Annotated in this window: 98 protein-coding genes and 2 pseudogenes (2 of these 100 cut by a window edge); 37 read left to right on the forward strand and 63 right to left on the reverse strand. The window is 38.6% G+C overall.

Translation table 11 applies throughout. The features are described 5' to 3' along the window. Positions 1–468 carry the 3' portion of a rhombosortase gene (rrtA, locus tag H5161_RS10465; protein ID WP_182695941.1) on the forward strand. Its footprint begins 117 nt before the window's first position, so the window shows 468 of its 585 coding nt (coding positions 118–585); its start codon lies beyond the left edge, outside the window; its stop codon occupies positions 466–468. An 81-nt stretch (positions 469–549) separates the two neighbouring features. Here rrtA and H5161_RS10470 read toward each other — a convergent pair whose 3' ends face one another. The 5 genes from H5161_RS10470 to H5161_RS10490 form a co-directional block, all read right to left on the reverse strand. Then, positions 550–3,054 (reverse strand): prolyl oligopeptidase family serine peptidase, encoded by a 2,505-nt coding sequence (locus H5161_RS10470; protein ID WP_182769228.1) that lies wholly within the window; start codon positions 3,052–3,054, stop codon positions 550–552. A 132-nt stretch (positions 3,055–3,186) separates the two neighbouring features. Next, positions 3,187–4,350 (reverse strand): endonuclease/exonuclease/phosphatase family protein, encoded by a 1,164-nt coding sequence (locus H5161_RS10475; protein ID WP_182769229.1) that lies wholly within the window; start codon positions 4,348–4,350, stop codon positions 3,187–3,189. Positions 4,351–4,462: 112 nt separating this feature from the next. Beyond that, complete coding sequence (locus H5161_RS10480; RefSeq protein ID WP_182769230.1) at positions 4,463–5,614, reverse strand: 5-(carboxyamino)imidazole ribonucleotide synthase; 1,152 nt, start codon at positions 5,612–5,614, stop codon at positions 4,463–4,465. A gap of 2 nt (positions 5,615–5,616) precedes the next feature. Beyond that, positions 5,617–6,099, reverse strand: coding sequence for a 5-(carboxyamino)imidazole ribonucleotide mutase (gene purE / locus H5161_RS10485; RefSeq protein WP_002962540.1), 483 nt, complete (start codon positions 6,097–6,099; stop codon positions 5,617–5,619). 151 nt (positions 6,100–6,250) lie between these two features. After that, complete coding sequence (locus H5161_RS10490) at positions 6,251–7,840, reverse strand: ABC-F family ATPase (RefSeq protein ID WP_182752123.1); 1,590 nt, start codon at positions 7,838–7,840, stop codon at positions 6,251–6,253. 637 nt (positions 7,841–8,477) lie between these two features. On the opposite strand from H5161_RS10490, the gene H5161_RS10495 reads away from it, so the two are divergent. Then, entirely contained in the window at positions 8,478–9,686 is a 1,209-nt protein-coding gene (locus H5161_RS10495) for a porin (protein WP_182769231.1), read from the forward strand. Positions 9,687–10,297: 611 nt separating this feature from the next. Here the strand turns inward: H5161_RS10495 and H5161_RS10500 are convergent. The 3 genes from H5161_RS10500 to H5161_RS10510 all read right to left on the reverse strand — a co-directional run bounded on the left by H5161_RS10500 (position 10,298) and on the right by H5161_RS10510 (position 12,465). Further along, a complete protein-coding gene (locus H5161_RS10500; protein ID WP_182769232.1) occupies positions 10,298–11,179 on the reverse strand; it encodes an alpha/beta hydrolase in 882 nt (293 codons plus the stop codon). Positions 11,180–11,209: 30 nt separating this feature from the next. Then, positions 11,210–11,821: a MarC family protein gene (locus H5161_RS10505; protein WP_033029579.1), complete on the reverse strand. Its 612-nt coding sequence runs from the start codon at positions 11,819–11,821 to the stop codon at positions 11,210–11,212. A gap of 161 nt (positions 11,822–11,982) precedes the next feature. Beyond that, positions 11,983–12,465 (reverse strand): GNAT family N-acetyltransferase, encoded by a 483-nt coding sequence (locus tag H5161_RS10510; protein WP_182769233.1) that lies wholly within the window; start codon positions 12,463–12,465, stop codon positions 11,983–11,985. A 107-nt stretch (positions 12,466–12,572) separates the two neighbouring features. Here H5161_RS10510 and H5161_RS10515 point away from each other — a divergent pair, with 107 nt between their 5' ends. After that, positions 12,573–12,773: a hypothetical protein gene (locus tag H5161_RS10515; RefSeq protein WP_002962626.1), complete on the forward strand. Its 201-nt coding sequence runs from the start codon at positions 12,573–12,575 to the stop codon at positions 12,771–12,773. Between the two features lie 58 nt (positions 12,774–12,831). Here the strand turns inward: H5161_RS10515 and H5161_RS10520 are convergent, their stop codons facing one another. Beyond that, positions 12,832–13,026, reverse strand: a complete 195-nt coding sequence (locus H5161_RS10520; RefSeq protein WP_002962627.1) for a CPXCG motif-containing cysteine-rich protein — start codon at positions 13,024–13,026, stop codon at positions 12,832–12,834. Between the two features lie 266 nt (positions 13,027–13,292). Between H5161_RS10520 and msrA the strand changes: the two genes are divergently transcribed. Further along, complete coding sequence (gene msrA, locus H5161_RS10525; protein WP_039487894.1) at positions 13,293–13,892, forward strand: peptide-methionine (S)-S-oxide reductase MsrA; 600 nt, start codon at positions 13,293–13,295, stop codon at positions 13,890–13,892. A gap of 68 nt (positions 13,893–13,960) precedes the next feature. Here the strand turns inward: msrA and H5161_RS10530 are convergent, their stop codons facing one another. Then, a complete protein-coding gene (locus H5161_RS10530) occupies positions 13,961–14,200 on the reverse strand; it encodes a hypothetical protein (protein ID WP_182769234.1) in 240 nt (79 codons plus the stop codon). 323 nt (positions 14,201–14,523) lie between these two features. Between H5161_RS10530 and H5161_RS10535 the strand changes: the two are divergent. The 6 genes and pseudogenes from H5161_RS10535 (at position 14,524) to H5161_RS10560 (ending at position 20,929) form a co-directional block, all read left to right on the forward strand. After that, positions 14,524–15,437: pseudogene (locus H5161_RS10535) on the forward strand (2OG-Fe(II) oxygenase family protein). Between the two features lie 334 nt (positions 15,438–15,771). Beyond that, positions 15,772–17,034: a hypothetical protein gene (locus H5161_RS10540; RefSeq protein ID WP_182769235.1), complete on the forward strand. Its 1,263-nt coding sequence runs from the start codon at positions 15,772–15,774 to the stop codon at positions 17,032–17,034. A 2-nt stretch (positions 17,035–17,036) separates the two neighbouring features. Then, on the forward strand, positions 17,037–17,477 hold the full coding sequence (locus H5161_RS10545) for a hypothetical protein (RefSeq protein WP_182693798.1): 441 nt from the start codon (positions 17,037–17,039) through the stop codon (positions 17,475–17,477). Then, a complete protein-coding gene (locus tag H5161_RS10550; RefSeq protein WP_182711237.1) occupies positions 17,470–19,101 on the forward strand; it encodes a diguanylate cyclase domain-containing protein in 1,632 nt (543 codons plus the stop codon). Before H5161_RS10545 ends, H5161_RS10550 begins: the two co-directional genes overlap by 8 nt. 175 nt (positions 19,102–19,276) lie before the next feature. Beyond that, complete coding sequence (locus H5161_RS10555; protein WP_182769236.1) at positions 19,277–19,978, forward strand: metal-dependent hydrolase; 702 nt, start codon at positions 19,277–19,279, stop codon at positions 19,976–19,978. Between the two features lie 348 nt (positions 19,979–20,326). Then, positions 20,327–20,929 carry a thiamine biosynthesis protein ThiC gene (locus H5161_RS10560; RefSeq protein ID WP_182769237.1) on the forward strand — a complete coding sequence of 201 codons (603 nt, stop codon included), beginning with the start codon at positions 20,327–20,329 and terminating at the stop codon, positions 20,927–20,929. Between the two features lie 358 nt (positions 20,930–21,287). Here the strand turns inward: H5161_RS10560 and H5161_RS10565 are convergent, their stop codons facing one another. From H5161_RS10565 to H5161_RS10575, 3 genes and pseudogenes are all read right to left on the reverse strand, one after another. Next, positions 21,288–22,424, reverse strand: a complete 1,137-nt coding sequence (locus H5161_RS10565; RefSeq protein WP_182769238.1) for a hypothetical protein — start codon at positions 22,422–22,424, stop codon at positions 21,288–21,290. Between the two features lie 149 nt (positions 22,425–22,573). Beyond that, positions 22,574–23,398 (reverse strand): DUF2971 domain-containing protein, encoded by an 825-nt coding sequence (locus tag H5161_RS10570; protein WP_182769239.1) that lies wholly within the window; start codon positions 23,396–23,398, stop codon positions 22,574–22,576. Positions 23,399–23,490: 92 nt separating this feature from the next. Further along, a pseudogene (locus H5161_RS10575) lies at positions 23,491–23,724 on the reverse strand (cold shock domain-containing protein); the annotation flags it as partial. A 391-nt stretch (positions 23,725–24,115) separates the two neighbouring features. Here H5161_RS10575 and H5161_RS10580 point away from each other — a divergent pair. Continuing rightward, complete coding sequence (locus H5161_RS10580; protein ID WP_182769240.1) at positions 24,116–24,733, forward strand: trimeric intracellular cation channel family protein; 618 nt, start codon at positions 24,116–24,118, stop codon at positions 24,731–24,733. A 90-nt stretch (positions 24,734–24,823) separates the two neighbouring features. Here H5161_RS10580 and H5161_RS10585 read toward each other — a convergent pair whose 3' ends face one another. The 3 genes from H5161_RS10585 to H5161_RS10595 are packed head-to-tail and all read right to left on the reverse strand — an operon-like array spanning position 24,824 to position 26,221. After that, positions 24,824–25,336: a DUF421 domain-containing protein gene (locus H5161_RS10585; RefSeq protein WP_182769241.1), complete on the reverse strand. Its 513-nt coding sequence runs from the start codon at positions 25,334–25,336 to the stop codon at positions 24,824–24,826. Positions 25,337–25,370: 34 nt separating this feature from the next. Next, positions 25,371–25,727, reverse strand: coding sequence for a hypothetical protein (locus H5161_RS10590; RefSeq protein ID WP_259398690.1), 357 nt, complete (start codon positions 25,725–25,727; stop codon positions 25,371–25,373). 35 nt (positions 25,728–25,762) lie between these two features. Further along, complete coding sequence (locus H5161_RS10595; RefSeq protein WP_182769243.1) at positions 25,763–26,221, reverse strand: DUF302 domain-containing protein; 459 nt, start codon at positions 26,219–26,221, stop codon at positions 25,763–25,765. A gap of 199 nt (positions 26,222–26,420) precedes the next feature. On the opposite strand from H5161_RS10595, the gene gloA reads away from it, so the two are divergent. Next, entirely contained in the window at positions 26,421–26,948 is a 528-nt protein-coding gene (gene gloA / locus H5161_RS10600) for a lactoylglutathione lyase (RefSeq protein WP_182769244.1), read from the forward strand. A gap of 65 nt (positions 26,949–27,013) precedes the next feature. Here the strand turns inward: gloA and htpX are convergent, their stop codons facing one another. The 6 genes from htpX to bioB all read right to left on the reverse strand — a co-directional run bounded on the left by htpX (position 27,014) and on the right by bioB (position 33,642). After that, positions 27,014–27,877 carry a protease HtpX gene (gene htpX, locus H5161_RS10605; RefSeq protein ID WP_182769245.1) on the reverse strand — a complete coding sequence of 288 codons (864 nt, stop codon included), beginning with the start codon at positions 27,875–27,877 and terminating at the stop codon, positions 27,014–27,016. Between the two features lie 212 nt (positions 27,878–28,089). Next, positions 28,090–29,673, reverse strand: a complete 1,584-nt coding sequence (locus H5161_RS10610) for an FAD-dependent oxidoreductase (protein WP_182769246.1) — start codon at positions 29,671–29,673, stop codon at positions 28,090–28,092. 121 nt (positions 29,674–29,794) lie between these two features. Beyond that, the gene (gene bioD, locus H5161_RS10615; protein ID WP_182769247.1) at positions 29,795–30,478 is read right to left on the reverse strand and encodes a dethiobiotin synthase; all 684 of its coding nucleotides are present in this window, start codon (positions 30,476–30,478) and stop codon (positions 29,795–29,797) included. Between the two features lie 86 nt (positions 30,479–30,564). Then, positions 30,565–31,443 carry a methyltransferase domain-containing protein gene (locus H5161_RS10620; RefSeq protein ID WP_182769248.1) on the reverse strand — a complete coding sequence of 293 codons (879 nt, stop codon included), beginning with the start codon at positions 31,441–31,443 and terminating at the stop codon, positions 30,565–30,567. After that, complete coding sequence (locus H5161_RS10625) at positions 31,440–32,591, reverse strand: 8-amino-7-oxononanoate synthase (protein ID WP_182769249.1); 1,152 nt, start codon at positions 32,589–32,591, stop codon at positions 31,440–31,442. Before H5161_RS10625 ends, H5161_RS10620 begins: the two co-directional genes overlap by 4 nt. Before the next feature lie 10 nt (positions 32,592–32,601). Then, a complete protein-coding gene (gene bioB, locus H5161_RS10630; protein ID WP_182769250.1) occupies positions 32,602–33,642 on the reverse strand; it encodes a biotin synthase BioB in 1,041 nt (346 codons plus the stop codon). Between the two features lie 94 nt (positions 33,643–33,736). Here bioB and bioA point away from each other — a divergent pair, with 94 nt between their 5' ends. The 6 genes from bioA (at position 33,737) to H5161_RS10660 (ending at position 40,258) form a co-directional block, all read left to right on the forward strand. Further along, entirely contained in the window at positions 33,737–35,038 is a 1,302-nt protein-coding gene (gene bioA / locus H5161_RS10635; RefSeq protein ID WP_182769251.1) for an adenosylmethionine--8-amino-7-oxononanoate transaminase, read from the forward strand. 171 nt (positions 35,039–35,209) lie between these two features. Beyond that, positions 35,210–36,022, forward strand: coding sequence for a hypothetical protein (locus H5161_RS10640; protein ID WP_182769252.1), 813 nt, complete (start codon positions 35,210–35,212; stop codon positions 36,020–36,022). Next, positions 36,023–37,063 (forward strand): extracellular solute-binding protein, encoded by a 1,041-nt coding sequence (locus H5161_RS10645; protein WP_024606722.1) that lies wholly within the window; start codon positions 36,023–36,025, stop codon positions 37,061–37,063. Continuing rightward, entirely contained in the window at positions 37,063–38,562 is a 1,500-nt protein-coding gene (locus H5161_RS10650) for an iron ABC transporter permease (RefSeq protein ID WP_024597048.1), read from the forward strand. The genes H5161_RS10645 and H5161_RS10650 overlap by 1 nt, the downstream gene beginning before the upstream one ends. 14 nt (positions 38,563–38,576) lie before the next feature. Continuing rightward, a complete protein-coding gene (locus tag H5161_RS10655) occupies positions 38,577–39,593 on the forward strand; it encodes an ABC transporter ATP-binding protein (RefSeq protein WP_182769253.1) in 1,017 nt (338 codons plus the stop codon). A gap of 35 nt (positions 39,594–39,628) precedes the next feature. Further along, entirely contained in the window at positions 39,629–40,258 is a 630-nt protein-coding gene (locus H5161_RS10660; protein WP_024604311.1) for a Vat family streptogramin A O-acetyltransferase, read from the forward strand. A 4-nt stretch (positions 40,259–40,262) separates the two neighbouring features. Here the strand turns inward: H5161_RS10660 and H5161_RS10665 are convergent, their stop codons facing one another. After that, positions 40,263–40,697 carry an ATP-binding protein gene (locus H5161_RS10665; protein ID WP_002961231.1) on the reverse strand — a complete coding sequence of 145 codons (435 nt, stop codon included), beginning with the start codon at positions 40,695–40,697 and terminating at the stop codon, positions 40,263–40,265. A 297-nt stretch (positions 40,698–40,994) separates the two neighbouring features. Here H5161_RS10665 and asnS point away from each other — a divergent pair, with 297 nt between their 5' ends. Then, complete coding sequence (gene asnS / locus H5161_RS10670; RefSeq protein ID WP_024596826.1) at positions 40,995–42,392, forward strand: asparagine--tRNA ligase; 1,398 nt, start codon at positions 40,995–40,997, stop codon at positions 42,390–42,392. Positions 42,393–42,531: 139 nt separating this feature from the next. Here the strand turns inward: asnS and H5161_RS10675 are convergent, their stop codons facing one another. Both H5161_RS10675 and H5161_RS10680 read right to left on the reverse strand, forming a co-directional pair. After that, positions 42,532–43,458: an electron transfer flavoprotein subunit alpha/FixB family protein gene (locus H5161_RS10675; RefSeq protein ID WP_182769254.1), complete on the reverse strand. Its 927-nt coding sequence runs from the start codon at positions 43,456–43,458 to the stop codon at positions 42,532–42,534. Further along, positions 43,459–44,208, reverse strand: a complete 750-nt coding sequence (locus H5161_RS10680) for an electron transfer flavoprotein subunit beta/FixA family protein (protein ID WP_182695675.1) — start codon at positions 44,206–44,208, stop codon at positions 43,459–43,461. A 221-nt stretch (positions 44,209–44,429) separates the two neighbouring features. Here H5161_RS10680 and H5161_RS10685 point away from each other — a divergent pair, with 221 nt between their 5' ends. From H5161_RS10685 to H5161_RS10710, 6 genes are all read left to right on the forward strand, one after another. Beyond that, positions 44,430–46,076, forward strand: a complete 1,647-nt coding sequence (locus H5161_RS10685) for an electron transfer flavoprotein-ubiquinone oxidoreductase (RefSeq protein ID WP_182769255.1) — start codon at positions 44,430–44,432, stop codon at positions 46,074–46,076. A 132-nt stretch (positions 46,077–46,208) separates the two neighbouring features. Beyond that, a complete protein-coding gene (locus tag H5161_RS10690; protein WP_002961226.1) occupies positions 46,209–46,673 on the forward strand; it encodes an acyl-CoA thioesterase in 465 nt (154 codons plus the stop codon). A gap of 259 nt (positions 46,674–46,932) precedes the next feature. Further along, entirely contained in the window at positions 46,933–47,502 is a 570-nt protein-coding gene (locus H5161_RS10695) for an outer membrane beta-barrel protein (protein ID WP_002961225.1), read from the forward strand. Between the two features lie 213 nt (positions 47,503–47,715). Continuing rightward, positions 47,716–48,420 carry a tRNA (N6-threonylcarbamoyladenosine(37)-N6)-methyltransferase TrmO gene (gene tsaA, locus H5161_RS10700; RefSeq protein ID WP_002961223.1) on the forward strand — a complete coding sequence of 235 codons (705 nt, stop codon included), beginning with the start codon at positions 47,716–47,718 and terminating at the stop codon, positions 48,418–48,420. A gap of 89 nt (positions 48,421–48,509) precedes the next feature. After that, positions 48,510–50,234 (forward strand): proline--tRNA ligase, encoded by a 1,725-nt coding sequence (locus H5161_RS10705; RefSeq protein WP_165723472.1) that lies wholly within the window; start codon positions 48,510–48,512, stop codon positions 50,232–50,234. 216 nt (positions 50,235–50,450) lie between these two features. After that, positions 50,451–51,296 (forward strand): UDP-2,3-diacylglucosamine diphosphatase, encoded by an 846-nt coding sequence (locus H5161_RS10710; RefSeq protein WP_024596856.1) that lies wholly within the window; start codon positions 50,451–50,453, stop codon positions 51,294–51,296. A 19-nt stretch (positions 51,297–51,315) separates the two neighbouring features. Here H5161_RS10710 and H5161_RS10715 read toward each other — a convergent pair whose 3' ends face one another. From H5161_RS10715 to H5161_RS10730, 4 genes are all read right to left on the reverse strand, one after another. Further along, a complete protein-coding gene (locus tag H5161_RS10715; RefSeq protein WP_404936164.1) occupies positions 51,316–54,327 on the reverse strand; it encodes an ATP-binding protein in 3,012 nt (1,003 codons plus the stop codon). A 323-nt stretch (positions 54,328–54,650) separates the two neighbouring features. Then, positions 54,651–55,859, reverse strand: a complete 1,209-nt coding sequence (locus tag H5161_RS10720) for an ABC transporter permease (RefSeq protein ID WP_182681438.1) — start codon at positions 55,857–55,859, stop codon at positions 54,651–54,653. Next, complete coding sequence (locus H5161_RS10725; protein ID WP_024596859.1) at positions 55,852–56,640, reverse strand: ABC transporter ATP-binding protein; 789 nt, start codon at positions 56,638–56,640, stop codon at positions 55,852–55,854. The genes H5161_RS10720 and H5161_RS10725 overlap by 8 nt, the downstream gene beginning before the upstream one ends. Continuing rightward, complete coding sequence (locus H5161_RS10730; protein ID WP_096793172.1) at positions 56,637–57,449, reverse strand: DUF3025 domain-containing protein; 813 nt, start codon at positions 57,447–57,449, stop codon at positions 56,637–56,639. The genes H5161_RS10725 and H5161_RS10730 overlap by 4 nt, the downstream gene beginning before the upstream one ends. Positions 57,450–57,562: 113 nt before the next feature. On the opposite strand from H5161_RS10730, the gene H5161_RS10735 reads away from it, so the two are divergent. Together H5161_RS10735 and H5161_RS10740 are read left to right on the forward strand one after the other, a co-directional pair. Then, positions 57,563–59,188 carry a M28 family metallopeptidase gene (locus H5161_RS10735; RefSeq protein ID WP_024596861.1) on the forward strand — a complete coding sequence of 542 codons (1,626 nt, stop codon included), beginning with the start codon at positions 57,563–57,565 and terminating at the stop codon, positions 59,186–59,188. 120 nt (positions 59,189–59,308) lie between these two features. Then, complete coding sequence (locus H5161_RS10740) at positions 59,309–60,478, forward strand: putative manganese transporter (RefSeq protein ID WP_182769257.1); 1,170 nt, start codon at positions 59,309–59,311, stop codon at positions 60,476–60,478. 61 nt (positions 60,479–60,539) lie between these two features. On the opposite strand, the gene H5161_RS10745 is transcribed toward H5161_RS10740, so the two are convergent. The 7 genes from H5161_RS10745 to seqA all read right to left on the reverse strand — a co-directional run bounded on the left by H5161_RS10745 (position 60,540) and on the right by seqA (position 68,792). Continuing rightward, complete coding sequence (locus H5161_RS10745; RefSeq protein WP_182692748.1) at positions 60,540–60,905, reverse strand: DUF805 domain-containing protein; 366 nt, start codon at positions 60,903–60,905, stop codon at positions 60,540–60,542. 418 nt (positions 60,906–61,323) lie between these two features. Continuing rightward, positions 61,324–62,910: a dihydrolipoyllysine-residue acetyltransferase gene (locus H5161_RS10750; RefSeq protein ID WP_182769258.1), complete on the reverse strand. Its 1,587-nt coding sequence runs from the start codon at positions 62,908–62,910 to the stop codon at positions 61,324–61,326. An 8-nt stretch (positions 62,911–62,918) separates the two neighbouring features. Continuing rightward, a complete protein-coding gene (locus tag H5161_RS10755; RefSeq protein ID WP_182695664.1) occupies positions 62,919–63,896 on the reverse strand; it encodes an alpha-ketoacid dehydrogenase subunit beta in 978 nt (325 codons plus the stop codon). Next, a complete protein-coding gene (locus H5161_RS10760) occupies positions 63,896–65,110 on the reverse strand; it encodes a thiamine pyrophosphate-dependent dehydrogenase E1 component subunit alpha (RefSeq protein WP_182769259.1) in 1,215 nt (404 codons plus the stop codon). The genes H5161_RS10755 and H5161_RS10760 overlap by 1 nt, the downstream gene beginning before the upstream one ends. A gap of 265 nt (positions 65,111–65,375) precedes the next feature. After that, a complete protein-coding gene (gene astE, locus H5161_RS10765; RefSeq protein WP_182769260.1) occupies positions 65,376–66,428 on the reverse strand; it encodes a succinylglutamate desuccinylase in 1,053 nt (350 codons plus the stop codon). A gap of 120 nt (positions 66,429–66,548) precedes the next feature. After that, entirely contained in the window at positions 66,549–68,186 is a 1,638-nt protein-coding gene (pgm, locus tag H5161_RS10770; RefSeq protein WP_182769261.1) for a phosphoglucomutase (alpha-D-glucose-1,6-bisphosphate-dependent), read from the reverse strand. 9 nt (positions 68,187–68,195) lie between these two features. After that, positions 68,196–68,792: a replication initiation negative regulator SeqA gene (gene seqA / locus H5161_RS10775; RefSeq protein ID WP_002962932.1), complete on the reverse strand. Its 597-nt coding sequence runs from the start codon at positions 68,790–68,792 to the stop codon at positions 68,196–68,198. Positions 68,793–69,012: 220 nt separating this feature from the next. On the opposite strand from seqA, the gene H5161_RS10780 reads away from it, so the two are divergent. The 5 genes from H5161_RS10780 to fur all read left to right on the forward strand — a co-directional run bounded on the left by H5161_RS10780 (position 69,013) and on the right by fur (position 71,550). Further along, positions 69,013–69,780 carry an alpha/beta fold hydrolase gene (locus tag H5161_RS10780; protein WP_002962931.1) on the forward strand — a complete coding sequence of 256 codons (768 nt, stop codon included), beginning with the start codon at positions 69,013–69,015 and terminating at the stop codon, positions 69,778–69,780. Positions 69,781–69,875: 95 nt separating this feature from the next. After that, positions 69,876–70,097 carry a DUF2788 domain-containing protein gene (locus H5161_RS10785; protein ID WP_002962930.1) on the forward strand — a complete coding sequence of 74 codons (222 nt, stop codon included), beginning with the start codon at positions 69,876–69,878 and terminating at the stop codon, positions 70,095–70,097. 2 nt (positions 70,098–70,099) lie between these two features. Then, positions 70,100–70,378 (forward strand): LexA regulated protein, encoded by a 279-nt coding sequence (gene ybfE, locus H5161_RS10790; RefSeq protein ID WP_002962928.1) that lies wholly within the window; start codon positions 70,100–70,102, stop codon positions 70,376–70,378. A gap of 14 nt (positions 70,379–70,392) precedes the next feature. Next, the gene (fldA, locus tag H5161_RS10795) at positions 70,393–70,920 is read left to right on the forward strand and encodes a flavodoxin FldA (RefSeq protein WP_007586856.1); all 528 of its coding nucleotides are present in this window, start codon (positions 70,393–70,395) and stop codon (positions 70,918–70,920) included. A 186-nt stretch (positions 70,921–71,106) separates the two neighbouring features. Next, positions 71,107–71,550 (forward strand): ferric iron uptake transcriptional regulator, encoded by a 444-nt coding sequence (gene fur / locus H5161_RS10800; RefSeq protein WP_002962922.1) that lies wholly within the window; start codon positions 71,107–71,109, stop codon positions 71,548–71,550. Between the two features lie 273 nt (positions 71,551–71,823). Here fur and glnS read toward each other — a convergent pair whose 3' ends face one another. After that, entirely contained in the window at positions 71,824–73,482 is a 1,659-nt protein-coding gene (glnS, locus tag H5161_RS10805) for a glutamine--tRNA ligase (RefSeq protein ID WP_182711204.1), read from the reverse strand. A 218-nt stretch (positions 73,483–73,700) separates the two neighbouring features. On the opposite strand from glnS, the gene H5161_RS10810 reads away from it, so the two are divergent. Further along, on the forward strand, positions 73,701–74,771 hold the full coding sequence (locus H5161_RS10810; RefSeq protein WP_182769262.1) for a DUF3083 family protein: 1,071 nt from the start codon (positions 73,701–73,703) through the stop codon (positions 74,769–74,771). Positions 74,772–74,829: 58 nt separating this feature from the next. Here the strand turns inward: H5161_RS10810 and sucD are convergent, their stop codons facing one another. From sucD to sdhC, 8 genes are all read right to left on the reverse strand, one after another. Further along, a complete protein-coding gene (gene sucD / locus H5161_RS10815; RefSeq protein ID WP_002961811.1) occupies positions 74,830–75,702 on the reverse strand; it encodes a succinate--CoA ligase subunit alpha in 873 nt (290 codons plus the stop codon). Further along, a complete protein-coding gene (gene sucC, locus H5161_RS10820) occupies positions 75,702–76,868 on the reverse strand; it encodes an ADP-forming succinate--CoA ligase subunit beta (protein WP_002961809.1) in 1,167 nt (388 codons plus the stop codon). Before sucC ends, sucD begins: the two co-directional genes overlap by 1 nt. 177 nt (positions 76,869–77,045) lie before the next feature. Continuing rightward, positions 77,046–78,563 carry a 2-oxoglutarate dehydrogenase complex dihydrolipoyllysine-residue succinyltransferase gene (gene odhB, locus H5161_RS10825; protein WP_039487977.1) on the reverse strand — a complete coding sequence of 506 codons (1,518 nt, stop codon included), beginning with the start codon at positions 78,561–78,563 and terminating at the stop codon, positions 77,046–77,048. A 3-nt stretch (positions 78,564–78,566) separates the two neighbouring features. Beyond that, on the reverse strand, positions 78,567–81,386 hold the full coding sequence (sucA, locus tag H5161_RS10830; RefSeq protein ID WP_033021680.1) for a 2-oxoglutarate dehydrogenase E1 component: 2,820 nt from the start codon (positions 81,384–81,386) through the stop codon (positions 78,567–78,569). Between the two features lie 91 nt (positions 81,387–81,477). Further along, positions 81,478–82,194 carry a succinate dehydrogenase iron-sulfur subunit gene (locus H5161_RS10835; protein WP_002961804.1) on the reverse strand — a complete coding sequence of 239 codons (717 nt, stop codon included), beginning with the start codon at positions 82,192–82,194 and terminating at the stop codon, positions 81,478–81,480. Between the two features lie 10 nt (positions 82,195–82,204). Further along, complete coding sequence (sdhA, locus tag H5161_RS10840) at positions 82,205–83,977, reverse strand: succinate dehydrogenase flavoprotein subunit (protein ID WP_002961801.1); 1,773 nt, start codon at positions 83,975–83,977, stop codon at positions 82,205–82,207. After that, positions 83,978–84,325, reverse strand: a complete 348-nt coding sequence (gene sdhD / locus H5161_RS10845; RefSeq protein WP_182769263.1) for a succinate dehydrogenase, hydrophobic membrane anchor protein — start codon at positions 84,323–84,325, stop codon at positions 83,978–83,980. Further along, a complete protein-coding gene (gene sdhC, locus H5161_RS10850; RefSeq protein ID WP_122975019.1) occupies positions 84,316–84,693 on the reverse strand; it encodes a succinate dehydrogenase, cytochrome b556 subunit in 378 nt (125 codons plus the stop codon). Before sdhC ends, sdhD begins: the two co-directional genes overlap by 10 nt. A gap of 420 nt (positions 84,694–85,113) precedes the next feature. Here sdhC and H5161_RS10855 point away from each other — a divergent pair, with 420 nt between their 5' ends. The 3 genes from H5161_RS10855 to H5161_RS10865 all read left to right on the forward strand — a co-directional run bounded on the left by H5161_RS10855 (position 85,114) and on the right by H5161_RS10865 (position 88,192). Then, positions 85,114–86,400, forward strand: coding sequence for a citrate synthase (locus H5161_RS10855; protein ID WP_002961796.1), 1,287 nt, complete (start codon positions 85,114–85,116; stop codon positions 86,398–86,400). A 115-nt stretch (positions 86,401–86,515) separates the two neighbouring features. Next, positions 86,516–87,742 (forward strand): SufS family cysteine desulfurase, encoded by a 1,227-nt coding sequence (locus H5161_RS10860; protein WP_182769264.1) that lies wholly within the window; start codon positions 86,516–86,518, stop codon positions 87,740–87,742. 33 nt (positions 87,743–87,775) lie between these two features. Next, on the forward strand, positions 87,776–88,192 hold the full coding sequence (locus H5161_RS10865; RefSeq protein WP_182769265.1) for a SufE family protein: 417 nt from the start codon (positions 87,776–87,778) through the stop codon (positions 88,190–88,192). 6 nt (positions 88,193–88,198) lie between these two features. On the opposite strand, the gene tcdA is transcribed toward H5161_RS10865, so the two are convergent. From tcdA to H5161_RS10900, 7 genes are read right to left on the reverse strand one after another with little or no spacing between them, the layout of a single operon-like run. Further along, complete coding sequence (gene tcdA, locus H5161_RS10870) at positions 88,199–88,996, reverse strand: tRNA cyclic N6-threonylcarbamoyladenosine(37) synthase TcdA (protein ID WP_002961793.1); 798 nt, start codon at positions 88,994–88,996, stop codon at positions 88,199–88,201. Beyond that, positions 88,997–89,677 carry a TIGR01621 family pseudouridine synthase gene (locus H5161_RS10875; RefSeq protein ID WP_182769266.1) on the reverse strand — a complete coding sequence of 227 codons (681 nt, stop codon included), beginning with the start codon at positions 89,675–89,677 and terminating at the stop codon, positions 88,997–88,999. Beyond that, on the reverse strand, positions 89,674–90,435 hold the full coding sequence (gene kdsB, locus H5161_RS10880; RefSeq protein ID WP_154903049.1) for a 3-deoxy-manno-octulosonate cytidylyltransferase: 762 nt from the start codon (positions 90,433–90,435) through the stop codon (positions 89,674–89,676). The genes H5161_RS10875 and kdsB overlap by 4 nt, the downstream gene beginning before the upstream one ends. After that, complete coding sequence (locus tag H5161_RS10885; protein WP_182681254.1) at positions 90,423–90,620, reverse strand: Trm112 family protein; 198 nt, start codon at positions 90,618–90,620, stop codon at positions 90,423–90,425. The genes kdsB and H5161_RS10885 overlap by 13 nt, the downstream gene beginning before the upstream one ends. Continuing rightward, positions 90,610–91,590: a tetraacyldisaccharide 4'-kinase gene (lpxK, locus tag H5161_RS10890; RefSeq protein ID WP_182769267.1), complete on the reverse strand. Its 981-nt coding sequence runs from the start codon at positions 91,588–91,590 to the stop codon at positions 90,610–90,612. Before lpxK ends, H5161_RS10885 begins: the two co-directional genes overlap by 11 nt. Next, positions 91,587–93,332 (reverse strand): lipid A export permease/ATP-binding protein MsbA, encoded by a 1,746-nt coding sequence (gene msbA, locus H5161_RS10895; RefSeq protein ID WP_182715531.1) that lies wholly within the window; start codon positions 93,330–93,332, stop codon positions 91,587–91,589. The genes lpxK and msbA overlap by 4 nt, the downstream gene beginning before the upstream one ends. A gap of 60 nt (positions 93,333–93,392) precedes the next feature. After that, a complete protein-coding gene (locus H5161_RS10900) occupies positions 93,393–95,660 on the reverse strand; it encodes a DNA internalization-related competence protein ComEC/Rec2 (protein ID WP_182769268.1) in 2,268 nt (755 codons plus the stop codon). Here H5161_RS10900 and H5161_RS10905 point away from each other — a divergent pair. Next, entirely contained in the window at positions 95,640–96,146 is a 507-nt protein-coding gene (locus H5161_RS10905) for a DUF2062 domain-containing protein (protein ID WP_024595571.1), read from the forward strand. The genes H5161_RS10900 and H5161_RS10905 overlap by 21 nt on opposite strands. A gap of 102 nt (positions 96,147–96,248) precedes the next feature. Here the strand turns inward: H5161_RS10905 and H5161_RS10910 are convergent, their stop codons facing one another. The 11 genes from H5161_RS10910 to H5161_RS10960 form a co-directional block, all read right to left on the reverse strand. Beyond that, positions 96,249–97,994 (reverse strand): DUF3466 family protein, encoded by a 1,746-nt coding sequence (locus H5161_RS10910; protein WP_182769269.1) that lies wholly within the window; start codon positions 97,992–97,994, stop codon positions 96,249–96,251. An 11-nt stretch (positions 97,995–98,005) separates the two neighbouring features. After that, positions 98,006–99,919 carry an ABC transporter ATP-binding protein gene (locus H5161_RS10915; RefSeq protein WP_002961781.1) on the reverse strand — a complete coding sequence of 638 codons (1,914 nt, stop codon included), beginning with the start codon at positions 99,917–99,919 and terminating at the stop codon, positions 98,006–98,008. Between the two features lie 15 nt (positions 99,920–99,934). Next, positions 99,935–100,174 carry a glutaredoxin family protein gene (locus H5161_RS10920; RefSeq protein ID WP_002961779.1) on the reverse strand — a complete coding sequence of 80 codons (240 nt, stop codon included), beginning with the start codon at positions 100,172–100,174 and terminating at the stop codon, positions 99,935–99,937. Beyond that, a complete protein-coding gene (gene rlmKL, locus H5161_RS10925) occupies positions 100,167–102,284 on the reverse strand; it encodes a bifunctional 23S rRNA (guanine(2069)-N(7))-methyltransferase RlmK/23S rRNA (guanine(2445)-N(2))-methyltransferase RlmL (RefSeq protein WP_138489126.1) in 2,118 nt (705 codons plus the stop codon). The genes H5161_RS10920 and rlmKL overlap by 8 nt, the downstream gene beginning before the upstream one ends. A gap of 91 nt (positions 102,285–102,375) precedes the next feature. Further along, positions 102,376–102,906: a cell division protein ZapC gene (locus H5161_RS10930; RefSeq protein ID WP_002961896.1), complete on the reverse strand. Its 531-nt coding sequence runs from the start codon at positions 102,904–102,906 to the stop codon at positions 102,376–102,378. 117 nt (positions 102,907–103,023) lie between these two features. Then, positions 103,024–104,034 (reverse strand): quinone-dependent dihydroorotate dehydrogenase, encoded by a 1,011-nt coding sequence (gene pyrD, locus H5161_RS10935; protein ID WP_182769270.1) that lies wholly within the window; start codon positions 104,032–104,034, stop codon positions 103,024–103,026. Between the two features lie 120 nt (positions 104,035–104,154). Further along, positions 104,155–108,996: an NAD-glutamate dehydrogenase gene (locus H5161_RS10940; protein WP_002961899.1), complete on the reverse strand. Its 4,842-nt coding sequence runs from the start codon at positions 108,994–108,996 to the stop codon at positions 104,155–104,157. A gap of 208 nt (positions 108,997–109,204) precedes the next feature. Further along, positions 109,205–111,526 carry an RND family transporter gene (locus H5161_RS10945; RefSeq protein ID WP_182769271.1) on the reverse strand — a complete coding sequence of 774 codons (2,322 nt, stop codon included), beginning with the start codon at positions 111,524–111,526 and terminating at the stop codon, positions 109,205–109,207. Beyond that, positions 111,526–112,521, reverse strand: a complete 996-nt coding sequence (locus H5161_RS10950; protein WP_182769272.1) for a YCF48-related protein — start codon at positions 112,519–112,521, stop codon at positions 111,526–111,528. The genes H5161_RS10945 and H5161_RS10950 overlap by 1 nt, the downstream gene beginning before the upstream one ends. 126 nt (positions 112,522–112,647) lie before the next feature. After that, on the reverse strand, positions 112,648–114,012 hold the full coding sequence (locus tag H5161_RS10955) for a DUF1329 domain-containing protein (protein ID WP_182769273.1): 1,365 nt from the start codon (positions 114,010–114,012) through the stop codon (positions 112,648–112,650). Between the two features lie 13 nt (positions 114,013–114,025). After that, positions 114,026–115,343, reverse strand: partial view of a DUF1302 domain-containing protein gene (locus tag H5161_RS10960; RefSeq protein WP_182769274.1) — the 3' portion only. Its footprint extends 782 nt past the window's final position; only the last 1,318 of its 2,100 coding nucleotides appear in the window; the start codon falls outside the window, past its right edge; it ends in the stop codon at positions 114,026–114,028.

Here is a 115,343-nt window from a genome sequence, read left to right on the forward strand (position 1 = left end):
ATTGATGATGGCGAACTGTGGCGAATTTTTTCTAGCCAATTTGTTCATGCTAATTGGGCTCATTTGGGATTAAATGCCAGTGGTGTTTTACTAATATGGTTACTACATGGCGAATACACATCCCCTACTCGCTACGCTTTTAATGCAATTTCGCTAGCACTGTGGTGTGGACTCGGTGTTTATTGGTTTTGCCCAAACATACATATTTACACCGGATTAAGTGCTCTACTGCATGGTGTAATTATTTGGGGCGCAGTTAAAGATATAACCGTAGGGCTTAAGTCGGGTTATTTATTATTTATAGGCGTATGGATTAAAATAGCGTTTGAGCAATTTAGCGGCCCTAATGCTGATATAGGAAAGCTTATTAACTCCACTGTGGCTATTGATGCACATTTAATTGGTGTAATTGGCGGGACTCTGCTTGCCATACCACTGGTTATAGAGCTCTTTAAAAAGAAAAAATAAAGTTAGATTTTGTTCAACCCAATAAAAACGCCGCATTAGTTAACTAAACCAATGCGGCGTTTTTGTTTTTATAATTAAAGCTTAAAGCGTTTCTTTAAATAATTTATGAATACGGCGGTATTCGTCTAACCAGCTTGAAGGCTGTACAAAGCCATGCGGTTCAACAGGGAATATAGCTGTTTCAAAGTTTTGTTTTTCAAGCTCTATTAAGCGCTGTACTAAACGCACTGAGTCTTGAAAAAACACGTTATCGTCAACCATTGGGGCATTAATTAATAAACGTTTGTTTAAGCCCTCAGCGTAATAAATTGGCGAGCTGCGCTCATACGCAATCGGGTCAACATCAGGATGGTTTAATATATTAGCTGTATAACCTGTATTGTAATGTGCCCAATCGGTAACAGGTCTAAGTGCCGCACCCGATTGAAACAACTCAGGCGCGGTAAACAATGCCATAAAGGTCATAAAGCCGCCGTAAGAGCCACCATAAGTGCCGACTGCTTTGGTATCAACGTTGGCATTTTGCGCCATCCATTTAACGCCATCGGCTAAATCTTGTGTTTCAGGCGTTCCCATTTGACGATAAATTGCGGTGCGCCAATCACGCCCGTAACCTTTAGATGCGCGGTAATCCATATCCATTACTATGTAACCTTCATCAGCGAGCAATGAATGAAACATAAATTCACGAAAATAAACCGAAAATCCCATATGTGAGTTTTGTAAGTAACCCGCGCCGTGGTTAAAAATAACTGCTTTGCGATTTTTACCTACTTCACCTTCAACGTAATCAGCTGGGTAGTACACTTTTGCGTATATTGGTTGTTCGGTATGGCTCGATGGCACAGCAACAATTTTAGGTGCAGTTAGCTTTTTAGCTAAAAACTCATCCGACACTGTATGAGTTAATCGCGTTGCTTTTGTATTGGCTTTAGCATCTGCTACATAAAGCTCATTAGGCATCGTAATTGTAGAGTGCTTAAGGAGTAACTTAGTTTCATCTGGGCTCAACGTGTAATCGGTCATGCCGTTTAAGTCAGTAACTTGCTCACTCTTACCAGTTTGCGGGTTAACGCGGTAAATTTCGTACAGACCTGGGTGTTCAACATTCGCTTTATAATAAATTGCGCTGTCGTCACTTGTAAGCGTTAAGTTAGAAACCTCAAATTGGCCTTGTGTTAGCGCGGTTGCACTACCATTAACTGGTTTTTTATAAAGCTGGCTGTAACCCGACTCTTCCGATAGGTAATAAAGCGTGTTCGAGTTATGTAACCACCCAAAGTCGTTAAACGCATAAGCAATCCATGCGTCGTCATGCAGGCGGTGTTGCGACATAAGTTTGTTGTTTTTAAAATCTACAGTAGCAAGCCAACGGTCTTTGTTGTCCCACGCTTCAAGCATTACAGCCACTTGCGAGCCGTCATCGTTCCATACTATTGGGCTTTGCTCAAAACCCCAGTCCATAATAAGGTTAATACCACGAGGTGCCTTTTTAGACTTATATGTTTTACCATCACGTGCATAATTTTCTTTTTTAACTGCGGCTAAAACATCTTCGTCAAAGCCCGGTAAGGTATTAAAGCTAAGTGATGTTTGCTCTTTGTTAGTTAAATTGATGTAGACAAGCTTTGAGGTTTCTTCTTTAGCGTCAGCTACACGGCGGCGTGCTTTTTTAGGCTCAATGGTTGCATCATTAGTGATGTAATTTGGCATAATATCACCATCACCACGCCAATCAGTTTGCTTTTGTACAACGACTAATAACGCATCACCATTTGGCGAAAGCTGAGCCTCAGCAACTTTATTACCGTCACCTAAGTAGTAAGCCGTATTAGCAATTGAATCGTTTTGTTCATTAATTTGCTCACTGCGTGCTTGCTTATCTTTTTTATTTTTTTGTTGAAGCGCCACAAATTTAATCAATTTATGCTGCTCTTTAGCAATATAAGTGCTTGGCTCTTCAATACCTTTTGGCTCATCAGCAAGTTTTAAGTTAGCAAGCTCGCTCGTTAAGCCTGTTTTTAAATCAACTTTAAAAAATACATTACCTTGGCGGTAAACTAAATCGCCATTATTTAAAAATTGTGGCTTTGACTCGCCCGCTGATGTAGCTGTAATTTGTTTAAGTTCGCCGGTTTTTAGGTTTTTAACAAATACATTGCCTTTAAATGTGTAGGCCGCCATTGTTTTATTTTTAGAATAAACGGCTTTATTTGAACCCACAGTATGAAGTTTATTAAGAGCTACTTGCTCTGCTGTTTGGCTAGTAACCGATTGGCTAAATAAATCGCGTAGTGTATTACCCAGCTCTTTTTGAGCATAAATAATAGTAGACGAATCGCTCGCCCAGTAAGCACCCTCTGGCTGATTACCCATCCAATCCGGATCGGCCATTGCTTGTTCTAGCGTTATTTTTTGTGAGCCGATATCTGCTGGCGTGTTTACAACCGCAGCAACCTTACTTGCTGGTAAAGCACTTTGCTGTGTTGAAGAGGTATTAGCGGTAGCGCTACAACCTGCAAGCATAACACTTGAGGCAACAGCTAAGGCCACTAACGTTTTAGATGAAGAAAAATTAAAAATCATAGTGCTTCTATACGGTTATTATAATTAAGCCGTATTTAAGCAGAAGCACTTAAGTTATTGCAATTTTTTAAGATAAATAGCCATTAAACAGGGTAAAGCTCAGTTTACTAGCGCTTCTCTTGTTAACAGGCGTTATTCAATTACCAAATCAAGCCAAACCATGCGGTGATCGCTCGATGCGTTTCTATCTTTAATTAAGCGATACTCACTACTCATTTTAGTAGGCCAAAACACACCACCGTCCTTAATTTTTAAACCATAGTTTGATGGTAAAACGTAATCAACACGGGCTTGCCAATTAGCACTGTAATTTTGTGCATATGGCACATCATACTGCTCTTTAGCACCTTCGCTTTTTGGAACAAAGCTTGCGTTGATAAGTGGGTTTTTAAGTAATTGGTCGGTGGTATTTGTACGGGCTTTGTCCCCCTCAGGGGCTGCATTTAAATCGCCTAAAATAACAAAACGAGAGTGAACTTTTAAACCGCCCTTTTCGCCTTTATCGTCATAAATATACTTAGCATTTGAAATGTAATCGGCAATTAACTTTACTTCATCGTGGTTACGCTTGCCGTTTCTATCCTCTTCACCGTCAAATACAGGCGGTGTTGGGTGAGATGCAATAACATGAATTGTTTTATCATTTACGCTAATAGGTAAATCCCAAAACGATTTAGAACTGAGTCTAAGTGCTTGCCATTCTTGTGCGTTATACCAGTGTTCACCTGTTTTAGGCATTACAGGCATTTGTGCATTTGGCATGTCTTTATATTTAAAGGTTTGAAGGGTTCTTACTTTATCAAAATTAATTGGGTATTTTGACAAAATAGCCATACCATAATGCCCTTCAAAAAAGCCAAAGCCTTGTGCATCGCCCATCACGCCATTTTTTTTGCCATCGTTATCTAAATCAAACTCGGTAGCTAGGCCTGTATTTACTGGTGCAATATAAGAGTAAGGGTAGTTAATAGCGGCTTGTTTTTGCTGACCTACATTTAAATAATGCTGATTAAAGTATTCAATGCCTTGCTCTTTTGGGATGTAATCAAATTCGTTAAGTAAAATAATATCAGGTCGAACACGCTGAATAATTTCCGCTATGTTCTTAACTTGCTGGTGGTTAGCTTTAAGTGCATTAACTAAAGCATCACTTTTAACTTGCTCACCTTTAGGCGTGTGATTAGTTGCATCCATACTTACATTAAAAGTTGCAACACGAAGAGATTCCGATGCAAATGTATTTAAGCTAAATAATGCAGTAATGGCTAGCACGCCAGATATTGTTTTTAGTTTCATTGTTTTACTTCACAAATTTAAAATTAGACTTTAACAGTATTACATATTCAAAGCCCATTTTTATGACAAAAAAATACCGGCTTAAGCCGGTATTTATATAAAGGTATGATAACTATTCACTGAGCAGTAAATTGGCAGCTGCTTTTAAAATACCAGGATAATCTTGCTCTGGTAGGTACTCTGTAAGTTCACCAAGTTTGTCTGTAAGCTCACTCATATTAACAGCTGATACATTAATATGGCCCATTTTACGACCTGGTTTTGCAGTTTTACCGTACCAATGGCTCGTTACATCAACTGTTTTTAATACTTCACTTGGAATACTTGGTTGGCCTAATACGTTTATCATCGCGGTAATGTGTTTAAGCTCTGTATTACCAAGCGGTAAGCCTGCAACAGCACGCATGTGGTTTTCAAACTGCGAGCAATGGCAACCTTGTTGCGTCCAGTGGCCAGAGTTATGTACGCGCGGTGCAATTTCGTTAACGAGTAACGTGCCTCTTACATCAAAAAACTCAATTGCTAATACGCCAACGTAGTTAAGCTCGTTTGCTATTTTTGTAAATGCATCGTTTGCTTGAGCTTCAACACTTTGATTATTTTTACCGGCAATAGAAAGCGTTAATACACCATTTGTGTGCTCGTTTTCTGTTAGCGGATAAATAGCAACATTACCGTGTTTGTCGCGCGCACCAATAATAGATACTTCACGATCAAACGGGATCATTTTTTCAGCAATAATTGTATGTGGCGAAAGCTCTGTGCCCGATGCAATAAAATCAGCCATTTGTGACCAAATTTCGTCTATTTGATCATCCGATTTTAAACGCCATTGGCCTTTTCCGTCGTAACCCGCTTGGCATGTTTTAATTACAAGTGGTTTACCTAGAGTTTTAACGGCAAGTTCTAAATGCGCTTTTTCAGTAATTAATTGGTACGGCGCACAAGTTACGTTTGTTTTATCAAGCAATGCCTTTTCAAGCGAGCGATCGCCACCGGTTTTAATAGCGGCTTTACCTGGGTAAAACTTATTACTGTTACAGCAAAGGGTTAAAACATCATCAGGAATGTGCTCAAACTCGGCAGTAATGGCATCAGCGTTTGATATTGCTTGCTCAAGCGACGTGTTATAAACCTCACCGGTTAGCGGGTGCATAATTTGTTTACTGCCTACATCGTACGCAACAACGTTTAAATTAAGCGGCGCTCCTGCAAGGCTCATCATACGTGCAAGTTGCCCTGCACCTAATATTAAAATATTCATCATTACTCTGCAGGGTTTGGATTAGCTAATATAGTGTCGGTTTGAGCTTTACGAAACGCTTCAATTTTTGCAAAAATTTCTGGATTTTGACATCCTAAAATTTGTGCAGCTAATAAACCCGCGTTTGCTGCGCCCGGCTCACCAATTGCAAGCGTACCTACTGCAACGCCTTTAGGCATTTGGCAAATAGATAAAAGTGAATCAACACCATTTAATGCTTTTGATTTTACAGGTACGCCAAGTACAGGAAGCGACGTAAAAGCAGCCGCCATACCAGGTAAATGCGCTGCGCCGCCAGCACCAGCAATAATAACTTTAATACCACGTTCTGCGGCTGAACTTGCGTAATCAGCAAGTAATTGAGGAGTGCGGTGTGCAGACACGACTTTGGTTTCGTACTTAATGCCAAAATGCTCTAGCATAAGTGCTGCATGTTCCATGGTTGGCCAATCTGATTTTGAACCCATAATAATGCCAACAGTCATAAATACTCCTCAGTAATGTATTTTAAAAATAGCGGACTTATGTCCGGTTTTAGGCGGGTATTATACCCAAACCAAGTTTAATTGCGACTCACAAAAACAAAAAAAGCCATGTTTAAACATGGCTTTTTAGAGTTAACGGGTAAATAGCTAATTAAGCTTCTTTACTCGCTAAGTATTCGGCGTAGTTGCCTCTAAAGTCGATAACTTTACCGTCTTTAATTTCCCAAATACGGGTTGCAACCGATGATACAAACTGACGGTCGTGGGAAACAAACATCAATGTACCCTCGTAAGCTTCAAGGGCTAAGTTAAGCGCTTCAATTGATTCCATATCCATGTGGTTAGTTGGCTCATCCATTAACAATATGTTTGGCTTATGCATCATAATTTTACCAAACAACATGCGGCCTTGCTCACCACCTGAAATTACTTTAACTGATTTTTTAATATCGTTTTGAGAGAATAACATACGGCCTAAGAAGCTACGAACCACTTGCTCGTCGTCGCCTTCTTGTTGCCATTGCTCCATCCACTGAAACAAGTTCATGTCGGTTGCAAACTCATCAGCGTGATCTTGCGCGTAGTAACCAATATTCGCGTTTTCTGAGAACTTAAACTCACCAGCTTTAGGTGCTAGGCGCCCTGCTAATGTATTAAGTAATGTTGTTTTACCAACACCATTTTCACCAATAATAGCAATACGTTCGCCAACTTCTACTAAACCTTCAAGTCCAGAAAACAACATATTGTCGTCAAAACCTTGTGTTAAGTTTGTCATTTCAAGTGCGTTTCTGAATAACTGCTTTTCTTGATCAAAACGGATAAACGGCGTTTGGCGTGAAGATGCTTTAACTTCGTCTAATTGGATTTTGTCGATACGTTTAGCACGCGATGTTGCTTGCTTAGCTTTAGATGCATTAGCAGAGAAACGAGATACAAACTGTTGAAGTTCAGCAATTTGGTTTTTCTTTTTCGCGTTTTCGTTAAGTAATTGCTCACGTGCTTGCGTTGCTGCAAACATGTATTCGTCATAATTACCTGGGTAAATACGAAGCTCGCCGTAGTCAATGTCGGCCATGTGTGTACACACAGAGTTTAAAAAGTGACGGTCATGCGAGATGATTATCATGGTACAGTCGCGCTGATTTAACACGTCTTCTAACCACTTGATGGTGTAAATATCCAAGTTATTAGTAGGCTCATCAAGTAGCATAATGTCTGGGTCTGAAAATAATACCTGTGCAAGTAGCACGCGCAGCTTAAAACCCGGTGCAATTTCTGACATTGGGCCAAAGTGTTGGTCAGTGCCAATACCTACACCTAATAAAAGCTCACCTGCTTTAGATTCTGCAGAGTAACCATCCATTTCAGCAAATTCAGTTTCAAGATCGGCTACTTTCATACCGTCTTCTTCACTCATTTCAGGTAAAGAGTAAATACGGTCTCGTTCTTGTTTAATTTCCCACAACTCTTTGTGGCCCATAATCACGGTATCGATTACTGAGTATTCTTCGTAGGCAAACTGATCTTGATTAAGTTTAGCAACACGTTCGTTAGGATCAGTACTTACATTACCTGAAGACGCTTCAAGCTCACCACTTAAAATTTTCATAAATGTTGATTTACCACAACCATTTGCACCGATTAAACCGTAACGGTTACCATCGCCAAATTTTGCTGAGATATTTTCAAATAATGGTTTAGCACCAAATTGCATGGTGACATTAGCTGTACTAATAATAGCGCTACCCTCCAAAGGAGTAATGATGTATTTAAATTGCGCGCAGTTTAAACCAAAATGGCCTGTTTTTCTATGAAAGTTTAAAAGCAAACTACTGCGTTTTAGCCATTTATTATGGCTATGTAGTTAGTAGTAAAAATAACGGATTAGATTTAATGGTTTCGTTAATTTTTATTCAACTAATTCTAATTAAAATCCATAAAGTATGTTTTATAAACAGGCATAAGAGATTAGAAATTACGATACAAATTAGAGTAAAAACACTTTTAACGTGTTTGTGTGTCTACTTAACTCATTTTTGTTCACCCTGTAATAATAAAAAGTTATATTTATGAAAATAAAGTACTTTTAGAGCTTTTACACTAGTTACTACTTTTTAACCAAGATGAAATTAATTCAAATTACAATTTTTATACATCGCTAATTTCTCATCCTATTTACCTATCAAATCATTAAAAACATAAACTTTTGCAACACCTGAAAAACAAAATTAACCTTTAGTGAATATCCGTTAAGTTTAACGATTAATTTTATTGAGTATTTTTCACTTTTGAGCCGTTTATTGCTTTGTTAGTCTTCGAATCTGAATTTTTACCTACGTAAAAAATTGACCAATTTACACAGGGCAACACACAAGATGAGCAAAAAATTAGCGACGCTTATTAGCGCAAGTATTGTATTCGCACCCGCTGTTTCGGCAGTAGAATTATACAAAGATGACAAAAATACTGTTGAAGTTGGTGGATATCTTGATGTGCGTGTAATTAATACACAAAACGAAACCGAAGTTGTTAACGGTACCTCGCGCATTAACTTTGGATTTACCCGAAAGCTTAAGAAAGACTGGACCGCACTCGCACTCGTAGAATGGGGTGTAAACCCTGTTGGCAGCAGCGATATTATTTATAACAATCGTTTTGAGTCTATCCAGGATGAGTTTTTATACAACCGTTTAGGTTACGCAGGGCTTTCGCACGAAAAATATGGCCAACTTACCATTGGTAAACAATGGGGTGCATGGTACGACGTAGTTTACGGCACAAATAATAGCTTTGTATGGGATGGCAATGCGGCTGGTGTTTACACCTATAACAAAGACGATGGCGCTGTTAATGGCACTGGCCGTGGAGATAAATTAGTGCAGTACCGCAATAGCTATAACGATTTTAGTTTTGCAGTACAAGCGCAGCTTAAAAACAGCGAATTTTATACCTGTGACGTCACCGACATTTCAGAAGAAGAATGTGAAGCACTTTGGAACTCTGGCGATAGTGCAGCCCAAGAAGTTGAATTTAACTACACATTTGGTGCGTCTGTAACTTATACCCCAACTGACATGCTAACACTTACAGCAGGTGTTAACCGTGGTGAGTTTGATTTAACGTTTGGCGATGGTTCTACTCGTAATGTTGAAGATTTAATTTATGGTGCAGGTATTATGTGGGGCAACATTGATGAGCCCGGCCTATACGTTGCAGCCAACGTAAATAAAAACAAAAACCACGACACAGATAACATTGGTCGCTTAATTAAAGACGCAATCGGTGTAGAAACATTTGCATCTTACCGCTTTGATAACGATTTTCGCCCTTTTATTGCCTACAACGTGTTTGATGCCGGTGATGATTACGTAATTCAGCCAAACTTTAACGCCGACCCAGACGATGTATTTAAGCGTCAGTTTGCTGTTATTGGCCTTCACTACTTAATTGACGAAGACACTATTGCCTACGTAGAAGCGCGTAAAGACTTTAGCGACTTTGAAAGCGATAACGACGATCAACAAGCGCAAATGGAGCAGTCGGAAGATGACGGTATAGCATTTGGTTTTAGATATAAGTTTTAAATATAAGTTTATAAAACGATTACAACTTCCCTAAGCACAACCCTTTTAGCCCTTTTAACTTTTTTAACTGGGCTTTTTTAATTTGTAATAGCACCATTCACGATGACCCTATTTTTTACGTTTACCGTTTTGCTGCTCATTACAATGAGCGAGGAAAAACTTTAATTAATCACTCATAGTCCACACTCGGCATTTATATTTTTAGTGGATGTAGTTACCGCAGGCTTTATTATTTTGATTGCCCCTCTGATTATTTTTTTCTAATTTGACTCTATTGCTAAGTTTAGCGTTATAGCAACATTCAGTATGATGTGTTCTTTTGGTATAAAGCCACCAGCCAATTTTTATTAACTGCATTAAGAGTATAAAAATATGGTGAAACTATATTGAACTTGCAAAGTACTTACACTGCTTATTGCTGATCACAAAGGCGAAAGGCTGATTAAAAGCAGTAACAAATAGATGTGTATATGCTCATGGGATTGCTGTGAAAAATAATTTAAACCAACCTTTCTTTGTAAGTCGTTAATAATAAAGCTGATTCGTTGTCATAAATAGATAAAACAATGATAACTGTATATGTATACAGTTATTACTTAAACCTATCTAACCTACTTTTTAATAAACGTACTATAACCAGCTAATGCCTTAGCCACACTAATTGATGGATTATCTGAATGCTCAGCACCTTTGTTTATAGCACTTTGCCACACAAGGTTATAGTTAGGGTTGGCTGTTAAAGCGGCCTCTAAATTACTAAACGCTTTTAACATTAGCGGATGCTCTGCCCCGCCCACCGAGAGATATAAATAAGTAGACGACTTAACTTTGTTATTTTGAGCACTTAAAAACGCTTCTAAATTATTTACTACGGTCATATCGTCATACCAAGCCGCTGGGCTAAAAGCAAAATAGCCATTAAACAATTCAGGCTTTGTATGCAGTGTATAAAGTACAAAGCTACCACCTGCCGAAAAACCACTTAATACACGGTTATTACTAAGCTTATATTTTACCGATAAATACGGAAGTAACTCAGTTTCAATAAACGCTAAAAACTTGTCGGCTTCACCATTTGGTTCAATAAGTGTTTCATGCTCTGGACGCGCTTGTGTATTTACATCTTGGCGGGCATAAGGAGGTACTAAATCACGATTACGTGTATCTGTAAAAAACAAATTAGGAATAGACACTAATATAGCCTTATCCCCTTTTTCGCTCTTAGCTTGTTTTGTAAGTGCTTTATCCCATGTATCTAAATTAACGTTACCATCGGTTTTAATAATTAACGGATACGCTTTTTTAGGATTATAATTAGCGGGCAATCTTATAAACACTTTGCGCGACTCATTAAGCACGCTTGAGTTAATTGTTACATCTGTATAGGCCGATACATAATGGTTGTAATAGCGTATGGCTAAAATACCAATAGCAAAAATGACTACGGCTAAACTTAAATTAATAATATAGTGTTTTGTTATTTTTATTGCCATACGGCATTCCTTTCAATGTTTAGGAGTTATTTAATCGAGCTTTACCCATTGCTTTATTTCAAGCGCGGTCATAATAAGCTCAACCGAAAACGCGGCTAAAATCATGCCCATCACTCGCGTTAAAATAGACGCGCCGCCAGTACCAATTAGCTTAATAATTTTACCCGAAAGCAGCAACAGTATTAAGGTAATACCCAACACACCAAGTGTAACAAGCGCTGTGCCTATTTGAGTAGTAATTGGGTGTATGTGGTTATCGGTAAGTAGTATTACCGCCAAAATAGCGCCAGGAGTCGCCGTTGCAGGTATAGCAAGCGGAAACACGGCTATATCGTGATCGGGGTCTTGTTTGGCTTTGTTAGAATCGTTTCCAAAAATCATTTGCAGGCCAAATAAAAACAATATAATTCCGCCCCCTAACTGAAACGATACCAACCTAATTCCCATCGCATTAAGTATTAGTTGCCCTATTAAAATAGAACCCAATAATACGCCCCCGGCATAAAGTACCGTTTTAAATGCAGTTTTACGGCGTTGTTGATCAGTTAAATGAGAAGTAAGCGCAGCAAACAGCGCCATAGTGCCTATTGGGTCAATGGTCGCCCAAATTACAAGCGCATCTTGAGAGAGTTTTTCTAGCATATAAAATCCTTGTTAAGCGTAAATGTTTAATAAAACACGGGTAACAAATTCATTTGCTTACGCTTAACTATAATAGAAAGCCGCTATTTTTTGTATTTTATTTACTGAGCTTTAAGGATTGAGGATTGAAAAAGGTAAGCACTTATAATTGCCGTCTTGAGTTAAAGTGATTTATGCCAAATAGAATTTTCTCTTAAACTAAACCCTAGTTTCATAAGTAAATTATGGGAACGTGCATTATGTGCACTCACCTCAGCAGACAAATGTTTAAGCGGAATATGCTTAACTAGAGTTTCAATAAAACCGGTCACCACTTCAAACATTACGCCCTTATCCCAAAAGTCAGGATGCAGCTCAAATCCTATAAACGCACCACTTTTACACGGGGTTAAATTATAAAGCCCACAAGTACCCATTAACTTTCCAGATATATTATGTTCAATTGCAACTCGAATTACTTCACCTTCGTAATATGCACTAATATCATCTTGTATTAATTGTTTGATTTGCGTTTTGCTAAGTGGTGTTTCGTAGTCGTTAAATTCTGACACGTGCGGGTGATTTAAAATATTAAATAAACACGCTGCGTGTTTGTGGGTAACTAAACGTAGCGTAACGCGCTCAAGCTTTGTGGTGTTAAACATTTTATTTAAGTGGTTAGTTAAATTAGCTCTTTATGGGCACGCATTATTAACTTACCATACCCCTTTCACAAGCATTATCTTTAAAGCAAAAAGAGTAAGAGAACGTAATGAGTGACGATTTTAAAGTAATACAACCCACTACCACAGTATATTGCCCAAAGCGCGGCGAAGGCTGGACCTTAACAGGCATTACTAATATTAACGAGTTTACCTCAGTAATGTTTGACGGCACACGCTATACACTTCCTGCACGCGAAATAGTAGAAGAACTTCTCCCTAACCAATTAGCGCGTGAGCAAAATAGCTAACCAAACATATACACAGTAAAAAGGCTGCAATTTTGCAGCCTACTATCTAATTAACGAGTTAAAATGCATCGTCTTCGCTGTAAACATTAACGTTTAGCTCGTCATCATTTTCAAATACCACAAACGAAATAGGCTTACAGCACACTTGGCAGTCTTCTATGTATTGCTCATCAATATCTGCTGCATCAAGTAATACTTCTATACTTTCTCCACAATAAGGGCAGCTTATTGATGTTTCTGTTAACTGGTTCATTTATCACCTGCTAATTTATATCACGAATGTTGTCACTTTAATGAACATGTAAGCATAATTCAACACCCACTTGGCTAACCCAATTAAACCGTGCTACTAACTTAAATAGTGATCTTGTTACTCGCCTTATCCCTATAAAACTTGTCAAAGTGCAATATTTTTCACCATATATAAGTTGGCCAGCCCTCTACAATGAAATTGTATTAGCACTTAGCGGGTCTAACTTTATAAGTATTTATAAACTCACAGTACAGATGGATAATTTTATGAAAAAATCACTTACGCTTGCATTAACATCTGCCGTTATTTTGTTTAGTACATTTTCCCATGCAGCTAAAACCGAAAAAGCCGTTCTAGCTGGAGGTTGTTTTTGGTGTATGGAAAGTGACTTTGAAAAGCTAGAAGGCGTAACCGATGTAATATCGGGCTTTACTGGCGGTAAACTTAAAAACCCGACATACAATGGTAATCATAAAGGCCATTACGAGGCCGTAGAAATCACATACGATCCGGCCATAGTTAGCTATCAGGGCATACTTGATCATTACTGGGTAAATATTGATCCCTTTGATGCCAAAGGCCAATTTTGCGATAAAGGCCCTAGTTACTTAAGCGCTATATTTGTACAAAACGACGAACAACGTAAATTAGCTGAAAAAACAAAAGCTGCAGTAGTTGCCGAGTTCCCTAATCAAACTGTGGTTACACCTATACTAAACGCAAGCACCTTTTACCCTATAAAAGGGAGGGAAAGCTTTCACCAAGATTATTACAAAAACAATCCAATCCGATACAACACTTATCGTTGGCGTTGTGGTCGCGACAGCCGCCTAGAAGAAATTTGGGGTGACAGAGCAACCCATTAATCGCGTTAAATCAGGTATACCACAGTAAAATATTAAAAGGCTGGTTTAATTATCAGCTTTTTAATATTTTAGTTATTGCGAGATTCTTTAATAAATCGATATCTAAATTCAGATAAATAACCAACAATGCTAACAAGCAAAGCAGAATTAAAATCACCTCTCACAAGCTGTGTCCAAACATTTCCTTCTCCATTAAAGCTAATGTAAATAGCCATAATAAAAGCAACAAACGATGAAACTTGATACATCCAAGAATATTCACCAAAAAATTTCTGTGTCACACTTTTTTCTTTTAATTTATCTTCCACAATTAATCTCCATTTTATATTGCTATTAAATCCTAGCTATAACATAGGCAAAACAAGGAATTTATAATAAAGGTTTATTTATACACCGTCTATTTCATAAAGCCTTTGTTATTAAGCTAAGTGCTTGAATAGCAAATAGGATACGTGGTACTTCGCTTTAAGTGGACAGTATTGCTTGACTAAAGATACTTAGTTTTAGGATTCATTATCAATAAATAGTATATTCTGTTTCCTAAAGCAGGCTGTTTATCTACTAAATCAAATGCAATAAATTGCACTCCTAAATTGATATAAACAAAATTCAACAACTGGAGTTACACAAAATGTTTGCCAACCAATTACAACTAGCGCGTGCTCTAGAGTTACCAACACGACAAGCCATGCTTTACCGTGAACCAGCAGTACAAAACTTTTGGATAAACAACACTGACCTAATTACAAACGCGTGGAGCGAATGGGAAGCAACTTCAATAGATAGCTCAACGTTTACGCTTGACGACACACTACTTGATAAAACCTACGCGAAGCAGTAAAGCAAGCATGGGAAGATCCATCAAAAGAGCTAGCCGTAAAAGCGTTATTACACGAAGTAGCGCCTGATGTGTTTCAATTTCAATTTTTTGATCCTGAGCGACTAGCAGTATTACACGGATATTTAGAACAAGTATGGAATTCGCAAATCCCTATGCGCCCGCCATACGGCATAGTGTTAAATCGCCGTGGTGCCATGCTTGATAGCCGATCAGAAGGTTATTTAGCCGCGCCAAGCTTTCAAGCATTTTATAACGAAATACTAAACACTTATATGCGCCCTATTTCACGTATGCTGTTCCCCGAAGTTATGGGGTTTGATACACAAACATTTGGCTTTTCAATTTATTATGAGCCAAATACAGATTCGTCAATTCGCCCACATACCGACGCATCAGCTGTAACGCTTAACATTAACCTAAATTTACCAGGCGAAGAGTTTACAGGGTCACAAGTGGACTTTTATCACCCGTACACAGGTGACATTAAATCACTTACCTTTAAGCCTGGTACTGCCATGTTACATCGAGGCAATATTGCACACGCAGCCAAGCCTATTACCAGTGGCGAGCGAACTAACTTTGTATTGTGGTTGTATGGGGAGCGCGGTCGATTACCAGCACAAGGCGCACCACGCATTCCTGTTGATGCTAAACAGCGCTGGACTAACCCAAACAAACCAAATGATGGCTATGCACCATTTTAAATAATCGCTTTTAAAGTTTTAAATACAAATGGCTGCCTAATTTAAGCAGCCTTATAAAAATAAAGCTCATCCAGTAACCAACAAGTTTTAAGTTTAGTAATATCAAAAAACCGCCCTATTCATAATCTATATTGTCGCCACTTATAACAATAGATAACACAAATTTTCCGCCTTGCTTTTCTTATGTCCCAGTACTTCGCTTAACAAAGTACAAAATTTAAGAGGATGCCATGTTTTTTTGTATTTAATTGATAAGCCACTGTAATGCTTAAGTTGGTAATTTAATAAATTGTGCTATCTTTTTACTATCTACATTATAAAAATACGAGCTAACATGTTGTTCCGAGGTACAATTGCCATAGCAATATTGGTAATTTCTGCTGCTAATAAAACCTATGCAAACGACATAGATGTACAATTTAGTGGTTTTGCATCCTTAACACTCAGCTACACGGACGATTCAGATATTGGCTTTGCATCGAGTTATTCAAATGTGAACGAATCTGGTTTTTCAGCAACGCGTGATTCAATTTTAGGTGGTCAGGCTAATATATCACTAGCCAAAAATTGGGACTCTGTAGTTCAACTAGTAATACAAGATCATGCCTTTAAAAGCTTTGATAATTTTTTAGAGCTCGCCTTTGTGCGCTATCGCCCTACCCGTCATTGGGCTATTCGTGCAGGCAGGTTAAATAGCGACCTTTACTTACTATCGGAATACCCTTACGTAGGATATGCCTATTTATGGGTGCGCCCGCCTCATTCGTACTACTCGTTTGCCAACATTGCAGGAAATTTCGATGGTGTAGATGTGGAATACAGCAAAGCAATTAACGATGGCTTCTTACGCTTAAAACTCGCTTATGGTAGCTCCACAGCAAAGATACAAGCCTATAATGACGACTTTTTTATTGATTTTGATAACTTAACAACCCTTAGTGCAACATACTCTTTAGATGCATGGACAATGCGTTTTTCGTTATCAAGGTCAAACTTTGGCGATTATAAACTAACCGCGTTGGACGAATTTATAACCGCACTCGATTTAGTACCACAAAGTGTATGGCCGCAAGCACAAAGTATATCTAACAAATTTAACACCAAAGGCAACAGCATAGAATACGCAGCCTTTGGCGTTACTTACGATAATAATAATTGGCTTATTCAATCTGAGTTAGGTATTTCAGAATCCGATTGGATAATAGCTCCATCTGTATTTAGCACTTATATTAGTGCGGGTTACAGAGTAGATGATGCAATATTTTACACAGGCTTTACGGCAGCTAAAAATCGCCATGATGTAGTTGAAGTAAACAGCCCTATTTTCCCACCAGGTACTCCTGAGCAGTTTTCAGTACCCATACAACAACTCGCGGTTGCCACTCAATCTTCAGTTCAAATTACAAATGTTCACCAGCACTCTATTAACGTAGGCGTAAAATGGCATTTTTCGGATCGTTTAGTATTTAAAGCGCAGTTAGACCGCTTTGATATAAAGCCTCAAGGTGCGGGGCTATGGAGCCTTAGTAATCCTGCTGATGTTGATGAGGGCCACAAAGTACATATACTCAGTTTAAATGCTAGTATGGTGTTTTAGTTATGATAAGCGCTCGTAATCTAGGTCTTAATGTAATGCTCCCCTTATGCCTGCTTTTTGTGAGCTTTTATGCTAAATCTACAGAGTTTGTTGTAGTGGTAAATAAAAGCAACGCAATTAACGCATTATCAAAACGGGAAATAATTGATATTTACATGGGTAGGTATTTAACTTTTCCTGATGGTGAAACGTCAAAGCCACTCGATTTGCCCGCCCAATCAGCATTAAAAAACGATTTTTACTTAAAACTGGTTAATAAAGACGAGCAAAAAATAAATGCGTATTGGGCAAGGCTTTTATTTTCAGGGCGCGCAAAGCCACCCACGCCTTCAACATCGGTAGAAGACGCAATAAACAAAATAGCAGCATCACAATTTGCAATTGGCTACATTCCGCTATCGCAAGTTACAGATGCAGTAAAAGTGGTATACACATTTGATTAAAATTATTAGCCAAAAACTCTACATACGCGTCGCTATATCAATTGCGTTAGTTGCTATTGTTGTGTCTTTAGTCTCATCTATGCTCTCTTATTACTCAGGCTTTAAAGAGAAAAAAAATACAAATTACCTACTTGTTCAACAGTTAGCGCAAACAATGGAAAAAACAGCCGCTATTGCCGCTTACTTAAATGACAAAGAATTAAGCCAAGAAATTATTAACGGCCTACTCAGTAACGACTTAGTGCAAGGTGCAAGCCTAGAAGGAGAAGTAAACCCTAAAGGAGAGATAGATTTATTTATAGCAAAAGGCTCTACTAACAAAAAAAATGAAGCTGTTTTAATTAAATTAGTTCACCCCTTTATAGAAGACACTTTTATAGGTGTACTTGCCATATACCCTGACGATAACTTTATTGAACAACAAGCACAGTCAGCGCTTATAAAAGAATTTATCTTAATGCTGATTCAATCCATTGTTATCGCATTTTTTGTATCGCTGGTAGTTCAGCGCTGGCTTACACAACCAATTCAAAACCTAACCGACAGCTTTGCTAAAATAAATCCAAGCGAGCCAGAAACCCTTAAAATGCTAACCTTCAAGCAAGGCAAGCGGGACGAAATAAGCCGTTTAACCCAAGGTATAAATGCCTTAATGCACGAGCTACATTTAACTATTAGTAATGAGCAAACACTGCGTAAAAAAACTCAAGAGCTAGAAGCTAAATTTAGACTTATTTTTGAACAAGCCAGCGCAGGTATTTGTTTACTAGATGACAAAAACATTATCACCACCTTTAACCCTGCATTTAAGCATTACTTTACCGTACCTGGTGAAGAAGAATTACCAACCTTGCATTTTCCTGAGTTACTTAGCAATGTAGACGAATTACAAAGCCTACTGGCAGATATTCGCTCTGCTAAAAACCCACCACAAACCACCTTAGATGTAGAGTGTAAAGTTTGCTATAAAACGGTATGGTTTCATTGTTTGTTTGTAAGGTTAACAGACCAAAGAGATACCAAACGAAACCCCAAACAAGAGCAGCTAGTAGAAGTAATTTTACACGATGTAACCGAGCGCGCAGAACGCGAACAGCAAACCCGCTTTGAAGCCGATCACGACCCACTCACTGGCTTATTAAACCGACGCGCCGGTGAAAAACGCCTTAAAAAAGCACTACGTGAATGTATTAAACATAATGAACATTTAGTGCTTATGATGATTGATTTAGATAAGTTTAAACCCATTAACGACACCTACGGACACGAAGCCGGCGACAAAGTTCTAATTGAAATAGCGCACAGATTTAAAACACTTTTTCACGAAAAAAACGATATGTGTATCCGCCTAGGCGGTGACGAATTTATTGTTGCAAGGCAGGTTAATACCTACAACAAAGCAGCAACGCGTGAGCAATCAATCGCATTGCTAAACGAGTTACAACAAGACATTTATATTTCACAAAATAAAACATGCACCGTGGGTGCAAGCATTGGTATTGCAGTCGGCCCGAATGATGGTGAAGAGCTACTCGAATTAATGATCAATGGTGACAAAATGCTTTACCACGTAAAAGAAACAGGCCGAGGAAAAGTCGCCTTTTACGACGATATAAAAAATTAGATATAATGAATTAGTAATTAGATAGCGAAAGCTATAGCATTTTTATGGCTTTCAAATAGTCTTTATTATAAAAATACGTCGCTAAACCAAATTTACATCCAAACCTTTAAAGTAAATTGAACAATTAAGTTTTTGATTGCTAGAATGCCAACCTATTTTTCTATCAAGAGATACAATGGCAAATTTCAATACTCATCTTAATACTGCAGTCATCATCACAGGTTTAGGCTCGGCCACTTTATTAACTGCAGGCCATATTGATTTAAACGGCGCACTTTGGTTATGGTTTTTAGGTTCAATTGGCGGCTTATTACCCGACATAGACTCAGATAACTCAACCTCGCTCAATACTATTTTTAACTTATTTGCACTGAGCGCTGTATTACTGGTGCTGCATTACATAACTACCGAGCTCATTATTGAAATTAGCTTTATCGAGTTAATCGTAGTGCCGTTATTGGTTTACGGCTTTATGAAATACATTATTAGACCCATTTTTGAATGGATCACAGTACATAGAGGTAGTTGCCACTCTTTACTATTTATACTGTTATGCGCGCTAATAACGACTCAAGTAACATGGATACTGAATGACCAATCAACCACACAAGCAGCCGTCTTTGCCTGGTTAACGGGTGGGTTTATTTTACTCGGCGGATTAATTCATTTATTACTGGATGAAATTTACAGTGTGGATTTAAGTAATGTCACCATTAAACGCTCTTTTGGCACCGCTTTAAAAATAGCTGACTTCGATAATAAACTAATTACGCTAGCTTCAATTATTGCCATTGCAGGTTTGATCTATGTTGCCCCTCCTACAGAGCAAACTATTACAGCGTTAAGTGACTGGTCTCATTTTAAGTTTTTATCTTAACGCCGTAAGTATTAAGCCGTTTTACCACATACTCAAAATTAATGCCCTCTTGATAATTAAGATAGTTAAACATTGATTTACTAAGAGGGTATGAGGCGCTGCGCTTTTAGAGGGCATAAATGGCTTGAACCTAAACGATTTCCCAATTTAAGTTTTGAATAAAACCAAAATTTGAGCCTATTTGTAATTAATTATTATTTTTATAGGTTTAAGTGAAATAATTAAATAGCTTTACCTGTCTTATAGGCTAAGTGTAAAAGCTAATTAGCTAAAAAGCTCCCTGTTTGACGTATTCAAACCTGTCGAATCTTTTTAAAGCATTAAATATAAAATTATAAGAGGTAAATAATGGAATTTACGAATAAACGCACCACTCTAATTACGGCATCTTTATTGTTGGTATTGGCGTTAACACAGGCTGTTTTTACTGCCCTTTACAGTGCAGAAATTAGTTTTTCAAGGCAGTATGCATGGGGACTAGAAGCCGTAGTTTTCACTCTACTTGTTGCCTTTGCGGGTTCTGCTATGGTGCAAGCACAAAACGCTCAGCTAGGATGGTCGGCTATAACATTTAGCGCAATTCTTAACATAGTACAGGTAAGCATTGGCCTTACTTTGTTTTCAACATTTGGAAAAGTAGCGGGTGCCGTAGAAGGCGCACAACCTTTAATTGGTGGCGTGGTTTCTTTGTCATTCATGATTTACTACGCAGCTAAATTATTATTGGGATTAGCAGCACTTGTTTTTGGCCTGTCTTTTATCGCTAAAGGTGGCAAAGCAATTGGCGGGCTTACTGCCTTAGCAGGCGGAGTTGCAATGCTTGCCAATGGTATTTTAATCACCTTTGGCCGTGATGGATTCCTTCCATCAGCTGTTGCTGGCGCGTCAGGCATGATTGCAACGTTACTTTTAGCAATATGTTTGATTAGTCTTTACCGTAAAGCAGACTAAGGCTTAATACCATACAAGTAATGTGCTTACTTAAATGAGTTATAAACATCGGCGTGTATTAGAGATCTAATTCGCCGATGTTTTGCGTTTAAAGTGACGCCCACTTTCAACTTAAAGCGTTCGACTATCGCATCTCAAGTTAATGCCCTCTTCGTAATCTAAAGGCTAATTCACAAAGAGGATATGAGGCGCTTCGCTTTTAGAGGGTAAAATAGCTTATATCAAAGCGATTTAACTCAGTTAAGCTTTGGTGTATGAAGTTGACTAAACTATGACTAAACTAGACAGCCACTTTAATTGAACGAACAAAACTATGCATTGTGAGTAAAATTTAACATGGGTGTCTTATTAATTTATGTTATATTTCAGTTAACTTTTCACAAGTAACAGGACCAATTTTTTTGCACATTTCAATGGCTTTTTTTGAGTCTTCTTTTCTGTTTAAATTACTATACGCATTACTTAACAAATAATATATATAGGCATTAGAGGACTTACTCATTTCTTCTTCAGCCATTATCTCAAGGGCTTTTAAGTAGATTTCTCTTTTAGCTAAGTCATTTGTGAAACGTTCATATAAAAATGTACCTGTTGACCAGAAATATATTCTATTTGATCTAGAAACTAACTCATAGAAATCACTTTCTATTTCCAATTTATTAAATAAGACATATATCGAGTGATATGTTTCTATCACATCAATATTATATTCAACTGCTATCCTTTCTTTAATTTTAGCTTCTTTTTTTACAAGTTTTTTACACTCTAAAAGTAATTTCGCATTTCCCCTGATCTCAGCATTGTCATGAGTCAGCGCTATACGTTCCAAATCTTGAGAAACCATGTCACACCTATTTTTTGAATTTATAGAGCGCGATAAAAAACCATATACAAAGTATTGATTTGATTTTACGTTAGCTAATCTAGATATTGCAAAACTCAATCCAGCAGTCTCATCAATTAAGGTAAAGAATTCAAACCAATCTGAAACTAATTGACCAGAGATGATACTTGCACCTTCATCATGTTTTATAAAATAACTAGCCATAGGTTCGAAAGATATTGGAGACTTAATTTTAAACAAAGTTGAAATCGTATCCTCAACCCTAGTTCCCTTTGAAAGTTGTTCAAGTAGGATACTAACTTCACTATTCGGGTCTAGTGATGTAACTGCAGATATAGATAATTGCTTTAATAGTTCAGACTTTTCTTTTTCTAATTGCTCTACTTTATCTATGAGTTCTCTAGTTTTGGGATTAGCTAAAGCATCAACTTTTATTTGTTTAGGAAGGTTAATTTCGTTAGAAGAGCTGTTCTGTTTTTTGCTTAGGCTATCTTTAAGATCAAGAACCTTTGCTTGTTCAAATTTAAGTTGTTCTTTTACAACTTGAATTTGATTTTGATTTGCATATTTAGTGATTGCAAATACTCCTCCACATAGAACTGTCAGAGCAGAGCAAAATATTACTAATGTTTTCTTTTCAAAAAATTCCATTATATAAAACCAAATTTGTAGTTTATCACATGCACAACATTTCAAACATAACGCCCGCTTAAATGGACAAAATCACTGGTTATAATGTGAAGCGAAGCAGAACCTAACCAACTGTTTTTATTGCATTTTTTAAATAGCGCGTTATGTTTTCACCTATACTGCCCAGCAGAAGTGCTAACAAGAATATCTTTGTTCCCAGTAGCTAAAAGCATAAACTCCAAATCTTTTTTTGAAATATTACACTTAGGACCAAGCTTAACGGTTTGGATTGAAGAAGCATCTGCGTTGCTTAGGTTTACTTTACAGTAAGGCACTAATCCGAATTGTGACAAACGAAATTTCACATCAAATAATTTATGCTTTTTAAGCGATTCATCTAAATAAATATCTGAACGCTTTGAGTGCTCTAAAATTGCCCTAATTTCCCGCTCAGTTTTATAGAAGTCAGATTTGAAAGAACAAGCTAACCTTGATAATCCAATGGATAACTTAAAGCTCTCAACTGTGTCATTAATAAAATCACCTATATTATCTAATAGCTCCTTAACCGAATTTTCAAATTCTTGTTCATCATAAATCACCTTATGGAAATGTACGAAACTAGCTGTTCTTTCGTCTTCTTTATAAAATGCGGGTATCGTTAATGTGTTACTTGCACTTAAAATTCTTCTGTCAATCCCAATAACTACGCCTTTCCCATCGTCACCATAAGCTCTCCATTGGCTTAAGTCGTCAGGATTTTCAGAAAAAGAACATCCTAAAAGGAGTTGCTCATTATCTAAGCCAACGAATCGATCGTTTTCAAACCAATGTAATAAATCTGGAAATTTTTCCTGATAGAATTTCTTAATTAGCTCAATACCAATTGTAAACTCTTGGGGATCATTCATTTTTGAAAGATCAGAAGCCCAGATTGCTTTGCTATCTAGAATCTTTAAAAAGGTATCTACAGTTGTATAATGATAAATTAACATATGCACACTTATCGAAAACAAAACGCCTCATTCAGAGGCAAATAATTGTTGGCTAAAATAGCGACGCAGGAGCAAAAGCCAACTGTTCTGAGTTTTTGATAAGGTGCTTTAAGCTCTGCAACGCCTTCTATACGGCAGTTAATTGCTTTGGTTTTACCGTCGGGCTGTGTTGCCACTTCAAAGTAAATGGTGTCGCCTACTTTGGGCTTGCGGTTCATGTGTTTGAGCGCTGATATGTGTATAAACGTGTCGTGCTCTAGGGGGTCTGATTTAATAAAACCAAAACCTTTGTCTGTTTTCCACGTCTTTAACAATCCTTTGTGCATGTATCCACCTATTATGCTTAAGCTGCGTTTTACGCAAATTCCATTTAGTTAACACTTGTTATTATACGTTCCTAAATTAAAACCATGCAACCAATTATTCATATTGCGTTAATTTTCACGCTTTAGCTAAAAAGATAAACTGAAAATAAACGGACTAAAAACAACTAAATCCAACCTGTTTTATTTATACTTTGCGGTCATATGTCCTTTAATTCACATGAATCATTGCGCACCCACTTATTAACTTAACAGCTTGTTTACACTGGTTTTTATTATTAGTTATTTCTATCTGAATGATGCTTTTTTAGTATGATTTTTCATTCGTTATTTACTTAATTTATCTATACAATCCACACCTTATTTTTACGCACGAATTTCAAGTGATTATCTCATGTTACTAACCGTTGTTTATATTATTGGTATTACCGCAGAAGCCATGACTGGCGCACTTAGCGCAGGGCGAATGAAAATGGACTGGTTTGGCGTGGTGCTAGTAGCCAGTGCGACCGCAATTGGTGGTGGCAGCGTGCGAGATATATTACTAGGCAATTACCCGCTAACGTGGGTACAACACCCAGAGTATTTATTAATTACCTGTATAGCCGGTATTGTTACTACGTGGCTGGCAAAATGGGTGGTTAAATTTAAAGGCATTTTTATGCGCCTAGACGCCCTGGGGTTAGCAGCCTTTAGTATTATTGGCTGCCAAGTGGGGCTAAATATGGGACTGCATTACGGTATTTGTGTAGTGGCCGCCGTTGTTACTGGCGTATTTGGTGGCTTACTGCGTGATTTAATATGTCGCCAAGCGCCGTTGGTATTACATAACGAGCTATACGCGAGTGTATCGTTACTTGTTGCCTGTTTATACTTAGCGCTACACCATTATAATATTGACGACAACATCAGCATTATTGCAAGCCTTGTTGCAGGCTACTTAATACGTATGGCATCAATACGCTTTAAATGGCGCTTACCTACATTTAGTTTATTAGAACCCGCTAAGTAAGTAACTTAAATAAATTAAATGAGACAGGCTTGAATCTGCTAGGCAATCTCACCTGTCTCCTCTTTTATTATTCTTTAATGCTCTCTATCACTATTTAACACTCACTACATCGCTTAACGCGGTTTTTAACCCACTGTTATTTTGCTTTAGTACGCTAAAACTACCATCGGTTTCTAGCACTACGGCAGCTACATCTTCTATGGCTAATATACCCGCACCACGAATAGCAGCGCGAATTTCTGATTTTGTTACTCGCTGCGATTTAAGGGCTGCCGTGCAATATTCACCATCACTCAGTAACAACGTGGGCTCAGCTTTTACTAAAGCTGCAAATTTAGATGAGCGAACACTGAGCCAGGTAATTAAATATTGCAGCCCTATTAAAACAACAAATGCCAATATGCCTTCAAGCAGCGCGACACTTTTTGAAATAATTACCGAGGCAAGAATAGAGCCCAGCGCAATGGTGACTACAAAGTCGAACACGTTCCATTTAGATAGTGTTCGCTTGCCCGATACACGCAACCAAAACACCAGCGCTACATAACCCAATACGCCAATAATAAGTACGCGTACTAAACCCTGAACATCATCAAAAAACATGGTTACTCCTTTATTTTTAAAGCCGCTATTAAATTTAACCCTTCTTTAATTGAGTTAATAGCTTTGCACCTAAAATCGTACCAATGGGGATAAATAAAAGCCATAGATATGCATAAAACTTTAAAGCAGATTTAAGCAATGCAAAGTCATTTACGCGTTTATTTTTAAGCAACATGTAATTTATAAAATAGCCTACTATTGCTGGTGCAATTTGTATTAACGAAATTACAATACCTGATGAAATATGCCCTGCTATTAATTTAGGGTCGCCACCAGCAAATGCTGCATAAGCATTGTAAATACCAGTAAAAAAACTAATTAGCGAGATTAGCAAAAAAGCCTGTAAAAACAGGCTTACTATGGCTAAAAATACGATTGGAGATTGTTTCAAAATCATCCTTAATTTAGCTAATGCATTGTTTAAAATTAGTTTTGTGGCCCAACGGTTTTATCTGCCAGTGCTGCTAATACTTTACCTATTTTTTTAGCCGCTGGGCAATTTACTGCGTTATGGCGCGCAGCTATATAAGTAGGATCGTTATAGCTTAACCACACTTGCGATTGTGCGTCTTCCCATACCAGTGCTTTTAGCGGTAAATCAATACCTATTGTTTGTGCGCACTGCATAAGAGGTGTGCCGCCTTTGGGGTTACCAAATATAAGAACCTCTGTTGGGCGTAGTTGCTGTTCTACTTTTTTAGCACCAGCAGCGTGATCTATTCGTGCAAATATATTTAGCCCTTTTTGTTTTGCTAAATGCTCAAACTTATCCATAGTAGCTTTAGCGCTTAATGGGCTTTTTACTGAAATTAGCCCCTCTACTGCGTTAGCATTTGTAATAGCAAAGAGTAATGCGAGTCCAAAAATAATATTTAGTGTTTTCATACCTTCTCCTTTGAATATAAGTAACTAAAAGTTACTACTTTAAAAGTTAAATCGAAGAGTTTCACTTTACTATATTAAATTTACTTCTTACACGTAGAATTACTCTTGAATAACTTAAAGCTGTTTAAATTTACCTTACGGTTGATTATGATGGGTAAATAAATATTATTCCGCTTTATTATTTTCAGTAAGGATCACCATGTCTAGCTATAACGAATCTCCAGAGCAAATTGAACAAGCCACGCAAGGCTATGTGATGCAGCAAACTATGTTGCGTATTAAAGATCCAAAGCCGTCTTTAGAATTTTATCAAAATGTATTGGGTATGAAGCTTTTAGGTAAGTATGACTTTCCTAGTATGAAGTTTACGCTTTACTTTTTAGGCTACGAACAAGAGTTGCCAGAAGGCGATGATAAGACAAAAGCTGAATGGGTGTTTCGTCGCCCTGCGTTAATTGAGTTAACCCATAATTGGGGCACTGAAAACGATGACAGTTTTGAGGGTTACCACAGCGGTAACCAAGAACCTAAGGGCTTTGGTCACATAGGTATTAGCGTACCGGATGTTTACGCAGCCAGTGAGCGCTTTGCAAAGTACGATGTAGAGTTTGTTAAAAAGCCAGATGATGGCTCAATGAAAGGCTTAGCATTTATAAAAGATCCTGACGGCTACTGGATTGAAATACTCTCACCAGAGGGCATTACCGATATTATTTTTGGTAAATAACCAGCTCCCACACACTAAAAAGCCAGCTATTACGCTGGCTTTTGTGTTTTTAAATAAGGGTTAGCTTATTTACGCAGAGCGTCTATTCGCGCATCAAGCGGTGGGTGCGATGAAAACAACTCAGCAACACCTTTCCCACTTGCAATACCAAAGGCCATCATTGAGCCTTCTAATTGCGAAGGATGGTTTTGCTTTAAACGCTCAAGGGCTGATCGCATTTTATCGGCACCAACTAGTTTTGCTGCGCCGCTGTCGGCTGCAAATTCACGTTTACGGCTGTAACTTGCCACTACTATGCTTGCTAGCACACCAAATAGTACTTGGAATAACATATCGAATAAGAAGTATGTCCAGCTACTGCCATCCTCTTCTTCATCGCTATTAATAAAGTTATCTACTATGCCTGCCAGTACTTTTGCAGCAAATATTACAAAGGTGTTTACCACGCCTTGTATTAGGGTAAGCGTTACCATGTCGCCGTTAGCTACGTGCGATACTTCGTGGGCAAGTACGGCTTCGGCCTGATCTTTGGTCATGTTGTGCATTAAGCCTGTGCTTACTGCCACTAACGAGTTGTTTTTACTTGGGCCGGTTGCAAATGCGTTCATCTCTGGGCTGTCGTAAATAGCGACTTCTGGCATTTTAATACCTGCTTTTTTTGCTTGCGCAGATACCGTTTGTACAAGCCAGCGCTCGGTTTCGTTTCGGGGCTGTGTAATTACATGCGCGCCGGTTGATTTTTTAGCGATCCATTTCGACATAAATAACGAAATAAACGATCCACCAAAACCAAATACGGTGGCTATAAGTAAAATTCCGCCAAGACTACGATGGCTTAAGCCCAGCGCACTCATTATTATTGAAAGCACTACACCTAATACCAACATAACCGCTAGGTTAGTTAATAAAAACAAAAATATACGTTTCATATTGTCCTCACAAAAATAGGTTTGATCACCGAACATAAAATTAAATTAGGTTAAAGCAATCACTGCGTTATGACACACTATGTCATAACGTTAGCGCTATTCTGTGACAAACTATGTCATAACACAAGTGTTATTTATGTGTTTATTGATAATTTTTTTAAGAAGGGTTTTACAGCAAATTTAAGACTAAAGTTTCTTTATAAGTCAGCTTATTACAAGCTATTATTAAGCTCTGCCATATCAATTGGAAAACCACGCTCGTGTGCCAATATGCGTGCAACTTCGTCAATTTTGTCGCCGCTATTATGTTTAAGGTACGACCATTGGTGGGTACTTCGGTGATGATTTACAGCAGGATCGCTACTTATTATTCCTAATTTTATAAACTCACCCACTATTTGATCTGCCGCTATTAACGTTGACGATGCTTTTACATTTTCGGCCCGTGCGTAGCTAATATGCGAATATAAACTTACATCGGCTACGCGCAAAGTGTCGTCATCCCCTGGGATTTGTTGCCCGCCATACAAGGCATTATTTTGTTTATTAGCAGTTTTAAACGCAGGGACAAACTCGGCTACATAATCAATTGCTGTTTGGGTACGTGTTTGCAATGCTGCTTTGTCCCAGCCATCTTTAATATAATGCAGGTATTTATTGGGAAGTTTTGGTTGTGCGCTCATTGGCGTGGCATCAGCTAACCCATCATTAAACAATGTAATGTTGTTTGTCATGCCATGTATTTGAAAGTATCCGTTAGGGTAAGGGGTTAGCTGCGCCATACCTTCTGGCGTACCACGGTTACCATAAATAATTATTTCGGGTATTTGCCCACCAGCACCTTGCCAATGAGTAATGTAAGAGGCTTTAAATTCAACCATGCGTTTTACATCTACCCCAACGAGGTCGTCAATAATACCGGTTTGAAAACCACACGCATTAATAAGGTAATCTACCTCAATGGTTTGTGTATCGGCTTGTGTATTGGTTGAAGTATCAGGTTGTTCATCAAGGCTTGGCTCTGATTGATATTCAATGCGCCACTTAAGTGTTTGCTTATCATTATTGGTATTTATAACTGGCGATACATTTTTAACACTGGTGCTTGTTAAAACGTGAGCGTGTTTGTACTGTGCAAGGGCGAGTTGTGCACTGGCCGATAAACGAAAAATATTCCAGCCATATTCTTGTGCAACGATAAGCGGAAACTTTAGCTTGTCTAAATCTAAATGCTTAGCAACGGGTATCATCCACTCATCTAACGACGTGGGCTTGGCTACTTGTTTTTGCTTAGCAAGCTTTAGCATTTGCTCATAACTATATAACTGATAATAATGCTCAGGCTCGCCTAATACTTTATTAGCGCTGTCTTGCTCTACAAGCTCGCTGTAGGCTTTTACTAATTTATTTAAACGCGGAAATAAGTCCTCCGGTGAATCGTCATCGCGCTTGGGCACTGCAAATACTGTGGGGCGAACATCGATGGTGTAAGGATAAAGGCGCGCAATATCTATACATTGCTTGAGTAAATCTATGCAGTCTTCGTCGGGTATTTCACGATATAAGTTGCCACCCGCATGCAAATGGCACATTGGAGGGCCATCAATTAACGACTTTTTCTTTTCAAGCACATAAGTTTCTAGCCCTAACGCAGCAAGTCTAATGGCTATTGTGGCGCCAGCTGTGCCTCCACCTATTATACCTACGCGTTTTTTAGGTAAGCCATAGTTTAGTGCTTTTGGCTCAGCGCTTACGTGCGCATCTGGGGCGTAGTTTTCAATAAATGGGTGCGTCATATAGTCGTTATGTCCTTAGTAACATTGTCTTTAAGCAAGCTATGTATTTATAAACGTTTATATGTGTACTAAGGCTGACTATTTCAAGATTTACCTAAAAAAGTAAATATTTTTAAACCACTTAAGTATTTATAGATAACGCACTAAGCAAGCTTTTGTATATTTGTAACTTAGGAGTTTGCTCGCTGTATGGGCTTATAGCAAGTATTGGAAACGGTAAACGTGCTTTAAGTGAATCAAGGTTTGCTTGGTATTCGTCCATGTTTTTATCGACTTGGTTTGCAATCCAGCCAACGCAGTTTATACCCATACTTTGCATATGCGCAACGGTTAGTAATGCATGATTTAAGCAACCTAGCTTCATGCCAACAACGAGTATTACCGGCATTTTTTCTGCTTTAACCCAGTCGTATAAATAATCGTTTTTATTAATAGGTAATGCCCAACCACCAGCGCCTTCGGTAAGTATAATGTCAGCGCCCTGTTGTTTTACGTTTTTATAAGCATCACTTAGTTTATCTACAGTAATACTCACTCCAACTTTCTCAGCGGCTATGTGAGGTGCAATAGGCGGTGCAAACGCAAACGGATTTACTACGTCGTATTTAGCGCTCACTGTTGCGCTTTCCATTAGTATAAGGGCATCGGCGTTTACTAGTTGATCGAACGCCATTTCGCAGCCAGCAGCAAGGGGTTTAAAGCCAATGGCTTGTTTTTTATGTTGGGCAAGTAACTTTAGTAGCAAACTGGTAACGTGGGTTTTTCCGGCATCGGTGTCGGTGCCTGTTATAAAAAATTCTTTCATGCGTTGCCTTATGATCTGAATCTAAGTTTGGTTTAATTTTAAGTTTTAACTTAAGCAATTAATCGCTTTTTTGTAATGGCTTTTTTCTAATGGCTTTTTTCTAATGATAACAGCACCACATGATAAGACACACATGCTTTATTATTTATAAGCGGATACGCACTGCATACTTTTTGTAGCGCCGATTTGGTAAGTAACCCTTGGCGCGTATTGGTATGATTTTGCGTTGTTGCGCCAATGGCTTTAATAGAGGCAATAGCTTTTAAAGGTGTTGTGTATTCATCGGTATAAATACGTTTTTTAGCGCTGTTAATAGTAAAACCTGCATTTTGGACTGATTGGTTTATATACAGTTCACTATTAAAGGTATTTATGTGGCTGTTAGAATCAAGCGCTGCAAAAGCTGTTTTTATTTCATTTAGTGAGCCCTCTACCAAAGTGCTTATGTACGCCTGCCCGCCTGGTTTTAATATGCTGTAAAGTGATTGCATTAAAGCCGAAAAATTAGCAGACCACTGCACTGCAAAGTTACTGTAAATAACATCAACACTGTTTGCTTGTAGCGGTAAGTTATCCATATCGGCGCATATTTTGGGTGTGGTTAAATCACTACTTTGCAGCATGTTTAAGCTCAAATCCATGGCAATAACGCTTGCAAACATACTTTGTAAGGTATGTGTATTAACAAGCGGGCCTGCGCCTAAATCAACACAAAGCTTATTTTTATTAAAGCCTGGTTTTATGAGTGAAAATAGATCGCTCGCAGCATGTTTTTGTACATTTGCATGGGTGTTATAACTCGCCGCCGCTTTTGAAAACTTACTTTGTGTAGACTTTTTAAGCTCCTTGTTTAGCTCTCGATTTGGCTCCTTATTTAATTCTTTATTTGAATCGCTACTCACTAGGCACGGTTTTACAAGTTGTGTTTGCACTAGATCTGTTTTTAATACTGGCTGAGCAGTCATGCTATTGCACCTACTAAATGCTTAACTAAGTGCGTTATATCTTGCTCGGTATGTGCGGCGGTTAAAGTAATGCGTAAACGTGAGGTGTTATGTGCAACCGTCGGCGGTCTAATTGCAGTGAGCCAAATACCCTGTTGTTTAAGTTTATCTGCCGCTTGTAACGTTTGCTCAGCACAACCTAATACAATGGGCTGTATGGCTGTATTTGATTCCATTACTGCAATATTATGGGTTTTAGTGAGTTGCTTAAATAATGCAATATTGGCATTTAGCTTATCGCGTTTATCATTGGCTGTTTTTATGTTTTTAATACGCGCAAGAGTGTGACTTGCCATAAGCGGCGACATGGCGGTTGAATACGTGTAATCGCGATTAAACTGCAGCATGTAATCAATAAACTGTTTACTTCCTAATACACACGCGCCATTACTAGCCACTGCTTTACCAAAAGTAATGACTAATATATCTGGCAGCGTTTGAGTAATAAACGCTTCGCAACTGCCTAAGCCTGTTTTACCTAATGCACCAAAGCCGTGTGCGTCGTCAATCATTAGCCATGCGTTGTGCTGTTTTGCAAGTGCGAGTAATTCTTTAAGAGGCGCGGTATCGCCATCCATCGAAAATACGCCTTCGCTTATAATAAGCTTGTTTTGCGCTTTTGATTTTTCGAGCCTTGAACGTAAATGGTTCATGTCGTTGTGATTAAAGCGCACTAAAGCCGCGTTTGAGTGCATAGCACCGTCAATCAAGCTTGCATGATTTAACTTATCTTGAAAAATAGCGCTGTTTTGCGCAGCGGCTTTATCTTGAAACAGCGCTTTAATTACGCTGCTATTAGCGCTAAACCCTGAGTTAAATAGCATTGCTGCGCCATAACCAAATTGCTCACATAAGTACTGTTCAAGCGCTTTTTGCTGCGCCTGATAACCGGTAACCAATGCTGAGCTGTGACTCCCTAATGCGTGGGAGTCATTAAGTTTAACAGCCTCATCACCAAAGCCTAAGTAGTCGTTACTGGCAAAGTTAAGGTAGGTTTTATTATTAACCGTTATGGTGCGCGCTGTTGCATGTTGTACTACGTGGCGTTTACGAAGTAACGCACCTTGCAGGCGAGCCTGCAGATGCGTGTTTATAAAATCAAAAGGCATTGATATAAGCCTACGCTTCGTAAAACAATTCAGAGGTTGCTTTGTCGGCTACTTGCGATGAAAGCGAGGCTTCAACTGCTTCGTCTGAATAGTCGTGACGTTTTTCTGGGTTCATGCCTAGTTTTTTAATTAGGTTCATATCGGCATCAGCGTCGGGATTTTCGGTGGTAAGGAGTTTATCACCATAAAATATTGAGTTAGCGCCTGCAAAAAAGCACATCGATTGCATTTGCTCGTTCATGGCGTTACGCCCTGCCGATAAACGTACATAACTGTGTGGCATCATAATGCGCGCTGTTGCTATGGTACGTATAAATTCAAAGTGATCTAAATCGTCTACGTTTTCAAGCGGAGTGCCTTTAACTTTAACGAGCATATTAATAGGCACGCTTTCTGGCTGTTGTGGCAAATTAGCTAGTTGCATAAGTAGTCCAAAACGGTCGCTTGCTTGCTCACCCATACCGACTATTCCGCCCGAGCATACTTTCATACCGGCATCGCGTACGTGGTCAATGGTATTTAATCTATCTTGAAAAGTACGGGTTGATATAATTTGCTCGTAATACTCAGGTGACGTGTCAAGGTTATGGTTGTAGTAATCAAGCCCAGCGTCTCTAAGTTCATGGGCTTTTTCGTTTGTGAGTTTACCTAGCGTCATACAGGTTTCTAACCCTAGCTCTTTTACTTCTTTAACCATTTGCGAAATGTATGGCATGTCTCTGTCTTTTGGATCTGACCATGCTGCCCCCATACAAAAACGGGTAGCGCCTTTTTGTTTTGCAAGGCGTGCTTGCTCTACTACTTTTTCTACTTCTATTAAGCGTTCGCGTTCTAAATCAGTTCTGTAATGGCCCGACTGCGGGCAGTACTTACAGTCTTCTGGGCAAGCGCCTGTTTTAATTGATAACAACGTAGAAATTTGCACTTCATTTGGGTTGAAGTTAGCACGGTGAACCGATGCGGCTTTAAACATTAAATCGTTAAATGGCATTTCAAATAATGCTTTAACTTCAGCGTGGGTCCAATCGTGACGAACAGGTGCAAGTTCCATAATACTCTCTTATTTTTTTCTCAGCGGTGATATTGGCTTAGTCTACGAGTTGAAGTACCATTGTCAACGAAGCCCACCAAGTTAAAGTTTACATATGATTAAAAAGAATACGATTGACCTTGATTTTGATCGTGAGCACATTTGGCACCCATATACATCGATGACTAAGCCAATTCCGGTATACCCTGTTACACATGCTAATCACAATATTATTCACCTCGAAACTGGCGAGCAATTAATCGATGGCATGGCCTCGTGGTGGAGCGCAATACATGGCTATAACCACCCTGTTATAAATAACGCCATGATTGAGCAAATTAATAATATGAGCCACATTATGTTTGGCGGTATTACGCATAACAGCGCGGTAGAGCTGTGCAAAAAAATAGTAAATATAACGCCGCCTAGTTTAACTAAAGTGTTTTTAGCCGACAGCGGATCGGTAAGTGTTGAAGTAGCAATAAAAATGGCGCTGCAATATTGGTTAAGCCAAGGCATTACAACAAAACAAAAATTAATGACGCCTTACAAGGGCTACCATGGCGACACCTTTGCAGCCATGAGCGTATGCGACCCCGTTAACTCAATGCATAGTTTATATTCAGGTTTTTTACCTGAACACGTTTTTGTGCCTGCACCGGTTAGTCAATTTGGGTTCGAGTTTAACCAAACTGAAGCCCAAGAGCTTGAAGAATACTTTAAAGCAAACCACAGCCAAGTAGCCGCCTTTATCATTGAGCCTATTGTACAAAACGCAGGTGGTATGAACTTTTATCACCCTGATTATTTAGCCTGCGTACGTAAATTGTGCACCCAATATAACGTACTGCTAATTTGCGACGAAATTGCCACAGGCTTTGGCCGTACAGGTAAATTATTTGCTGTAGAGCACGCCAATATAGAACCCGATATAATGTGTATTGGTAAAGCATTAACCGGCGGTTCAATGACGCTATCGGCCACTATCACTAGCGATAAAATAGCCATTGGCATAAGCGAAGGTGAAGCCGGTGTTTTAATGCACGGCCCTACGTTTATGGGTAACCCGCTTGCCTGTGCAGCGGCCTGCGCAAGTATTGATTTATTACTTGAACAAAACTGGCAACAACGAATAAAGCAGCTAAACACCCAGCTACAACAACTTAATAAATGCAGTGAACTAGATGCGGTTGCCAATGTGCGTACCTTAGGAGCAATAGGCGTTGTTGAACTGAACGAGGCTGCGGGCAATGTTGATGTTGCTAAAATTCAGGCTTATTTTGTAGAGCAAGGTGTATGGATACGCCCATTCGGTAAACTAATTTACCTTATGCCACCGTATATAAGTGACGACACAAGTATAAAAACACTGTGTGATGCCATTTATAATGCCATTAAAGGCAAGCATTACGCTTAATAGTCGGTCTCAATAACTAATCCTAATACAGGTTATAGCGCTATTTGCTGTAACCTACCGCTACATTTAGTGTTTTTATCTATTAAGCGAGTTTGTAGTTATTGATCTCGTTAATCATTAGCTATATGATAATGTCTATCATTTACAATTACCTTTTTGGACTTCTTTGCTATGAAATTACTATTTAAACCAGCCAAAACTTTAGGTGCAAGCCTTTTACTAGCCTCGGCGTTTATGGCTCAACCAGTATTAGCTAACGGCCCTATTGGCGAGCATGTTAATCATCTTCAAGCTAACCTTAAAAGTTACGCAGAAGAAGTAGAATGGATGGTAGGCAAAGTTGATACCATGGTAAGCGACTACGATACTAAAGGCGCAAAATCTGTAAAAACTGATGATTTAATTGAATATTGGGAATCAGTTAAGTTTCACAGCGCAATAGAAACTAACTTTGTACCAGTATACGCTTCTATTTGGCAGGGTCTTTATGGCGTAAAAATGGCCATTGATAATAAAGAGCCTGCTGATGAAGTTCGTAAACAGCAAAAAGCGATGAACATAGCCTTGTGGCAAGGTCTTGGGGCTGTTAAGCTTGCTGCAAAATTCCAGCAAAAAGGCTTGTTAGACACTGTAAAAGCAACGGCTACAACTCAAATGACACAAAGTGCCACAATTGATGAAATTAAGCACAAATTAGACCGTGTAGTAGCTAAATTTGCTGAGCGTTTACGAGACGAAGCAACTGAAATTGTTCATGATACTTATCTGCACCTGTTTGAAGGCGTTGAAGGTACACTTATTGAACAAGATGCAAAACTAGTTGAAGTGCTGGAAAAAGACTTTAACGTAACACTGCCACAAGCAATTAAAAACAGCAAAGGCGTAGATGAAGTACGCGATGTGATCAGTGATATGCAAACAAAATTAGACCGCGCTAAGGTTTTAATAGAAAAAGCCGAAAAAGCACGTAAGGATGTATTTTAAGTGAAGCGTAGGACCTTTATTCAAGGCCTAGCCGCGTTAGGGGTGGTTGGCTCATTGCCACTGCCTCTTTCTCGTGCGCTAGCCGCTGATATAGCAAACCCTGTTTCTGTTGACGATTTACCAAAGCTTAAAGGCGAGTTAACGCTTTATTTAGGCCGAGGCGAAGGTGGTTTGTATGAAAACGTATTACAAGCAATCCAGAAAAAAAATCCAGACTTTAAACTCGGTATACGCCGAGGTCCTACTGCTGCTTTAGCAAATACCATTGTTGCAGAAGCTAAAGCTGGCGTTCGCCGCGCTGATTTATTTTGGGCAGTTGATTCAGGCGCAATTGGTTTAGTAACCGATGCTGGCCTTGCACAACCTATCCCAGGTGATTTATCTGCTCAGTTACAACCACAATTTAGATATAAAGAGTGGGCACCTGTAACTGGCCGTATTCGTACATTGCCATATAACACGTCGCGTTTGACTAAAGATCAAATTCCAACAAGTATTATGGAAATTGCCGACAGCGATTTAAGTATTGGCTGGGCGCCCGCCTACGCTTCTTTTCAATCGTTTGTAACCGCAATGCGAATCTTAGAAGGCGATGACAAAACCGCTAAGTGGCTTAAAAAGATTCAAAAACGTGCTAAAACATACGCCGGCGAGCTAGGTGTTGTTATGGGGGTTGAACGCGGTGAAGTTGATATTGGTTTTGCTAATCACTATTACACTTTGCGTTTAAAATCAGGTAAACCTAATGCCAAGCTAGATTTAGCATTTACACAAAATGATGCGGGCTGTTTAGTTAATGCATCGGGTGTATTAGCGCTTAACGACGATCCGCTTGCAACTAACTTTATGCGTTACTTACTAAGTAAAGAAGTACAAGGTTACTTAGCCAGTGAAGCGTACGAAATTCCGTTAGTAAATGGTATTACCCAACCTGAGGGTTTACCGTCACTTGCTAATATTTCTCCACCTAAAGTAGATTTAACACAGCTAGCTGATTTACGCCCTACTATAGATTTGATGCGAAGCAGCGGCGTATTGTAATGAAAATACCTGCCTCTTATCCAATGGCGCTGCTTGCAGCGCTTGTTGCGCTTACCCCTGTTTATGTATTAATTGTGCTTGCAAGCGATGCGAGCTCAGTGTTTGACACCCACAACCTGCAAATTTTAGGTAACACGTTATCGTTAATGGGTTTAACGGTACTTGGGTCTATTTTAATTGGTGTGCCACTGGCGTTTATTAGCGCGTATGTGCATTTACCATTTAAAAAGCTCTGGCTGGTTGTATTTGCAGCCCCACTGGCAATTCCCAGTTATATTGGCGCATTTACACTTTATGCTGCTTTTGGCCCCGGTGGCGAAATAAACACCTTAACAGGAATAGAAACACCATCAATGTATGGCCTAACAGGTGCCGCCATTGTAATGACACTTTATACCTTCCCGTTTGTAATGATGACAACTCGCTCATCCCTACTGAGCCTTGACGCAAGCATGGTTAATGCCGCACGAACGCTGGGCATGTCGATGACGCAAAGTATATTTAAAGTTATATTACCGCGCGTAGTTAACGGTATTGCAGCAGGCTCTTTGTTAGTCGCGCTTTATACGTTATCAGACTTTGGCACGCCCGCAATGATGCGCTTAGATACGTTTACCCGCGTAATTTATGTTGAATACAACGCCTTTGCGTTAGGGCGAGCTGCCATGCTTTCACTTCAACTGATGGTTATTGTCGGTTTTTTACTTTTAGTTGAATCACAAATAAAAACAGCGCCTGAGCGCCATGGTCGCCCGTTAATTTTATTTCCAAGTAAAGTACAATTAAGTGCCATGTTTGTTACGTTTGCACCTGTTTTACTGCTTGCTATTGGCTTGCCTTTGGCTATATTTTCGCTTTGGTTAGCTCGCGATGGTTTTAGCTCATTTGATTTTAATATTGCATGGAACTCTACGTATGCATCGGGTATTGCGGCAATTGTAGCCGTTATCGTTGCGATCCCCGTTGCACATGCTGCACTGAGTGGAAAAGCGGGTCGTATAATGGAGCGTGTTACTTACTTTGGTTTTGGTATTCCAGGTATAGTAATGGGCACAGCGCTTGTTTACGGTGGTTTGCAGTTGCCGTTTTTATATCAAACACTGGGATTGCTTATTATTGCTTACATGCTGCGATTTTTACCACTTGCTGTAGGCTCTGTTAGAACAAGCACCGAACACTTAGACCCAAGCTTAGTGAAGTCTGCGCGCGTATTAGGGGCAAGCCCACGTGAAGTATTTACTCGCATAACACTACCTTTAACTATGCGCGGTATTATTGCCGGTGCAGCACTGGTGTTTTTAGAGTCAATGCGTGAACTCGAAGCCACGCTATTACTTGGTCCTACAGGGTTTGAAACCCTCTCTACTTATTTATGGCGTGTATACGAAGCGGGCTATTTTGGTCGCGCCGCTATTCCTGGATTATTGTTAGTAGTGATATCTGCCTGCGGGTTAGCTATTATGATGTCTGGCGAAAAACGCAACCAGTTTGAACATTAAGGATTTAAGAAACAATGCTATCTGTAAGTCAGTTGTCTATAGATTATGGCAGTAACCGCGTAGTAAGCGATTTAAACTTTTCGCTGGGTGAAAACGAAATCCTTATGCTTGTAGGGCCAACAGGTTGTGGTAAAAGTACAATTTTACAAGCCCTTGCTGGCCTTATACCTATTAGCGAAGGCGAAATAAACACAGGTAAATGGCGCGCTACACCCAAATTAACAATACCTCCTGAAAAACGCAGTGTAGGCATGGTATTTCAAGATTTTGCGTTATTTCCGCACTTAACCGTACAGCAAAACATTTGCTTTAGATTAAAAGATACAGCCCCTGCTGAGTATTGGATAAATCTACTTGGGTTGAGCGATTTTAGAGACAAAAAACCAGCAACGCTTTCTGGCGGACAAAAGCAACGTGTAGCACTTGCGCGCACCCTTGCCCACCAACCTGACTTTGTATTACTTGATGAGCCGCTTTCAAACTTAGATGCCGCCCTTAAAGACATGCTTCGTTGGGATATTAGAAACGCACTTAAAGCTGCTGGCGTACCGGCGATTTGGGTAACACACGACCAAGAAGAAGCACTCTCCGTTGGCGACCGCGTTGGTGTGCTTAAACGCGGTAAAATTCAGCAAATCGATACACCCGAGCGCTGCTTTAGTACCCCAAACAATCGCTTTGTAGCACGCTTTTTAGGTGAAGCCAGCTTTATTAGCGGCCAATTTAGCCAAGGACAAGCCACTACCTCAATTGGTAATGCGCCCGCTCATGGCGTTGACTGTGAAAGTGGCGACGTTGATGTACTACTTCGACCAGACGATGTGTTACTTGTACAAAGCAGTGTTGGTAATAACGGCGAAGTGATTTGGGTACGCTTTGAAGGTGGCAGCCGCTTGTGCGCTGTAAAACTTGCGTGTTCTACGGTGGTAACTAGCCGAGTAAGCCATGAAGTTGTGGTAAACCCAGGCGACGAAGTGCATGTATCACTAAGCACATCGCACCCACTAGCGGTTTATAAATCTATAGATTAATATCTATACCTAACTCAAAGTTAAGAGGAAACCCCATGAACGGACCAAACCCCAATAATCCTTCACCAATGGAAGGTTTTCCTCAAGTAGGTTTTTTAAAAAACTATATTACTTCTATCAATATTGAAGTAGGCGATTATACATATTATGACGATCCTGATGGCCCTGAGAATTTTGAAAAAAATGTGCTTTACCATTTCGATTTTATTGGGGATCGTCTGATCATAGGTAAGTTTTGTGCGATAGCTAAAGACGTTACTTTTATAATGAATGGCGCTAACCATCAAACTTCTGGATTTTCTACTTATCCATTTTTTATATTTGGTAATGGCTGGGAAAAATTTGTACCAAAATCAAATGATTTACCCTTTAAAGGCAATACAGAAATTGGTCATGATGTTTGGATTGGTTATAACGCTACAATTATGCCCGGGGTAAAAATTGGCAGCGGCGCTATTATTGCCAGTAAATCAGTTGTTACCTGCGATGTACCTGCTTATAGCGTTGTAGGTGGAAATCCCGCTAAAGTGATAAAAACCAGATTTGACGATAAAACAATTAATACGCTGCTAGATATAGCTTGGTGGGATTGGAGCAATGAAAAAATCACTGCTCATTTAGATGCCATTACACAATGCGATATAAAAGCCTTATCTAATCTCTAAGTGATTACCACTCAAACATGTAGGCCATTTTACTTATAGTTTTTAGCGGCACATTATGTGAGTTTCGTTTAGCGTATAGGTGCTGCATAGCTTTGTCTTTTACTTCACCCACTATCACTTCTTTTACTTGATAACCTAAAGCAACGGCAGCTTGAGAGTAAGCTATAAATTCCCACTTTTTAATATTGGTGTTATCTACAATCACCAATGGAATGCCTTGAGCAAGTGCATTTATAAAGCGCGCCAAATTTAAATTATGAAATTGTGGTAACTTAAATTTATCAAAATGATATTCGCCCTGCTCATTATTAAAGTAATCATCAGTTGAGCAAATTAGATACTGACTTTCGTCGGCTCCACCTAATTCGTCAGCAAGGCTTTGCGCGTAGTAAGACTTACCACTTCCTGGTAGTCCTCGTAAAATAAAAACTTGTTTCATAGCATCGATTTTTTAAGGGTAAATAAATATTAATTTAGTTTGGATGTTAATAATGCCACAAAATCATTAAATTTCAGAGCAACAAATCATAATAGTGGCAATTAAACTCTAAAAACTGTTTAAAAATAAACCGCATGCATAAAAACTTTTAAAGAGTTGCCCACAATAGTTTTTTTATTTAACTTTACTAGGTAAGATACAGCGTTCAAGTGCAGCACCGTTTATGTGCAATTTATGCCCGAGTGTTGCGCACAGTTAAAATAAAATAGTTAGGCAACTTATATCATTGGAGTGAAGATGAGCCATTTAGCGATTTCAGAGCTATTAAAAGGCAATGTTGCGGTAGACAGCCAAGTAACAATTAAGGGCTGGATCCGTACTCGCCGCGATTCAAAAGCAGGAATTTCATTTTTAGCCGTTCATGACGGTTCGTGTTTTGATCCTATTCAAGCGGTAGTTCCTAATTCACTGAATAATTATGATGAAGTTACTAGCTTAACAGCCGGTTGTTCTGTGTCGGTTACTGGTGTTTTAGTTCAATCTGCTGGCCAAGGTCAATCTTACGAAATTCAAGCTAACTCAGTGACTGTGTTAGGTTGGGTAGAAAACCCAGATTCATACCCAATGTCGGCAAAGCGCCACAGCATTGAGTACTTACGTGAGCACGCTCACCTTCGCCCTCGTACAAATATGATTGGCGCGGTAACTCGTGTACGCAACTGTTTAGCACAAGCTATTCACCGTTTTTACCACGAGCAAGGCTTTTACTGGATCAGCACGCCAATCATTACGGCAAGTGACTGTGAAGGTGCTGGCGAAATGTTCCGTGTATCAACGCTTGATATGCAAAACTTACCACTTACAGACAAAGGCGAAGTTGATTACAGCGAAGATTTCTTCGGTAAAGAAGCATTCCTTACTGTATCTGGTCAGTTAAATGGCGAAACTTACGCGTCTGCAATGTCAAAAATTTATACATTTGGCCCTACATTCCGCGCAGAGAATTCAAATACATCTCGACACCTTGCAGAATTTTGGATGGTAGAACCTGAAGTAGCGTTTGCTGATTTAGAAGATATAGCAAAACTTGCTGAAAACATGCTTAAGTATGTGTTTAAAGCCGTACTTGAAGAGCGCCGTGATGACATGGAATTTTTTGCACAACGTGTAGAAAAAACCGCAATTACGCGTTTAGAAGAATTTGTAGATAAAGACTTTGCACAAGTTGACTACACAGACGCTGTAGAAATCCTTAAAAACTGTGGCAAAAAGTTTGAGTACGCTGTTGAATGGGGTGTAGATTTACAATCTGAGCACGAGCGTTACTTAGCTGAAGAGCACTTTAAAGCACCGGTAGTTATTAAAAACTACCCTCGTGACATTAAAGCATTTTACATGCGCCAAAACGAAGACGGTAAAACCGTTGCCGCAATGGACGTTGTAGCACCTGGTATTGGTGAGATCATTGGCGGTTCACAACGTGAGGAACGCCTTGATGTACTTGATGCACGCTTAGAAGAAATGGGCTTAAACAAAGAAGATTACAGCTGGTACCGCGATTTACGTAAATACGGTAGCGTGCCGCACTCAGGCTTTGGTTTAGGCTTTGAACGCTTAGTTGCTTATGTAACAGGTATGGGCAACGTACGTGACGTTATTGCCTTCCCTCGTACTAAAGGCAGCGCAACTTACTAATATTTAGTAAGATGTTTATAAATACTAAAAACCAGCCAATTGGCTGGTTTTTTTGTGTCTTTAATCTACCGAATAAAAAAGCCGCAGCACTCAAAGAGCACCACGGCTTTCAACCAGAATAAGTTTGTTTATTTAAAGGCTATAAAGCACTCTCTAACTGTGGCAGTACTTCAAACAAATCAGCCACTAAACCGTAGTCAGCTACCTGAAAAATAGGTGCGTCTGGGTCTTTATTTATCGCGACGATTACTTTTGAGTCTTTCATACCGGCTAAATGCTGAATAGCACCGCTGATACCTACAGCAATATATAAGTTAGGTGCTACAATTTTACCTGTTTGCCCTACTTGCATGTCGTTAGGTACAAAGCCTGCATCAACTGCTGCACGCGATGCACCAATAGCTGCACCTAGTTTATCGGCAATACCATTAAGTAATGCAAAGTTTTCGCCGTTTTGCATACCGCGACCACCCGATATGACCACACTAGCTGCTGTAAGCTCAGGGCGTTCTGATTCGGTTTGCTCAACACTTAAAAAGCTGCTTAATTGTGAATCTGATACTGTATCAATGCTTGTTATAGCAACAGCTGATTGCTCACCTTGTAAATCAAAGCTACTGGCACGTACGGTAATTACTTTTTTACTGTCGAGTGATTTAACCGTGGCGATTGCATTACCTGCATAAATTGGACGTTTAAATGTATCGGCGTCCACTACTGCGATAATTTCAGAAATTTGCGCAACATCTAATAGCGCAGCAACACGTGGCATAAAGTTTTTGCCCGTTGTAGTAGCACTTGCAACAATGTGGCTGTAGTTGTCGCTAATTGATAAAACTAAATCGCTCATGCTCTCAGCTAACTGATGTTCATAAACGCTATTATCAGCAACTAAAACATTAGCTACGCCATCAATGCTGGCCACTTGTGAGCTCATTGCGCTTAAGTTGTTACCTGCAATTAGTACATCAATAGGAAAACCCATTTTTACTGCGGCGTTAATAGTTTTTGAGGTTTCTGGTTTTAAGGCACCGTTGTCGTGCTCTGCAATTACGAGTGTTTTCATTTAAATCACCTTTGCCTCTGTTTTTAATTTTTCTACAAGCTGCGCTACGTCTTCTACAATAATTCCTGCGGTGCGTTTAGCTGGCTCTTCTACACTTATTAATTGCATACGCGGTGTTAAATCAACACCAAGCGAATCTGCTGTTATTACTTCAAGCGGCTTACGTTTGGCTTTCATAATATTTGGCAGTGATGCATAGCGAGGCTCATTTAAGCGTAAATCAGTTGTAACAACTGCCGGTAAATTAAGTGCTACCGTTTGCAGCCCGCCATCAACTTCGCGTGTTACGTTTACTTTGCCATTTTCAATAACTACTTTTGATGCAAATGTACCCTGCCCGCGATTAGTTAATGCAGCAAGCATTTGACCTGTTTGATTATTATCTGAGTCAATTGACTGCTTACCTAAAATGACAAGTTCAGGCGTTTCTTGCTCTACAATTTTAGCGAGTAGTTTTGCAATATGAAGTGACTCGAGCTTTTCATCGGTTTCGATGTGAATGGCTTTGTCAGCACCCAATGCTAATGCTGTTCGTAATTGTTCTTGTGATGCTTTTGCACCAATAGTTACAGCAACCACTTCAGTGGCGGTACCGGCTTCTTTAAGGCGAATTGCTTCTTCTATAGCAATCTCACAAAACGGGTTCATTGCCATTTTAACGTTGTTTAAATCAACGTCGCTGTTATCACTTTTAACGCGTGCTTTTACGTTGTAATCAATCACTCTTTTTATTGGTACGAGAACTTTCATAGGAACTCCATAATTATTTAAACCTACAAGGTAACGTGCACGTCAACCTATTTATTTTATGAAATTAGACTACTTCCTGTTGACGTAAACGTCAACCTAAAATAACCTTTAACTATTCACAGTCTGTAACGTTTAATTTGCAAGGTTATAAATAGGCTGTACACCTTATTTAAATGCGTAGTAAACATTTAAATAAGTCCGTCATAGATAAAGAGGTTATTATGGTAGAACGTGAAACCATGGAATTTGATGTAGTAATTGTTGGTGCAGGCCCTGCTGGGCTTTCAAGTGCAATTAAACTCGCGCAATTAGCACAAGAAAAACAACAAGAGTGCATGATTTGCGTAGTCGAAAAAGGTTCTGAAGTAGGTGCACATGTACTCTCTGGTGCTGTTTTTGAAACCAGAGCTTTGGATGAACTACTACCTAATTGGCAAGAGCTTGGCGCACCGGTTACAACCAAAGTAACTAATGATGAAATTTATTGGTTTAATAACGAGCAAAAAGCGACATCAATCCCCCACTTTGCTACACCAAAAACATTTCATAATGATGGTAACTTCATTGTATCTATGGGCAATGTATGTCGATGGCTTGCAGAGCAAGCTGAAAGCTTAGGCGTAGAGATATTTCCAGGATTTAGCGCACACTCTTTAATAATTGAAGATGAAGCAGTAAAAGGCATTATTACTGGCGATATGGGTGTAGACAAAGATGGTAATGAAAAAGACGGTTACATGCCAGGCATGGAACTTAGAGCAAAATACACTATTTTTGCCGAAGGTTGCCGAGGTCATTTAGGTAAACAACTAATCAATGAGTTTGCACTTGATGCAGATTCATCGCCGCAGCATTACGGTTTAGGCTTTAAAGAAATCTGGCAAATAGATGAAAGTAAACATGAGCTTGGCAAGGTAGTTCATGGTACAGGTTGGCCACTTAGCGACGATACTAATGGTGGTGCATTTATGTATCACAGTGAAAAAAATCAAGTTGTTGTTGGTTTAATTGTTGATTTAAATTACTCAAACCCACATTTGAGCCCGTTTGATGAGTTTCAGCGAATGAAGCACCATCCAGTATTTAAAAACGTACTTGAAGGCGCTGAACGTATTGCTTACGGTGCGCGTGCTATTGCTAAAGGTGGCTTGCATTCATTACCAAAAATGCATTTTGCTGGTGGTTTACTTGTAGGGTGTGATGCAGGCACTCTTAATTTTGCAAAAATTAAAGGTAATCACACTGCAATGAAATCGGGAATGATTGCCGCTGAGGTTATTTTTGAAGCATTGCAAAATGAGTTAGCAAATACCGATTTAACTCATTATCAAACTGCGTTTGAGCAATCGTGGGCATATAAAGAGCTATATCAATCTCGTAACTTTGGCCCTGCTATGCACAAGCTCGGTAAATTTTTAGGTGGTGCGTACAATACGCTTGATCAAAACATTTTTAATGGCGGTTTACCCTTTACGTTTAAAGATAATACACCCGATCACTCTACCCTTGTTGATGCTAACGCCGCTGACAAAATTGCATACCCAAAACCAGATGGACACCTTAGCTTTGATAAACTCTCAAGTGTGTTTTTATCAAATACTAACCACGAAGAATCACAGCCGTGTCATTTAAAGCTTAAAGATGCGTCAATTCCTATTAACGTAAATTTAGTTAAATTTGATGAACCCGCACAACGTTATTGCCCTGCAGGCGTTTACGAAGTACAAGAAATTGCAAGCAATAAAGAGTTTGTTATTAATGCCCAAAACTGTGTGCACTGTAAAACCTGCGATATTAAAGACCCAAGCCAAAACATTACATGGGTAACACCTGAAGGTGCAGGTGGGCCAAATTATCCTAATATGTAACTAAATTATGCGCTGTATAGCAATATAACTACGTTTTTTACATATAAATTATAAACATATCCTAAATTGCAGGGGCTTCGGCCCCTTTTTTACGTTATGCTAATAGTAGTTTTAATTATAAGAGTGTTATTTATGCCGTCGTCAAAAGTTATTTTTCGTTTTTTAGCAGAGCCTACTGATGTTAATTTTGGTGGTAAAGTTCATGGTGGGGCCGTCATGAAGTGGATTGACCAAGCAGGTTATGCGTGCGCTGCAGGTTGGAGTGGTCATTACTGCGTAACGGTTTCGGTTGCGGGTGTTAAATTTAGACGCCCTATTTTAGTGGGTCAAATAGTCGAAGTAGAAGCTAAAATTGCCCATACGGGTAGAAGTAGCATGCAAATATTTATTCAAGTTAGGTGTGGCGATCCAAAAACGCAAAATATGGTTGAAACAAACCATTGTGTTATCAGCTTTATTGCAATGGATGAAACGGGCTACCCAATTGAAGTGCCTTCGTTTAAAGCAGTGACCGATGAAGACATTAAGTTAGAAAATTACGCTATAAAAATGAAAGAAATAGCAATTGAAACAGAAAACTTGCTTCATGAAGTCTAATTAGTAATTTAAATAGAGTAAGGCTATGTAAAAAACTCATTATACTTTGTAAAACATACAACCTATTTTAGAGTACACGATTACGCAAAAGTTCACTTTGATTATAAAACACGCTAAACAATGTAAAAACCAATACAAAAGAACCAATTATGGCGTGTTTTTAATCCATTTTAATATTGGCACGCTCGCTGCAAGTAGATAATTGAAGTTTGATTAATGAAATCAAGCATTTGATTATTTTTTGTAAAGGAGCTATTCAATGATTAAAACACTTTCTCTTTCAGCTATTGCACTAGCAACACTGGGTTTTAACTCTGCAGCACACGCTGACATTTCTGATTTCGATTCTCCACGTATTTATACTGGTATCGGTTACGGTCAATATTCTTTTGAATTTGAAGACAGTGACAACGACACTGACTTTGACGACGATGCACAAATGCTTAAAGGCTATATTGGTACTCAGTTTAACGAATACCTAAGCTTAGAACTTGCTTATCAAAACTTTGATGAAGTAAGTGATATAGACAGCAAAGCTGAAATTGATGGCGTATCGCTTGCCGCACGTTTGGGCTACCCAATAACAGAGAGCTTTTCTGTATATGCAAAAGGCGGTTGGCTTGAGTGGGATGCAGATTACACACAAGATCTACCAGTAGGTGGTGTAACAGCTTCTACAGATGGTGGTGATGCATTTTACGGTGCGGGTATTGAATACGCACTTACAACAAATGTACAGTTTCGTTTAGAGTACGAACGCTACAAACTTGATGACGATATTGATCCAGACATGGATGTAGCATCTGTATCAGTTCAATACATGTTTTAATTAATCTTTAACATGTTTGAAAAGGGTAAGCTTATTAGCTTGCCCTTTTTTGTTTTAGGTCCTTTTTAAATATATTAATACAAAATATAAACCACTCAGTCTAATAAATGATTTTGAACCGCTTGGTCTATAAGCAATAAACTTACTTACACTAATGCCATAAATACTAAATGCAGGTAGAATAGCGCTCTATTTTATTTGTACCCGAGTACTATGAGCGATTATACCATTTCGGCTATTGGCCACATTGAATCTCCTTATAAACAAAAGTTTGCTATACCTAGGCAGCCTCGTTTAGTGCCACAAGCCAAGGCAAAACTTATTTTTGCACCTGATTTTAATCGCGAAGAGTTTGTACGTGGTTTGGATGAATTTACTCATATTTGGTTGTTATTTCGTTTTCATGAAACGGCCGATAAAGGTTATTCTGCTATGGTGCGCCCACCTCGTTTAGGTGGAAATGAGCGAAAAGGTGTATTTGCTACCCGCGCTACATTTAGACCAAACGCGATTGGTATGAGCGCAGTAAAACTTGAAGGTATTGAATATAAAAACGGACAACTTAGTTTATTACTCGCTGGCATTGATTTACTTGATGGCACCCCCATTATCGATATTAAACCGTACTTACCCTATTCAGATGCAATGCTTGACGCCAGTGCTGGCTTTGCAGATACACGCCCAGAAACACAAATGACGGTTGAATTTAGCCCTCAGGCAATTGAGTTTGTTAATGCGCAAACACAATACCCAGATTTACATGATTTTATAGCTAATGTTTTAAAACAAGATCCCCGCCCTGCCTATAAAAAACAAAAAGACGGCGAGCAAAGCTATGGTATGACTTTGTACAATTATAATATTCGCTGGCAAGTCAATGGCGAGCATAACGTAGTAACAAACATAGAAAAAAACTAAATAACTCACTTAGCGCTTTAGTGTAAAAGCATCCGCTGGTAAACTTAAGCTCTATTAAAAGAATATAATTACTCTATTTCGGAAAAAACATGCGTACAAGCCAATATATACTCGCAACACTTAAAGAAACGCCATCAGATGCTGAAATCGTATCGCATCAGTTAATGCTTAGAGCCGGTATGATCCGTCGCGTCGCTTCGGGTTTATACACTTGGTTACCCTCTGGTTTACGTGTGCTACGTAAAGTAGAAAACATTGTACGTGAAGAGATGGATAAAGCAGGTGCTATTGAAATGCTAATGCCTGTAATTCAACCCGCTGATTTGTGGGAAGAGTCTGGCCGTTGGAATGAGTTTGGTCCTGAGCTTATGCGCTTCACAGACCGTCATAACCGTACGTTTGCACTTGGTCCAACACACGAAGAAGTAATAACTGATTTCGTACGTAAAGAAATAAGCAGCTACAAGCAGTTACCAGTTACTTTATATCAAGTACAAACTAAAGTACGCGACGAACGCCGCCCTCGCTTTGGTGTGATGCGAGCTCGTGAATTTACAATGAAAGATGCCTACTCTTTTCACTTAAGTGAAGAGTGTTTAGATGCGACTTATCAAGCGATGCATAAAGCATACTGTAACATTTTTGAGCGTTTAGGCCTTGATTACCGCCCTGTACTTGCTGATACTGGGTCTATTGGTGGTAGCCTATCGCACGAGTTTCATGTACTTGCTGAGTCGGGCGAAGATGCCATTGCATTTAGTGATGGCAGTGATTACGCAGCTAATATTGAAAAAGCAGAAGCACTAGCGCCAAACGATCCACGCCCAGAAGCAAGTAAAGAGTTAAAAGCATTCCCTACTCCTGACGCTAAAACAATTAATGAGCTTAAAAAGCACTACGGTGTAAAACCTCATCGCGGTGTTAAAACCTTAATTGTTTACGGTGCACCTGATGAAAACGATGTACGTGGTTTAGTGGCGCTTGTACTTCGTGGCGATCATGATTTAAATGAATTAAAAGCTGAAAAGCACCCATTAGTAGACTCTCCGCTTGAAATGGCAACAGAGGCAGATATTGTTGCTGCTATTGGTGCAAAACCTGGCTCATTAGGCCCTGTGGGCTTATCTATGCCTATTATTGTTGATAGAGCCGCTAATATCCTTGCTGATTTTGTTGCCGGTGCTAATAAAGACGACGAGCATTACAGCGGTATTAACTGGGATCGTGACGTAACTGATTACGAAGTTGCTGATATTCGTAATATTGTTGAAGGCGATATGAGTCCATGTGGCCAAGGCGTTTTACAAATAAAACGCGGTATTGAAGTAGGTCATATATTCCAACTTGGCACTAAATACTCAGAAGCAATGAAAGCGGGAGTATTAAACGAAGGCGGTAAAAACCAAACCATGACCATGGGTTGTTACGGTATTGGTGTTTCACGTATTGTTGCTGCTGCTATTGAGCAAAACAACGATCAATACGGGATCATTTGGCCACAATCAATCGCGCCATTCGATTTAGCGATTGTTCCAATGAACATGCACAAATCACATCGTATTCCTGATATTGCAAATAACCTTTACCAGGGTTTAAAAGATGCAGGTCTTGATGTGTTATTTGATGACCGTAAAGAACGCCCTGGTGTTATGTTTAATGACATGGAGCTAATTGGTGTACCTTACACGCTTGTAATTGGTGAGCGTAACCTTGACGAGAATAAAGTTGAGCTTAAAAACCGCCGCACCGGTGAAAAGCTAATGATTGATATTGATACAGCAATTGATGCAATTAAAGCGGCTGTTAAAGGTTAATAACACGCACGCTCAAAATAGACTAAAAGGCCGCATAAAAAATGCGGCCTTTTTTATGCGTAATAATAGCTGCTCAATGACTCACCTTTCCTAGCTTTGTAGAAATCATTTAATTACGGCCTTGGTATAAATTGTCATGGAGGCTTCGCTAAAGTGTCTCATAAGTGTCATTAGATTTATCTACAGTGTTTAATTATTACACTATGGATGACGGGCATGACAAACAATCAACTGCGTAAAAAACAACATTATCCAGCCATTTGGATATCTGATGTTCATTTAGGTTACAAAGATTGTAAAGCTGATTACTTACTTGATTTTTTAAACTCGGTAGAATCTGACACACTTTATTTAGTGGGTGATATTATTGACTTATGGTCAATGAAGCGACAGTTTTATTGGCACCCTTCTCATTATGAAGTATTAAACTGCATACAAACAAAAGCAGCTAGCGGTACACGTGTCATTTATATTCCCGGTAATCATGATGAAGCGTTTAGAAACTATATAAATCAAACATTATTTGGTGTTGAAATCCACCAGCAGTTTATTCACACCACTAAAGCTAATAAACGGTTTTTACTTATACACGGCGACGACTTTGATTCAGCGACTCGTTATAACAAACTTGTTAGTATTGCGGGGGATGCAGGATACGACTTTTTATTATTTTTAAATCGCTGGACCAATCGTATACGTAAAATATTTGGTGGTAACTACTACTCGCTTGCATCGTGGATAAAAGCTCGGGTACACAAAGCTCGAGAAGCGATTAGTGCCTTTGAAGATGCCGCAGTTCATGAAGCTAAAAAACAAAACGTAGACGGTATTATTTGTGGACACATTCACCATCCCAAAATTAAAGTGGATGACGGTATTATGTACTGTAACGATGGTGATTGGATTGAGAGCTGTACTGCGCTTGTAGAGCAGCAAGATGGAAAGATAGAATTACTACATTGGTCAGATACACAATTTATACTCGATAGCGCAGACATAGCTATTCTTAACACGCCTTTAAATACGTCAACAAATACCAAACCAAAAAAATCAGCTGCTTAGCAGCTGATTTTCAAAACGATTAACTTAACCAAGTAATTAGCTTGTCTTTTAAAGTTTGTGGTTTAATTGGTTTAGTAATGTAGTCGTTCATTCCAGCAGCTAAACAACGCTCTCTATCACCTTCCATCGCACTCGCTGTCATAGCGATAATCGGTATGTGAGTATAATCTACCCCGGCCTTACTATTTCTGATTTCACTTGTTGTATCATAGCCATTTAAATTAGGCATTTGGCAATCCATTAAAATAACATCAAAAGCTTGCTCTTCGTTTTCTCTCAGTGCTTCTAAGGCTTCAATACCGTCTGACGCACAAGTGATTTTTACTTTAGTACGTTTTAATATTGCCTTAGCTACTTCAATGTTTATCATATTATCGTCAACTAATAATACATGATACGCAGATAGGTCAGGCTCTACTTGTTCCTCTTCCAAGCCTTTTGGTGGCGCTATAATGCAATCATTACTGGCACCAAATAAGCTGGCTAACTTATAGCTGAATTGATCTTGAGTGAGTGGTTTATTTAAAATATGGCTGCCTTCAGGTAATACCGTTTTGATTGGCTTATCTGTCACCATATCTCGTAAAATTAAAACATACTTTTTATTAAACTGTTTACAGTAATCAATTAACGCATCAATTTGAGGATGCTCATCGTCAATCAATAATAAGTCAGCTTCAAACTCTTTGTGCTCACTAAAGTAGTCAAGTCGTACAATGTTTTCTGCTTTTACTTTGCAGGTTAATAACAATAAGTCGCATACGTTTTTATAAACGTTATCGCGCGCTATTAATGCAGCTACGTTGATACTTGTAGCAAGCTCTATACCTGTGTTTAATTTTTTCTCTTGTGCAACGTGTAGCTCAACCGTTGCGGTAAAGGTACTACCCACGCCCTTTTTACTTATAACCGTAATATTACCACCCATTAACTGAGCAAGTTTTTTACATATAGATAAGCCTAAGCCTGTACCACCAAAATGACGGGTTGTACTTGAATCTTCTTGTGTAAATACTTCAAATAGTTTGTCTATGTTTTCAGGCGCTATACCAATTCCGGTATCTTTTATTGTAAAGCTCATTAATAATTTTGAGTCAGTTATGTACTTAGAACCGACAGTTAAACTTACTTCACCTCGGTGGGTAAATTTAAATGCATTATTAACTAAGTTAATTAAAATTTGTTTAAGTCGATGGCTGTCGCCAATAACCATTCTGTCTACTACATCTTTAGTATCTAAAAATACTTCAAGACCTTTGCGTTGGCCCTGTAAAGCTAAAGAGCTAATCATATCGCTACATACTGTCACAACATCAAATGTATGGTTATCAATATCAAGCTTACCTGCTTCAATTTTAGAAAAATCAAGAATATCGTTAATCAGATTCATCAATGAATTAGCACTGCTATTTGCTAGTTTTAAATAATGGTATTGTTGATCGGTTAAGCCATCTTCTTTGAGCATTTCAAGCATCCCTAGTACGCCATTCATTGGTGTGCGTATTTCGTGAGAGATATTTGCTACAAAGTCACTTTTTGCTTGGCTTGCTGCTAATGCTTGGTCAATTGCACGTTCTAGTTCAATGGTCCTTTGTGAAACCTTTAGCTCCAGAGTACTGTTTAACGCTTCGAGCTCTGATTGCGTATTTTTTAATGAGCTAATATTTCTTAAAATAGCCGCTACCTGATAACGGTTATTATATACATCAAAAATACTGCTAAGCGTAATTGAAAAGTATTGTTTGTTGCCATAACCATCTGTGTAGATAGCTTCAAACGGCATTTTTGAACCGTTTGTAATAGTCTCTTGTATACAATTAGTGTCTGCGTCGTTTAAATTAAACAGCGAGACAAAATCAGGATTAGTGCCTGATATTGAACTACCAAAAACCTCTTTAGCGGTATTATTAAAGTGAACAATTTCGCCGTTTTGCTCAATTGTAAAAATAGCATCCAAAGAATTTTCTATTACTTTATTGTTTTGCTCTTTTAGAGAATTAATTAACAGCTTACGGTTTATAAAGCGTTGGTATAAAAAAGCAATAACTAAAAATATGCTAAAAAATACCACTAACATTGCAATAAAGTTTTGACGTCTCTCATTCACCTTTGCAAACAATGTTTTTGTATCAACACTTACACCAAGCTCTAAAGGTAGCATGGCTATATCACCCTCAATCGAAATTCGTTTTTTTAAAGTGTAAGCCACTGGATAATTACTTATTGGTAAAGTGCCTTGCTCTGTCATGGTGGTTGCAGTAGAGAATTCTTCAGACCATGTTTTAGTTTTATTAAATTCAAAACGGAATCGAAGTTGAGGGTTTGGATGATATAAAAATTCACCTTCATTATTCATAAGGTAAATCTGCGTCCCTTGTGGAGATTCAACTGTTAAATCTTCAAGTAATTTATCCGCAAAGTAATTAGTAACTAATATTGCAAATATTTTATTATTTTCATCAAAAACAGGCTTAGCAACACGAAAAGTGCTTATATAAGGTTCTTGTATCTGTCCATTTTCACGGTTGTAGTTAATTGGAGAAATATAGACACTTTTCTTATCAAGCATGCTTGCTTTGATTATGTAATCGCGTTGACCTTTTTTTTGTAATTGCAGACCTTGCAGTCGATTAATCTCTCCAAGTTGATTTCGGTCAACTCTAACAATCTCTTGCCCACCATCTTCGAGCATAATATAGCGAGCTTGCAAAATACTGTCATCGGTCTGCATAAAACCAGTAAAAATACTTGCTAAGCGCTCTTGCCAAACATCTATTGGCGTACCAAGAACAGGATCAATTAGTTTATTTTCTTTAGCGCGGGTAATGCCTTGTATTGGTGGTGTAGCATCTAAAAAACGAATGGCGGTAACACTGTCTTTAAGATGTTTTTTTAATGAATAGCTCTTTGTTTCAAGTTCACGCTTTAATTCTATTTGAGCTGAATTATAAACATCACTTCTTACTTTTTGATCGAACAAATACAGAGATGGTAAAGCTATAAGAACAAATATTATTGTTGCAACAAGCATTAATTTATTATTTTTTGTCACGTTCAAAAAAATATTCTTTTTTAACATTTACCTTCACCATAAGTTTTTATTGTTATTAGTATAGAGTATTAAAGAGAGAATTGGACCCTCTAACTAATCAGTTATCGTTATAATTTTTATAATAAAAAGACTAAATCATTAGTTTTATTTAGAGCACAACCCTTATGTGAATTTTAAATGAATGGGTTAAAAAATATTGGCTTACAAAATTAATAAATGAGCTATTTTAACTATTAATCGCTTCAAAGTATAAAAGGTAGCAATTGCTACCTTTTATATATTCTTAAAACCCTTTATGTACATTATCTAAATAGCACATCTTCTCGGTTAAACCACTTAACACAAAATGCCAATAGTCCAGCAGCAATGATTGCAGTGGCTAAAAATATTAAGCCTACAAATGTGTAATCAACAGTCCCTTTTACTATTTCTTTAATTGCTAATGCTACGTTTGTAACAGGAATGAATGCTGTTTTAGCAGTTAGTTCCATATTTGGCATTATTGAAATAATAATCGGGAAAAATACGCCCATACTAAGTGGTGCCATATAATTCTGCGCTTCTTTAAACGTGCGAGCATAGATAGATATAGCCAGAGCTAAGGCCGAAAATATAGCTGCAACAGGTAATAATAGTACAAATATCATTAGTAAATCGGTAACTGCTAATGTACTAAACGCGGCTTTAATAAAATCAAGATCGGCAAATGCGAGCGCCAATGCTATCCAACAGCCCATACTTAAGACGGTTATGGTTGTGGAGGCAATGGATGTAGTTAACAAGGTTATAAATTTACCAAGCACCAGCTCTGTACGCGTAATAGGTGTAAGTAGGAGTGTTTCTAGTGTGCCGCGTTCTTTTTCGCCAGCGCCTAAATCAATAGCGGGATAAGTTGCCCCCATCAATACTAATGGAATAAGTAGGTAAGGTAAAAAACCGCCAATTTTTTCGCCAAGGTTTTCACGTTTATCGGCGGTATCTACTTTTATGACTTCAATTGGATTAAGAATAGATTTTTGAACAGACTCTTCAATACCAAAACTGATTAGCTTTTGAGTTTGCAGCACGTCACTGTATTCTTTTGCGAGCTCTTTAACGCGTTCGAATAAAAAGTTGATAGATTTTGAATCGTTAAAAACAACCTGCCACTGGCTTTGTTTTCCATCGTCCAATGTTTGCACAGCATGACTTGGTAAATAAATACCCATATCAATATCGCCAGCGATTACACCTGCTTTAAGCTCATCTATATTGTTAAAGGTTTTATCCCCTTTATAAAGCTCAAAACTTTTGTGATAAAACACTTTATCTGTAAACTCTTGTGCGTAGTCACCGTTGATTATCGCGTAAGTGTTTACTTTTTGCTCAGCGTCCATTGCAGCTTGCGAGCTTATAAATGCCATTACGGCAAACAATAACGGAAATATAGCAACAGGGAGCGCGACTACAAATAATAGCGTTTTTTTATCGCGTAATAACTCTCTTAATTCCTTTTTAAATACCTCAAACATCATGTTTCTCCGTTAATATATTCATAAACGCTTGATTAAGCTCATCACTATTACCTGCTTGTTTAAACTCTTCTACTGTCCCGTCAAAACAGCTAATACCTTCGTTAATTACAGCGACACGGTCACATAAAAGAGCTACTTCATCTAGATGATGGGTTGAGAAAATAACAGGCGTCCCTTGCGCCTTTAAACCTTTGATAAATTTAATAACGGTTTGTGTTGTCATTATATCAAGACCCGTTGTTGGCTCATCAAGTACCACAACTGCTGGGCGATGAACAACTGCACGCGCTATATTTGCTTTTTGCTTCATACCTGTTGAAAGGTTTTCTGCCCGTTTATCTACAAATTTGTGCATGTCTAGCAATGTAAATAGCTCATCACAACGCGATGCAATATCGCTTTTGTTCATGCCATGAAGCTTTGCAAAATACTCTATGTTTTCTTTTACAGTTAAGCGGCCATACAAACCCGTAGAGCCTGATAAAAATCCAATAGACTTACGCCCTAGTAGGGGTTTTTTTACAATATCGTTTCCGGCAATCGTTATTGAGCCTTCATCGGGCTTTAACGCGGTTGAAATCATTCTCAGTGTCGTCGTTTTACCCGCACCATTTGGGCCGAGCAATCCAAGTACCTCACCTTTAGCGCAACTAAAACTAACGTCTCGTACTGAGTGAAAGTAGTCTTTATCTTCACGAGGATCGATGTCGTCTATTTTATTTTTTTTGTGATCTTTAGTTAGCTTAAATTTCTTTTTAAGCCCAGCAACTTCTATCATGTTCGCATCCTTCGTTTCGCTCTAAAATAATCTGTATTGTTGTAAAAAGAGTCATCTTTGTTTTCGTCATGCCAGCCTGGCACACCTAATAAAGGCAGCGGTGAAAGCTTTTTGTTATCGGCTAAGCAGTTATCTGTATTAATCATCTCATAAAGGGCTTGGTCAAGGTACTGGTATTGAGTTACTAAATCTTTACAAAATATTTCATTCGGTACACAAACAAATAACGCTTTACCCGTTAAACCTATATAAGGCTTTGTTAGCATTTCATAATTAGCATGACCAAACATAAAAGGTTTTATTGTTTTACCCCACTCATGTTTGTGTTCAACGAATGCAGTTTTCCATTGGTGATCGCAAAGCCACTGCTGCCATTTACTCTCACTTATAGCTAATACAACACCACACTCATCAAAAAGCGTTAGTGCATTACGATGCTTAGTACGCTGTTGCAGTCCATGCTCAGCTATATCTTGCACATGTCTATGGTTTATTAACGCTTTGGTTTTTGGAAATAAACACCATATAAACCCACCAAATAAGTCATGCCAATTTTCACTTCGTGTAGGTACAACACCCGTTTCAAAAATTACTTGCTCGTAATACCGCTCGCCAAAGTCTACCTTTGCATCATCTTCAAAAGTAATAGGAATATTATTCTCATTAATAGCAGTTAAAAATGGAGAAAACCACTGCGGCGCCGGCCAATCTGTTAGTTCGTTAACTTTAAATAGCTCACGTAAATGCGCAAATGCACCTGTTTCTAAACTACTGATTTGCCACTGCTCGGGGGGAGTAAAACGCTTCATTTAAACCTTTAACAATTTATGCCTATAATTTACGAGAAGTTTACCGCAAAAACTGGTTCTACTTAATAGAAGTTAATATACTAATCACAACTTAAAACAAAAAAAGAGCTGACATGAAACATTATTTCTCTCTCACACTCCTCGCTACTGCTGTTTTAGCAGGTTGCGCAACAACAAGTATTACACCTACTGATGTAACAAATGGTTATAACAGTATTCAAGCTGATGAATTGGCTAAACATGTAAAAGTACTCGCATCGGATGAGTTTGGTGGCCGTGCTCCTTCATCACCTGGCGAAAAGCTAACGCTTGATTATTTAACTGCGCAGTTTAAAGCCCTAGGTTTAGAGCCAGGTAATGGCGACAGCTACTTACAAGAAGTTCCACTTGTGTCGCTTGAGGCTGATGCAAACATGGTATTAAGTATTGGTGGTAAAGACTATCAATATAAAAAAGATATGGTTATGGGTAGCAGCCGCATTAGCGCACAAGAAGGCATAGAAAATTCTGAACTTGTTTTTGTGGGCTACGGCGTTAATGCACCTGAATACAATTGGAATGACTACGAAGGGTTAGACGTTAAGGGCAAAACGGTTGTAATGCTGGTTAACGATCCGGGCTTTGCAACAAAAGACCCTGCTTTATTTACTGGCGACGCAATGACTTATTACGGTCGTTGGACATACAAATATGAAGAAGCAAGTCGACAAGGTGCAGCTGGCGCAATTATTATTCATGAAACAGCACCTGCGTCATACCCATGGTCAGTAGTTGAAAACTCTTGGAGCGGTGAGCAGTTTGGTTTTCAAAAAGAAAACAACAATATGGACCGCGTAGCCGTTGAAGGCTGGGTTACAACTGACGTAGCAAAAGAGCTTTTTACTAAAGCAGGATTAGATTTCGATACTGCGAAAGAAAACGCAGCTAAAGGTGCTTACCATGTTGATATGGGCGATTTAACTGCTTCTGTTAATGTTAAAAACACGATTAAAAAATCAGTATCGTATAACTTTATCGCTACGTTACCAGGAAGCGAGCAACCAGATGAGCATGTTATTTACTCAGCGCATTGGGATCACTTAGGTACAGATAAAACACGTAAAGGCGATCAAATTTACAACGGTGCTCACGACAACGCAACGGGTACCGCTGGGCTTATTGAAGTAGCTGAAGCCTTTACTAAATTACCAAAGCACCCTAGCCGCTCAATGACATTTTTAGCAGTAACTGCTGAAGAGCAAGGCTTACTAGGTTCTAAATACTATGCAGCTAATCCAGTGATTGCAGCTAATAAAACAGTCGCTAACATAAACATGGATAGCTTAAATTTATTAGGCAAAGTAAAAGACATGAATGTGGTCGGTATTGGTAAGTCACAAATGGATGAGTTTTTAGCAACTGCAGCTAAAGAGCAAGGCAGAACAATATCAGGCGATCCTAAACCATCATCTGGTGGCTATTACCGCTCTGATCACTTTGCATTTGCTAATATGGGGATTCCAGCCATGTACGCAGGTGGCGGCACAGTCGCAGCTGACGAAGAGACAGCTAATTACCGTAAACGCATGAGTTTAGTACTTCGCGGTTGTTATCATCAACCGTGTGATCGTTACCGTGACGAATGGGATTTATCGGGTGCTGTTCAAGACTTACAATTGTTTTATAAAGTAGGTTTTGATATTTCGGAGCAAGAGCAATGGCCAACGTGGAATGCAAGCTCAGAATTTCAACGTAAGTAGCATTGGTTTAACATCGAAAAACTCAAAGAGAGTAATCGATTTAAATAGATGTAAATGATATTGATTATCATTTAATTAAAATATACAGTGTTACTAAGTTTATTTAATTGGTAACACTGTATGATTTTACTCTCTCAAATAGGATTTATTACGCCCGCTTCTAAACGCTTTGTTAGCCAAAATAAACGTTTATTATTACCACTTTTTTTACTGGTATGCTTAGCTGTGCCATCACTTCGTGAAATTACAATAACAGCACTAAGTGATGCTTTTTTTCAAGTTAGCGTATTTGTTGCTGCTACATTATTAATTTATTACTACGCCATAGAGCATTTACCTCAATTAGAGCTTAGTTATTTAAGTGCTAAATCGCCGGTATTAGAAATATTTTTTGCTGCCGTTTTAGGTGCCCTTCCTGGATGTGGTGGTGCAATAATAGTGGTTACCCAGTTTACAAAAGGCCAAGCAAGTTTTGGGGCTATTGTTGCTGTTTTAACAGCTACAATGGGAGATGCCGCATTTTTACTCCTTGCCACTCGCCCTACTGAAGGTTTAACCATAATGGCCATTGGCTTAGTAGTAGGCACGCTTTGTGGTGTTATAGTAAACGCCCTTCATGCAAAAGACTTTTTACGCCCAACAAAGCAAGAACAAAAACACCAAGTTAAAGTATTGCCAACTCGTATAATTAAAATAAGCAAACCCGTTTGGATTTTCGCTATTATTCCAAGCCTCATTATTGCTTTTTTAATTGCATTTAATGTCGACTTTGATCAATTTGGAAAATACACAGGCACAAGTATTAGTATTTTTGGTGCTGCAATGGCGTTATTTACTGTAACTATATGGGCGTATTCTTCTAAAGGTGAAAGCTATAAAGAAGTAACCTCAGAAGACGATGAATGTAATCCACCTTCTAAAATTATTAAAGTACTTCAAGACACACACTTTGTGACCGCATGGGTAGTGGCATCGTTTATGTTGTTTGAGATTTTAGTAAATATTGCAGGGCTTGATTTAAAAAACTGGTTTGCACATTATGCTTATTTAGCGCCACTTATTGCTGTGGTGATTGGTTTTTTACCCGGTTGTGGTCCGCAAATAATTGTTACTACGTTATATATTCAGGGGATCATTCCATTTAGTGCATTAACTGCTAATGCAATATCTAACGATGGTGATGCGTTATTTCCTGCAATTGCAATGGCACCTAAAGCGGCTGTAATTGCGACTGTGTATACATCTATTCCTGCTTTGGCCGTTGGCTATGGCCTTTACTTTTTAAGTTAAAATTGCCATAAACAAAAAAGCTCAGCTATTGCTGAGCTTTTAGGATGTTAACTTATTTTATTTATACGGCTGCTGGCTCTGCAGCTAGTTCTTTTGGATTTGGGCCATAATCGTTCTCACCTTCATGTGAGTTTTGTGCAAGAAAAACAATTAAAACAATCCAACCAATTACTGGCACTAACCAAAGTAACTGCCACCAGCCTGAACGACCAGTATCATGAAGGCGACGTGCACCAGCACTTAAGCCAGGAATTAATAGCGCTAAGCTATAAATAGTGCCAATGAACATTGTACCTAGTACACCATCAATCGCATTACAAACTACCGAAAAAATGAAGTTAAATAATACAAACATCCAATATGCTTTACGACGATTACGGCCTGAAAAATCCGCGTAGCTGCGAAGCGCGTTCATATAATGTTCCATGAAATTTCCTTAGTGTTATTTTTTTATATTCCCTAACGGGGTTAACTTTATTACTTTTTAGTAACACATGTATCTTAAATAAAAACAGACTCATTTAAAACAAAAAACCAGCAAATTGCTGGTTTTTTTATTAGGGCGTGTTGACCTTTGCGGATTGTAATTTGTTCAATCTAGGGGCGATTTAATCGCGGCGCGAGGTTTGTAACCTAGTGGGCTAAGTAAAAACCGAGCAACAAAGAGTTTATCGCCCCTAGACAGAACCCGAAGGGCAGCGCATGTTTGGCATTTATGCTGCGTTATCGCCTACTTATGGGGAGTAACCACACTTCATAGGCTCTGCCTTGCCTAAAAACCAAACATACTGCTGCAAATTCAATCATCAAAGATCAACACGCCCTAGGTTTAAACAATTATATTATTAACTCATTGCCATCATCATTGCCGAAGGATTTTCTAAGTACGATTTCCATAGGTTATTAAAGCGAGCAATCGTTCCGCCATCAATAACACGGTGATCACCAGACCAACTTACTTGCATTATCGCTTTACTCACAACCTGCCCACTTTCATCAAAACGCGGTAAGTGCTGCAGTTTACCCAATGCAACAATAGCCACTTCTGGTTTATTAATGATGGGGGTTGCGATAGTGCCGCCAATTGCACCAATATTAGAGATGCTAATCGTCCCTCCTTTTAAATCATCCGGTGCAACACGCCCTTCTCGCGCAGAATGAGTTAAGCGGGTTAAATCATTAGCCACATCAACAACACTCTTACTCTGGCACGACTTAATATTAGGCACTAACAAGCCAATTTTTGAATCAACCGCTATACCAATATTATGATCGTTATAATAGGTAAGCTCTGAGCAATCATCATTCACTTTTGAATTCAGTACAGGGTACTCTTTCATTGCTAGCGAGAGTGCTTTTACAAAAAATGGCATCATGGTGAGCTTAACGCCTTGTGCTTTGTACTGCTCTTTTAAGGAGCTTCGCAAAGCTATAAGCTGTGTTAAGTCGATTTCATCACTAAAAGTAAAGTGCGGAATAGTTGAAACCGAAGCCACCATTTGCTTGGCCATGGCCGCTTTAATGCCTTTAATTTGCTCTACTCGTACGCCACCTCTTTGATTCTGTGTTTGGTTTTGTACTGCACTTTGAGAAGCATCGCTATTAAGCGGTGAAGTATCAATAGTATTTGGCACTTCGCCTTTTACAAACTCTTCAATATCTTGCTTGTAAATACGTCCATTTTTTCCACTACCTGGTACGCACGTTAAATCAACATCTAGCTCACGTGCTTTACGACGAACTGCAGGCGACGCCACCGCTTTTTGATTGATAACCTTTGCAGCTTGCTGCGTTTTAACAGAGGCAACTTTTTCAGCGACGGCATTAGTCTGAGCCTTTACGACCGCTTGGTTTATATCAACATTTGGCTTTACTGCACTGCCTGCAATTGTCATTTGAAACAACGGGCTATGTACTTTTGCTATTTCACCTTTTTGGTAATATAGTTTTTTTACTGTGCCTGTATATTTTGCCGGAATTTGTACTAATGCTTTGTCGGTCATTACGTCACAAACCGCTTGGTCTTCTTCTATTTCATCGCCTTCTGCGACTAACCAATCAACAATCTCACATTCGACAATACCTTCACCAATATCAGGGAGTATAAAGTCTTCAACTACATCAGATGCATTGTTATTAGTTTGATTTTCAGCTTGAACAGGCTCTTCTACTACTTCATTACTCGTACTATCACCAGTTACATCCATAGCAAATAAAGGAGCATGTACTTTAGCAATTTCACCTTTTTGATAATATAGCTTTGAAATAATGCCATCATGCACTGCTGGAATTTGTACTAATGCTTTGTCTGTCATCACATCACAAATTGGCTGGTCCTCAGATACGGTATCGCCTTCTTGAACTAGCCACTCAACAACTTCGCATTCAACAATGCCTTCACCAATATCGGGTAATATAAAATCTTTCGCCATGGTAACCCCTAAAAATCCATTGATTGTTTAATTGCAGCCAACACTTTTAGTGCGTCCGGTACGTATTCTTTTTCAAGTGCCAACGGGTATGGTGTATCTAGACCACATACACGTAAAATTGGCGACTCTAAATGCAAGAAACACTCTTGTTGTATTGTTGCTGCTATCTCGGCACCAAAGCCATTAGTTATAGGCGCTTCATGGCTCACGATTAAACGGCCGGTTTTAATAACCGATTTAGCAATCGTTTCAACATCCCATGGTAAAATACTACGAAGATCTATTACTTCACAGCTTATACCTTGCTCGCTTGCTTGCTTTGCTGCCTCTTCAATAATCTCCATTTGAGCACCCCACGCTAAAAGCGTAATATCGGTACCCTCTTGTACTACTTCAGCCGTGCCTAATTCAATACTATAATCTTCTTCTGGCACTTCGCCTGTTGATGCACGATATAAACGCTTAGGCTCAAAAAATATGACAGGGTTATCATCCTTAATAGAGGCACGTAATAAACCCTTAGCTTGATAAGGGTTACGCGGTACAACCACTTTTAAGCCCGGTGTATGTGCAAAATAAGCTTCGGGTGATTGCGAGTGATATAAGCCACCAGCAATACCACCGCCATAAGGCGTACGAATAGTTAAGTTACCTACATTAAATTCATTACCACTGCGATAACGAAATTTAGCGGCTTCATTTACTATTTGATCAAACGCTGGGAAAATATAATCAGCAAATTGAATTTCTGCTAATGCAGGCGCACCAAATGCCGCTAAACCATTAGCAAAGCCTAAAATACCTTGTTCGGTTAAAGGCGTATTAAAAACGCGATGCTTACCGTACTTTTCTTGCAAGCCTGATGTTGCTCTAAATACACCACCGAAGTAACCAACATCTTCGCCAAAAATACAGGCTTGAGGGTGTTCGTTCATCGTAATATCGAGGGCAGAGTTAATTGCGTGGAGCATGTTCATTTTAGCCATTACTTAATTCTCCCTGCAGTTACTGGGTAAGCATCTGGATGCTGTTTTATATGTTCTTTTAATTGCTCGTACTGACGTTGCAATAATGGAATTGGTGTATCGTAAACGTCAGATACCAATTCTTCTAAAGCCGGCTTGGCAACAACTTCAGCACGCTTAAGCGCTGCTAAAATTTCTTCACGAATCGACTCTTTTGCTTTTATATCGTCTTCTTCGTTTAACCAATCTTGCTTGACCAACCATTTTCTAAATTTATCAATAGGACAGATTTGATTATATGCCTCTTCATCTTTAGAGCGATAACCACTGGGATCGTCTGATGTAGAATGCGCGCCTAATCGATAAGCAATCGATTCAATAAGCACAGGCTCACCTTGTGTTGAGGCTATTTCGCGTGCTTTTTTGGTCGCTGCATACACAGCAAGTGCATCTGTGCCATCAACACGAATTGTTTTAATACCATAACCTACACCACGCGACGCAATACCATCGCCTTTAAACTGTTCATCAGCAGGGGTAGATATGGCATAGCCGTTATTACGTGCAAAAAATATAACCGGCGCTTTGTGAACAGCCGCCATATTTAAGCCCGCATGAAAGTCACCTTCTGATGCAGCACCTTCACCAAAGTAACAAATAGTCACGTTATCAATTGTGCTTGCAAGCTCACCTGTTTTAGCGTCGATATGCTTTATTTTTTGACCATATGCATAACCTGTGGCCTGTGGTATTTGCGTACCCAGTGGCGATGAAATCGTCATGTAGTTTAGCGCTTTAGAACCATAATGGATTGGCATTTGGCGACCTTTACCTAAATCCAATTCATTTGAGAACATTTGGTTCATAAATTGATCAAGCGTAAAGCCACGATAATGCAGGGCTGCTTGTTCACGATATTGCGCCATGATCATATCATCTTGATCAAGTGCAGCAGCAGAGGCTGTAACTGCGGCTTCTTCGCCTAGGCATTGCATATAAAAACTAACACGACCTTGGCGCTGCGCGCCTTGCATACGTTCATCTAACAAACGTATAAAACGCATTGTTTCATATAACTTAATAGCGGTATGTTTTGAAATATCAGGTGCGGTTGCACTAGGATGAATGTCGCCGTCCTCAGTTAAAATACTAAGGGTTGGAATATTAAGTGCTTGGCCATCAATAAATTCAAGCTCGTGGTTAATATTCAGCGATACGTTATTTGGATTACTCATAACCTACCTTCTTTTGTTGTCGGTAAAACAGTGCCCCTTTAAATTATTATTGTGGGTGATTGTTGCTGGTTAAACTTTGCAACATCTGCACTATCTTTAATTAAAGCTGCCAACACTTTACGTTAACGTAAAGTGTTATTCAACACATCTGGGACGAAACAAAAGCAAATACAAGTTAAATAAGTGGCAAGTTAACGATACGGTTACTTTAATTAATAGTAATCATATAGTTAACTTGAAGCTACCAGTGGTCTGATGAGTTTAATTAGACGAAATTGCTATCAATATCCATTGGAATAACAGTAAGCAGTGCTCTTTGACCTAATGCTACGCTCGCATTTGGAAATATAATAGCCTCACCTTCAACGTCTGCGTAAATCGCTGTATCACCGTCGGTTGCAAGTAGTTCACCTTTCGCAAAGCCAGTAAAGTTCTCAGCATCATCAGAAAAAGGGAAACTAAAATCATCCTGCGTTCTATTTATTGTGCGGTGCACTGCAAATAACTCAAACTCACTTGCATTAAAATCAGGGTATTTAACTTCATTTTGGCTAATTAATGCAGTTAATGTTTGCTTTGTTTTTTCAAAGCGGGTCATATCATTTTGGCCAAATGGCTTAACTTGACCCAGCTCTACTGTAAACGAGTCTGCACCATGAACAAACGACGAATAATAGCTAAACGTTGTTGCGGGTGATTTCATCATAAGTACGGTATTTACACCACAGCTCAATAAAAATTGTAACTGTGACTTTTTCCATGGCTTACCATGTAAAAATGGATACACAGCAAATTTTTCGTTTTTAGAGCCTCTAATTGCAGTGTGTAAGTCGTAATGACATCGGCTACTGCATTGCTGGCCACGAGCATAAAAGTCACTTACGTATTGCTCAAGCTTTGCAGCGCGGTTTCGTTCATTATTCATTGGTACACCTTCAACTGTATGGTGACCATTAAATAATCTATTTAAGTTTTCTTCTACAAAACGCAAACCAATATTAATTGATTGTGGATTACCATAAATAAATAAAACACGCTGCTTAAGGACTAACTCACCTTTTATAATTTGTTTAATGAGCGCATCACAAATTTCAATTGGCGCAGTTTCGTTACCGTGTACAGCGCTTGAATAAATTACATCTTTGCTTGTTTTAACAGCAGGTTGAAACTCAATTACACCGGTATCGTGTATATTTACACAAGTTCCATTATCTAAAACAAATTCACCTACATCTAAATGCCATTCGTTATTACGGCTAAGCGTTAAAAAATCGCCAGTTTGTTTTAATTCATTTAAGTAAGATGGATTGGCTGACATGTAATAAGCCCTTTAAAAATAATGTGAGAGTAGACTCTTATGCATATATTTTTATAAATACACAAGGTATAGAAACGAAAACGGCTGAATAATCAGCCGTTTTAAAATTATTAGATTAAGTTAGCTTATAACTGAATCTACAAGCTTTTTAGCTTCTTTTTCAAGTAACGCTAAATGCTCTTCACCTTTAAATGATTCAAGGTATATTTTATAAATATCTTCAGTACCTGATGGACGCGCTGCAAACCAGCCATTTTCAGTGACCACTTTTAAACCACCAATTGCCGCATCGTTACCTGGTGCATGAGTCAGTTTTTGCAAAATAGGTTCGCCAGCAAGTGTATCTGCTTTAACATCAGAAGCACTTAATGCTTTTAAACGTGACTTTTGACCGCTTGAGGCCGGTGCATCTAGGCGTTTATAAATTGGAGAACCAAACTCTTGTTCTAATTCTTTATAAAGCGCTGATGGAGTTTTACCTGTTACTGCAAGTATTTCTGCAGCGAGTAGTCCCATAATAAAGCCGTCTTTATCTGTACACCATACAGAGCCATCAAAACGTAAGAATGCAGCACCTGCGCTTTCTTCGCCACCAAATGCAAGCTTGCCTTTGCTTAAGCCTTCAACAAACCATTTAAAGCCTACGGGTACTTCTTTTACTTTACGATTATTGCGCGCTGCTACTTTATCGATCATAGAGCTAGAAACCAGTGTTTTACCAATCTCTACTGTTTCATTCCAATCACGGTGTTTAAGTAAGTAATCAATTGCCACTGCTAAGAAGTGGTTTGGATTCATTAAACCATCTGGCGTTACAATACCGTGGCGATCGTAGTCAGGGTCGTTACCAATAGACACATCAAAATCATCTTTTAATGCAATAAGGTTCGCCATTGAATAAGGTGATGAACAATCCATACGAATTTTGCCGTCTTTATCAAGTGGCATAAAAGCAAAACGTGAATCAACAACATCATTAACGACGGTTAAATCTAAATTATATTTTTTAGCAATAACAGGCCAAAAGTTAATACCTGAACCACCTAGTGGATCGATACCAATTTTGATACCTGCATCGCTAACGGCTTTTAAATTAACGATATTTGCTAAATCATCAATATAAGGAGTCATTAAATCTTCGTAGCGAATAAAGCCTGAACGTGAAGCTTTAGCGAATGGGAATAACTCAACTTCAACCAAGTCTTCTAATAAAAGTTGATTTGCTCTGTCTTCAATCCATTTAGTAACGTCGGTATCAGCAGGCCCGCCATTAGGTGGGTTGTATTTAAAGCCACCATCTTCAGGAGGGTTATGTGAAGGCGTAACAACAATCCCGTCTGCAAGCTCATTTGGGTGCAGCTTGTTATGGCTAACTATGGCGTGGCTGATAACTGGCGTTGGTGTAAAGTCACCGTTTTCTTGCGTTATCACTTGCACTTCGTTAGCAACTAAAACTTCAATAGCTGAATTAAATGCAGCCTCACTCAGTGCGTGTGTGTCTTTACCTAAAAATAACGGACCAAAAATATCATTTTGTTTTCTATAATCACAAATAGCCTGAGTAATCGCTAAAATGTGTGACTCGTTAAATTTAACATCGTAAGAACAACCACGGTGGCCTGATGTACCAAAAGCAACACAATGCTCTGGATTTTGTTCAAGATCAGGTTCGTTTAAGTAATACGCAGATACTAATTTAGGTACGTTAACCAGTGCTGATTGTGGAGCAGTTTTGCCTGCGCCTGAGTGAATAGCCATTATATTTCCTTACAGGTAATCGCGAATTTTTTCAGCTTGCTCTGCACTATATCCAAGGCAAAGAGCAACTTCATGAAGCATCATTTTTTTACGCGTTGTATTAGAATTTGTCATAACCCAATATTCACTATCAGTTATGTTTTTAGGGTTCATACTACTGCCGCTATTTACTAAGGCTTCTTTACTAGTAGCAAAGTAAACACGGTCACGCCCTTTTATATCTAGTACAGCCGAAAAATCAGTTTTATGTGTGCGGTAAAATGCACTTAAAATAAACAAAAAGCGCCCAACAACACCCTTCTGCATTGCCAGCTCTTCTTTATTTAATACATTAAAAACATTATCGCTTTTTTGCTTCACGGGTGCGTGAGCTACAGGCGTTTGTTTTTTTGAAGTCTCAGCAGCAGGTAGCTCTGAGCTTTTTAATGTGGCGGTAGACGTAGTCGCAGTTTGATTATTTTGAGTTAGTTCTACGTTTGCGGTTTGAATTTTTTCGCCGCTCAGATTTAATAAACGACGTAAAATAGTGGATGCACTTTCACCAATACTTTGCGTATTGCTTGCAATATACTGATATAACTCGTCGTCTATGTCGATTTGTTTCATGTTCTTCCTGTCATTACGGGTCACATTTTTTTCTCCCGTGTGATTATACCCAAACCAATCAGAAATGCGAGTTACAACAAGCACTCCCGTAAACATATTAATATTTACTTGATTGTTGTTGATTTAACAAACAAAAGCCCAATTTAATAAATAGTCGCTGTATTTTTTGCTTTTTAGAGCAATGCTCGGCAAACTATGGCGAAATTTTCAGGAGGCGTGTATGCAGTTAAATTACAAGCAACAAGGGCAAGGCCCTAATGTTATTTTGATCCACGGACTCTTTGGATCATTAGAAAACCTAAATGTAATAGCAAAACCATTAAGTGAACACTTTAATGTTATTAACGTTGATTTACGCAACCACGGGCTTTCTCCTCATAGTGATGAAATGAACTACCCTGCAATGGCTCAAGATATTGTCGAGTTATTAGCACATTTAAACATAGATAAAGCTCATTTAGTTGGGCATTCTATGGGTGGGAAAGTCGCAATGGAATTAGCACTAACACACCCTGAGCTGGTAAATAAATTGGTTGTACTTGATATCGCACCTGTTAGTTACCCTGCTCGCCACACAAAAATATTACAAGCATTAAAAGCAGTTTCAACGCAGTCAATAGATGATAGAAAGCAAGCTGATGCAATTATGCAGCCTTATATTGAAGAGCTAGGGGTTCGACAGTTTTTACTTAAAAGCCTCGCTAAAAATGAAGAAGGTCATTTTGCATGGCGATTTAACCTAAATGTGCTTGACGAAAAATATTCGACAATTACGTCCAATGTTAATGAAAACAATTCTTGTTTATGCGATACTCTTTTCATTAAAGGTAATGATTCTGACTATATATTGCCCGAGCATCGTACTGCAATTACAGCACGCTTTAAAAACACCAAGGCTAAAATTATTCATGGCGCAGGTCATTGGCTTCATGCTCAAAAGCCTCTTGCTGTTAATAAAGCGATAAATGACTTTTTAACTGCGGTTTAAAGCAATTTTAATCGCGTGTTTTTGATTCAGCGCACTAAATATATGAATATTTATATGCTATAGTACGCGCCGTTTAATTTAAAGGTTATACGTTGATGGTCAGTCAGTTAATTAACGAATTTGATACCCTAGGGTTGTATTTTGGCTTAGCCGGTATTTTCATATTCATCGGCATGGCAATTAAAGACGTACTAAAAAGTGGCAATGTGCCAAAGTTCGGACAATACATTGTTTGGGGCGTGCTCTTTTTAGGTTGTTCAGGCTTTATTGCTAAAGGGCTTATTCAAGTATTTTGGCAAGGCGCAGGTGTAGGTTAAGCATGGCGAAGTCAGAAACAGATAGAACTACACTCGATTTATTTGAATACGAAAAACGCCCAGGCAGACCTAAAACCAATCCCCTTTCTCGGGATATGCAGTTAAAGGTAAATAAACGTAATCAAATAAAAAGAGATAAAGCACGTGGTTTAAAGCGTGTTGAATTTAAAGTTTCATCGCAGTTATATCAAGCATTGAGTGATATGGCAGATGCACAAAATATTAGCCGCAGTGCGCTGATTGAAACGATTTTACAAGAAAGATTGGCTATTGATACATAAAAGGTTTTAAATCCATGGCAAGTGTAGGCATTTTTTTCGGAAGTGACACAGGTAACACAGAACACGTAGCAAAAATGATCCAAAAAGAATTGGGTAAAAAGCTAGTGGCTGTTCATGATATTGCAAAAAGCTCTAAAGAAGAGATTGCTGAATTTGATTTAATCTTATTCGGTATCCCTACTTGGTACTACGGTGAAGCTCAATGTGACTGGGATGACTTTTTTCCAGAACTTGAGGAAGTAGACTTTGAAGGTAAACTTGTTGCTATTTTTGGTTGTGGTGACCAAGAAGATTACGCTGAGTACTTTTTAGATGCAATGGGCATGATCAACGATATTGTTACTGAACGTGGCGCTATTGTTGTGGGCCATTGGCCAAGTGAAAGCTATGACTTTGAAGCGTCTAAAGGTATGGCTGATGATAAGCACTTTGTAGGTTTGGGCATCGACGAAGACCGTCAACCAGAGCTTACAGAACAACGTGTTAAAGCATGGTCTGCTCAAGTATATGAAGAAATGTGTTTAAGTGAATTAGCTGACTAATTTACTGCATATATCGCTAGCTGTTTAAATAATTATCAAACAGTTAGCGTTTTAAGCTTTAGTGGCAATATATATCAATTGTTCTTTGCACTTAACGCTTAGGCACGTTATTCTGTTTGTTGCTAATGTGTCGTGTACATCTTTGCAAGATGTCTAGTATAACCAAATAAAATTGAGACAGATTTAATGACTGATCATAACTTGGAACTTAAAAAAGCCGGTTTAAAAGTAACTTTACCGCGTATTAAAATATTAGAGATTTTACAATCTCCAGATAACCAACACATCAGTGCTGAAGATGTTTACAAAATTCTTTTGGATCTAGGTGAAGAAATTGGTCTTGCAACTGTATACCGCGTACTTAACCAATTTGATGATGCGGGTATTGTAAGCCGTCATCACTTTGAAGGCGGAAAATCAGTATTTGAACTTTCAGGAAGCACTCACCACGATCATTTAGTATGTTTGAAATGTGGCAAAGTGGTAGAGTTTGAAGATGACATGATTGAGCGTCGTCAACTAGAAATTGCTGAAGAAAATGGTATTACTCTTACAAACCATTCTTTGTATTTATACGGTGAGTGTAATGATAAAGCAGCGTGTAAAGAATTTAGCGACGCTAACAGCTAATATCGCTTTTAAACGCAATAAAAAAACCTGCTAAGTGCAGGTTTTTTTGTGCCTAAAAGACGATAATATTGAATATACCCAGTAAATCCTGGGTATATTTTAAGTATTATACCAATCCGCAATAATACTTAATCATTTAGCGGGGCTAAACGTGTCGCTACTTGCGTTAAAAAGTGCTCATTTAGAACAACTAAATAGCGAATTTTTTGCCTAGCTATCAACACGTTTTTCCAGCCTCAAAATAGATCACTTAATTAAGCGAATTGGTATTACTTATTGAGTTTTAGACCATGAATCGCGAAGACCCACGGTTTGATTAAATACAACGTTCTCTGATTTAGAATCACGAGAGAAATAACCTGTACGCTCAAACTGAAAGCCCTGCTCTGCTTGCGAGTTAGCAAGCGATGGTTCTAATTTAGCATTAGGTAAAACAACCAGTGACTCCGGGTTTAGCGTAGTTTCAAATTCCTCTGCAGCTGCTGGATTTGGTACGCTAAACAAGCGGTCGTATAAACGAACTTCTGCAGTAATAGACTCTGGTGCTGAAACCCAATGAATAACACCTTTTACTTTACGACCATCACTTGGGTTTTTACCAAGTGTTTCGCTGTCGTAAGTACAGAAGATAGTTGTGATTTCGCCATTTTCGTCTTTTTCAACACGCTGCGCTTTAATAACATAAGCACCACGTAAGCGTACTTCTTTATCAAGTACTAAACGTTTGAATTTGTTATTCGCTTCTTCTTTAAAGTCTTCTCGTTCAATATAGATTTCACGAGTAAATGGAACATCACGACGCCCCATTTCTTCTTTATTTGGGTGATTAGCCACTGATAAAGTTTCAACTTTATCTGCATCGTAGTTTTCAATAACGATTTTAACAGGATCGAGTACAGCCATTGCACGTGGTGCATTTTCGTTTAAGTCTTCACGGATACAGGCTTCAAGCATGCCCATTTCAACCATATTCTCTTGTTTTGTTACACCAATACGCAAACAAAATTCACGAATTGAACCTGGTGTATAACCACGACGACGTAAACCTGCAATAGTAGGCATACGAGGGTCATCCCACCCTTCTACATAGTTATTTACTACTAAATCATTTAGCTTACGCTTTGACATAATAGTGTATTCAAGATTTAAGCGCGAAAACTCAATTTGCTGTGGGTGACATTCTAAACTAATGTTATCAAGTACCCAGTCGTATAAACGACGGTTATCTTGGAACTCTAATGTACATAATGAATGTGTAATACCTTCAAGCGCATCAGAAATACAGTGAGTGAAGTCATACATTGGGTAAATGCACCACTTGTCAGCTGTTTGGTGATGATGAGCAAAACGTACACGGTAAATAATTGGATCGCGAAGCACCATAAATGAGCTTGCCATATCAATTTTAGCACGCAGTACACATTCACCTTCTTTGAATTCGCCAGCGCGCATTTTTTCAAATAACGCTAGGTTTTCTTCAACTGAAGTATCTCTATAAGGACTGTTTTTACCTGGCTCTTTTAATGTACCACGGTACTGTCGTGCTTCGTCTGCAGTTAAAAAACAAACGTACGCTAAGCCTTTTTCAATAAGCTCTACTGCGTAACCATATAAAGTATCAAAATAGTTAGAAGAATACTTTATGTCGCCATCCCAATTAAAGCCTAACCACTGTACATCCTCTTTAATAGAGTTAACGTAGTTAATGTCTTCTTTTTCAGGGTTTGTATCGTCAAAACGTAGGTTACATAAACCGTTGTAGTCTTTTGCGATACCAAAATTCAAACAAATTGATTTGGCATGGCCAATATGTAAAAAGCCATTTGGCTCAGGTGGAAAACGTGTATGCGTTGTCGCATGTTTGCCACTTGCTAAGTCTTCATCAATTCGGGTTCTAATAAAGTTACTTGGGCGATTCTCAATTTCCGCCATAGGAGTGTGATCCTCTAAATATTACGTAATAACAAAACTAATGCATTATTACAAAAACATACACTAACATACAGCAATAGATTAAGGTTTATTTTAGATATTGATTAACTTTAATCCACTTGTTCAATTGTTTATGAATAAAATTTGTTTTAACGCAACATTTAGGTCATCAAAGCCAATTATAGTAGCTAAATAACCTACTTTATAAGGATTCTAAGATGGCGACACTTAATCAACACCGTGTATATATTCCAACTAATGCACGCGCTAACCACTATTTATTGGCTGAAATAATACCTAATGAAGCATTTTATAATAGCTTTAGCACTATAAACTGTTGCTACGAGCGTATTGCGCGTCAATTATTTGCATGTTGTGATGAGTATGAACTGCATAATGTACATTTATTAGCAAACGATAAACTACCGGTTGTACGCTTTCATGATGAGTCATATCAACTAGAAACCGACAAGCAGATGTTGTTTTTTTATAATCCTCGTTATCACGAGGCACATAAAATTTATTACTCACCAGATATAAAAAGTAAGAAAATACGTTTCTTGTTTTTAGCCACGGGTGAAGACTTACGTGCAAACTCAGCTTTGTTTCACAATAGAGTACAAAAAGTATTGACCCTTTTACAAGAACAGTTATTTATAAATCAGCCCCAATTTAAACTTCGCGATCACCAGCATCTAACTTACGATTTATTTGCTAAAGATAAGGGAAATAAAGAGAGTTATGGATATAAACTCAGAAGCCTCTACCCTCGCTATCAATCAAGGCAATGTAATATTCCTAGTGACTATGCTGAAATGACTTACGCAACATTTACCATTGCGGTTTCTCGGGCCATCAAAACACAGTTTCAAACAATGGTGAACAATAACGATGTGGAAAAGTTTTATGATTACTTTGCAGATAGTTTTAAACGCGCATGTGAACAAAACAAACTAACACACGGTGCAATGGTAGCTAATGGCGCAATACCCATTGTCCGAAACAGTAAAATAGATAAAAATGAAGGTAATGCAGAGTTACAAAAGTTGAGCTTTGATGTTGAATCAAATGAAAATCAAATTAAGTATTTTTATGAAGCAACAAAATTAGTAGAAACACTACATTTTGTTATTGTCGCAACGCAGCAGGATAAACATGAAATTGGTTATGGCCGCTTTATGAACCAAGTAGAGAAAACAATTCATGCATTATGTAACGAGCTGGCCATAAATAAGCAACGACAAGATTTGTCTGTACGCTTTTTTCAGCATATTAGTTATCCGTTCTAAATTTACCTCAATAACAAAAAGGCCCGCATAAGCGGGCCTTTTCAGAGGAAACAAGCAATTACCAGCCTGTTTTCTCTTTAAGTGCTTTACCGATTTCAGCAAGTGAACGTACAGTTTTTACGCCCGCAGCTTCTAATGCAGCAAATTTCTCATCAGCAGTACCTTTACCGCCTGCGATGATTGCGCCAGCGTGACCCATACGCTTACCTTCTGGTGCAGTAACACCAGCAATGTAAGATACTACAGGTTTAGTTACGTTAGCTTTGATGTACTCTGCAGCTTCTTCTTCTGCAGTACCACCAATTTCACCAATCATTACGATTGCTTCAGTTTGTGGATCTTTTTCGAACATTTCTAGAACGTCGATAAAGTTAGTACCTGGGATTGGATCACCACCAATACCAACACACGTAGACTGACCAAAACCAGCATCAGTAGTTTGCTTAACCGCTTCGTACGTTAAAGTACCAGAGCGAGAAACAATACCTACTTTACCAGGTTTGTGGATGTGACCAGGCATGATACCAATCTTAGTCTCACCAGGAGTAATAACACCTGGACAGTTAGGACCGATCATACGAGTACCTGTTTGATCTAGTTTAACTTTAACGTCAACCATATCAAGCGTAGGGATACCTTCAGTGATACAAACAATCAGCTCGATGCCAGCATCGATAGCTTCTAAGATTGCATCTTTACAGAAAGGAGCTGGTACGTAGATAACTGAAGCAGTTGCGCCAGTTTCTTGAACAGCGTCACGAACTGTGTTGAATACAGGAAGACCAAGGTGCGTTTGACCGCCTTTACCTGGGCTTACACCACCAACCATTTGTGTACCGTACTCAAGCGCTTGCTCTGAGTGGAAAGTACCTTGGCCACCAGTGAAACCTTGACAGATAACTTTTGTATCTTTATTGATTAATACAGACATTATTTGCCCTCCGCAGCAGCAACAACTTTCTCAGCAGCGTCTGTTAGTGATTCAGCAGCAATGATATCTAGACCTGAGTTCTTAAGAACTTCACGACCTAATTCAGCATTAGTACCTTCTAAACGTACAACTACAGGTACATTTACGCCAACTTCTTTAACTGCGCCAATGATACCTTCAGCAATCATGTCACAACGTACGATACCGCCAAAGATGTTTACTAAAACAGCTTTAACATTATCGTCAGAAAGGATGATTTTGAATGCTTCAGAAACACGTTCTTTAGTCGCGCCGCCGCCAACATCTAGGAAGTTAGCCGGTTTGCCGCCGTGTAGGTTTACGATGTCCATAGTACCCATTGCTAGGCCTGCACCGTTAACCATACAACCAACATTGCCATCTAGAGCAACGTAGTTAAGCTCGAAGCTTGCTGCGTGTGCTTCACGTGCATCTTCTTGAGATGGATCGTGGAACTCACGGATTTTAGGTTGACGGTAAAGTGCATTACCATCAATACCGATTTTTCCGTCAAGACAGTGAAGGTTACCTTCGTCTGTAATTACTAACGGGTTGATCTCAAGTAGTGCGAAATCAAAATCAGTAAACATGTTACCAAGACCCATAAAGATCTTAACAAACTGCTTCATTTGTACTGGGTTAAGACCCAATTTAAAGCCTAGTTCACGTGCTTGGTAAGCTTGAGGACCCACTAATGGATCAATTTCAGCTTTGTGGATAAGCTCTGGTGTTTCTTCTGCAACAGTTTCAATTTCAACGCCGCCTTCAGTAGACGCCATGAAAACTACTTTGCGAGATGCACGGTCAACTACTGCACCTAGGTACAATTCGTTAGCAATGTCAGTACAGCTTTCAACTAAAATTTTAGCTACTGGCTGACCTTTCTCGTCTGTTTGGTAAGTAACTAGGTTTTTACCCAACCAGTTAGCTGCAAACGCTTTTACTTCGTCGATAGTTTTTACTAGCTTTACACCGCCAGCTTTACCACGTCCACCTGCGTGAACCTGAGTTTTAACAACCCACATATCACCGCCGATTTTTTCAGCAGCTGCTGCAGCTTCTTCAGGTGTATCGCAAGCGAAACCCTGAGAAACTGGTAAACCATATTCGGCAAAAAGTTGTTTTGCCTGATACTCATGCAAATTCATGATGCTTTATCCAATTTTTTATACTAAAAGAGCTGAATATTTTTTCAAATAAACAACTATCCCAAATTGCGCACCTAGTATAGATCCCAAGGCTTAACATGAAAACCCCAGTAAGACCAAAGGCGCAAAAAAAAAGCTGTGAATGTTCATTCACAGCTTACATTTCATACAACTAGATTAAACATCTAGCAATAAGCGAGTTGGATCTTCAAGTAACTCTTTAATAGTCACTAAGAAACCAACTGATTCTTTACCATCAATGATACGGTGGTCATAAGAAAGAGCTAAATACATCATAGGAAGTATTTCTACTTTACCATTTACAGCCATCGGACGGTCTTGGATTTTATGCATACCCAAAATTGAAGACTGTGGCAAGTTAATGATAGGTGTAGATAGTAATGAACCAAATACGCCGCCATTAGTAATAGTGAAATTACCACCGGTCATATCTGCAAGCGTTAGCTTACCATCACGACCTTTAAGTGCTAATTCACGAATACCCTTTTCGATTTCAGCAACAGATAGTTTGTCACAATCTTTAAGTACTGGAGTAACTAGACCACGTGGAGTAGATACTGCAATGCTGATATCAAAATAGTTATGGTAAACAATATCGTCACCATCAATTGATGCATTAACATCTGGGAAGCGTTTAAGTGCTTCAGTTACCGCTTTCACGTAGAAAGACATGAAACCTAAACGAATGCCATGACGCTTTTCAAATACTTCTTGGTACTGCTTACGAAGGCTCATGATTGGTTCCATGTTCACTTCGTTGAATGTTGTTAACATTGCAGTTGAATTTTTAGCTTCAAGAAGACGTGTAGCAATCGTTTTACGCAGGCGAGTCATAGGAACACGTTTTTGAGTACGATCGCCCATCGGTGCTGCAGGAGCAGAAGCTTCTGCTTTTTTAGCCGCTGGCGCTGGTGCTTTTAAGAACGTATCAACGTCTTCTTTAGTTACGCGGCCATTTTTACCCGTGCCGTTAATTTTAGAAGCGTCTAAGCCTTTCTCAGCAATTAAACGACGAACTGATGGTGTTAACACATCTGAACTTTCGCTAGAATCTGCTGCTGGCGTTTCGTCTGCTTTTGCAGCTGGAGCCGCTGGTGCACCGCCTGCTTTAACCGAGCCAATTACTTGCTCGCCTAGTACAGTATCGCCTTCGTTGTGAATGATATCACCCATGATGCCATCTTCTTGAGCTACTACTTCAAGAACAACTTTATCTGTTTCAATATCTACCAAGTTTTGGTCGCGTGTTACTGCGTCACCTGGTTGTACATGCCATGTAGCAATTGTTGCGTCTGCAACTGATTCTGGAAGTACAGGTACTTTAATGTCCACTTCTTTACCTTCTGATGCTGGTGCTGATTGCGCCGCTGGCGCGTCTTCTGATTTAGCTGGTGCTGATTCTTCTTTAGATGAACCTTCACTTGCTGGCGCTGCATCAGCATCACCAAGTAAACCCATAACTTGATCGCCAAGTACGGTTGCACCTTCTTCTTGTGATATTTCTGTAATTACACCGTCATGCTGTGCAACAACTTCTAAAACCACTTTATCTGTTTCAATGTCTACTAAGTTTTGATCGCGAGTTACTTTGTCGCCAACACTTACATGCCATGTAGCAACGGTAGCATCTGCAACCGACTCAGGAAGAACAGGAACTTTAATTTCTGTGCTCATTGCTTATCCTTTATTTTCTATAGTAAGCGCGTCGGCAACGAGCGCTTGTTGTTCTTTAGTATGTACTGACATGTAACCACACGCTGGTGATGCAGACGCTTTACGTCCTGCATATTTTAATTTAGCACCTTGTGGGATTGCATCAATAAAGTGATGTTGTGAACAGTACCATGCACCTTGGTTTTGTGGCTCTTCTTGACACCATACAAAATCAGTTACGTGTTGGTAACGCTCCATAATTGTTTGCATTTCGTCATGTGGGAACGGATATAACTGCTCAACACGAACAATAGCAATATTATCTTGCTCTAGCTTACGACGCTCTTGTAATAGTTCGTAATAAACTTTACCACTACAAAATACAACGCGTTCAACTTTCTCAGGGTTAATATCATCAACTTCGTCGATCATATTATGGAAAACACCATGCGATAGCTCTTCAAGCGATGAAGTTGCAAGAGGATGACGAAGCAACGACTTAGGCGTCATAACAATCAACGGACGACGTAGTGGTCGAACTGATTGACGACGAAGCATAGCGTAAACTTGTGCAGGAGTAGATGGAACACATACTTGCATGTTGTGATCAGCACATAGTTGTAGGAAACGCTCTAAGCGAGCTGAACTATGCTCTGGACCTTGTCCTTCATAGCCATGTGGTAACAAAATTGTAAGACCACATAAACGGCCCCATTTTTGCTCACCAGAACTTAGGAATTGGTCAAATACAACTTGTGCACCGTTGGCGAAATCACCAAACTGTGCTTCCCAAAGTACTAATGAAGTAGGCTCAGCAGTTGCATAACCGTATTCAAAAGCAACAACAGCTTCTTCAGATAAAACAGAGTCAAATACTTCAAAAGTACCTTGATCTTCGCTTAAGTGCTGTAGAGGTGTATAAGTAGCGCCGTCTGATTGACTGTGAACAACAGCATGACGATGGAAGAATGTACCACGCCCTGAATCCTGACCAGTTAAACGAATGTCTGTGCCTTCAGTTGCAATTGTTGCATAAGCAAGTGTTTCTGCCATACCCCAATCTAGAGGTTTCTCACCAGAAGCCATTAATTTACGATCATCGTAAATCTTTTTAACGCGTGACTGTGCTTTATATTGCTCTGGGTAAGAAGCGATTTTCTCACCGAGTGCTTTGAGCTCTTCAACAGGTACGCTGGCATCGTAATCAACATCCCATTCATGGCCAACATACTTTGCCCAATCTGAAGAATGCGATGTCTCTGGTTGTATTTCTGAAACAACACAGTTGCCTTCGTCTAATGCATTACGGTACTCATCAGCAAGTGCTTTTATTTCTTGTTCAGAAAAAGAGCCTTCAGCTATAAGTTGATCTGCGTAAATTAAACGTGGAACTGGGTGCTTTTTAATTTTTTGGTACATAACAGGCTGAGTTGCATTAGGCTCATCAGCTTCATTGTGACCATGGCGACGGTAACATACTAAATCGATTACTACGTCACGTTTAAACTGGTTTCTGAAATCAAGTGCAATTTGAGTAACAAATGCAACTGCTTCAGGGTCATCAGAGTTAACATGGAAGATAGGTGACTGAACCATTTTAGCAATGTCAGTACAGTAATCTGTAGAGCGTACATCGTCTTGTTTTGATGTAGTAAAACCAACTTGGTTATTTACAACAATACGAATACTACCACCACAACTAAACGCGTTAGTTTGTGATAAGTTAAACGTTTCTTGTACAACACCTTGGCCTGTAACCGCAGAATCACCATGAATTGTAATTGGTAAAGCTTTAATACCAGAACTGTCACCTAAGCGATCAAGACGAGCACGTACTGAGCCCATAACAACTGGATTTACAATTTCAAGATGAGACGGGTTAAACGCAAGCGCCATATGAACATTGCCACCTTTAGTAGCAAAGTCAGATGAATAACCCATGTGGTATTTAACATCGCCAGAACTTAATGTTTCTTTATGTTTACCAGCAAACTCATCAAATAATTCTGATGGATTTTTACCAAGTACATTTACAAGAACATTTAAACGACCACGGTGAGCCATACCAATAACAGCTTCTTGTTGGCCGCTTTCGCCAGCGCGGTGAATAAGCTCTTTTAACATTGGAACTAGCGCATCGCCACCTTCAAGTGAGAAACGCTTAGCACCTGGGAACTTAGCCCCTAAATATTTTTCAAGTCCGTCAGCAGCAGTTAATCCTTTTAGGATACGCAGCTTTTCGTCTTTTTCGAATTTTGGCCTAGACTGGACAGATTCTAAACGCTGTTGTAACCAACGCTTTTCCTCTGTTGATGTGATGTGCATATACTCAGCGCCAATTGAACCACAATATGTAGTTTTTAGTGCTTGGTATAGTTCACCTAAAGGCATAGTATCGCGGCCTACGGCAAACGATCCTACGTTAAACTCGCGGTCAAAATCACTTGAAGATAAGTCGTGGTACTCTAGCTCTAAATCTCGTACACGCTCTCGTTGCCAAATACCTAATGGATCTAGGTTTGCATTTTGGTGTCCACGAAAACGGAAAGCATTAATAAGTTGTAGAACTTTAACCTGTTTAAGGTCACCGCCACTACCCTCTGCTACCACTACTTCTCTATGCTTGTTTTTTGCAAGCTGTGCAAACTGCGTTCGAACTTCTGAATGTTTTACTTCAACATCCACACCATCAACTTTAGGTAATTGTTCGAACACTTCTCGCCATTCATCTGGCACAGAAGTCGCATCGTCTAAATACGCTTCATAAAGCTCTTCTACATAAGCAACGTTGCCGCCGTTTAAATGTGAAGATTCTAGCCATGCCTTCATCACACCTTCGTGCATTTATAAGCCCTTTTCTTTAGCGCAGAAATTAATAGTTATCATAACAAGATGGCTAATAATCTGTATTAGCCATCTTACGTTTACTAAGTAATCAAACCGCTCGGTTTAATAACATAGATTTGATTTGCCCAATTGCTTTAGTCGGGTTAAGACCCTTAGGACAAACGCTAACACAGTTCATGATACTGTGGCAACGGAACACACTGAACGCATCGTCTAAATCCGCTAAACGTTCTTCAGTTGCTGTATCTCGGCTATCAGCTAAGAAACGGTAAGCGTGAAGAAGGCCTGCTGGACCAATGAACTTGTCTGGATTCCACCAGAACGAAGGACACGATGTCGAACAACATGCACACAAAATACACTCATATAGCCCATCTAATTTATCACGTTCTTCAATAGATTGAAGACGCTCGCCTGCTGCAGGCTGATCATTAATTAAATAAGGTTTAACTTTTTCGTACTGAGTGTAGAACTGACTCATGTCAATAACAAGGTCACGAACCACAGGTAAGCCTGGTAATGGACGTACTACAATTTTACCTTTGCCATTTTTTTGTAGCGTAGATAAAGGAGTAATACATGCTAAACCATTTTTACCATTCATGTTAACACCATCAGATCCACACACACCTTCACGGCATGAACGACGAAAAGATAGTGTAGGATCTTGTTCTTTTAAAAGAATAAGTGCATCTAACACCATCATGTCGTGACCTTCCTCTGTTTGCAAGGTGTATTCTTGCATACGAGGAGCGTTGTCAACATCTGGATTATAACGATAAACTGAAAATTGTACTTGTGCCATCGTCTATCTCCTAGTAAACACGTGCTTTAGGTGGGAAAGCTTCACGCGTTTTAGGCGCATAGTTTACATCACGTTTACTCATTTCATCCGTTACAGGATTGAATACTGAGTGACATAACCAGTTTTCGTCATCACGATCTGGGTAGTCAAAGCGAGAATGTGCACCACGGCTTTCTGTACGGAAGTTTGCAGCTACTGCAGTTGAGTAAGCTGTTTCCATTAAGTTATCTAGTTCAAGACATTCGATACGCTGAGTATTGAAGTCTGATGATTTATCATCAAGACGAGCATGTTGCAGACGTTCACGAATTTCTTTAAGTTCTTGAAGACCTGAAGCCATTGAATCGCCTTCACGGAATACCGAGAAGTTAAGCTGCATACATTGCTGTAGGTCTTTTTTGATTTGAACTGGATCTTCACCTTGGCCAGCCGTTGAATTTTCCCAACGGTTGTAACGTGCAAGAGACGCTTCTAAATCTGACTCTGAAGCCGCTTTTGATACTTCAACATCTTTAAGGTATTTACCTAAGAAGTTACCAGCAGCGCGGCCAAATACAACTAAATCTAGTAATGAGTTACCACCTAGGCGGTTTGCACCGTGTACAGATACACATGCAATCTCACCAACAGCAAATAAACCTTCAACTACTTTTTCGTTGCCTTGAGCATCGATTTGTAGTGCTTGTCCATTTACGTTAGTAGGAACACCACCCATCATATAATGACAAGTAGGAATTACTGGAATTGGCTCTTTAGCTGGATCAACGTGAGCGAAAGTTTTAGCTAGGTCACATACGCCAGGAAGACGTAGGTTAAGCGTTTCTTCACCTAAATGGTCAAGTTTCAGCTTGATATGAGGACCCCAAGGACCATCACAACCACGACCTTCACGGATTTCAGTCATCATTGAACGCGCAACAACATCGCGAGACGCTAAGTCTTTTGCATTTGGTGCGTAACGTTCCATGAAGCGCTCGCCATCTTTATTTAAAAGATAACCGCCTTCACCACGACAACCTTCAGTTACTAGCGTACCAGCACCTGCAATACCCGTTGGGTGGAACTGCCACATTTCCATGTCTTGCATAGAAATACCAGCGCGTGTTGCCATACCAACACCGTCACCGGTGTTAATGTGAGCATTTGTTGTTGATGCGAATATACGACCTGCACCACCAGTGGCTAATACAACTGCTTTAGATTTGAAGAAAGTGATTTCACCTGTTTCAATCTCAATTGCTGTACACCCTACTACATCGCCATTGTCGTTTTTAACTAAGTCAAGTGCATACCACTCAGAGAATACATTTGTTTTGTTTTTAACGTTTTGTTGATATAGAAGATGAAGTAAAGCATGACCAGTACGGTCAGCTGCAGCAGCAGTACGTGCGGCTTGTTCACCACCAAAGTTTTTCGATTGACCACCGAAAGGACGTTGGTAAACACGGCCATTTTCAAAACGAGAAAATGGTAGTCCCATGTTTTCTAATTCAGTAATAGCTTCTGGGCCAGTTTGACACATGTATTCAATAGCGTCTTGGTCACCGATAAAATCGGAACCCTTAACGGTATCGTACATATGCCATTCCCAGTTGTCTTCGTGTGAATTACCAAGCGCTACTGTAATACCACCTTGAGCAGATACAGTGTGTGAGCGCGTTGGAAATACTTTAGATATTAATGCACACGTTTTGCCAGATTCTGTAATTGCTAAAGCAGCGCGCATACCAGCACCACCTGCACCAATTACTACGGCGTCAAATTCACGAACAGAATATTTCACTTAAACACCCCATAATACGATTAGACCAATAGCTACGTAAGCAACGGCCATTAGGTTTAAAACAAAACCTAATACAGCACGCAAGTTCGAACACTTAACATAGTCTGTAAGAACTTGCCAAAGGCCAATGCGGGTATGAACCATAATGCAAATAAGGGTAATTAAAGTAAACCCTTTCATTGCTAGGTTAGAGAAGAGGCCTGTCCAGGCTTCGAAAGTGACTTCTGGCGTCGCTAAAAAATAGCCGATAATAAAAATCGCGTACGCGCTGATTATTAATGCCGTGGTACGTAAAGATACGAAATCTTGTACACCATCACGTTTTAGAGTTGCTTGATTTAAAACCATATCCACACCCCTGCCAATACGGCAAACACAACACCAAGAGCCATTGATACTTTAGCGCTGAGGTTACCTGATTCAAGTTCTTCCCAATGTCCCATATCCATAATCATATGACGGATGCCACCAATAAGGTGATAACCTAATACAGAAACAGTGCCCCAAGCTATAAATTTGGCAATGAATCCGTTAAACAGACCCTTGACGAATTCAAAACCTTCAGCTGAAGAGAGAGACTCAGACCAAGCCCAAATGACAAACGTTAAAGCAAAAAACAATGCAACACCGGTGACGCGGTGAAAAATTGAAGCTTTAGCCGTTGCCGGCATAGATATAGTTGTTAGATCTAGATTTACAGGTCTTTGCTTTTTCACAGTTACTTGCCCATCTTTGCTCACAGTGGAGCTCATCTACTTGTTTTTCTAAAAACCCACCAAATATTATTGATGGAACTATAAGAATAAACGTATCAAAATAGTTAAAGTTCACAAAACAGTAAATTTTAAGCTGTTAAGAATATGTTTACCCAAATACAATACGGTTTAAAACCACCGTTAGTATATATACCCACAGGACTTTTTACAATTCTTGTTTATTTAGAGATGTTTGCGAATTAGCCAATAGTATTATATTTAATTAATACCGAATATTTATTATACATATATGCATAATGTTTATAAAAATTGACTTTAACCCCCTCTTTCACGTTAAAATGCGAAGATGTGCTTAAAACAGATTTCAGAACTTTAAAATCTAAAAATCAGAATAGATATCTTAATAGGAGATACATAGCGATGGCAGATAAAAAAGCCACAGTCCATATTGATGGACTAGATCCAATCGAACTTCCAATTTATCAAGGCACTGCTGGCCAAGATGTAATCGACGTACGTACGTTAGGTTCACATGGTCACTTTACTTATGACCCAGGTTTCATGTCGACTGGTTCTTGTGAATCTGCAATCACCTATATTGATGGTGGTAAAGGTGTACTACTTCACCGTGGTTACCCAATTGAGCAATTAGCTGAAGATTCTAACTATATTGAGCTTTGCTACTTACTTTTAAATGGTGAGTTACCTTCTAAAGAACAATACGAAGTTTTTAAGAATGAAATCACTACAAGCACTATGCTTGACGAGAAAATTGCTAACTTTTTCCAAGGTTTCCGCTTTGACGCTCACCCAATGGCAATGCTTTGTGGCGTAGTGGGTGCATTATCATCTTTTTATCATGAAGACCTTGATATTACTGATGCAGAACAACGTAAAACAAGTGCAGTTAAGCTAGTTGCTAAGTTACCAACTATTGCTGCAATGGCTTATAAAACAAACATCGGCCAACCGTTTGTATACCCACGTAACGATTTAAGCTACGCAGAAAACTTCTTACACATGATGTTCTCTGTACCTGCTGAAGAATATAAAGTTAATCCTGTAACTGCTAAAGCTATGGATAAAATCTTTATGCTTCATGCAGATCATGAGCAAAATGCATCGACTTCAACAGTTCGTCTTGCTGGTTCATCAGGTGCTAACCCGTATGCATGTATTGCAGCTGGTATTGCTTCTTTATGGGGACCTGCTCACGGCGGCGCTAACGAAGCATGTTTAAACATGTTAGAAGAGATTGGCTCTGTGGACCGTATTGATGAATACGTTGCTAAAGCTAAAGACAAAGCTGACCCATTCCGCCTTATGGGCTTTGGTCACCGCGTTTACAAAAACTTCGACCCACGTGCTACAGTAATGCGTCAAACCTGTCATGAAGTTTTAGCTGAGCTAAATATCCAAGATCCACTTCTTGATATTGCTATGAAGCTTGAGCAAATTGCCCTTGAAGACCCGTACTTTGTAGAGAAGAAACTATACCCTAACGTAGATTTCTACTCTGGTATTATCTTAAAAGCGATTGGTATTCCAACAAGCATGTTCACTGTAATTTTTGCAATGGCACGTACTGTTGGTTGGATCACTCACTGGGATGAGATGCTATCTCAACCTGGTCATAAGATCAGCCGTCCTCGCCAAATGTATACTGGTTACACTCAACGTGACTACGTATCAACTGACAAGCGTTAATTAGCGCTGGTTAGTTTAAAAGGCCGCATTTTGCGGCCTTTTTTTATTAACAGCACTTGAGAATTATCATAAACCGATTACAATCCCTGCCTTAAAAACACTATGTAGATGAGCTATGCCTACTTTAAAGTTTGATATAAATAAAATTAGAAAAGACTTCCCGACATTAAATCAAACAATAAACGGCTGCCCGCTTGTTTATTTAGACTCAGCAGCAACCTCACAAAAGCCTCAATCAGTTATAGATACAATTACTGAGTTTTATACGTCTCAAAATGCAAATGTACACCGTGGACGCCATACACTTAGCGAGCAAGCCACTTATTCTTATGAACAAGTCCGGGATAAAGCTGCAAGGTTTTTTAATGTCTTAAGTAAAGAGATTGTATGGACTAAAGGTGCTACAGAAGCCATAAATTTGGTCGCTAACGGCTTAAAAAAGCGTTTAGATGAAAGTCATACCATAATAATATCTCCGCTTGAGCATCACGCAAACATAGTGCCTTGGCAACTAGTAAGCCAACAGACGGGAGCTAAATTAGTCTCTCTGCCGCTAAATAATAACGGCACGCTAAACATACAACAATGCTGTGAATTTATAAAAGAAACAAAACCTGCCTTATTAGCTATTACACAAGCATCGAACACACTGGGTAATATCACTGATTTAAAGCCACTAATTGTAGCTGCAAAAGAGGTGAATTCGCTTGTTTTAGTGGACGGAGCCCAAGGTGCACTGCATTTAAAACCCGATTTACGTGAATTAAACTGTGACTTTTATGTTTGCTCAAGCCATAAAATGCTCGGTCCAACAGGCTTAGGTGTACTTTATGGCCAATATAAAGAGCTAAATACGCTAGATATTTACCAATCCGGCGGTGAAATGATCGATAAAGTTTACTTAACTCATAGCACTTATCGCCCTGCGCCTGCAAAATTTGAAACTGGCACACCAAATATTTCTGGAGTTTTAGGCTTTGGTGCCGCATTAGACTATTTAAATGAATTAGATCACGTGCAAATACAGCAATATGAACAAGAATTGTTTAGTTACGCGGCACAAAAATTGGTAAAGGTGGATGGCATTACCATATTCAGCAACCTATCTGACAATATTGGTACACTCTGTTTTAATTTTAGAGATGAACATCCTTATGATTTGGCAACTTTACTTGACGGATATGGGGTTGCAGTCAGAAGTGGACACCATTGTACGCAACCATTAATGACACATTTAGGGCTTAATGGAACGTTAAGAGCGAGTTTTTCTTTTTATAATACCTACAAAGATGTAGATATATTCATTGATTCACTTAAAAAATGTATCGCTTTATTAGATTGAACGCCAGTTTAATAGAATTAATTAGGATAACTCATGACAAATACGTTTAAAAAAGTCACAGAATCTATAAAAAATGCGACCGCTTGGCAGCAAAAATATCGTGAGATAATGCTTTTAGGAAAAACGTTACCGGCTTTAGCTGATGTTTTGAAAACTGATGATGCACTTGTACCAGGCTGTGAAAGCAAAGTATGGATGTTCGTTGAATTTGACTTAACCGAAAATACACTTGTTGTAATAGGTGACTCTGATACTCGTATAGTAAAAGGATTATTAGCCATTGTTTTAGCGCTTTACAACGGGCTTACACCAGAACAGGTAGTGAATAAAAATGCGTATGAAGAATTTGAAAAGCTCGGCCTTATAAGCCACTTAAGCGCATCACGTGGTAATGGTATTAAAGCCATGGTTGATAAGATACAAACCATGGCACAACACAAGCTTAGTTAACGAAAACTAAGCTTGTGAGCGTTGTTTTTTATCTAGATATTTACGCACCGCTTTTGCAGCAACAAAAAAACCAAAGCTTCCTGTGATCATAGTCACAGAGCCAAAACCATTATTACAGTCCATATTCATTGTGCCATCAGCACTTTGCTTAGCATGACATACGCTGCCATCGCTTCCTGGGTAAACCAATTGCTCTGTTGAGTAAACACAATCAATATTAAACTTACGTTTAGGATTATTACTAAAATTATATTGCTTGCGCAAAATATAGCGCACCTTTGCAAGTAATGGGTCTTGCGTAGTTTTAGCTACATCACCAAAAGTTATTTGGCTAGGATCTGTTTGCCCGCCAGCACCACCAGTTGTAATTATAGGTAGTTTATTACGTTTACAGTGAGCAATTAATGCTGCTTTTTCTTTAACTGCATCAATACAATCAATTACATAATCAAAACCTTGAATATGCTCTTGAATATTATCAAGCGTAATAAAGTCATCTATTACACTAATTTGGCATTCTGGGTTAATAAGCTCGCAGCGCGCTTTCATTGCATCGACTTTAGCTTGACCAATAGTGCCCGTTAACGCATGAATTTGCCTATTTACGTTAGTGGCGCAAATATCATCCAAATCTATAAGTGTTATTTTACCAACACCAGTACGCGCAAGTGCTTCTGCTGTCCAGCTTCCTACACCACCAATACCTACTACACAAAAATGTGCTTCTTGAAGCCAATCAAACTGTTGATGACCATATAAACGTTTAATACCACCAAAACGTATATCTGTAACTTTTTCGCTCATTTACCAATCCAGTTGCCATGGCGATTGCCATGCTTGAAAATCTTGATGTTTAATTAACGCCAAATACTCATCACCACTTTCGGGTAATAAAGTTAGCTGTATTTGTTCACCTTGCCATAAAAAGCTTAACGCATATGCATGTAAATAGGTACGATTAGAAGGCGTGCCTGAATACATTGCATCGCCTAAAATAGCTGCGCCCACACTTTTTAGTGCCACTCTTAGTTGATGTGTTTTGCCAGAGTAAGGTTTTAAAATATACCCTCTAAACCCTGGCTTATAACTCAGAGAATAGAATCGGGTAATTGCAGGGTTAAGTGTACTCGTTAGTAACTTAAACGAGCCACGGCGAGACTTAGCCATATCGCCTCTTATCCACCCCTGCTTCTTTTTAGGTTTAGCATCACTAATCGCTAAATAAAATTTAGCAATCGCATGCTCAGTAAACATAACAGTAAAGGCGGCTGCAGCGGCTTTGTTTCGCGCTAAAATAATCAGCCCTGATGTCACTTTATCTAAACGATGAACGGCATAAAGCTTTTGCGATAATTGTTGTTCGGCTAAAACAACAAAGCCGGGTCCCTCTTCAGAATGAAAATTAAGACCCGCTGGCTTTTCTAAAATATAAAAATCGTTATGTGTATAAACAACTTTTATTATCTTACTTAATTGCTCACTCACACGTTTTTACTTTTAATATGCGCTATCACTTTAGCTAAGTCATCAGGCGTATCTACACCTGCATGAGGGGCTATTTGAGCTTGTTCTATTTTAATTTTATAACCGTGATACAAAACACGTAACTGCTCAAGTGATTCAAGTAATTCTAATGGTGATACACTCAGCTCTATGTATTGTTTAATAAAACCCGCTCTGTACGCATAAATACCTACATGGCGCTGAAATGGCGCTAAATTAAGTGCAGTGCTATCATCCATCATCGTATTTCTATCAAACGGTATACTTGCACGAGAGAAATACAGGGCATTTTTATTTATATCGCTAACCACTTTAACGGCATTAGGATTAAATACTTCATCACGTTCTTCAATAGCAACGCTTAACGTTGCCATTGGTGCTGTTGAATCACTTAATAGTGCAGCAACTTGAGATACGTTTTCTGGTGCAAGTAATGGCTCATCGCCTTGTACATTAACCACAATTGTATTGCTATCAAGTTTAAGCAAATCAACCACTTCAGCTAATCGTTCAGTACCCGACTGGTGATCTTCACGCGTCATTACTACATCATTAGTAAACATACTTACTGCATCAAATACTTTTTGATGATCGGTTGCTATAACTACTTTACTAGCACCTGATAAACATGCTTTTTCGTAAACGTGTTGAACCATTGGCTTGCCACAAATATCAGCAAGCGGTTTACCTGGTAGTCGGGTCGATGCAAAACGAGCAGGAATTACAACTACGAATTCCACTTTTCAACCTCTTCTAGAGATAGTTCTCGTGCTTCATTTTCAAGTAATACTGGAATATCATCTTGAACAGGATAAGCAAGCTTAGCTGCTGTGCTAATTAGTTCGTTGTTGTCTCTATCAAAGCGTAATTTTCCCTTGCAAACAGGGCACGCAATTATCTCGAGTAATTTTGTATCAAAGGCCATTGAGTATTCCTTTTTCTTTTAATATTGAATTTAATTTGTTTATTACGCTATCGGTAGGTTGTGCATCTACTGGTAAATAATACCAATTAGGCTTTGCAAAGGACTTACATTTAACGGCATCTTTTTCGGTCATTATAATGCAATCATCACCAAATTGTGCAAAATCATCTACTGTATAAGCATAATGATCTCTAAAATGATGAGTCGATAATAACGTAATATCTTGTTCTTCTAATGAGTTTTCAAACCGTTTAGGGTTCCCAATTGCACTTATTGCATGTGCTTCACTTACGTTACTTTTTGCATAATCGCTTGAATTAACCAAGCGAAGATTACTTACTTGTAATGTGTAGCTATTATTAGCCTCACCACCATTTTCAATTACTATATCGACACTTTGCAAACGTTTAGTTGTTTCACGAAGTGGCCCTGCTGGCATAACAAAGCCATTACCAAAACGACGCTCACTATCAACAATACAACACTCAATGCTACGAGGCATTTTATAATGCTGCATTCCATCATCAGAAATAATAACATCGAGTGTATAATTATTTTCTAATAAATCGATATTGTGTTGTCTATTAGGCCCAACCGCTATTGGGCACTTTAAACGATGGTATAAAAGTACGGGCTCATCTCCAGCCTGCTGAGCATCTACAAGCTCAGTAACTAACAGCGGGTAATTTTCTGATTGCCCACCATATCCTCTACTAATAATGCCCACTGATAAACCTTGCTGTGTTAAATGACCATACAGCCACAAAACAAAAGGCGTTTTACCATTACCGCCAACACTTATATTGCCAACTACAATTACAGGCGTTTTGCACTCAAAAGGTTTAAGTATTTTAGCGCTGTATAAGTATTTTCGAAATGACGATACAACCCAAAACAAAGCACTTAATGGTAATAACAGTAAAGTAATTAGACCAAATGATTTATACCAGCTTTGTTCTATTTTACTCACGCCTGATCACCAAACTGCATTTTGCAAAGGGCTGAATAAGTACCGTCATTTGCTAATAAACTATTGTGATCGCCACTTTCTATTACACGACCATTATCAATAACATAGATTCGGTCACTGTTTTCGATAGTAGATAAGCGATGCGCAATAACAATTGAGGTTTTATCTTTCATTAGCGTTTCTAATGCTTGCTGAATAAGCTTTTCAGATTCGGTATCAAGTGCTGATGTAGCCTCGTCTAAAATCAAAATAGGTGCGTCTTTTAATATTGCACGTGCTATCGCTATACGCTGGCGTTGACCGCCGGAGAGCATTACACCATTTTCACCTACCATGGTGTTTAATTGCTCTGGCAGGTCTTTAACAAACTCCCAAACATGCGCTTGTTTAGCAACTTGCTCTAATTCTTCCTCAGACACATCATGCTTTATGCCATAACAAATATTGTTAGCAATCGTATCATTAAATAACACGACCTGCTGAGACACTAAAGCAAATTGGCGACGCAAATCTGTTAATTTATAATCCTGCAGGGCTATACCATCAAGTAATATTTCACTCGGTAACTCTAAGTCATAGTAGCGTGGTAATAAATTAGAAATTGTTGATTTACCCGAGCCTGAGCGCCCAACTAAGGCAATACTTTCACCCGCTTTAATCGTTAGCGACAAATCGTTTAATACGGCTTCATCTTTTGTTGGGTACTTAAAGGTTACATTTTTAACTTCAATTACCCCTTTAACTTTATCGACTGAAACGGTTCCAGTATCTTTTTCCATTTCTTCATCTAAAACTAAAAATATACTTTGAGCTGCAGAGATACCACGCTGCATATCGCTATTAACATTGGCGAGTTGTTTTAGTGGGCGCAATAGCATCATCATTGAGGCAATCAATGCCATGAAGTCACCTGAGGTAATCGTATCAATCATTGATGGAAGAGATACAGCCCATAAAATAACAGCCATAGCACTTGCTGCTAATATTTGAATAATTGATACACTTAAAGCTTTTGTCGCATCCATTTTAATGCGCTGCTGGCGGTTATGATTATTAATCTTTGAGAAATGGTTTATTTCTTGGTCTTGTCCGCCAAATCCATGAATAACTTTATGTCCGCTAAGCATCTGTTCAGAGCTACGTGTAACCTGCCCCATAGCTGATTGGATACTTTTAGAAATATGGCGAAAACGTTTCGATACAACCGCTACAATAATGGCAACGAGAGGGATGATGACTAAAAATATAAGTGAGAGCTTCCAACTGGTATAAAACATTACACCAAGTAAAAAGACAACAAAGGCTCCTTCACGTACAACAATAAGTAACGCTTTAGTAATTGCTTGTTGAACTTGCTCTGTGTCAAAAGTGATTTTTGAAATTAAATCGCCAGTTGAGTTTTTATCATGAAAAGAAACGGGTAAATGCAATATGTGCTCAAATAACTCTTGGCGTAAAGAGCGTACAACTTGAGAGCCCACATAACTTAAACAGTACGAAGACATAAAGTTAAAAACACCACGCCCTAGTACTAACGCGATAACTACAAAAGGAGCGTACTTTAAAACTTCTGTATTTCGTTGGTTTAAACCTTGATCAATAAACGGCTTCATTAATTGAATGAATAAAGCATCCATTGCTGAATAGCCTATCATCCCAACAATTGCGATAAAAGCGACGCTTTTGTATGCGCCAACATACGAAACAAGACGTTTATAAATTTGTGCAGTACTTTGATCCATAACACTCTCTAAATACAGTAACTCCCTGTATTGTATCCTTCGATGAGATAAAACTAAACGTCAATCTTTGATAAACCAATAACTTTCCTGCCCTCTTGCTGTTTCTATGACCAAATTGTTTGAGTAGAATTTAATACTAATTTGTCCTTCAACGCCTGTTGTAAATTGCTCGGCGCTTATTGCTTTGTAACGCTCGACGACAACGGGCTTGGGAAATTCCCACTGTCCTTTATAAGCACTTGAATGAATCACAACTTTAGGAGCTACATCACTAATAAAATTAACACTTGAGGATGTATCACTGCCATGATGCGGGCTTAACATGACTGTACTTTTCAACGGTGTATTATTCGCTAATAAAGAGGCTTCACGGGATTTTGATATATCACCTGTAAATAACACACTATAAGTATTACTCGATACTCTAACAACGCATGAATCGTCGTTTTCATTCCCATACCCTCTAGTGCTAAAGCTTTCTACTCTTAAACCGACAAAATCAACACTTTGGACTTCACACACATTAAGTGTATTTTCAGGGTGAAATTGCTTTAATGTTTCCCCAAATCCAGCTTCAATAAAATGCTGTATTCCTCCAGCGTGATCGCTGTCTTCATGACTTAGAATCGCTGTTTTTACTGTGAAATTATTTGCTTTTATATAAGGCAATAAGATACTTCGCGTTCGACTAAAACGATTAAAATAACTTGGACCAAAATCATAGATAAGCACTTGGTTATCTTTTTCAATTAATGCCATGAGACCATGCCCAACATCAAACACATGAAGTTGCCAGTTAGGCTTTTCTTTTAGAAGATTATTCAATAAAAGTACTGTTAAAGGAATGAAACAGAGCAATTTATAGGGGAGGAAGTAAATCATCAACATAGTAATATAGGTAAAAATGACGAATATTAACTCGATTCTTCCTGTTGTCAGCCATCTTAACGACTCGGGTATTTCATAAAGTAATTTAAATAACGCATATAACCCTGTATCAAACAAATGTATTAAATTACCTATATCTATAAAAGTACTCAGTAATGTAAAAACAATCAAAAATGGTAAAATAATGATGGAAAGAAACGGTATCGCAATTAAGTTAATCACTAGTCCCGCAATACTTACGCCATTAAAAAAATAAAGTGAAAGTGGTAATAAACCGATAAACAATGCTACTTGAATAACAAATAACGCAATAATTTTGTTTTTTATTCGTGTATTTAATATTGGTAATTTATTAATAACAGTAAAAATTATAGCGACCGCTAAAAATGAAAAATACAGACCTGGATTAAGTAAATTAAATGGATTAACAGCAAGCACTATAACCAAGGCAAATAAAATACTACGCCAACGCAGCGGCTGTTTAGCAAGAAAATAAAGTAACAAATAACAACCCAGCATAATTAGCGCTCGCGTTGCTGATACTAAAAAGTCACTTAAATATACGTAAACTAATGCAGCTATAAAACCGAACGAACTGTAGTAAAGTGTAAGGTTAAATGATTGACCAATTGAAAAGTTTATTTTCGTACAGATAAATCGAATGAATAAATAACCAAAGCTAAAAATCAAACCAATATGTAAACCCGATATAGCCAGTAAATGACTTAACCCAAGTGATTGCATTAATTGTTTATCTGTATAGCTCATTAACGATTTATCACCACTGAGTAATGCATAATAGAGCCACTGCAATCTTGTATTTGTATAGGTATTTTTAATGAAGTTTTGATAATCTAGTACGATGCTTTGTTTATCGCTGTGTATTATATTAAGCTCTTTATTGAGAACTTTGCCTTTAAATAATATTCTATTTATAAATGCATAACGTTCAGTATCAAACACATTAAAATTTTTATTACTGCGAAAATATTTTAAATGGATTAATGCAGAGAATTCATCCCCGACTGTAAAAGGCTGTGCAGAATTAACACTGAGCATTGCTTTGGGTGCTCTAAAATTCGAAAAGCTACTCCCATCTAATGCCACTATTTTGGCTTTGATATACTGAGGTTTTTTATCAGAAATAATCTCTTCAACAACTAATGTAGAATCAAGTGCATACTTTTCGTTCGGTTTTGGTATTTCAAAACTATAAAAAAGGTAAAAATGCATACCAACAAAGCAAATTGCACAAATAAAGCCTAACAATACGTTTAAAAACGGCTTAAAATAAGCGCTCACTATTACAATGAAAATTGTGAAGACTGTAAATTCGAGAGTTTGATAATAAAACACGGTTGCTACACAGCCAATTACAAACCCAAGACTTATCCACACTGATGTAAATGGTTGCTTTAAATGGCTAAAAAAACGATCCAAAGATTTTTACCTGATCCAAATAAAATTAGACATCATAAATCACTAAAAATATTTGGACGACTTTTGCAAGACGCAAATCTTTGGCATTTAAATAGACGTTCAGCTCGAGGGGCCTTCGCGGTCGGGTTATTTTTTGCTTTCATCCCTGTTCCTTTTCAAATGGTTTTAGCCGCAGCAGGTGCTATATTATTTAGGGTTAATTTACCCATATCAGTTGCTTTAGTATGGCTTACGAATCCATTAACCATGCCACCTATCTTTTATGGCTCATACTTAGTGGGTACGTTAATACTTAATCAGCCAGAACAACACTTTGTATTTGAAGCAAGTTGGTCTTGGTTTTTAGAAAGTATAGAAACAATTGGTCCTGCATTTTTATTAGGTTCATTAGTATGTGCTTCTATTGCATCAATTATAGGATATTTTGGTATTGATATAATTTGGCGCCGCTCTGTGAAAAAAGCATGGTTATCACGAAATAATTAGTGGCGTTAAAGCTAAATAATCGCTGCAATTCTAATCTAATAAAATATTATAGACGAAAAAAAACCAACTTTATCAAGTTGGTTTTTTTATAATCAATAAACTTTAAAAGCGAAATACACGCCTTAAGCCAACCAGTGGTAATAACAATAATGTATACCAAGGGAAGCTAGCAGAGTTACGCTCATAAACTTCAGCTTCTACTGGAGCACAGCTTTCTACTTCACCATTTGCAATTGGCGTTAGTTTAACTGCTATTGCAATACTCTCATATTCAATTTCACCATTAATATCAGTTACTACACCGCCTAATGAATCTAGCTTTTCAACTGTTTTAGTCGCAGTACCAAATATTTCATTATTTTCGTTGATAGCAGTCGCTTCAACCATAGTATAAGCGTAATCAGTTTCACCGTCGGTGTCATAGCAAGGCAGTAAATCGTTTAGATTAGTGATTTTGTCTTCACCAATTTTGTAAATAAAGGCCTCTTTGAGTCGCGAGCTATCAGAAACACCCACTTCCCCTTCACCTACAATATAACCTTGGTTGTTTATATCGTTACCGTAAGAACTTGAGCTTGAAAAGTAATCAGTAGGGAAAACCGTACTACCCGTTGCTATATCATGGTAAAAGAATTTATTACGAAGAGTACCTTCAATACGTTTAGTTGCATAACCTGTAATTACATCGTTATCATTAATAGCAATTGATTTACCAGACTGCCAGTCATCTTCTTGATTAATAAAATCAACAACCGCACCGTCTTTAAAATAAACTGGCATTGTAAGAATTGTATCGTCATTTTTGTAATAACGTGTATTCGATGAACCTACAATTGTCCCGTTGCTGTTCACTGCTAAAGCAGTACTTGTAAATGCATCATCTTCCGCTTCACCTTCATCAGGTGTCAGTGCCATACCAAGCTCTTCAACAGACGTGATATTAAGTGATTCATCAAGTTCCCATTTAACAGCGCGCTTATTAAATAAGCCTCGTGTAATATTTGAATTTAACAAGTTGATACATACTGACGTAGGTTCGTCTTCATTATCACAGTTATCATCAATATTATCTTGTCTGTCATCTGGAATGCTTGTAGACATATTACCTACAACGGTATAACCACTGTTAGTTTTAACAATATCGTTAGCGCGGCTTGTGCCACCGTATTCATTAAACTCAGGCTCTAACTCAACACTTACACTGCCATCAGCGCTTATTACAATCCCACGTTCTATAAATTCATGAGTAAACCACGTTTCTGCATCATCTTCGCCATCAGGTGTAAAAGATACTTTATCGTATGGGGCGCTACCCCAACCGACTGTAACGCCATCTTCAGTTACAGCATTAAAAAGGTTAGTAGTTGAACGTGTTAGTCCGTCATAATCAACAGATGCAATATCAAATAATGGTTGCTCAGTTATTTGTGTATCATTATATTTTATGCCTACTAATGAGCTTAATTTTTGATATTCAAAATTTGTAGAAATTGAAGATAAAAAACTAACCATGAAAGTGTGTGCATCAGCATTAGTAAGTACTGCATCATTATTTTCAATGTCATCAAGTGTGAAGGTAATCTCTTTATCACTTAATTCAAATGCTGCCTCTGTATTGTCATAGCTATTTTCAATAAGGTTTTCAGTAAAATCTATATAGCTTGTATCAATAGGTAAATTGTATAAACCATTTGCGAAACCAATAATATGCCCGCTTTCGCTTACATCTGTTACATAAGAATATTTAGCGTCTTCAAGAGTCCCTAATTCACTTAACTGGTACGTCGCACTTGTTGCTGAAGTGCTTAATGTCGCTAAAATACTGGCAGCGAGTAATTTATATTTCATTTTAGTCCTTACTACTGATTCTGTAATTCTTCAAGTTCTTCCCAGCGCTCAAGGGCAGCTTCAAGGTCAGACTCAAGTTGTGCTAAATGGTTCAATGCTTTAGTTGTTACATCACTCTCTTGTTTAAAAAAGTTTGCGTCACTCACTACAGCTTGTTGAGCTTCAATTTCAGCTTCTAGTTTTTCCATTTTATTCGGTAGTTGCTCTAATTCAAGTTTTAATTTGTAAGAGAGTTTATTTGTCTTAGCTGCTGGTTTTGCAGCTGGAGCGGCTACTTTTTCAACTTTTTTTACTGGTTGTTGCTGAATTTTTTTTTCTTGTTCAGCTAAGTAACCTACATAAGCTTCATAGTCGCTATAACCACCGACGATATCTGTTACTTTACCATTGCCTTCAAATGCCCATACACTAGAACATGTATTATCAATAAATTCTCGGTCATGGCTTACAATCAGCACTGTACCTTGATATTGATTAATAATGTCCTCTAGTAACTCTAACGTTTCAATGTCCAAGTCATTCGTTGGCTCATCGAGAACAAGTATATTAGATGGTTTTAAAAACAGTTTAGCTAATAGCAGTCTATTTTTTTCACCACCAGAGAGTGCTTTAACCGGGGTTCGAGCGCGAGCTGGAGGGAATAAAAAGTCTTGCAGGTAACCTAAAACATGGCGTGAACGACCGCCCATCATCACTTCTTGTTTACCTTCTGCAACGTTATCTTGAACAGTTGCTTCTTCGTCAAGTTTTTCACGGTATTGGTCAAAGTAAGCAAACTCTAAATTAACACCTTGCTTAGTAATACCACTATCTGGTTCTAAATCACCAAACATTAGTTTTAATAGTGTTGTTTTACCAATACCATTTGGGCCTACTAAGCCAATTCTGTCGCCACGCATTACAAGTGTCGAAAAATCATCAGCAATAACTTTGTCTTTAAATGCATGGCAAAGGTTCTTAGCTTCAAATACCAACTTACCTGAGCGATCAGCTGTTTCAATATTAAAGTCAGTTTTTCCAACTTGATCAACACGTTGCTTGCGCTCATTACGTAGCTGTTTTAGCTCTCGAACACGCCCTTCGTTACGCGTTCTTCGCGCTTTAACACCTTGGCGAATCCACGTTTCTTCTTCAGCTAAACGCTTATCAAACAATGCATTTTGCGCTTCTTCTACTTTTAAATCATGCGCTTTTTGCTCTAGATAAGTCGCGTAATCACCTGGGTAGGAAATAAGTTTACCGCGATCTAAATCTAAAATACGCGTAGCGACAGCGCGAATAAACGCACGGTCATGCGATATAAATACAATGCCGCCTTTAAATTCTTTTAAAAACTGTTCAAGCCACATTACACTTGCCATATCTAAATGGTTTGTTGGCTCATCTAGTAATAATAAGTCAGGCTCACTTACAAGTGCACGCGCAAGTGCTACTTTACGTAACCAGCCACCAGAAAGAGACTCAAGCTTAGCCTCTGGTGTTAATTCTAATTGTGTCAAAACTAATTGAATTCGGCTATCAAAACGCCAACCATCAGCGGCTTCAAGTTGGTTTGATAAACGTTCAAGTTTATTTAATAACTTATCAGTACATTGTGTTTGCAGTTCGTTGCTAACATGATGAAAATCAATGAGTAGGTTAGCGATTTCTGGCATACCCTGTGCAACGTAATCAAATACAGTTCCGCTTGCACCTTTTGGTGGATCTTGCTCTAAACGAGAAATTCGAATACCACCAAGCTGATTTATTTCACCATCATCTAAAACAACTTGTCCATCGAGTACTTTTAATAACGTTGACTTACCCGCGCCATTTCGACCAACTACACACACTCTTTCGCCACTTTCTATAACAGCGTCTGCTTTGTTAAGCAAAGCATGTGTACCAAAAGCAAGTTGTGCTTTTAAAATTCTTATTAAATCCATAGTTTTTATTTGCTCTTATTCTGCTTGTGCTAAAAATTCGCGCACAGAGTGTAAAGTAAAAGGCCAATATAATTTCTCGCCTTTTTCACTTTTTAATACAGGAATAGTAATTTGATACTCAGCAATAAGCTGCTCATCAGTCATAATATCGATTAGTAATAACTCACTGTTGTCATTTAGTACATCAGTGATAAGTTGCTCAGCCTGTTCGCACAAGTGGCAGCCATCAGTATGATATAAAATCCATTTAGCCATGAGTAATTAGCCAGCTATTATGGATTTTTTTATTACGTTTGAAGTCTGGTGATAGCGTTTTATCTGAGATATTAACGGCTTTTAAACCTAAACCAATCAGGCCAACTTCATCCATTACAAAACCACGTTTGTTATTAGAGAAAATCAAAGTACCTGATGGACTTAAGATCTTTTTTACCCACGTTAATAATTTAATGTGATCACTTTGCACATCAAACGCGTCTTTCATACGTTTTGAGTTTGAGAACGTTGGAGGGTCTAAAAATATCAAATCATATTGTGCTGTCGCATGCTCTAACCATTTTAAACAATCTGCTTGTTCAAAACGGTAACGTGTATTACTGATATTGTTTAAATCGAAGTTATCTTGGCCCCATTTTAAATAGGTTTTAGATAAATCAACTGTTGTAATTGCTTTAGCGCCACCAAGTGCAGCATGCACAGAGGCAGTACCTGTGTATGCAAACAAGTTTAAAAAGCGCTTATCTTTCGCATTTTCTTGAATATAACGACGCATTAAACGGTGATCTAAAAACAAACCTGTGTCTAAGTAGTCAAATAAATTAACTTTAAACTTAGCACCAAACTCTTCAACTACCATAGTTCGGTTTTGTTTAGACATGGCCGTATACTGCTCTTCGCCCTTTTGCTTTTTACGCACTTTTACAGCAATATTTTCAGGTGAGATATCAAGTTGTTGCGAAGTCAATGTTATTACGTCTTGCAGGCGTTTTTCTGATGTTTTTTCATCAATTTCTTTAGGCGCTGCATATTCAAAAATAACCGCAGAATCACCGTAAATATCTACAGCAACATTGTACTCAGGGATATCCGCTTCATAAACACGATAAGCGTCTACTTTATTTTGTTTAAGCCAGTTTTTTAAGCCTTGCTTATTCTTTTTCAATCTATTTGCGAATGACGTAGAGCCCTCAAAATTAAGCGCTTTTTTATCATCGGTAGTCAAACTTACTTGCTTATCATCTAATTGATATAAGTTAAGTTCAACATCAAGTGGGCCATTTTTAAACTTATAACGCTTAAGGCGCACAAGTTTTAAAAGTTTAAATAAGCTCTCGTCCATACCTAGTAAGGCAAGTTTCCAATGATTAAAGTGCTTTTTAAAGCCAACACCTAAATTACGGTGTAAATCAACAAGCTCAGCCATAGAACCAATACGTTCACCATAAGGTAAGTTTGAAATTACAACACCCGGTAATTTTGCAACAGCAGTAAGTTTAGTTGCATCGCTTTGCTTAAACTTAATAACATCATCAAGCTCAGCACGTTTGGCATTATCAATCGCTTTATTTAAAACTTGTTCATCGTAATCGTGGCCAATTAACCACAATTTAGGATCGGTAATGTTAGCAAGTAACTCTTCTTTAAGTTCTTTAAACTTAGCGGCTCTAAAACTGGGTAAACGCTCAAAAGCAAAGCCTTCACGAAATAATCCCGGTGCTTCGTTTCGTGCCATGCCAGCCGCTTCGATTAAAATAGTACCCGCACCACAACATGGATCGAATAAAGGTTGTTTTACATTATCAAGCCAACCACTTCGTTTAATTAATGCAGCCGCTAAATGTTCTTTAATTGGTGCTTTACCTTGACCTTGACGGTAACCACGTTCAGACAAACGAGGGCCCGAATAGTCAATATACATAGAAACGCCGTAACGATTTAATCGTGCAACAACACGCACATTTGCATCTTGCTTATCAACGTTAGGACGCTGCTCGTATAAATCATTAAAGTAGTCAACAATCGCATCTTTTATTACAAGACCCGAAAATTGTGTGTTTTTTAATGAGTCATTGGTACCGTTGAAGTCGACAGCGAATGTTTGAGTTGGTCCAAACCACTCTTGCCAAGGTTGCGAGCGAGCAAAATTATACAGGCTATTCTTGTCATCTACGCCTTCTTTTTCTTCAATAAGCATAAGCACACGCGTTGCAAAACGACTTGATAAACAAACCTTTTGCGCCAGTAATGAGTCAGCCTCAAAACGAACAGAACCAACAGTTTGCTTAGACACAGTTGCGCCAAGTTCTGTTAGTTCATCAACCAATAAATTTTCGATTCCGATAGAAGTAAGTGCGATAAATTGCAAAGTAATAACCCTTAATAGCTAATTGCGCAGGATTATAACATAGGTTGGGCGACAAACACGCCATAAAGACACGCTTAAGACTTAAATTTGGTTAGGCGGTTTGACTTTGATATTGCTGATTTAGGATGGGGTGTACTCGATTATTCAAAATACGGATTACTTCAAATTGCGCTAAAGATAAATTTTCGTCTAATTTAAAGGTTTCGCTTAAATTTAAGCAAATAGATGCATCAGGGCAATGCTCTACAATTAAAAAATCGCCAGTCTGCGCTTTAGATATTAATTTAACTATTGCTTCTACACTTGGCTCTGTTCCAGTGTATTCTTCAAAAAACCAGCTTTTTGATAAAACGGGTTTTAAGTGATACTTAACAGCGGTTGCATTTAGCGATATTTGACAAATTTGAGCAGCAGACCACAATTCAAACCCATCTAAATAGTTATAAACTTGTTCATAAAATGCAGCATCTTCGAGACTAAAACGTGGATTTTTAAAAACAGAATCGGTGAGTTGTCTTAACTTATAGGGCGTACATAATTGCATGTCGTCATTTAAATCAAGTAATAAACGATTTTTATTAGGACAAGTAATCCACTGCCATTGCTTTGATGCTTGTAACATTTACTCCTCCTTGGGTATGTTGAATAATTATTGCTCACAGTATAACCGCTTTTGACCACTTTTAAAATGCTTGCTTAGAACATTTATCGAACGATCAAAAGCTTAGATAACTGATCCTTATAAGCCGTTAACGATCGACTTTACCAATTGTGGACCTTTGTAGATGAACCCAGTATAAACCTGGACTAAATTTGCGCCTGCATCGAACTTTTCTTTTGCAGATTGCGCATCATCTATTCCGCCAACTCCGATGATTGGTAATTTACCTTGTGTTAAGCGTTTCAATTCACTCACTATCTCTGTAGAACGCATTCTAACAGGGTGACCTGATAAACCGCCGGCTTCTTCTGCATATTGCTGGCCCATAACTGCAGCTCGCTCAAGCGTGGTGTTGGTGGCAATTACACCATCGATTTTATTATTTAAAAGTGATTCACTTACTTGTTGAATTTGAATTTGATCTAGATCCGGTGCAATTTTTACAAGCATAGGCACTTGTTTATTGTGCTTTGCAACTAAATCTAACTGTTCGTTTTTAAGACTCTGCAGTAAATCATCAAGTGCAGCGCCATATTGCAAATCACGCAAGCCAGGTGTATTTGGTGATGAAATATTTACCGTAATGTATGAGGCATGCTCAAACACTTTACGCATACAATGAATATAGTCATCTTTACCTTGTTCATTTGGCGTATCTTTATTTTTACCAATATTAATACCGAGTATGCCGCTGTATTTTGCTGCTTTTACATTTGAAACTAAGTTATCAACGCCTTTATTATTAAAACCCATACGGTTAATAATAGCGTTTGATTCTGGCAACCTAAAAATACGAGGTTTATCATTACCCGCTTGAGCACGCGGCGTAATAGTGCCAACTTCAATAAAACCAAAGCCCATTTGGCTGAATGCATCAATACATTCCGCATTTTTATCAAGGCCAGCTGCTAGCCCTACAGGGTTTTTAAATTTCAGACCAAAAAAATCGACTGGCTTATCAGAAATATTTTGCGACCAAGCTAAATTTAAAGGTGTATTGGTAAAACGACGAAGATTATTAAGTGCAAACTCATGCGCCCACTCCGCATCACGGGTAAACATAAAACGGCGAGCTAAATCATAAAACATCAATATAATCCTCTTTTTAAATTTTAGACAAAAAAATACCTCAGACAAGGCTGAGGTATTGTATAACAATTTTAACAATCAGTTATTTATTTACTAAACAATTAACTGATTAAAGCTAAATTATTTTCCTGACGTATCACAATTGTGGCTTAACAACATAAGTTCACGAAGTGCAACCGAGAACTTAGCAAAGTCGTGGCTTTGTGATGTTTTAAACTCAGCCAGCATTTGTTTCCAGCGTTGAAGTAATAAATCTTGGCTATCCATCCACTCGTCTATTTGACTATCAACATCGCTCTCATCACCTTCAAAGCTATTTAATACAACTTCAGATAACGTACGTTGCTGCCAATCAAGCTCTTCTCGATAAGACGAGCGAGCAAGTGCTTGCCAATGATTTGCTACTGGTTGCTTGGTTATTTGCTCTAAGAACCAATGCAGACCCATTCTTGCACCTAGTTTAAAGTAAGTATTGGACACCATCGAAATACTCTTACCTGAACTATTCGCAACTTCTGCTAAATCCATCACAGAGAATAAGCTTGATAAAGAAACAATACGATTAGCTATATCTGTTGGAACGCCCGCGTCAATTAACTTATTGGCCTCAATTACAATACGATCATTTTCTTTTTCAATCATATACGTATTTAAGTTATCGCTTAAATCTTTAAAGGTTGGCGCAAAGAATTCAATTCCTTGTTCAATAGTTTGTGACTTATTACGGTGACGTAAGAACCAACGCGTTGCACGGCGCACAGTACGACGAAGTTGGTAAAGCATTTCAGTTTGAACTGCTGCTGGTATTTTATTATCAAGTGCACTAATAGAAGACCATGTTTCACGCATTTCAAATATTTCGCTAGCAATTGAGTAACACATTGCTATCTCAGCTTCATTAGCACCGGTTTCTTCATGCATACGTACCATGAAGTTTAAACCCATGTCGTTAACGATACTGTTTGCAAGTTTAGTTGCAATAATTTCTTTACGAAGTGGGTGGTTGTTCATCGCATCGTTAAACTTCTCACGCAATGGACGTGGGAATGACTTAACAAGCAATTGGCGATAGTAAGGGTTTTCAGTAATTTCATCACTTACTAAAGACTCTTTTAATACCATTTTTGCGTAAGACACTAGCACTGAAAGCTCAGGACGAGTTAAGTCTTTACCTGCAGCGGCGCGTTCTGCCAATTCTTCATCACTTGGAATAAATTCGATAGCACGGTTTAACTTGCCTTCTTTTTCAAGCGCATGAATAAAGCGAATCTTTTCTTTGAGCGTTGAAGTTCCTTTAGACTGTGTAATTGAAATAGTATGTGTTTGACGGTAACAGTCTTTTAATACTAATTCAGAAACTTCATCTGTCATTGAGTAAAGTAGCTCATCACGTTGTTTACGTGTTAGGTCACCTTCAGCGACTAAGCCATTAAGTAAAATCTTAATGTTAACTTCGTTATCTGAACAGGCAACACCCCCTACGTTATCAATGAAGTCAGTATTAACACGACCACCTTTAGCTGCAAATTCAACACGACCTAATTGCGTTGCACCTAAGTTACCGCCCTCACCTATTATTTTAGCGCCTAAATCTCTACCATTGATACGTAGTGCATCGTTTGCACGATCCCCTACATCGGCATCAGTTTCTTTAGAGTGTTTAATGTATGTACCAATACCGCCGTTCCACAGTAAATCAAACTCCATCATTAATGAGGCTTTCATTAACTCATTTGGTGTCATACTAGCTTTTTTAGTGCCCAACATTTTTTTCATTTCTGGGCTAAGCGTAATTGATTTAGCTGCACGAGAGAACACACCGCCACCGGCAGAAATTAGCTCTTTATTGTAATCTTCCCAAGAAGAACGCGGCATATTAAATAAACGTTCGCGCTCAGGGTAAGATGTAGCAGCATCTGGATTAGGGTCAACAAAAATGTGCATATGGTTAAAGGCAACTTGTAGACGAATATGCTTAGATAACAGCATACCATTACCAAATACATCGCCTGCCATATCGCCAATTGCTACTACTGTAAAGTCGGTAGTTTGACAATCAATATCCATTTCACGGAAATGTCGTTTAACTGACTCCCATGCGCCTTTTGCTGTGATACCCATTTTCTTATGGTCATAACCAACCGAGCCACCAGATGCAAATGCATCACCTAGCCAGAAATTGTATTCGTTAGCAATGCCATTTGCGATATCAGAGAAAGTAGCAGTTCCTTTATCCGCTGCAACTACTAGGTAAGCATCATCTTCATCATGACGAACAACATCGCGCGCTGGTACTATTTCACCACGCTCAATATTATCAGTAATATCTAAAAGACCACGGATAAAGATTTTATAACACTCTTGGCCTTCTTTGATAAACGCTTCACGCTCAGTCGGTAGTTGTTTACATACAAAGCCACCTTTAGAACCTACAGGTACGATTACCGTATTTTTAACTTGTTGTGCTTTAACTAAGCCAAGTACTTCAGTACGGAAGTCTTCACGACGATCTGACCAACGCAGACCACCACGTGCTACTTTGCCGTAACGTAAATGCACACCTTCTACGCGCGGAGAATAAACAAAAATTTCAAACGCAGGTAAAGGAAGTGGTACATCAGGAATTAAGCTAGGTTGTATTTTAAACGACACATAAGACTTAAACTGTCCGGCATCGTCTTTTTGGAAATAGTTAGTACGCAGCGTCGCAACAATCATATCTACGTATAAACGTATAATACGGTCATCATCAAGGTTTGCTACATTTTCAAGCTCTAAATAAATTTGCGTGCTTAGCTTTTCAAGTGTTTTAGCACTTGCAGGGCTTTTAACTGAGAACTTTTTAGCAAACAAGTTAACAATTTGCGCTGCGATATTTGGATAATTTGCAAATGTACTTTCTATGTAACTTTGTGAGAACGTTACACCAATTTGACGCATGTATTTAGCATACGCACGTAAAATAGAGGCTTCGCGGCCTGTTAGACCACCCATTAACACTAAACGGTTAAAACCATCGTTTTCAAGGCGGTTGCCCCAAACATTTGTTAATGCAGCACGAAAACGTGCTGAAATTTTATCAAAATCCGCCATCCCTTTGCTGTCAATAAGCATCGAGAAGTCCATGATCCAGTTGATACGACCATCGCTAGTTTTAACTGAGTATGGTGTTTCACCAACAACGCGAAGGCCAAAGTTTTCAAGCATTGGCATAACATCAGATAAGTGAATCGGCTCATCTTTATGGAATAAGCTTAATCGTACAATATTGCTGTTTGCTTCTTCTTGAGGACGGTAAAACAACATTTCTAGTTTGTTTTCATCGCTAAGTAGTTCTAACTTTTCAATATCAACAACCGCAGCACTTGGAAGCACTTCATCTTTGTATGAGCGTGCAAACGCATTACAGTATTTACGATTTAAATCGTTACCACGAGCTTCACCCGCAGACTCTAAAAGTGCAGATTGAAGTTTATCTTCCCACGTACGTGCAGCTTCTACTAAATTGTTTTCGATGTCTTTCACGTTATATTCGATCTTGTTGTCGGTCACACGAACGGTGTAATGAGTACGCGCCAGTGTTGACTCAGAGAAATAAGTAGTAAATTCGACTTTATCGTCAGAATTAAATGCATTAGCTAATATATCTTGCGTTTCACGACGAAGAGCCGTGTTATAACGCTCGCGAGGTACATAAACCATACAAGATAAAAAACGACCATACGCATCTTTACGTACAAACAAGCGACACATATCGCGCTCTTGTACTTGTAACACACCCATAGCAACTTCAAGTAGCTCACCTTCGCGCGCTTGAACTAGCTCATCACGTGGGTAGGTTTCTAAAATATTTAAAACAGCTTTGTAAGCGTGAGTACCTTTAGCAAAATCACACATTTCCATAATGCGATTAATTTTACTTTTTAACACAGGCACATCAGTAGCACTGTTATTGTAAAAGCTTGATGAGAATAAACCGATAAAGCGGTCTTCACCAATTACATTGCCTTCATCGTCAAAACGCTTAATGCCAACATAATCAATGTAAGCTGGACGATGAACACGAGAAACAGAGTTAGTTTTTGTTAAAATCAGTAGGTTGCTGCTACGAGCTTCTTGACGTGCAACTTCAGGTAATTCTGATAATAAGCGAGTGTGTTCTTCAGTAGAGTTTTTCATCAAGCCTAGGCTTGTATCCATTTTACCTTTTAGTTGGTAATCACCTTGAACTGGGCTTAACTCATATTCACGGTAACCCATTAGGGTAAAATTATCTTTAGCTAACCAATCTAAAAACTCAGTTGTTTCTGAAACTTCATCTTTACTTTTATTATGATGACGTTTAGGTAACTCTTTAGTCACTGCAATCAATTTTTTACGGATTGGTTGCCAATCATCAACAGCAACTGACACATCAACAAGCACAGACTCTAATTCTTTTTTGAAAGACTCAATCACAGAAGAATCTGTTTGACGGTCAATTTCAATAAAAAATACAGTTTTAGTAGATGAAGATTCTTGCTCTGCTTTTAAATTTGATAATCCAGAAATTTTAGCGTTTTCATCACGCTTAATTTTTAATGGGCAGTGAAGTAATAAGTGAGAGGCGATATTTTCACGAGTCATGGCCATACGAACAGAATCAACTAAGAACGGCATATCTTTAGTGATAATTTCAACGATTGTATGTGATGACTGCCAGCCATCTTTTGCCACTTCTGGATTGAAAACGCGGATAACAGCGTCGTCAGTAGTATTTTTTTCTAGCGAGTTCCAAAGGCTTAATGCTGCGCCATATAGGTCACTATCGTTGCGGTTTGCCAAATCCTCTTTAGACATATTGCTGTACAAGGCTTTGGCGAATTTCTCAACGAGTAACACATTATCAGCGCGAACTTTTTTCTGGATCAGCTTACAGACATTATCTAGGATAACCGAGGCTTGGCCTTCATTTCGTGTCATTGTATGTTCCTTAATCTATTACTGCTAAAAGCAGAATATTTGTACAGCGTATTATTAGCGTGAAGTCAGTTAAATTCTAACCCTTTTACAGCTAATAAACAGCCTTTTCGATGAAAACATTTTAAGCATTTCAGCTATTTGGTCATCTATTCACAAAATATAGATATAAATGGCCATTACTGGCCATTTAGGAGCAAAAGTATTCACATTATTTTTTCTGGTCAGTCCAGAGAAGGCTACCAATTGCGGGTAATAACAACACTGCACCTAACATATTCACTAAAAACATGAAGGTTAATAGTATACCCATATCAACTTGGAATTTAAGATCTGAGAATATCCAAGTGCTCACACCAATAGCTAATGTAATACCAGTAAATAGAACCGCGCTGCCACGCTCAACAAGCGCATTTCGATAAGCAACACTAAGCGGTACGTTTTGCTTAAGCTGCCCCATCATCGACGACAGTATATAAATACCGTAATCAACACCAATACCTACACCTAATGCAATTACAGGTAAAGTAGAAACTGTTAAGCCTATTTCCAGCTGTACCATAAGTGCTTGGGCAAGGGTTGATACAATATAAAGCGGTAATACCACGGCTACTGTTGCTTTTACGCTTCTAAAGCTCATTAAACATAAAATAATAACGGCACCATAAACGTAAAGCATCATGGGTATTTGTGCTTCTGATACAGACTCATTAGTAGCTGCCATTACGCCCACAGGTCCTGACGCTAATTTAAATGCTAGTTTTTCAGTGCCCTCTTCTTGTGCAAATTGCTTAACACTCTTAATTACGGTATCGATAGTTTGTGCTTTATGATCATCTAAGAATATAATCACTGGCATAACTGAACAATCACCGTTAAGTAAGCCTGTACTAGTTTCAACTCGAGACGTTGACTGTACTAAGCTTGCTGAATTTCGTGGCAAACTCTGCCATTTTAAATTGCCTTCGTTGTAGCCCGCGTTAACCGATTGAGCTACAGAGCTCAAACTTACAGCAGACTGCACACCGGCCACATTCTCAACTTTGTATTGAAAACGGCTTATACGCTTCATCACATCATGCTCAGTACATGCTGCAGGATACGCCTCTACAATTACTTTTAAAATATCAGACGAGATAGTGTACTTATCCGAAATTAAAAACGTGTCTTGGTTATAACGGGCATCTTGATGCAGAGATGGCGCGCCTGCGTGTAAGTCACCTATACGCATTTTATCTGCTTGCCAGTAGCCTAGAGCAAATAAAACAAGGGTAAAACCGATAATCATTTTAGCGATTTTAGGATCGGTTGCTTTTACTAAAATGTCTCTGATCTTATCAAGTATATTAGGCTTCTCAGCATCACCAGATTGAATATGTACACTGTTTTCAAAGTTCATGTACGACGCCCAAACTGGCAGCAAAATTAAATTTGTAAATATAATTACTGCCACACCTAAACTCGCTGTAATAGCAAGTTCGCGAATAATACCAATATCAATAGTAAGTAATGTTAAAAAGCCTACGGTATCTGAAAGCAGTGCAATACCACCAGGTATTAATAAAGCCCTGAAACTTGACTGACAACAAATTCGCGTACTTTTTCCTTCACCTACTTTTTTGCCAATCGCATTGATCATCTGCACACCATGGCTTACACCAATAGCAAACACTAAAAACGGCACCAAAATAGACATAGGGTCTAGTCCAAACCCTAAACTTGAAAGCAGGCCTAATTGCCAAATAACAGCAATAATAGAACACGCGATTGGCAAAATAGTTAGCTTTAAACTGCCACAAAATAGCCAAACCATAATAAAGGTAAAGGCGATAGCAATGGCAAAAAATACGACTACCCCTTTTGCGCCTTCAGCTATATCACCAGCCATTTTTGCAAAGCCAATAATATGAATACTTACTTTGTCTGTACTTAAAGGCTCTCTTAAATCACTTTCTAGCTTTTGTGCAAAAGCTAATGTGTCTAATTTTTGTTGTGTTTGAGGATCTGTTTCTAAAAGTTGAGCCGTTACCATTGCACACGAGTAATCGCTAGCAATCATACGCCCTACAACTTTTGCTTTTTCAATGTTTTCCTTTACTACACCTAATCCACGCGTATCTGCTTTAAAGTTTGCAGGAATAATTGGACCGCCGGCAAAGCCATCCTCTACTACTTCTACAAAGCGAGCACTAGGTGAAAATATAGAATTCACTAAAGGACGATTTACACCAGGAATAAAATAAAGCTGATCGTGAACCGCTTTTAATTGAGTAAAAAATTCTGGATTAAATATATCTCCGCTGTCGTCACATACTGAAATTAAAATGCTGTTTGCACCACCAAACTGTTTTTCATGTTTAGTGTATACCTTCATGTAATCGTGATTTAACGGGATATTTTTATTAAACGATGCATCAAGTTGAATTTGAGTCGCTTTAAATACAAGTAAACAGGTTATAAGTGCAAAACTTATAAGCATAATTAAGCGATGTCTAAAAATCGCCTTTTCAATAAAATCGAGTAACTTATGCATTAAGGGGTTAACTCCTTCACTTTAATGCCATCTTCTGTAGCCATGATCAATCTGTTATCTAAAATTACACCATCAAGAATCGCTTTACCGTCAGCAAGCTGCTCATGGGTGAGTAACCCATCTTGAAGATGAAAAATAACGCCACTATTAGCGAGCATGAGCCATTGTTTGTTATTATAATTAATGATGTTGTTAATCGTCGCTGTTTTAACATTTTCAAAATGCTGCCACTGCTTTTCGCCACTTTGTTTTGCAAAAACATTACCTCGTAGCCCCGCCACAATTTCTTGAGTGCTATCAGAGGCAACTGCAAAGAATGAACCGGGATAAACTTCTTCTATTCTTTGCCAAGTTAGACCATCGTCAATACTTCTGGCCATTAAACCCATTTCACCAACGAGCATTAATCCATTGTCTGTTTTTTCTATGCGATTAAAGTGCGGTAAAATAGAAGCAGTTTCCGCTTCGTATCCTTGTGGGTCATTTTCTTTTAAATCGTTTAAGTAATCACGATCATCACTAAAGAGTAGCGAATCTAAAAAGCGTTTTTGCCAATGTTGACCACCGTCTGTAGTTTGATAAAACATGCCATATGCGCCCACTGCAAAACCTTTTAAGTCATCTTCAAATAAAATATCTAAACATGGTTTGTCTAATTCAGGTAATGCTTGTTGTAGCTGCCAATTAACGCCACCGTCAGTAGTATTTATGATTGTTGCATCGTGGCCACACGCCCATCCATTATTTTCGTTACTAAAATCAACGGCAGTTAAGAGCACTTGAGTTGGAACTAGCTCAGCTTGTTGCCATGAATCACCCGATGTACTTTTAATAACAGTACCGTGTTTACCAACAGCAATTAAGCCATTACCCGTGTTAGTTATATCGGTGAGTAAGGTTTTAGCTGCATTTGTTGCACTGATTGCATAGTTAGGGGCTTCTTGTGCAACACTCGCACCGCTTATTATCAGGCTGGCATATACCAAATACTTCATAAATTTTAATCGCCTTGTACGAGAGAGTTGTTTGTCTTTTTACTAGGGAGTGCGTTGCGCGCTGTAAGACAAACGCGATGAGAAAGGAAAAGGCACTTAACATATTGTTAAGTGCCTAGTTTAATACTATCTACCTTCGCGACGTAAAGCGCTTGAAGTAAATTCGTTATCGTTAAACGACTGTGAAAAATCGTACATTTTTTCTTGGTTATCTAAACCAATTGCTAAATAACGACGAGAATTCAAATCATGATAAACCTCAAGAGTACTCCACTGTGTAGGAACTTCGTAATAGTTAAGGCCATAAGCCATGGCTACACGGTAAAGTTGGTCGCGGTTATCATAAATATCAGTTACCTGTACTTGCCAGCTATCTTCATCAATGTAAAACACACGCTTTTTATAGATATGGCGTGTATCATCTTTTAAGTTAGCTTCAACAACCCAAACACGATGTTTTTCGTAACGTGTATGTTCTGGGTTAATATGGCCAGGCATTAAAATATCATCGTACTCTAGCTTGTCGCTATGAAGTTTATAGCTGTTGTAAGGTATGTATAACTCTTGCTTACCTTTTAGCGTCCAGTTGTAACGATTTGGTGAGCCATTAAACATATCAAAATCATCGGTAGTACGCAGGCTATCTGCAGCTGTGCCTGGTGCATCATATGCAACATTAGGTGCACGACGAACACGACGTTGCCCCGAGTTATAAGTCCATGCTTGGCGCGGCGTTAATATTTGGTCCATTGTTTCATGAACTAATAATGCAGTACCCGCTAAACGTGCAGGCTCTGTAACGCTTTGTTTAAACTTAAACAAAATGTTTGAGTCTTGTAGCTCTGCAGGTGTTGCGCTTGGGTCTGAGTATTTAACTAATAGCTGCTCATCAAAACCAACATAGTTGTAAGAGCCAGATGCAGTCGGTGCAGCTTGACCACCAAAGCGCTCAATAGACTGGCCACGGTAACGTAATAAGTGATTCCAAATTGCCTCTAAACCTGTTTTAGGAATAGGGAAAGGAATACCTATCGCGGTATTTTTAATACCGTTACCGCCTTCGATTAATTCAGCAGTCGGTGCAAACTTTTTAGTCGCGTCATAAACAAACTGAGGGTACGAAGCTGAGCGGCGTGTTTCATACACTGGCATTTTAAATGTGTCTGGGTATGCTTCAAATAAAGCAATTTGACCCGGACTTAAATTGGCTTTGTACTTTTCAATATTACTTTTATCGATAGTGAAAAGCACTTTATCAGCTGTAAATGGGTCAAGATGATGCATACCAGCTTTATAACCTGCAGGCGCTGTTGTAATTCCATTATTCCACGCTGGAATAGAGCCATCAGCATTCGCAGCTTTTTCTGCACCCATTGGCGTTAAGTTTTGACCTAATTGAGCAACTTCATCAGCGCTTAATTTAGCCAAAGCTGCGCTGCTTGCAAACAAACTACAAAATGCTGTAGCGATGAGGGTAGGTTTTTTAATCATAGTAATGTTACCCCTAAATAGAATATTTTAAGTTAAAAGAAACGTAATCGCGGTCTGAGAATGTATTAACACCGCCACCGCCCCAAAACGAGTTATAGCTCACATCAAGTGACCACGCATTTTGGTAGTTAAAGTTCATCGTAGCACCTAAAGATTTACGATCTTCGATAAATAAGAACATAGGATCTGGTGTATTACCGTTTACGTCATGAGAAAATACAAAACGTGGTGAAAAGTTAATACCTTTGTAAAAGTTGAAGTAATCGCCTTTCGCAATTAGGCGGTAACCCCAAGACGATGCTGTAGCGAATGATTTCTCTTCAGCGCCATTTGATAGACCAAGTTGCAATGTTGAATAATCAGTAGTACCTGGGCCTGTTATTGTGCCACTACGGCCAGTGCCTGATACATTTAAACGCATTTCGTCATAGCCAGGCATATCGTGAATTTTAACTACACCCACTTCACCAACTACAGCCCAGCTATCAGCACCTAATGAAGGACCAAATAAATGTGTTGCTGTAAATTGAATTTGTGATGTATCACGTTCAATGTAGCCTTTGGCAACTTCACCTGCACCAACTGAGCTTACCGCATCGCCTATACTCATTTGCGAAATACCCGCAAAATCAGGACGAATACCAGCAACCGCCAATTGCTCAGGCATAGCTGTGTAAAGTAACTCTACGTCATCAATTTGTAGCGGTTCATCTTGGCGAAAAGCAAATTCACCCGCGAAGGCTGTTTCGCCAATAGTCGTATTAAAACTTAAACCATATAACTTAATATCTTCAGGGTACTCGTTTTCAGCTTTAGAAAAAGCAGTTAAATCAGCAACATTATCTGACGTGATTTCTGTTGTCATGATCATCGCTAAATCTTGGGCAATTGCAGCTTGTGAAAAGTTTGATACGCGACCAGATATAAGCGGACGACGGCTATGATAATTCACGTGATAGAGTGCAATTTCAGTATCATTAAATTCAGGTAAAAATACACCTAAACGTAAACCATACTGACCGCCATCTTCAGGCTCTGTTTTACCATTATCTCCTTTACCTTTTAAAGCAACTTTAGTTGGGTATGCAAGATACATTTGAGCTAATAAAGCACTTCCTTCTGCACTTGAAGGATCAATACCTTGTGCTGCTGCGGCCAATGCAAAATCAGATGTTAAGTTATTCAGGCTATCTGTTAAAAAAGCGACATCAATATCAGGATTAGACGTAAAACCTAATTGAACATTCTGCTGATAACCATTTTCTGCTGCAAAGTCATTAGTCGAAAAATACGTACCAGCTGCTGGTAAACGCGTTTCTTGCCATTGGTAT

The organism is Pseudoalteromonas sp. SG43-5, from assembly GCF_014164345.1.
In the GTDB taxonomy this organism is placed as follows: Bacteria; Pseudomonadota; Gammaproteobacteria; order Enterobacterales; family Alteromonadaceae; genus Pseudoalteromonas; species Pseudoalteromonas distincta.

What these genes read in the sequence shown, in the direction of transcription:
- H5161_RS10470 (WP_182769228.1), bottom strand. Translation starts at nt 3,054, where the DNA reads ATGATTTTTAATTTTTCTTCATCTAAAACGTTAGTGGCCTTAGCTGTT.
- H5161_RS10475 (WP_182769229.1), bottom strand. Translation starts at nt 4,350, where the DNA reads ATGAAACTAAAAACAATATCTGGCGTGCTAGCCATTACTGCATTATTT.
- H5161_RS10480 (WP_182769230.1), bottom strand. Translation starts at nt 5,614, where the DNA reads ATGAATATTTTAATATTAGGTGCAGGGCAACTTGCACGTATGATGAGC.
- purE (WP_002962540.1), bottom strand. Translation starts at nt 6,099, where the DNA reads ATGACTGTTGGCATTATTATGGGTTCAAAATCAGATTGGCCAACCATG.
- H5161_RS10495 (WP_182769231.1), top strand. Translation starts at nt 8,478, where the DNA reads ATGAGCAAAAAATTAGCGACGCTTATTAGCGCAAGTATTGTATTCGCA.
- H5161_RS10500 (WP_182769232.1), bottom strand. Translation starts at nt 11,179, where the DNA reads ATGGCAATAAAAATAACAAAACACTATATTATTAATTTAAGTTTAGCC.
- H5161_RS10505 (WP_033029579.1), bottom strand. Translation starts at nt 11,821, where the DNA reads ATGCTAGAAAAACTCTCTCAAGATGCGCTTGTAATTTGGGCGACCATT.
- H5161_RS10510 (WP_182769233.1), bottom strand. Translation starts at nt 12,465, where the DNA reads ATGTTTAACACCACAAAGCTTGAGCGCGTTACGCTACGTTTAGTTACC.
- H5161_RS10515 (WP_002962626.1), top strand. Translation starts at nt 12,573, where the DNA reads ATGAGTGACGATTTTAAAGTAATACAACCCACTACCACAGTATATTGC.
- H5161_RS10520 (WP_002962627.1), bottom strand. Translation starts at nt 13,026, where the DNA reads ATGAACCAGTTAACAGAAACATCAATAAGCTGCCCTTATTGTGGAGAA.
- msrA (WP_039487894.1), top strand. Translation starts at nt 13,293, where the DNA reads ATGAAAAAATCACTTACGCTTGCATTAACATCTGCCGTTATTTTGTTT.
- H5161_RS10540 (WP_182769235.1), top strand. Translation starts at nt 15,772, where the DNA reads ATGTTGTTCCGAGGTACAATTGCCATAGCAATATTGGTAATTTCTGCT.
- H5161_RS10545 (WP_182693798.1), top strand. Translation starts at nt 17,037, where the DNA reads ATGATAAGCGCTCGTAATCTAGGTCTTAATGTAATGCTCCCCTTATGC.
- H5161_RS10555 (WP_182769236.1), top strand. Translation starts at nt 19,277, where the DNA reads ATGGCAAATTTCAATACTCATCTTAATACTGCAGTCATCATCACAGGT.
- H5161_RS10560 (WP_182769237.1), top strand. Translation starts at nt 20,327, where the DNA reads ATGGAATTTACGAATAAACGCACCACTCTAATTACGGCATCTTTATTG.
- H5161_RS10565 (WP_182769238.1), bottom strand. Translation starts at nt 22,424, where the DNA reads ATGGAATTTTTTGAAAAGAAAACATTAGTAATATTTTGCTCTGCTCTG.
- H5161_RS10570 (WP_182769239.1), bottom strand. Translation starts at nt 23,398, where the DNA reads ATGTTAATTTATCATTATACAACTGTAGATACCTTTTTAAAGATTCTA.
- H5161_RS10580 (WP_182769240.1), top strand. Translation starts at nt 24,116, where the DNA reads ATGTTACTAACCGTTGTTTATATTATTGGTATTACCGCAGAAGCCATG.
- H5161_RS10585 (WP_182769241.1), bottom strand. Translation starts at nt 25,336, where the DNA reads ATGTTTTTTGATGATGTTCAGGGTTTAGTACGCGTACTTATTATTGGC.
- H5161_RS10595 (WP_182769243.1), bottom strand. Translation starts at nt 26,221, where the DNA reads ATGAAAACACTAAATATTATTTTTGGACTCGCATTACTCTTTGCTATT.
- gloA (WP_182769244.1), top strand. Translation starts at nt 26,421, where the DNA reads ATGTCTAGCTATAACGAATCTCCAGAGCAAATTGAACAAGCCACGCAA.
- htpX (WP_182769245.1), bottom strand. Translation starts at nt 27,877, where the DNA reads ATGAAACGTATATTTTTGTTTTTATTAACTAACCTAGCGGTTATGTTG.
- H5161_RS10610 (WP_182769246.1), bottom strand. Translation starts at nt 29,673, where the DNA reads ATGACGCACCCATTTATTGAAAACTACGCCCCAGATGCGCACGTAAGC.
- bioD (WP_182769247.1), bottom strand. Translation starts at nt 30,478, where the DNA reads ATGAAAGAATTTTTTATAACAGGCACCGACACCGATGCCGGAAAAACC.
- H5161_RS10620 (WP_182769248.1), bottom strand. Translation starts at nt 31,443, where the DNA reads ATGACTGCTCAGCCAGTATTAAAAACAGATCTAGTGCAAACACAACTT.
- H5161_RS10625 (WP_182769249.1), bottom strand. Translation starts at nt 32,591, where the DNA reads ATGCCTTTTGATTTTATAAACACGCATCTGCAGGCTCGCCTGCAAGGT.
- bioB (WP_182769250.1), bottom strand. Translation starts at nt 33,642, where the DNA reads ATGGAACTTGCACCTGTTCGTCACGATTGGACCCACGCTGAAGTTAAA.
- bioA (WP_182769251.1), top strand. Translation starts at nt 33,737, where the DNA reads ATGATTAAAAAGAATACGATTGACCTTGATTTTGATCGTGAGCACATT.
- H5161_RS10640 (WP_182769252.1), top strand. Translation starts at nt 35,210, where the DNA reads ATGAAATTACTATTTAAACCAGCCAAAACTTTAGGTGCAAGCCTTTTA.
- H5161_RS10650 (WP_024597048.1), top strand. Translation starts at nt 37,063, where the DNA reads ATGAAAATACCTGCCTCTTATCCAATGGCGCTGCTTGCAGCGCTTGTT.
- H5161_RS10655 (WP_182769253.1), top strand. Translation starts at nt 38,577, where the DNA reads ATGCTATCTGTAAGTCAGTTGTCTATAGATTATGGCAGTAACCGCGTA.
- H5161_RS10660 (WP_024604311.1), top strand. Translation starts at nt 39,629, where the DNA reads ATGAACGGACCAAACCCCAATAATCCTTCACCAATGGAAGGTTTTCCT.
- H5161_RS10665 (WP_002961231.1), bottom strand. Translation starts at nt 40,697, where the DNA reads ATGAAACAAGTTTTTATTTTACGAGGACTACCAGGAAGTGGTAAGTCT.
- asnS (WP_024596826.1), top strand. Translation starts at nt 40,995, where the DNA reads ATGAGCCATTTAGCGATTTCAGAGCTATTAAAAGGCAATGTTGCGGTA.
- H5161_RS10675 (WP_182769254.1), bottom strand. Translation starts at nt 43,458, where the DNA reads ATGAAAACACTCGTAATTGCAGAGCACGACAACGGTGCCTTAAAACCA.
- H5161_RS10680 (WP_182695675.1), bottom strand. Translation starts at nt 44,208, where the DNA reads ATGAAAGTTCTCGTACCAATAAAAAGAGTGATTGATTACAACGTAAAA.
- H5161_RS10685 (WP_182769255.1), top strand. Translation starts at nt 44,430, where the DNA reads ATGGTAGAACGTGAAACCATGGAATTTGATGTAGTAATTGTTGGTGCA.
- H5161_RS10690 (WP_002961226.1), top strand. Translation starts at nt 46,209, where the DNA reads ATGCCGTCGTCAAAAGTTATTTTTCGTTTTTTAGCAGAGCCTACTGAT.
- H5161_RS10695 (WP_002961225.1), top strand. Translation starts at nt 46,933, where the DNA reads ATGATTAAAACACTTTCTCTTTCAGCTATTGCACTAGCAACACTGGGT.
- tsaA (WP_002961223.1), top strand. Translation starts at nt 47,716, where the DNA reads ATGAGCGATTATACCATTTCGGCTATTGGCCACATTGAATCTCCTTAT.
- H5161_RS10705 (WP_165723472.1), top strand. Translation starts at nt 48,510, where the DNA reads ATGCGTACAAGCCAATATATACTCGCAACACTTAAAGAAACGCCATCA.
- H5161_RS10710 (WP_024596856.1), top strand. Translation starts at nt 50,451, where the DNA reads ATGACAAACAATCAACTGCGTAAAAAACAACATTATCCAGCCATTTGG.
- H5161_RS10715 (WP_404936164.1), bottom strand. Translation starts at nt 54,327, where the DNA reads ATGCTTGTTGCAACAATAATATTTGTTCTTATAGCTTTACCATCTCTG.
- H5161_RS10720 (WP_182681438.1), bottom strand. Translation starts at nt 55,859, where the DNA reads ATGTTTGAGGTATTTAAAAAGGAATTAAGAGAGTTATTACGCGATAAA.
- H5161_RS10725 (WP_024596859.1), bottom strand. Translation starts at nt 56,640, where the DNA reads ATGATAGAAGTTGCTGGGCTTAAAAAGAAATTTAAGCTAACTAAAGAT.
- H5161_RS10730 (WP_096793172.1), bottom strand. Translation starts at nt 57,449, where the DNA reads ATGAAGCGTTTTACTCCCCCCGAGCAGTGGCAAATCAGTAGTTTAGAA.
- H5161_RS10735 (WP_024596861.1), top strand. Translation starts at nt 57,563, where the DNA reads ATGAAACATTATTTCTCTCTCACACTCCTCGCTACTGCTGTTTTAGCA.
- H5161_RS10740 (WP_182769257.1), top strand. Translation starts at nt 59,309, where the DNA reads ATGATTTTACTCTCTCAAATAGGATTTATTACGCCCGCTTCTAAACGC.
- H5161_RS10745 (WP_182692748.1), bottom strand. Translation starts at nt 60,905, where the DNA reads ATGGAACATTATATGAACGCGCTTCGCAGCTACGCGGATTTTTCAGGC.
- H5161_RS10750 (WP_182769258.1), bottom strand. Translation starts at nt 62,910, where the DNA reads ATGGCGAAAGATTTTATATTACCCGATATTGGTGAAGGCATTGTTGAA.
- H5161_RS10755 (WP_182695664.1), bottom strand. Translation starts at nt 63,896, where the DNA reads ATGGCTAAAATGAACATGCTCCACGCAATTAACTCTGCCCTCGATATT.
- H5161_RS10760 (WP_182769259.1), bottom strand. Translation starts at nt 65,110, where the DNA reads ATGAGTAATCCAAATAACGTATCGCTGAATATTAACCACGAGCTTGAA.
- astE (WP_182769260.1), bottom strand. Translation starts at nt 66,428, where the DNA reads ATGTCAGCCAATCCATCTTACTTAAATGAATTAAAACAAACTGGCGAT.
- pgm (WP_182769261.1), bottom strand. Translation starts at nt 68,186, where the DNA reads ATGGCTATTCACTCAGGCGCAGGCAAAACTGCTCCACAATCAGCACTG.
- seqA (WP_002962932.1), bottom strand. Translation starts at nt 68,792, where the DNA reads ATGAAACAAATCGACATAGACGACGAGTTATATCAGTATATTGCAAGC.
- H5161_RS10780 (WP_002962931.1), top strand. Translation starts at nt 69,013, where the DNA reads ATGCAGTTAAATTACAAGCAACAAGGGCAAGGCCCTAATGTTATTTTG.
- H5161_RS10785 (WP_002962930.1), top strand. Translation starts at nt 69,876, where the DNA reads ATGGTCAGTCAGTTAATTAACGAATTTGATACCCTAGGGTTGTATTTT.
- ybfE (WP_002962928.1), top strand. Translation starts at nt 70,100, where the DNA reads ATGGCGAAGTCAGAAACAGATAGAACTACACTCGATTTATTTGAATAC.
- fldA (WP_007586856.1), top strand. Translation starts at nt 70,393, where the DNA reads ATGGCAAGTGTAGGCATTTTTTTCGGAAGTGACACAGGTAACACAGAA.
- fur (WP_002962922.1), top strand. Translation starts at nt 71,107, where the DNA reads ATGACTGATCATAACTTGGAACTTAAAAAAGCCGGTTTAAAAGTAACT.
- glnS (WP_182711204.1), bottom strand. Translation starts at nt 73,482, where the DNA reads ATGGCGGAAATTGAGAATCGCCCAAGTAACTTTATTAGAACCCGAATT.
- H5161_RS10810 (WP_182769262.1), top strand. Translation starts at nt 73,701, where the DNA reads ATGGCGACACTTAATCAACACCGTGTATATATTCCAACTAATGCACGC.
- sucD (WP_002961811.1), bottom strand. Translation starts at nt 75,702, where the DNA reads ATGTCTGTATTAATCAATAAAGATACAAAAGTTATCTGTCAAGGTTTC.
- sucC (WP_002961809.1), bottom strand. Translation starts at nt 76,868, where the DNA reads ATGAATTTGCATGAGTATCAGGCAAAACAACTTTTTGCCGAATATGGT.
- odhB (WP_039487977.1), bottom strand. Translation starts at nt 78,563, where the DNA reads ATGAGCACAGAAATTAAAGTTCCTGTTCTTCCTGAGTCGGTTGCAGAT.
- sucA (WP_033021680.1), bottom strand. Translation starts at nt 81,386, where the DNA reads ATGCACGAAGGTGTGATGAAGGCATGGCTAGAATCTTCACATTTAAAC.
- H5161_RS10835 (WP_002961804.1), bottom strand. Translation starts at nt 82,194, where the DNA reads ATGGCACAAGTACAATTTTCAGTTTATCGTTATAATCCAGATGTTGAC.
- sdhD (WP_182769263.1), bottom strand. Translation starts at nt 84,325, where the DNA reads ATGGTTTTAAATCAAGCAACTCTAAAACGTGATGGTGTACAAGATTTC.
- H5161_RS10855 (WP_002961796.1), top strand. Translation starts at nt 85,114, where the DNA reads ATGGCAGATAAAAAAGCCACAGTCCATATTGATGGACTAGATCCAATC.
- H5161_RS10860 (WP_182769264.1), top strand. Translation starts at nt 86,516, where the DNA reads ATGCCTACTTTAAAGTTTGATATAAATAAAATTAGAAAAGACTTCCCG.
- H5161_RS10865 (WP_182769265.1), top strand. Translation starts at nt 87,776, where the DNA reads ATGACAAATACGTTTAAAAAAGTCACAGAATCTATAAAAAATGCGACC.
- tcdA (WP_002961793.1), bottom strand. Translation starts at nt 88,996, where the DNA reads ATGAGCGAAAAAGTTACAGATATACGTTTTGGTGGTATTAAACGTTTA.
- H5161_RS10885 (WP_182681254.1), bottom strand. Translation starts at nt 90,620, where the DNA reads ATGGCCTTTGATACAAAATTACTCGAGATAATTGCGTGCCCTGTTTGC.
- msbA (WP_182715531.1), bottom strand. Translation starts at nt 93,332, where the DNA reads ATGGATCAAAGTACTGCACAAATTTATAAACGTCTTGTTTCGTATGTT.
- H5161_RS10905 (WP_024595571.1), top strand. Translation starts at nt 95,640, where the DNA reads ATGGCTAAAAAAACGATCCAAAGATTTTTACCTGATCCAAATAAAATT.
- H5161_RS10910 (WP_182769269.1), bottom strand. Translation starts at nt 97,994, where the DNA reads ATGAAATATAAATTACTCGCTGCCAGTATTTTAGCGACATTAAGCACT.
- H5161_RS10915 (WP_002961781.1), bottom strand. Translation starts at nt 99,919, where the DNA reads ATGGATTTAATAAGAATTTTAAAAGCACAACTTGCTTTTGGTACACAT.
- H5161_RS10920 (WP_002961779.1), bottom strand. Translation starts at nt 100,174, where the DNA reads ATGGCTAAATGGATTTTATATCATACTGATGGCTGCCACTTGTGCGAA.
- H5161_RS10930 (WP_002961896.1), bottom strand. Translation starts at nt 102,906, where the DNA reads ATGTTACAAGCATCAAAGCAATGGCAGTGGATTACTTGTCCTAATAAA.
- pyrD (WP_182769270.1), bottom strand. Translation starts at nt 104,034, where the DNA reads ATGTTTTATGATTTAGCTCGCCGTTTTATGTTTACCCGTGATGCGGAG.
- H5161_RS10940 (WP_002961899.1), bottom strand. Translation starts at nt 108,996, where the DNA reads ATGACACGAAATGAAGGCCAAGCCTCGGTTATCCTAGATAATGTCTGT.
- H5161_RS10945 (WP_182769271.1), bottom strand. Translation starts at nt 111,526, where the DNA reads ATGCATAAGTTACTCGATTTTATTGAAAAGGCGATTTTTAGACATCGC.
- H5161_RS10950 (WP_182769272.1), bottom strand. Translation starts at nt 112,521, where the DNA reads ATGAAGTATTTGGTATATGCCAGCCTGATAATAAGCGGTGCGAGTGTT.
- H5161_RS10955 (WP_182769273.1), bottom strand. Translation starts at nt 114,012, where the DNA reads ATGATTAAAAAACCTACCCTCATCGCTACAGCATTTTGTAGTTTGTTT.